The sequence below is a fragment of the Bradyrhizobium sp. Pa8 genome (assembly GCF_052588265.1).
In genome coordinates, this window is the sequence record NZ_CP176767.1 from 2,523,708 (window position 1) to 2,638,337 (window position 114,630).

Annotated in this window: 98 protein-coding genes and 1 pseudogene (1 of these 99 cut by a window edge); 48 read left to right on the forward strand and 51 right to left on the reverse strand. The window is 63.7% G+C overall.

All coding sequences use genetic code 11. The features are described from left to right. Positions 1-270: 270 nt before the first annotated feature. Positions 271-1,308 carry an IS110 family transposase gene (locus tag ACKWRH_RS11505; protein ID WP_445216676.1) on the reverse strand — a complete coding sequence of 346 codons (1,038 nt, stop codon included), beginning with the start codon at positions 1,306-1,308 and terminating at the stop codon, positions 271-273. Positions 1,309-1,699: 391 nt separating this feature from the next. Between ACKWRH_RS11505 and ACKWRH_RS11510 the strand changes: the two genes are divergently transcribed. Continuing rightward, complete coding sequence (locus ACKWRH_RS11510) at positions 1,700-2,734, forward strand: IS110 family transposase (protein WP_445216185.1); 1,035 nt, start codon at positions 1,700-1,702, stop codon at positions 2,732-2,734. A gap of 730 nt (positions 2,735-3,464) precedes the next feature. On the opposite strand, the gene ACKWRH_RS11515 is transcribed toward ACKWRH_RS11510, so the two are convergent. Beyond that, entirely contained in the window at positions 3,465-4,898 is a 1,434-nt protein-coding gene (locus ACKWRH_RS11515; protein ID WP_445220607.1) for a multicopper oxidase family protein, read from the reverse strand. 195 nt (positions 4,899-5,093) lie between these two features. Here ACKWRH_RS11515 and chrA point away from each other — a divergent pair, with 195 nt between their 5' ends. From chrA to ACKWRH_RS11530, 3 genes are all read left to right on the forward strand, one after another. Beyond that, positions 5,094-6,308: a chromate efflux transporter gene (chrA, locus tag ACKWRH_RS11520; protein WP_445220608.1), complete on the forward strand. Its 1,215-nt coding sequence runs from the start codon at positions 5,094-5,096 to the stop codon at positions 6,306-6,308. A 673-nt stretch (positions 6,309-6,981) separates the two neighbouring features. Next, entirely contained in the window at positions 6,982-7,686 is a 705-nt protein-coding gene (locus ACKWRH_RS11525) for a DUF899 family protein (RefSeq protein WP_445220609.1), read from the forward strand. A gap of 527 nt (positions 7,687-8,213) precedes the next feature. Beyond that, positions 8,214-8,558, forward strand: coding sequence for a YybH family protein (locus ACKWRH_RS11530; RefSeq protein ID WP_445220610.1), 345 nt, complete (start codon positions 8,214-8,216; stop codon positions 8,556-8,558). A 413-nt stretch (positions 8,559-8,971) separates the two neighbouring features. Here ACKWRH_RS11530 and ACKWRH_RS11535 read toward each other — a convergent pair whose 3' ends face one another. Both ACKWRH_RS11535 and ACKWRH_RS11540 read right to left on the reverse strand, forming a co-directional pair. Then, positions 8,972-10,006 (reverse strand): IS110 family transposase, encoded by a 1,035-nt coding sequence (locus ACKWRH_RS11535; RefSeq protein ID WP_445216185.1) that lies wholly within the window; start codon positions 10,004-10,006, stop codon positions 8,972-8,974. A gap of 377 nt (positions 10,007-10,383) precedes the next feature. Further along, the gene (locus ACKWRH_RS11540; protein ID WP_445220611.1) at positions 10,384-11,340 is read right to left on the reverse strand and encodes a hypothetical protein; all 957 of its coding nucleotides are present in this window, start codon (positions 11,338-11,340) and stop codon (positions 10,384-10,386) included. A 282-nt stretch (positions 11,341-11,622) separates the two neighbouring features. Between ACKWRH_RS11540 and ACKWRH_RS11545 the strand changes: the two genes are divergently transcribed. Continuing rightward, positions 11,623-12,084 (forward strand): hypothetical protein, encoded by a 462-nt coding sequence (locus tag ACKWRH_RS11545; protein WP_445220612.1) that lies wholly within the window; start codon positions 11,623-11,625, stop codon positions 12,082-12,084. A gap of 47 nt (positions 12,085-12,131) precedes the next feature. Here the strand turns inward: ACKWRH_RS11545 and ACKWRH_RS11550 are convergent, their stop codons facing one another. From ACKWRH_RS11550 to ACKWRH_RS11560, 3 genes are all read right to left on the reverse strand, one after another. Continuing rightward, positions 12,132-13,124: an alpha/beta hydrolase gene (locus ACKWRH_RS11550; RefSeq protein WP_445222374.1), complete on the reverse strand. Its 993-nt coding sequence runs from the start codon at positions 13,122-13,124 to the stop codon at positions 12,132-12,134. A 261-nt stretch (positions 13,125-13,385) separates the two neighbouring features. Then, on the reverse strand, positions 13,386-14,636 hold the full coding sequence (locus ACKWRH_RS11555) for a multidrug effflux MFS transporter (RefSeq protein ID WP_445220613.1): 1,251 nt from the start codon (positions 14,634-14,636) through the stop codon (positions 13,386-13,388). Between the two features lie 84 nt (positions 14,637-14,720). Beyond that, the gene (locus ACKWRH_RS11560; protein ID WP_445220614.1) at positions 14,721-16,067 is read right to left on the reverse strand and encodes a glycosyltransferase; all 1,347 of its coding nucleotides are present in this window, start codon (positions 16,065-16,067) and stop codon (positions 14,721-14,723) included. A 389-nt stretch (positions 16,068-16,456) separates the two neighbouring features. Here ACKWRH_RS11560 and ACKWRH_RS11565 point away from each other — a divergent pair, with 389 nt between their 5' ends. The 6 genes from ACKWRH_RS11565 to ACKWRH_RS11590 all read left to right on the forward strand — a co-directional run bounded on the left by ACKWRH_RS11565 (position 16,457) and on the right by ACKWRH_RS11590 (position 23,388). Continuing rightward, positions 16,457-17,407, forward strand: a complete 951-nt coding sequence (locus ACKWRH_RS11565) for a c-type cytochrome (protein WP_445220615.1) — start codon at positions 16,457-16,459, stop codon at positions 17,405-17,407. Between the two features lie 362 nt (positions 17,408-17,769). Then, positions 17,770-18,495 (forward strand): response regulator, encoded by a 726-nt coding sequence (locus tag ACKWRH_RS11570; protein WP_014497160.1) that lies wholly within the window; start codon positions 17,770-17,772, stop codon positions 18,493-18,495. Positions 18,496-18,602: 107 nt separating this feature from the next. Beyond that, positions 18,603-19,223: a DUF1127 domain-containing protein gene (locus ACKWRH_RS11575; protein WP_445220616.1), complete on the forward strand. Its 621-nt coding sequence runs from the start codon at positions 18,603-18,605 to the stop codon at positions 19,221-19,223. Positions 19,224-19,373: 150 nt separating this feature from the next. Then, a complete protein-coding gene (locus tag ACKWRH_RS11580; protein WP_445220617.1) occupies positions 19,374-20,405 on the forward strand; it encodes a cytochrome-c peroxidase in 1,032 nt (343 codons plus the stop codon). Next, a complete protein-coding gene (locus ACKWRH_RS11585; protein ID WP_445220618.1) occupies positions 20,402-22,903 on the forward strand; it encodes a two-component system VirA-like sensor kinase in 2,502 nt (833 codons plus the stop codon). The genes ACKWRH_RS11580 and ACKWRH_RS11585 overlap by 4 nt, the downstream gene beginning before the upstream one ends. 200 nt (positions 22,904-23,103) lie before the next feature. Next, positions 23,104-23,388: a hypothetical protein gene (locus ACKWRH_RS11590; protein WP_445220619.1), complete on the forward strand. Its 285-nt coding sequence runs from the start codon at positions 23,104-23,106 to the stop codon at positions 23,386-23,388. Positions 23,389-23,444: 56 nt separating this feature from the next. On the opposite strand, the gene ACKWRH_RS11595 is transcribed toward ACKWRH_RS11590, so the two are convergent. Continuing rightward, positions 23,445-24,332 (reverse strand): VOC family protein, encoded by an 888-nt coding sequence (locus tag ACKWRH_RS11595; protein WP_445220620.1) that lies wholly within the window; start codon positions 24,330-24,332, stop codon positions 23,445-23,447. Positions 24,333-24,511: 179 nt separating this feature from the next. Between ACKWRH_RS11595 and ACKWRH_RS11600 the strand changes: the two genes are divergently transcribed. The 4 genes from ACKWRH_RS11600 (at position 24,512) to ACKWRH_RS11615 (ending at position 29,456) form a co-directional block, all read left to right on the forward strand. Next, positions 24,512-25,699 carry a CaiB/BaiF CoA transferase family protein gene (locus ACKWRH_RS11600; RefSeq protein ID WP_445220621.1) on the forward strand — a complete coding sequence of 396 codons (1,188 nt, stop codon included), beginning with the start codon at positions 24,512-24,514 and terminating at the stop codon, positions 25,697-25,699. Positions 25,700-25,804: 105 nt separating this feature from the next. After that, positions 25,805-26,860: a LacI family DNA-binding transcriptional regulator gene (locus tag ACKWRH_RS11605; protein WP_445220622.1), complete on the forward strand. Its 1,056-nt coding sequence runs from the start codon at positions 25,805-25,807 to the stop codon at positions 26,858-26,860. A 212-nt stretch (positions 26,861-27,072) separates the two neighbouring features. Beyond that, complete coding sequence (locus tag ACKWRH_RS11610; protein WP_445220623.1) at positions 27,073-28,431, forward strand: ABC transporter substrate-binding protein; 1,359 nt, start codon at positions 27,073-27,075, stop codon at positions 28,429-28,431. Positions 28,432-28,523: 92 nt separating this feature from the next. Next, positions 28,524-29,456 (forward strand): dihydrodipicolinate synthase family protein, encoded by a 933-nt coding sequence (locus ACKWRH_RS11615; RefSeq protein ID WP_445220624.1) that lies wholly within the window; start codon positions 28,524-28,526, stop codon positions 29,454-29,456. Positions 29,457-29,552: 96 nt separating this feature from the next. On the opposite strand, the gene ACKWRH_RS11620 is transcribed toward ACKWRH_RS11615, so the two are convergent. The 10 genes from ACKWRH_RS11620 to ACKWRH_RS11665 form a co-directional block, all read right to left on the reverse strand. Further along, entirely contained in the window at positions 29,553-30,233 is a 681-nt protein-coding gene (locus ACKWRH_RS11620) for an SDR family NAD(P)-dependent oxidoreductase (protein WP_445220625.1), read from the reverse strand. Positions 30,234-30,237: 4 nt separating this feature from the next. After that, the gene (locus ACKWRH_RS11625; protein ID WP_445220626.1) at positions 30,238-31,452 is read right to left on the reverse strand and encodes a sialidase family protein; all 1,215 of its coding nucleotides are present in this window, start codon (positions 31,450-31,452) and stop codon (positions 30,238-30,240) included. Then, positions 31,449-32,876 (reverse strand): sodium:solute symporter family protein, encoded by a 1,428-nt coding sequence (locus ACKWRH_RS11630; RefSeq protein WP_445220627.1) that lies wholly within the window; start codon positions 32,874-32,876, stop codon positions 31,449-31,451. Before ACKWRH_RS11630 ends, ACKWRH_RS11625 begins: the two co-directional genes overlap by 4 nt. A 279-nt stretch (positions 32,877-33,155) precedes the next feature. Then, positions 33,156-34,304 (reverse strand): amidohydrolase, encoded by a 1,149-nt coding sequence (locus ACKWRH_RS11635; protein ID WP_445220628.1) that lies wholly within the window; start codon positions 34,302-34,304, stop codon positions 33,156-33,158. 229 nt (positions 34,305-34,533) lie between these two features. Then, complete coding sequence (locus tag ACKWRH_RS11640; RefSeq protein WP_445220629.1) at positions 34,534-35,622, reverse strand: mandelate racemase/muconate lactonizing enzyme family protein; 1,089 nt, start codon at positions 35,620-35,622, stop codon at positions 34,534-34,536. Positions 35,623-35,780: 158 nt separating this feature from the next. Beyond that, entirely contained in the window at positions 35,781-36,731 is a 951-nt protein-coding gene (locus tag ACKWRH_RS11645) for an alpha/beta fold hydrolase (protein ID WP_445220630.1), read from the reverse strand. Continuing rightward, positions 36,631-37,824 carry a M20/M25/M40 family metallo-hydrolase gene (locus tag ACKWRH_RS11650; RefSeq protein ID WP_445220631.1) on the reverse strand — a complete coding sequence of 398 codons (1,194 nt, stop codon included), beginning with the start codon at positions 37,822-37,824 and terminating at the stop codon, positions 36,631-36,633. Before ACKWRH_RS11650 ends, ACKWRH_RS11645 begins: the two co-directional genes overlap by 101 nt. A gap of 177 nt (positions 37,825-38,001) precedes the next feature. Continuing rightward, a complete protein-coding gene (locus ACKWRH_RS11655; protein ID WP_445220632.1) occupies positions 38,002-38,763 on the reverse strand; it encodes an outer membrane protein in 762 nt (253 codons plus the stop codon). 329 nt (positions 38,764-39,092) lie between these two features. Continuing rightward, positions 39,093-40,337 carry an MFS transporter gene (locus tag ACKWRH_RS11660; protein WP_354245909.1) on the reverse strand — a complete coding sequence of 415 codons (1,245 nt, stop codon included), beginning with the start codon at positions 40,335-40,337 and terminating at the stop codon, positions 39,093-39,095. A 188-nt stretch (positions 40,338-40,525) separates the two neighbouring features. Then, complete coding sequence (locus ACKWRH_RS11665) at positions 40,526-40,810, reverse strand: hypothetical protein (protein ID WP_445220633.1); 285 nt, start codon at positions 40,808-40,810, stop codon at positions 40,526-40,528. Positions 40,811-41,166: 356 nt separating this feature from the next. Here ACKWRH_RS11665 and ACKWRH_RS11670 point away from each other — a divergent pair, with 356 nt between their 5' ends. Continuing rightward, on the forward strand, positions 41,167-42,375 hold the full coding sequence (locus tag ACKWRH_RS11670; RefSeq protein WP_445220634.1) for an efflux RND transporter periplasmic adaptor subunit: 1,209 nt from the start codon (positions 41,167-41,169) through the stop codon (positions 42,373-42,375). A gap of 1 nt (position 42,376) precedes the next feature. Further along, the gene (locus ACKWRH_RS11675; RefSeq protein WP_445220635.1) at positions 42,377-45,559 is read left to right on the forward strand and encodes an efflux RND transporter permease subunit; all 3,183 of its coding nucleotides are present in this window, start codon (positions 42,377-42,379) and stop codon (positions 45,557-45,559) included. Positions 45,560-45,590: 31 nt separating this feature from the next. Here ACKWRH_RS11675 and ACKWRH_RS11680 read toward each other — a convergent pair whose 3' ends face one another. Genes ACKWRH_RS11680 through ACKWRH_RS11690 form a run of 3 tightly spaced genes read right to left on the reverse strand, consistent with a single transcriptional unit; the run spans position 45,591 to position 49,213 of the window. Then, positions 45,591-45,782 carry a hypothetical protein gene (locus ACKWRH_RS11680; protein ID WP_445220636.1) on the reverse strand — a complete coding sequence of 64 codons (192 nt, stop codon included), beginning with the start codon at positions 45,780-45,782 and terminating at the stop codon, positions 45,591-45,593. Beyond that, positions 45,779-46,909, reverse strand: a complete 1,131-nt coding sequence (locus ACKWRH_RS11685; RefSeq protein ID WP_445220637.1) for a PepSY-associated TM helix domain-containing protein — start codon at positions 46,907-46,909, stop codon at positions 45,779-45,781. Before ACKWRH_RS11685 ends, ACKWRH_RS11680 begins: the two co-directional genes overlap by 4 nt. A gap of 18 nt (positions 46,910-46,927) precedes the next feature. Continuing rightward, positions 46,928-49,213, reverse strand: coding sequence for a TonB-dependent siderophore receptor (locus ACKWRH_RS11690; protein WP_445220638.1), 2,286 nt, complete (start codon positions 49,211-49,213; stop codon positions 46,928-46,930). Between the two features lie 144 nt (positions 49,214-49,357). Here ACKWRH_RS11690 and ACKWRH_RS11695 point away from each other — a divergent pair, with 144 nt between their 5' ends. Then, complete coding sequence (locus tag ACKWRH_RS11695; protein WP_445220639.1) at positions 49,358-50,035, forward strand: TetR/AcrR family transcriptional regulator; 678 nt, start codon at positions 49,358-49,360, stop codon at positions 50,033-50,035. A gap of 367 nt (positions 50,036-50,402) precedes the next feature. Here ACKWRH_RS11695 and ACKWRH_RS11700 read toward each other — a convergent pair whose 3' ends face one another. Then, a complete protein-coding gene (locus ACKWRH_RS11700) occupies positions 50,403-50,678 on the reverse strand; it encodes an HGGxSTG domain-containing protein (RefSeq protein ID WP_445220640.1) in 276 nt (91 codons plus the stop codon). Next, entirely contained in the window at positions 50,675-51,331 is a 657-nt protein-coding gene (locus tag ACKWRH_RS11705) for a hypothetical protein (RefSeq protein WP_445220641.1), read from the reverse strand. The genes ACKWRH_RS11700 and ACKWRH_RS11705 overlap by 4 nt, the downstream gene beginning before the upstream one ends. 411 nt (positions 51,332-51,742) lie before the next feature. Between ACKWRH_RS11705 and ACKWRH_RS11710 the strand changes: the two genes are divergently transcribed. Further along, on the forward strand, positions 51,743-52,717 hold the full coding sequence (locus ACKWRH_RS11710) for a Bug family tripartite tricarboxylate transporter substrate binding protein (protein ID WP_445220642.1): 975 nt from the start codon (positions 51,743-51,745) through the stop codon (positions 52,715-52,717). 38 nt (positions 52,718-52,755) lie between these two features. Here the strand turns inward: ACKWRH_RS11710 and ACKWRH_RS11715 are convergent, their stop codons facing one another. After that, entirely contained in the window at positions 52,756-53,703 is a 948-nt protein-coding gene (locus tag ACKWRH_RS11715; RefSeq protein ID WP_445220643.1) for a lytic transglycosylase domain-containing protein, read from the reverse strand. Between the two features lie 178 nt (positions 53,704-53,881). On the opposite strand from ACKWRH_RS11715, the gene ACKWRH_RS11720 reads away from it, so the two are divergent. Then, positions 53,882-54,916, forward strand: a complete 1,035-nt coding sequence (locus ACKWRH_RS11720; RefSeq protein WP_445220644.1) for a L,D-transpeptidase family protein — start codon at positions 53,882-53,884, stop codon at positions 54,914-54,916. 8 nt (positions 54,917-54,924) lie between these two features. Here the strand turns inward: ACKWRH_RS11720 and ACKWRH_RS11725 are convergent, their stop codons facing one another. From ACKWRH_RS11725 to ACKWRH_RS11735, 3 genes are all read right to left on the reverse strand, one after another. After that, the gene (locus ACKWRH_RS11725; RefSeq protein WP_282522712.1) at positions 54,925-55,200 is read right to left on the reverse strand and encodes a hypothetical protein; all 276 of its coding nucleotides are present in this window, start codon (positions 55,198-55,200) and stop codon (positions 54,925-54,927) included. A gap of 80 nt (positions 55,201-55,280) precedes the next feature. Further along, positions 55,281-56,138, reverse strand: coding sequence for a VOC family protein (locus ACKWRH_RS11730; RefSeq protein ID WP_445220645.1), 858 nt, complete (start codon positions 56,136-56,138; stop codon positions 55,281-55,283). A gap of 144 nt (positions 56,139-56,282) precedes the next feature. Beyond that, positions 56,283-57,473: a urate hydroxylase PuuD gene (locus ACKWRH_RS11735; RefSeq protein WP_441259029.1), complete on the reverse strand. Its 1,191-nt coding sequence runs from the start codon at positions 57,471-57,473 to the stop codon at positions 56,283-56,285. Positions 57,474-57,709: 236 nt separating this feature from the next. Here ACKWRH_RS11735 and ACKWRH_RS11740 point away from each other — a divergent pair, with 236 nt between their 5' ends. Then, positions 57,710-59,050 carry a PQQ-dependent sugar dehydrogenase gene (locus ACKWRH_RS11740; RefSeq protein WP_445220646.1) on the forward strand — a complete coding sequence of 447 codons (1,341 nt, stop codon included), beginning with the start codon at positions 57,710-57,712 and terminating at the stop codon, positions 59,048-59,050. A 199-nt stretch (positions 59,051-59,249) separates the two neighbouring features. On the opposite strand, the gene ACKWRH_RS11745 is transcribed toward ACKWRH_RS11740, so the two are convergent. The 3 genes from ACKWRH_RS11745 to ACKWRH_RS11755 are packed head-to-tail and all read right to left on the reverse strand — an operon-like array spanning position 59,250 to position 61,430. Continuing rightward, positions 59,250-60,050: an SDR family NAD(P)-dependent oxidoreductase gene (locus tag ACKWRH_RS11745; RefSeq protein ID WP_445220647.1), complete on the reverse strand. Its 801-nt coding sequence runs from the start codon at positions 60,048-60,050 to the stop codon at positions 59,250-59,252. A gap of 1 nt (position 60,051) precedes the next feature. After that, positions 60,052-60,606, reverse strand: coding sequence for a carboxymuconolactone decarboxylase family protein (locus tag ACKWRH_RS11750; protein ID WP_445220648.1), 555 nt, complete (start codon positions 60,604-60,606; stop codon positions 60,052-60,054). Between the two features lie 11 nt (positions 60,607-60,617). After that, the gene (locus tag ACKWRH_RS11755; RefSeq protein WP_445220649.1) at positions 60,618-61,430 is read right to left on the reverse strand and encodes an SDR family NAD(P)-dependent oxidoreductase; all 813 of its coding nucleotides are present in this window, start codon (positions 61,428-61,430) and stop codon (positions 60,618-60,620) included. Between the two features lie 234 nt (positions 61,431-61,664). Here ACKWRH_RS11755 and ACKWRH_RS11760 point away from each other — a divergent pair, with 234 nt between their 5' ends. Genes ACKWRH_RS11760 through cyoD form a run of 4 tightly spaced genes read left to right on the forward strand, consistent with a single transcriptional unit; the run spans position 61,665 to position 65,512 of the window. Beyond that, positions 61,665-62,498 (forward strand): cytochrome ubiquinol oxidase subunit II, encoded by an 834-nt coding sequence (locus tag ACKWRH_RS11760; RefSeq protein WP_445220650.1) that lies wholly within the window; start codon positions 61,665-61,667, stop codon positions 62,496-62,498. Continuing rightward, positions 62,488-64,485 (forward strand): cytochrome o ubiquinol oxidase subunit I, encoded by a 1,998-nt coding sequence (gene cyoB / locus ACKWRH_RS11765; RefSeq protein WP_445222375.1) that lies wholly within the window; start codon positions 62,488-62,490, stop codon positions 64,483-64,485. Before ACKWRH_RS11760 ends, cyoB begins: the two co-directional genes overlap by 11 nt. Further along, positions 64,485-65,126: a cytochrome (ubi)quinol oxidase subunit III gene (locus tag ACKWRH_RS11770; protein ID WP_445220651.1), complete on the forward strand. Its 642-nt coding sequence runs from the start codon at positions 64,485-64,487 to the stop codon at positions 65,124-65,126. Before cyoB ends, ACKWRH_RS11770 begins: the two co-directional genes overlap by 1 nt. Beyond that, positions 65,123-65,512 carry a cytochrome o ubiquinol oxidase subunit IV gene (cyoD, locus tag ACKWRH_RS11775; RefSeq protein ID WP_247307604.1) on the forward strand — a complete coding sequence of 130 codons (390 nt, stop codon included), beginning with the start codon at positions 65,123-65,125 and terminating at the stop codon, positions 65,510-65,512. The genes ACKWRH_RS11770 and cyoD overlap by 4 nt, the downstream gene beginning before the upstream one ends. 214 nt (positions 65,513-65,726) lie before the next feature. On the opposite strand, the gene ACKWRH_RS11780 is transcribed toward cyoD, so the two are convergent. Next, positions 65,727-66,515, reverse strand: a complete 789-nt coding sequence (locus ACKWRH_RS11780; RefSeq protein WP_445220652.1) for a thermonuclease family protein — start codon at positions 66,513-66,515, stop codon at positions 65,727-65,729. Positions 66,516-66,716: 201 nt separating this feature from the next. Here ACKWRH_RS11780 and ACKWRH_RS11785 point away from each other — a divergent pair, with 201 nt between their 5' ends. From ACKWRH_RS11785 to ACKWRH_RS11800, 4 genes are all read left to right on the forward strand, one after another. Then, a complete protein-coding gene (locus tag ACKWRH_RS11785) occupies positions 66,717-68,315 on the forward strand; it encodes a GMC family oxidoreductase (protein WP_445220653.1) in 1,599 nt (532 codons plus the stop codon). Positions 68,316-68,322: 7 nt separating this feature from the next. Beyond that, entirely contained in the window at positions 68,323-68,772 is a 450-nt protein-coding gene (locus tag ACKWRH_RS11790; RefSeq protein ID WP_445220654.1) for a hypothetical protein, read from the forward strand. 105 nt (positions 68,773-68,877) lie between these two features. Continuing rightward, on the forward strand, positions 68,878-69,897 hold the full coding sequence (locus tag ACKWRH_RS11795; protein WP_445220655.1) for a S1C family serine protease: 1,020 nt from the start codon (positions 68,878-68,880) through the stop codon (positions 69,895-69,897). 59 nt (positions 69,898-69,956) lie between these two features. Further along, a complete protein-coding gene (locus ACKWRH_RS11800) occupies positions 69,957-71,681 on the forward strand; it encodes an FAD-dependent oxidoreductase (RefSeq protein ID WP_445220656.1) in 1,725 nt (574 codons plus the stop codon). Between the two features lie 259 nt (positions 71,682-71,940). Here the strand turns inward: ACKWRH_RS11800 and ACKWRH_RS11805 are convergent, their stop codons facing one another. Further along, positions 71,941-75,417: an indolepyruvate ferredoxin oxidoreductase family protein gene (locus ACKWRH_RS11805; protein ID WP_445220657.1), complete on the reverse strand. Its 3,477-nt coding sequence runs from the start codon at positions 75,415-75,417 to the stop codon at positions 71,941-71,943. 163 nt (positions 75,418-75,580) lie between these two features. On the opposite strand from ACKWRH_RS11805, the gene ACKWRH_RS11810 reads away from it, so the two are divergent. The 3 genes from ACKWRH_RS11810 to ACKWRH_RS11820 all read left to right on the forward strand — a co-directional run bounded on the left by ACKWRH_RS11810 (position 75,581) and on the right by ACKWRH_RS11820 (position 79,240). Next, positions 75,581-76,534, forward strand: coding sequence for a hypothetical protein (locus ACKWRH_RS11810; protein ID WP_445220658.1), 954 nt, complete (start codon positions 75,581-75,583; stop codon positions 76,532-76,534). Between the two features lie 329 nt (positions 76,535-76,863). Then, on the forward strand, positions 76,864-77,568 hold the full coding sequence (locus tag ACKWRH_RS11815) for a cysteine hydrolase family protein (protein WP_445220659.1): 705 nt from the start codon (positions 76,864-76,866) through the stop codon (positions 77,566-77,568). A 4-nt stretch (positions 77,569-77,572) separates the two neighbouring features. Continuing rightward, the gene (locus tag ACKWRH_RS11820) at positions 77,573-79,240 is read left to right on the forward strand and encodes a regulator (protein ID WP_445220660.1); all 1,668 of its coding nucleotides are present in this window, start codon (positions 77,573-77,575) and stop codon (positions 79,238-79,240) included. 132 nt (positions 79,241-79,372) lie between these two features. Here ACKWRH_RS11820 and ACKWRH_RS11825 read toward each other — a convergent pair whose 3' ends face one another. Next, positions 79,373-79,924, reverse strand: a complete 552-nt coding sequence (locus tag ACKWRH_RS11825; protein WP_445220661.1) for a TetR/AcrR family transcriptional regulator — start codon at positions 79,922-79,924, stop codon at positions 79,373-79,375. A gap of 36 nt (positions 79,925-79,960) precedes the next feature. On the opposite strand from ACKWRH_RS11825, the gene ACKWRH_RS11830 reads away from it, so the two are divergent. Both ACKWRH_RS11830 and ACKWRH_RS11835 read left to right on the forward strand, forming a co-directional pair. Continuing rightward, positions 79,961-80,896: an oxidoreductase gene (locus tag ACKWRH_RS11830; RefSeq protein ID WP_445220662.1), complete on the forward strand. Its 936-nt coding sequence runs from the start codon at positions 79,961-79,963 to the stop codon at positions 80,894-80,896. A gap of 63 nt (positions 80,897-80,959) precedes the next feature. Further along, positions 80,960-81,964 carry an NADP-dependent oxidoreductase gene (locus tag ACKWRH_RS11835; RefSeq protein WP_445220663.1) on the forward strand — a complete coding sequence of 335 codons (1,005 nt, stop codon included), beginning with the start codon at positions 80,960-80,962 and terminating at the stop codon, positions 81,962-81,964. 24 nt (positions 81,965-81,988) lie between these two features. On the opposite strand, the gene ACKWRH_RS11840 is transcribed toward ACKWRH_RS11835, so the two are convergent. The 10 genes from ACKWRH_RS11840 to ACKWRH_RS11885 are packed head-to-tail and all read right to left on the reverse strand — an operon-like array spanning position 81,989 to position 91,170. After that, entirely contained in the window at positions 81,989-82,843 is an 855-nt protein-coding gene (locus tag ACKWRH_RS11840; protein WP_445220664.1) for a carbohydrate ABC transporter permease, read from the reverse strand. Then, positions 82,840-83,778 (reverse strand): carbohydrate ABC transporter permease, encoded by a 939-nt coding sequence (locus ACKWRH_RS11845; RefSeq protein ID WP_038931376.1) that lies wholly within the window; start codon positions 83,776-83,778, stop codon positions 82,840-82,842. Before ACKWRH_RS11845 ends, ACKWRH_RS11840 begins: the two co-directional genes overlap by 4 nt. Beyond that, positions 83,775-85,124: an ABC transporter substrate-binding protein gene (locus ACKWRH_RS11850; RefSeq protein ID WP_445220665.1), complete on the reverse strand. Its 1,350-nt coding sequence runs from the start codon at positions 85,122-85,124 to the stop codon at positions 83,775-83,777. Before ACKWRH_RS11850 ends, ACKWRH_RS11845 begins: the two co-directional genes overlap by 4 nt. Positions 85,125-85,182: 58 nt before the next feature. After that, entirely contained in the window at positions 85,183-85,962 is a 780-nt protein-coding gene (soxA, locus tag ACKWRH_RS11855; RefSeq protein ID WP_445220666.1) for a sulfur oxidation c-type cytochrome SoxA, read from the reverse strand. Further along, positions 85,959-86,276 carry a thiosulfate oxidation carrier complex protein SoxZ gene (gene soxZ / locus ACKWRH_RS11860; RefSeq protein WP_445220667.1) on the reverse strand — a complete coding sequence of 106 codons (318 nt, stop codon included), beginning with the start codon at positions 86,274-86,276 and terminating at the stop codon, positions 85,959-85,961. Before soxZ ends, soxA begins: the two co-directional genes overlap by 4 nt. After that, positions 86,276-86,743, reverse strand: coding sequence for a SoxY-related AACIE arm protein (locus tag ACKWRH_RS11865; RefSeq protein WP_445220668.1), 468 nt, complete (start codon positions 86,741-86,743; stop codon positions 86,276-86,278). The genes soxZ and ACKWRH_RS11865 overlap by 1 nt, the downstream gene beginning before the upstream one ends. A 4-nt stretch (positions 86,744-86,747) precedes the next feature. Next, positions 86,748-87,200, reverse strand: coding sequence for a sulfur oxidation c-type cytochrome SoxX (soxX, locus tag ACKWRH_RS11870; RefSeq protein ID WP_445220669.1), 453 nt, complete (start codon positions 87,198-87,200; stop codon positions 86,748-86,750). Beyond that, positions 87,193-88,476: an FCSD flavin-binding domain-containing protein gene (locus ACKWRH_RS11875; protein ID WP_445220670.1), complete on the reverse strand. Its 1,284-nt coding sequence runs from the start codon at positions 88,474-88,476 to the stop codon at positions 87,193-87,195. Before ACKWRH_RS11875 ends, soxX begins: the two co-directional genes overlap by 8 nt. 46 nt (positions 88,477-88,522) lie before the next feature. Continuing rightward, positions 88,523-90,709 carry a molybdopterin cofactor-binding domain-containing protein gene (locus ACKWRH_RS11880; RefSeq protein WP_445220671.1) on the reverse strand — a complete coding sequence of 729 codons (2,187 nt, stop codon included), beginning with the start codon at positions 90,707-90,709 and terminating at the stop codon, positions 88,523-88,525. A gap of 11 nt (positions 90,710-90,720) precedes the next feature. Then, a complete protein-coding gene (locus ACKWRH_RS11885; protein WP_014497095.1) occupies positions 90,721-91,170 on the reverse strand; it encodes a (2Fe-2S)-binding protein in 450 nt (149 codons plus the stop codon). A 368-nt stretch (positions 91,171-91,538) separates the two neighbouring features. On the opposite strand from ACKWRH_RS11885, the gene ACKWRH_RS11890 reads away from it, so the two are divergent. Beyond that, positions 91,539-93,131 carry a B12-binding domain-containing radical SAM protein gene (locus ACKWRH_RS11890; protein WP_445222376.1) on the forward strand — a complete coding sequence of 531 codons (1,593 nt, stop codon included), beginning with the start codon at positions 91,539-91,541 and terminating at the stop codon, positions 93,129-93,131. A gap of 4 nt (positions 93,132-93,135) precedes the next feature. Here ACKWRH_RS11890 and ACKWRH_RS11895 read toward each other — a convergent pair whose 3' ends face one another. After that, on the reverse strand, positions 93,136-94,524 hold the full coding sequence (locus tag ACKWRH_RS11895; RefSeq protein WP_445220672.1) for an MFS transporter: 1,389 nt from the start codon (positions 94,522-94,524) through the stop codon (positions 93,136-93,138). Positions 94,525-94,695: 171 nt separating this feature from the next. Here ACKWRH_RS11895 and ACKWRH_RS11900 point away from each other — a divergent pair, with 171 nt between their 5' ends. Both ACKWRH_RS11900 and cax read left to right on the forward strand, forming a co-directional pair. Next, positions 94,696-95,757: an isocitrate/isopropylmalate dehydrogenase family protein gene (locus ACKWRH_RS11900; RefSeq protein ID WP_445220673.1), complete on the forward strand. Its 1,062-nt coding sequence runs from the start codon at positions 94,696-94,698 to the stop codon at positions 95,755-95,757. Between the two features lie 327 nt (positions 95,758-96,084). Further along, positions 96,085-97,185, forward strand: coding sequence for a calcium/proton exchanger (gene cax / locus ACKWRH_RS11905; protein ID WP_445220674.1), 1,101 nt, complete (start codon positions 96,085-96,087; stop codon positions 97,183-97,185). Positions 97,186-97,278: 93 nt separating this feature from the next. Here the strand turns inward: cax and ACKWRH_RS11910 are convergent, their stop codons facing one another. The 3 genes from ACKWRH_RS11910 to ACKWRH_RS11920 form a co-directional block, all read right to left on the reverse strand. Continuing rightward, positions 97,279-97,737, reverse strand: coding sequence for a hypothetical protein (locus ACKWRH_RS11910; protein WP_445220675.1), 459 nt, complete (start codon positions 97,735-97,737; stop codon positions 97,279-97,281). Positions 97,738-97,914: 177 nt separating this feature from the next. Continuing rightward, a complete protein-coding gene (locus ACKWRH_RS11915) occupies positions 97,915-98,553 on the reverse strand; it encodes a hypothetical protein (protein WP_445220676.1) in 639 nt (212 codons plus the stop codon). A 9-nt stretch (positions 98,554-98,562) separates the two neighbouring features. After that, a complete protein-coding gene (locus tag ACKWRH_RS11920) occupies positions 98,563-99,672 on the reverse strand; it encodes a hypothetical protein (protein WP_445220677.1) in 1,110 nt (369 codons plus the stop codon). Between the two features lie 283 nt (positions 99,673-99,955). On the opposite strand from ACKWRH_RS11920, the gene ACKWRH_RS11925 reads away from it, so the two are divergent. From ACKWRH_RS11925 to ACKWRH_RS11945, 5 genes are all read left to right on the forward strand, one after another. Further along, positions 99,956-101,950 carry a LodA/GoxA family CTQ-dependent oxidase gene (locus ACKWRH_RS11925; protein WP_445220678.1) on the forward strand — a complete coding sequence of 665 codons (1,995 nt, stop codon included), beginning with the start codon at positions 99,956-99,958 and terminating at the stop codon, positions 101,948-101,950. A gap of 8 nt (positions 101,951-101,958) precedes the next feature. Continuing rightward, on the forward strand, positions 101,959-102,966 hold the full coding sequence (locus ACKWRH_RS11930) for an NAD(P)/FAD-dependent oxidoreductase (protein ID WP_445222377.1): 1,008 nt from the start codon (positions 101,959-101,961) through the stop codon (positions 102,964-102,966). After that, on the forward strand, positions 102,899-103,195 hold the full coding sequence (locus tag ACKWRH_RS11935; protein WP_445220679.1) for a LysR substrate-binding domain-containing protein: 297 nt from the start codon (positions 102,899-102,901) through the stop codon (positions 103,193-103,195). The genes ACKWRH_RS11930 and ACKWRH_RS11935 overlap by 68 nt, the downstream gene beginning before the upstream one ends. Before the next feature lie 403 nt (positions 103,196-103,598). Next, positions 103,599-103,952: a UBP-type zinc finger domain-containing protein gene (locus tag ACKWRH_RS11940; RefSeq protein ID WP_445220680.1), complete on the forward strand. Its 354-nt coding sequence runs from the start codon at positions 103,599-103,601 to the stop codon at positions 103,950-103,952. Positions 103,953-104,093: 141 nt separating this feature from the next. Continuing rightward, positions 104,094-105,128, forward strand: coding sequence for an IS110 family transposase (locus ACKWRH_RS11945; RefSeq protein WP_445216185.1), 1,035 nt, complete (start codon positions 104,094-104,096; stop codon positions 105,126-105,128). Between the two features lie 405 nt (positions 105,129-105,533). Here ACKWRH_RS11945 and ACKWRH_RS11950 read toward each other — a convergent pair whose 3' ends face one another. Further along, positions 105,534-105,674, reverse strand: coding sequence for a hypothetical protein (locus ACKWRH_RS11950; RefSeq protein ID WP_445220681.1), 141 nt, complete (start codon positions 105,672-105,674; stop codon positions 105,534-105,536). 191 nt (positions 105,675-105,865) lie between these two features. Continuing rightward, positions 105,866-106,063 carry a hypothetical protein gene (locus tag ACKWRH_RS11955; protein WP_445220682.1) on the reverse strand — a complete coding sequence of 66 codons (198 nt, stop codon included), beginning with the start codon at positions 106,061-106,063 and terminating at the stop codon, positions 105,866-105,868. Positions 106,064-106,559: 496 nt separating this feature from the next. Between ACKWRH_RS11955 and ACKWRH_RS11960 the strand changes: the two genes are divergently transcribed. Further along, on the forward strand, positions 106,560-107,267 hold the full coding sequence (locus tag ACKWRH_RS11960; protein WP_445220683.1) for a Crp/Fnr family transcriptional regulator: 708 nt from the start codon (positions 106,560-106,562) through the stop codon (positions 107,265-107,267). Between the two features lie 353 nt (positions 107,268-107,620). On the opposite strand, the gene ACKWRH_RS11965 is transcribed toward ACKWRH_RS11960, so the two are convergent. Both ACKWRH_RS11965 and ACKWRH_RS11970 read right to left on the reverse strand, forming a co-directional pair. After that, complete coding sequence (locus tag ACKWRH_RS11965; RefSeq protein ID WP_445216185.1) at positions 107,621-108,655, reverse strand: IS110 family transposase; 1,035 nt, start codon at positions 108,653-108,655, stop codon at positions 107,621-107,623. Between the two features lie 319 nt (positions 108,656-108,974). Then, positions 108,975-109,718, reverse strand: coding sequence for an SDR family NAD(P)-dependent oxidoreductase (locus ACKWRH_RS11970; protein WP_445222378.1), 744 nt, complete (start codon positions 109,716-109,718; stop codon positions 108,975-108,977). Between the two features lie 145 nt (positions 109,719-109,863). Here ACKWRH_RS11970 and ACKWRH_RS11975 point away from each other — a divergent pair, with 145 nt between their 5' ends. The 5 genes and pseudogenes from ACKWRH_RS11975 to ACKWRH_RS11995 all read left to right on the forward strand — a co-directional run. Then, a complete protein-coding gene (locus ACKWRH_RS11975) occupies positions 109,864-110,634 on the forward strand; it encodes a methyltransferase domain-containing protein (protein ID WP_445220684.1) in 771 nt (256 codons plus the stop codon). A gap of 212 nt (positions 110,635-110,846) precedes the next feature. Then, positions 110,847-111,860 carry a DctP family TRAP transporter solute-binding subunit gene (locus tag ACKWRH_RS11980; RefSeq protein WP_445220685.1) on the forward strand — a complete coding sequence of 338 codons (1,014 nt, stop codon included), beginning with the start codon at positions 110,847-110,849 and terminating at the stop codon, positions 111,858-111,860. Positions 111,861-112,211: 351 nt separating this feature from the next. Then, positions 112,212-112,442, forward strand: a pseudogene (locus tag ACKWRH_RS11985) (TRAP transporter small permease); the annotation flags it as partial. Positions 112,443-112,748: 306 nt separating this feature from the next. Beyond that, complete coding sequence (locus tag ACKWRH_RS11990; RefSeq protein WP_445222379.1) at positions 112,749-113,990, forward strand: TRAP transporter large permease; 1,242 nt, start codon at positions 112,749-112,751, stop codon at positions 113,988-113,990. Between the two features lie 119 nt (positions 113,991-114,109). Continuing rightward, positions 114,110-114,630, forward strand: the 5' portion of a protein-coding gene (locus ACKWRH_RS11995; RefSeq protein WP_445220686.1) for a diguanylate cyclase domain-containing protein. The gene runs 637 nt beyond the window's last position; the window shows 521 of its 1,158 coding nt (coding positions 1-521); it begins with the start codon at positions 114,110-114,112; its stop codon lies beyond the right edge, outside the window.

Here is a 114,630-nt window from a genome sequence, read left to right on the forward strand (position 1 = left end):
AAGTACGAAATCTGATCCAATTACCGCATTGTGGTTGTGCCTTCCGAACCTACCGTGGTGTCAAAGCTATCCGGCGATCGCGCTTCTCTTCGAGGTCGGGATCCCCGCCTCATGATGATGTTCGTGAAGAAGTGGCGGGACCATCTCGGGGACGCAGTCGCGGAGCGATTTGCTCGCGCTGCAGACCGGTTATCACCCTCGCCATTCCTCGTCCTACCGGACTCCTTGACAGCCTTTCGGCCGTGTTCTGCTGATCAGTGCATTCGGATGTTAGGCTGCCGCTGCGACCTCCGATCTTTCCCACCGGAAGTCGCTGCCGTCGCACCACATACGGTGCAGGATGACGGATATCTTGCGAGCCACGGCTACCAGCGCATTTTTCATTGAACTACGCTTAGCGATGCGGATGCCCCACGCCTTCAACGAGCACCACCGTTTAGTGTTGACCATTAATGAGTGCGCGGCTTCAAAGAGGTGTTCTCGAGCAAAGGCATCGCCGCACCGGGTGATGCGCCCGTTGTAATCGACCTCTCCCGACGCGTATTTGCCTGGGGTCAGTCCAAGATGGACACCAACATGCCGTGATTTACGGAAGCGGCCTGGATTATCGATAGTCGTCTTGAATGCCAAAGCTGTCAGGGGACCAACGCCAGGAACCGTCATGAACCGACGGCAAGTAGCATCGCTCCGAACCAGGCGCCCAATCAGGCGCGTCAACACGCGTGCTTGTTCGCCGAGCATGCGCCGGGCTTCGAGCAATGGAACGACGAGGGCCTGTAAATCTCCATCAGCCACGATCAGCCCGCGGACACGTTCTTCAAAGCGGCTTTGGCCGATAAGCCCCACTTTGAATCCGAAGGTTCGAAGTGCCGCCCGAATATGATTGTTGAGGTCGCGTTGCTTGTCGAGCAGGCACCGGCGACTGCCCATCAACGCGCGCAGCTTTTGGCTGTCTTCAGATTTGATGTGAACCGCCTTAAACCACCCTGTTCGCATCATTTGCGCAAGCGCACGAGCATCGTTGCGGTCCGTCTTGACAGTTTGGGCTTGCATCACGCTCTTTGCGTGCCGGGTCTCAACACAAATGACGGGTAATCCGCCTTCCGAAAGCCCCTTGTGCAGCCAGGAGGAACATTGGCCGGCTTCTAGCCCAATGCGCTGCAAAGCGAAGCGGGTATTTCTCAGCCAGGAAATTAGCGCCTCGGGTTCGGTATCCGTCACTCCTTCCCGGACGATATTTCCATCTCGATCAACGATGCAGATCGCGGTGCGCTTCAGAGACACGTCGAGTCCAGCGAAGTAATTCATCAGGATCTCCAGCTCATCTTGTTGGGCGAATCGATCGACGTATTATGCGCCCGAGAGGTCGGTGCCCGGTTACTTCATCTCGTCGCTGCACTCGGTCCCGCGTGCCGTCCCCGCGGTTGCGAGGACGTCGCTAGGCTCACGCTCTTGCGGGTGCCATTTCATTTTCAGTGATGCGCCTGCGGCGCACACAATTGGGGTCTGCGACCCCGGCGATCAAGGGCAATGCAAGCGCCGCAAGAGGCGCCCTCGACCCCGCTCATTGGCGCCGGCCTAGATGCGGTAATGGGCCCGGCTCCGAGCAAGGGGTCATGATGGTGGCTGTCCCCCGATAGATGATGAAACGGGGTCACGATTTGAGTCGGCCCCAAGCATCTGGAGACGGAGGACAGCCGTGGACAATTATGCCGGAATCGACGTGTCATTGGAACTGTCGAGCGTGTGTGTTGTGGACGCCCAGGGTAAGATCCTGAGGGAAGCAAAGGTCGCAAGCGAGCCCGGCGCCTTAGTTGAGCTTTTTGAGGCGCTCGGCTTTGCAGTGAAGCGGATCGGGCTGGAGGCTGGGCCGCTGTCGCAATGGCTGCATGCGGGCCTGAGAGGTGCAGGATTCGAAACAGTTCTGCTGGAAACGCGGCACGTGAAGGCCGCGTTGTCTGCAATGACGGTTAAGACGGATCGGAAGGATGCCCGCGGGATCGCCCAGTTGATCCGGATGGGGTGGTATCGATCGGTACACGTAAAGTCGGTTGACGCGCAAGAGATCCGGGCACTCCTGATCGCACGCAAACAGCTTCTCGGGCGGCTCATCGATGTAGAACTAAGTATCCGAGGGATTTTGCGCGGCTTCGGTCTGAAGGTTGGTCCGGTGACGCGAAGGAATTTCGAAGCGCGGATTCGAGAGCTGGTTGCGGGCCAGGCGACATTGGAGCGCATTGCCGATGCGATGCTTTCGGCGCGATCGACCCTGAAGGCAGAATACGGAAGGCTACACAAGGCTGTGCTGGCAGCTGTGCGTGACGATGCGGTCTGTCGCCGGCTGATGACAGTGCCAGGCGTTGGTCCCCTAGTGGCTATTACCTACAAATCGGCGATTGATGATCCTAAGCGCATTGCAAAGTCAAAGGCAGCAGGCGCGCTGTTCGGGCTCACACCAAAGAAATATCAATCGGGAGAAAAGGACGTCACGGGCGGAATCACGCTGGCCGGCGATGAGACGGTGCGGACGGTCTTGTATGAAGCCGCCAACGTTCTGCTATCGCGTATCACACGGTTCTCGAAACTCAAGCGCTGGGGGATGGACGTCGCCAAACGGCGAGGCTCGAAGCGCGCAAAAGTCGCCCTGGCACGTAAGCTCGCAGTGATCTTGCATCGGATCTGGGTCGACGGCACAACTTACCGATGGGCTGAAGCGGGGCCGATAGCGGCATAGAACAGGCGGAGGAAATTAAGAACGCAACCGGGCTGAACTGAAGCCCAATGCCCGAAGTCCCGTCGCCGGGACGGTGGATCCGGTGAAGCCGTTACACGCCCAGTGGCCGTCGTCTGACGAACCACGCGTATCTAGATAGGCTCACCGCTCCCTCTGACAGCATGATGTGGCGGCCAGGCGTCGACCACGGACAGAAGCATGAGCTCGGCGGCGTGACGTTCACTCGGGAGGCTTGACATCATCGGGCCCATTACAGAAGGGCGTGTACTCATAAACGTCGGCTTACGAACGCAAAGCGGAAGTCTGCCACATTGAGCGTGATCGGCGGCTTGTGACCCATAGCCGACGCAGGCACAGTTCTAGCCGCCCTCTGGGCCGGCTTCACTGCAACGTCGTTCTAACTACGAAATTCGATTAAGCCGGCGTGAAATTCAACGATCTGCTGACCGGGTTCAGTAGGCTGCACATTTCGCACCACGCGGCGGAGACGAAATCTATGACCAGTGGATGATCAAGGAACTGGCCCGGCACGGCTACAAGCTCAGCCCGTAACGTACCCGCTGCTTCATGGCATGGAGCGGAAAGGCGTCCTGCGGTCGCGCAAGGAACATCCTGGGCGAACGGCGCGCACCCTCTACCGCGACGCCGCTTGATAAACGCGGGTTCGCGCTCGCGAAGTTTGCGGGTCCTTGCGTTCACCGGCCAAGCCATCAAGAAGTAGGCGATCGCATTATACGTACGTGATCAGCCCGGCGAAACCTTCGTCCATGTGGTCTTGGTGATGGCAGTGGAAGAAGGTCGGCCCGGGATTGTCGGCGACGAAATCGACCTCGGCAGTAGAGTATCTGGGCATGCTAATCGTATCCTTGATCACCCCGGATGTCGGCTTGTCCCCGACCTTCGTGATCTCGAACGAGTGGCGATGCAGGTGCACGGGATGCTCGTCGCCGCTGTTGTTGTTCAGCACCAGACGGTACCGCTTGCCCTTGACGACGGTGAAGAGCGGATTCGTGTCCGGCCAGGAGTTTCCGTTGATGATCCAGCGATTGTAGCCGCCCCTTCCGCCCGGAATTTTCTCGAACTTGAGGCCGATCGTCTCGTCGGGCGACGCCGCCGTCACGTCGGAGCGCCCGAATGCGGTGTAGTCCCAACTAGATTTCGCGGGCTCCGACCAGGTCGGCTCGCCGGTGCGACCAGCGTATTCGATGACCACGCCCATTCCCATGTTGCGGTCCTCGTCGTCCGTCGAGCCGAAGACCCAGACGCCGGGATTGTTCATCTCCACGATCACGTCGGCGCGCTCGGCGACGTCGAGTTTCAGGTTATCAACGGTCGCAGATGTCGGGACCGGATTGCCATCCAGCGCCAGCACCTTGAAACGATGTCCGGGCAGCGCAAGCGAGATGCCCATATTGCCGCTCGCGTTGAGCACCCGGAAGAGCACGCGCTCGCCTTCGCGCACCCGGATCGGTTCTCCGTGGCCGAGCATGCGATCGCCGAGGGTCGCGGCGTGATACATGACCTCCAGTCCGTTGTCCGGCGGCGGGCCTTTTTTGATGTCCTGCATGCTGACCCAGTGACCGCCCCAATGGTGAGCGGCAAGAAGCACCTCGCGGTCATAGCTGCCGGGATCGCCGGCGGCGGGCTCCACGATGAGGAATCCGAACTCGCCCGTATAGGTGCTCTTGTTGAGATCGGTCATGGCCATCGCGTGGCTGTGGTACCAGCGGGTCCCAGCGGGTTTCGCGACGTACTCGTAGGTCAAGGATTTGCCGGGCTCGATGATCGGCGAGCCTTCTTCCGTCGACCCATCCTGCTGCGAAGGGATCATCAAGCCGTGCGAGTGGATCAAGTTAGGGTAGCCGGAATCGTTGGTGACTTCGATCCGGACGGGCTGGCCTTCCTTGACGCGCAGCGCGGGCCCGGGAACAGTCCCGTTGTAGGCGGTGGTCTTGATGACCTGTCCGGGCGCGATCTCAAGCGATGTCGGTGCAATTCTGATCTTGTGGTCGACAGTCGCCTTGGGCCGCGCCTGAGCACGAACGAGCGGGAGGGTCTTGGCGCTCATGAGCGAGAGTGCACCGGCCTGCGCGCCGCGCAGCAGAGTTCTCCGGCTGATAAGCGATCGTCTCCGCGTGTCTCCACGTCGATCGATCTTTGTCATCGCTCTAGCCTCCTTCGGACGCCGTTGAGTACCACCGGTCGATCCGCCCGCGACAGCCAAGAGAGCAAATTCCGCCAACAAAAGAAGTTGAGTGAGGGAGTCCGTTTTAGCCGAAGCCGACGAGAGAACCGCCCTTTTATCGAAATTCGATAACCGCTAAAACGACGTCCGAAGATGCGGGGGTGAAGGAAAAGTATGAGGGATGACGCGACCGACGGGAACACAGGTGTCGTCTCGCCTGCTGAAGTGCTCCTGATCTTTCTCAAATTGGGGCTGACGTGTTTCGGCGGTCCGATCGCCCACATCGGTTACTTCCGCGACGAGTTCGTTCTGCGACGAAAGTGGATCGATGAGCACGCCTTCGCCGACCTCGTCGCCCTGTGCCAATTCCTGCCCGGCCCCGCCAGCAGCCAGGTCGGCTTCTCGATCGGCCTGACGCGAGCCGGTTATCTGGGCGCGCTCGCCGCCTGGGCTGGGTTCACACTACCTTCGGCCGCGATCCTAGTCCTCTTCGCGTACGGCGCCGGCGCGCTGAGTGGGCCGGCCGGTGCCGGCCTACTGCACGGGCTCAAGCTAACCGCAGTGGCCATCGTGGCACAGGCAGTATGGGGCATGGCGCGCAACCTCTGTCCCGACCGCGAGCGCGCGTCGATCGCGGTAGTGGCGGCGTTGATCATCCTCTTCAGCACGGCTTCGATCGCCCAGATCGGCGCTATTGCTCTCGGCGGCCTCGCCGGTCTGTGGCTGTGCCGCAGCGATGCGCCGGCGCGGTCCGGACACGTCGAAATCCGCGTCTCGCGGATCATGGGCCTGATCACCCTCGGGATGTTCTTCGTCCTGCTGGCGGGGCTCCCCGTGCTGCGGGGCTTGACGGGGTCCACCGGCGTCGCCCTGTTCGATGCGTTCTACCGCTCTGGCGCGCTTGTCTTCGGCGGCGGCCACGTCGTGCTCCCGCTCCTCAGAGAGGCCTTCGTCGCGCCTGGCTGGCTGGGCGACGACGCCTTCCTTGCCGGCTACGGTGTCGCCCAGGCGGTGCCGGGCCCGCTCTTCACTTTCGCGGCCTACCTCGGCACGGTGGTCTCTCCAGAGCCGCACGGGCTCGCGGGCGCAGCGCTCGGCCTGATCGGCATCTTCCTGCCCGGAATCCTAGTCCTGCTTGGCGCGCTGCCGTTCTGGGAGTCGTTCCGGAAACGTGCCGGCGCCCAGGCCACGATGCGTGGCGTCAACGCCGCAGTGGTCGGCGTGCTCGGCGCTGCCCTTTACGATCCGGTTTGGACTACGACCGTGCACACGGGGAAGGATTTCGGCATTGCGCTTGTCGGCTTCGTTCTGCTGGTCGCCTGGCGCGCCCCTCCGCTTGTCGTCGTCGCCTTCATCGCCGTTGCTGGAGCTCTAGCGGCGCTAATCTGACTTCGGGCTGCGGGCTCCCACGGCTCACCACGGCGTTTCACTCCTGCGATGTCAGCAAGTGGCCCATCAGCGAAGTGGCGGCACGCCCCATTGGGGTCGGCTAATTGGGGCGGAGCAGACTAGATTTTCTCAAGTTGAGTTCTTCGCAGTTTGACCCTGAACGGACATGAGGCGGGGATTTCGTCCGTCACTCTAATCATTCCGGCTTTCTGTCTGGACGTTCAATAAGTTCATATATGGGAACGTGGGTGCTTTCCGACCACGATTCTAGCGCAGCTCCGCAGACCGTGCAGATCGCGTCACCCGTATGCGGCACCAAGAAGTTCTCTTCGATGCGTCTGTACTCGGCGCCGCAATTGCATTGAACAATCGTCGCCATCCCCCCAATATGCGCTTGCGGCCGTCGATTTTCCAGCAGGAGTTTCGCCACAATCATTGACCCACGACCTACTCTGCATTGTAACGCCGATCTGCCAATCCAGCAGCCGAGGAAGTTTCAGTTGGTGGTCAATCTTCGAACGGCCTAGCCACTTGGTCTAACCGTGTCGCCGCTTAGACGAGATCACAATCGGTACGAGCTCGGCTCTAACTGGCTTCGATCGCTGCTCCGGTTCCGCCGCAACCTAATTTTCTGTCGGCCGTTGTCAGAATGCTGGATGATCAGGAGGAGCCCATGGACGCCAACACGCTGACACCTGCTGCTACACTCGCAAAAAAAGGCAAGACGCCGTTCTCTGGCGAAAGCATCGCCTATCGCAAGGCGCGCGAAACTTTGCTCGCGGGCGAGATCGAATTCCGGCGCCATATGACACGACTCGCCGACCAACGCCGCGCGTTGCCGCCCGGACCGCTTATTACGAAGGATTATCGCTTCAAGGACGCGAACGGCAGCGATGTGGGACTGATCGACCTGTTCGGTAAACATGACGCCCTTGTCACTTATTTCTGGATGTATGGCCCGCAACGTGAGCGCCCCTGCCCGATGTGCACCAACTGGCTCGGGGCAGTGAACGGCAATGCCGCAGACATCAAACAGAGGGTCGCGCTCAAGATCCTCGGCCGCAGCAGTGTCGAGCGGCAGTTTGCCTTTGCAAGCGAACGGACCTGGCGGCATCTCGATTTCGTGCAGACGGTCGGCGACGACTATGCCAACGACCTCGGTCTGCTCAACGCCGACAGCTCGGAAAATCCTGCGCTGGTTGTGTTCAAACGTGACGGCGACAAGGTGCGGTTGTTTTGGGCGAGCGAGATGACCAAGGAAATGGCCGACCCGGACCAAGACCCGCGCGATGCGCCCGACATTGCTTCGCTATGGTCAATCCTCGACCTGACGCCGGGCGGGCGAGGGACCGAGTGGTATCCAAAGCTGAGCTATTGAGGCAAGGTGTTCGCCACAGAGATCGACAGTTTGATGTTCTGCGCACCTTCATGAGGCGACCGTGAGGCGAGCATCGGTGTTTCCCGTCAAGCGAACCCATGGACTGGTTCGGTTGGATGCGCGAGGCGACCGACCAACGGCGGCCAGTCGATGGATCAAACGGACGGTTTGATGGCTTTATCGGTATGTCTGGAATTGGCCCATCGCTAGTGTTGACGCGGGGCTGCTACATGTCGGTTCGGAGGGGTAGACCGGAAGTGTGCAGTGGAGCGCTAGACCGACGCTTTTGACCCAACACGGACCTTTGAACCCCAGCAATCCGCCGATCGCGTAACCTACCTCAACGGCGGCGTGAAAACCTCCGCCAGCCGACAACGGCCAGTTGACGAACGGGTCGAAGCCCCCTGAACCGACAATAGCTAACGCACCGGAGGGAACATGGCTTCAGATCAGCGACTTTTATCTTTTGCCTGCTGATTGCAATTCCGCGCACCTTGATTGCGGGTGAGGCGCTTGATGCTGCCGCCATGGACGAGATGCACAAGCACTTTTCAGAAGCTTACAATCGAGGTGATCTGGACGCTATGGCCGCGACGTTCGCCGAGAACGCGGTACGCGTTACGCCCAGCGGCATCTTTCAAGGGCGGGACGCCATTCGCCGGAGCTTCAGCGATGCCCTCAAGCTCGGACTGCATGACTATTCGGTTCAGAGAACCGTCTCGCGTCCTGAAGGCTCCTTCGTCTTCAACGCTGGCACATGGCAAGCCAAGGTGGGAGACCGACCGTTTCACGGTTTTTACTCATCCATACTTACCAGCGAGAGTGGACAGCCGAAGATCGTCGAAGAAACAGTTGCAGTTGCTGCACCCTGATCGTCTCGTGGTGACTGGCAGAACCGGGGCTGCAAAGTTCCGCTTGTGGCCCTTAGCGGACTAGCTAGGGCGAACTGGCCATGTCCGGTCTTGAAGACTAAACGGACACGGGCCCTACCTCCGCGCGGGCTGATCGGGTTTATGAGTACACGCCCTTCTGTAATGGGCCCGATGATGTCAAGCCTCCCGAGTGAACGTCACGCCGCCGAGCTCATGCTTCTGTCCGTGGTCGACGCCTGGCCGCCACATCATGCTGTCAGAGGGAGCGGTGAGCCTATCTAGATACGCGTGGTTCGTCAGACGACGGCCACTGGGCGTGTAACGGCTTCACCGGATCCACCGTCCCGGCGACGGGACTTCGGGCATTGGGCTTCAGTTCAGCCCGGTTGCGTTCTTAATTTCCTCCGCCTGTTCTATGCCGCTATCGGCCCCGCTTCAGCCCATCGGTAAGTTGTGCCGTCGACCCAGATCCGATGCAAGATCACTGCGAGCTTACGTGCCAGGGCGACTTTTGCGCGCTTCGAGCCTCGCCGTTTGGCGACGTCCATCCCCCAGCGCTTGAGTTTCGAGAACCGTGTGATACGCGATAGCAGAACGTTGGCGGCTTCATACAAGACCGTCCGCACCGTCTCATCGCCGGCCAGCGTGATTCCGCCCGTGACGTCCTTTTCTCCCGATTGATATTTCTTTGGTGTGAGCCCGAACAGCGCGCCTGCTGCCTTTGACTTTGCAATGCGCTTAGGATCATCAATCGCCGATTTGTAGGTAATAGCCACTAGGGGACCAACGCCTGGCACTGTCATCAGCCGGCGACAGACCGCATCGTCACGCACAGCTGCCAGCACAGCCTTGTGTAGCCTTCCGTATTCTGCCTTCAGGGTCGATCGCGCCGAAAGCATCGCATCGGCAATGCGCTCCAATGTCGCCTGGCCCGCAACCAGCTCTCGAATCCGCGCTTCGAAATTCCTTCGCGTCACCGGACCAACCTTCAGACCGAAGCCGCGCAAAATCCCTCGGATACTTAGTTCTACATCGATGAGCCGCCCGAGAAGCTGTTTGCGTGCGATCAGGAGTGCCCGGATCTCTTGCGCGTCAACCGACTTTACGTGTACCGATCGATACCACCCCATCCGGATCAACTGGGCGATCCCGCGGGCATCCTTCCGATCCGTCTTAACCGTCATTGCAGACAACGCGGCCTTCACGTGCCGCGTTTCCAGCAGAACTGTTTCGAATCCTGCACCTCTCAGGCCCGCATGCAGCCATTGCGACAGCGGCCCAGCCTCCAGCCCGATCCGCTTCACTGCAAAGCCGAGCGCCTCAAAAAGCTCAACTAAGGCGCCGGGCTCGCTTGCGACCTTTGCTTCCCTCAGGATCTTACCCTGGGCGTCCACAACACACACGCTCGACAGTTCCAATGACACGTCGATTCCGGCATAATTGTCCACGGCTGTCCTCCGTCTCCAGATGCTTGGGGCCGACTCAAATCGTGACCCCGTTTCATCATCTATCGGGGGACAGCCACCATCATGACCCCTTGCTCGGAGCCGGGCCCATTACCGCATCTAGTCGGGTACGATCCTCGCAGGGAGAAGCGCTTCCTCATTTGGAAATACCTAAGCAATTGATATTACTAGAGGCGAATTCGGCCATTTTTTCCAAACGCGGCCAGAAATCGTTGAATAATCAAGCAGGTTTTGATTCCGCCATTCGGAGGTTCGATCCCTCCCGCCCCAGCCAGGTGATATTGCTCGTCAAATCGCCTTCTCCGTTGCCTGCCGAAGAGAGATCGGGCTGCGACGGCGGCACGGTTGGCGATTGATGATCAACTCGGCGTTCGCGGCTTGCTGCTGTTTGATGATGGGACGGCTGAGGCTTGCCGTTCCTTCGCTTCGTAATATTCAGCCGAGAACTTGATGGACCATCGCGCGAAGAACGAACGCAATTCCTGAGTGGGCTTCTCGACGCCGAGATGTTCTGCGACGTGTGCCTCGCGCAACCACCTCACCGCCGACGTGAGGCCGGCAATGCGCTCGAGCCTCTCAACCGCCGCGGTCCCGACGATCTCCGCCTGCTGATAGCGAAGGCCGACCTTTCTGATCACATGCACGCGCTTGATGATGTCGTAGCCCTTGAAGACGAGCTGAACGAGGGGATGTTTTCTGGCCTGCGGCCAGGCTGCCGGATAGACCGGTAGCACCAGAAGCTTGCTCTTCGCGATGACCGTTGCGAGCGGATGCAGGAGTTGCATCCAGGCTGGCCAGGACGTGACCTTGGCAAACAATACCGCGTGCATCGCCGTTGCCACCCCGAAAGAGATCGGCAGCCAAAGGACTGCGCACAGGATCACCAGCAATGCGGTGCTCGGCGTGAGATGCCGGCATGTTCTGAACACCCATGCCATGCCGCCTTCAAAGGCATCATGCACAGCTTGCTCGAACACCCGATAGCTGATCTTACGCCGCAACCACAACCAGTTTCGGCGAATCGATCTACCCCACTGTCGACGCTTCGCCGCGGACAGGGGAAGCAGGCGCACCGCGCCATTGACGACAGTCACGATGACATCGCCGACAACCCTGGCCGCGAAGAGCGGAAGCCAGACAATCTGCATTGCAAAAGGGAAGGCGTAGTCAAGCATCCGCATCAAGATCGCAAGAACGAAACGCAGGATCTTGTTCGTGGCGAGCGCGACTACGACAAGCGGGATGATGATCACGTCGTCGAGCGCGCCGCGAAAGCGGCTTTCCTCGGTCCATGCCGGGTGACGACCATCGGTCACGGTGCACCGTCCGGGCTGAGTGCCGGCTCAGATTAGCACATTGTAAGCTCGAGGGGGGCCTCAGGTGCCGGTCGTCAGGTGAGGGCGAGCACTCCGCATAAGAGGCCAGTTCGCATGACCCGCGTTAACCCTGTCTCTGATCATGTCCCGTAGCCGCGCCGGCCGGTTCAGTTCTGCCGCCAAGCCGCCTTATTGGATGTCTGCAATTGGTCGCCGATTTACGGGAGCTTATTTTTCGGCAGGCTTTGAACGAGGCGTCTCGTTCGGAAAGCGTGAAATCAGATGAAGGCGGCTCTCATCCTCGTTGGCTTTAGTACACTCGCGGTGATGGAGCTTGAGACGGCGCCGCGCATGACAAAGCCCGTGAACGCGCCGCCCGTTCAGGCGACCGTCGGGTTGCGCGTCTCAGCCGATACGCTGACGACGGCAGACCGGCTCGAAACCCCGCACATGCAATTCGAAGCGCCTCCGCAGCCGGTCTCCCTGAGCAAACCGATTCCTCCGCCGGATCAAACAGCGACTGTTGCGCAAGAGCCTTTGAAGATCATCGCGCCACACCAGCGCACTGCAAGCGGACGAAAATCCGCGGTCATGCTGCCCAGACCTCGGCCCAGGCAGGGAACTTCCAAGGCAATTGCGAATGCCCAGCGCGCCAGACCAGTCGCGGAGGTCAAGCCCTGCCGGTCGGGTGTCTTCGATGGCCTGTTCAAGGCATTGAACCTGTCAACGGGATGTCAGAGCTAGCCCCAAAATTCCTCTGCATCGGCGATATCGTTTCCGCCGCGCCGGATTCACGCGGCCACTGTATCAATTGAGCGGCGGATCACCTGGCGCACCTCCGCATTCGACAGGAACAGGTCGTGGTTGATAACGCCCCAGCCTGCCTCGGACGCATCGACCACGCGCACCCCGAGCCCTTCGATGGCGGTCTTCTCGGCAGCGCCGACACGTGTCATCCCGCCAGCGATTTGCCCCGACAACGCCAGCGCGCGGTCGTTCGTTGCGGCGATGACGGTGATCTTGCGCGAAAGCGGACCGATGCGGTTGATCGACGACGAGAACACGTCCATGTCGATATCCGGCGCGGCGAACACCACGGCCCCGATCCTGCCCGCAACGGCGTCACCGGATCGCGCATAGAGCTGGCGCAGGCTTTCGAGCGTCAGCATGGTTCCCATGCTGTGCGCGACGATGTGGACGCGGCCGGCGCTCGACGTCGTGACGATAGATCCCAGTACGCGTTCGAAGCCATCGCGGGACCACATTGCGCTGTCGCGGTCATAGGCGTAGTCGAAAAATCCAGCCTTCGAGGGCCAGGAGAATACCATCGTCTGGCCGCGGAACCTGATGCCATCGGAGAGATGCGCGGCATCGAGCGCCGCTGTCTCGAACGTCTGCTTGAAGCCGTGCACGTAGATGAGAACATCTGGTCCGCCGCCTGCCTGCGCGACAAGACTGCCGACCTCGCCCGATACCGGCTCGACCCCATCAAGACGCCAATCGTCAAGTCCGGCTGCGGCGAGAGAGAAACGGCTGTCGCCAGGCGCCACAAGCTTCGCTCGTGCGACGGTCATCGTCGAAGCCCGCTCCGGCCCGAACCACGGCTTCGCCCGGGCGCCGCTCACTGGCTTGCGCGTGGTTACGACGAGCAACGTAGGGTCGACCGAGAGCGACGAAGCGTCGTAGCGTGCGCCGGTAGCACCCAGGCTGGCGCATCCGCCCAGCGCGACGACGCAGGCTGAGGACGCAAGCCCACCAAGGAGTGCACGGCGGGACGCAGTCACTTCGTGTTGCACTAATTGTCGGATGATCACGCAGAACCTTTGGGAACTGCCCCCTGGAGGAGCCCGCCCCCGCGCGCGTTCCTGAATGATGATGGCGGCGAGATTAAGGGCGGGGCGCGCCACGCCGCTGGTTCCAAATGCGGATTGAAATAGTCGAACAATCCAACAGGTTTTGTTCCACCATTCGGAGGTTGGATCCTCCGGCCCCAGCCAAGTCGCAACCCGACGGATGCGCCGGGCTGCCGACCGGCTGCGGTGAACTCAGGACTTCGTGGGGCTGCGGACCGCCGCGCCGGGATCGATCGTCTGCGACGGTAGGCGGCGTTCGGCGGGGCGCGCGACCAGCAGATAGAGAACCAGAGCGAGCAGCGACGTTGCCGCCATCACCGCGGTCATCGACAACGCGGTCCGCCCGTCGAAGCGGAGTGCGACCAGCCCGCTCGATATTGCGCCGGCGGTCAGCTGAATGCTTCCGGCGGCGGCGCTGACGGCGCCCGCGATCTCCGGGAGACGCTGCATCGTCGCGCTCATCACGTTGGGCACGCTGAACCCGAAGCCGAGTGCGACCGCCATCAGCAGCGCAACCACGAGTGACGTGGGCATCCACCCGGCCAATGTCATCGCGAGCAAGACGGTGCTGGCGGCGGCCGACAGCGTCAGCCCGGTTGCGAGCATGCGGGCGGACTCTACGCCGCGCCGGCCGAGCTGGCCGTCGAGGAACGCGCCGACCATGACGGCCCCCGAGCATGCGCTGAAGATCAGGCCATATTGCTCGGGGCGCAGTCCGACGGCGCCGACGAAGAACAGCGATGCGCCGGTGACGTAGGCAAACACGGTCGCGCCGCCAGCGGCGCCGACCAGGATGAAAGGCAACGACACCGGATGCGTCAGCACCTTGCGGTAGCTGTCGATGACGGCCGAAAGCGCCAGGCGGCCGGAGCGGTCGGTCGTCGCCGTCTCCGCGAAGCGAAACATCACCACGACCAGCAGCATGAGACCGATCCCCGCCTGGGTGGCATAGATCGATCGCCAGCCGGCGATCGCCAGCAGGGCGGCGCCGGCGGTCGGTGCGATCACGGTCGCGACATTGACCATGACCATGACGTTGGCGATCTTGCCTCGCGCGGCGTTGCCGTCGAAGAGATCGCGAATGATGGCGAAGGTCGTTGCGGTGGCGGCGGCGCCGATGCCCTGGATGAAGCGGCCCAGCAACAGAACCGGCAGCGAGGACGCTTTCGCGCAGGCGAGGCTTGCGGCGATGAACAGTACGAGGCCGAATGCCAGAATCGGCTTGCGGCCCAGGCGGTCGGAGATAGGTCCGTAGATCAGCGGCGCGGTGGCGAGGCTGAGCATGAAGGCGCTCATGGTCAGCCCGACATCCGACGCGCTCGCGTCGAGCGTCGCGCCGGTCGCCGCCAGCGCCGGCAGATTGATGTCGATGCCGGAATAGGGCACGGCCGCCAGAAAACCGAGCAGCAGCGTGAAGGCAAAGGATGCGGGGTCGATTTGCATGGACGGATATCCGGTTCCGGCTTGATAGATGTGCATGAGGCGATGGAGGCGCGGTCGCCCGCCCTCCATCGCCGCGATCGGCGATTACGCGCGCCGTTCGGCGCGCCGCCCCCGGCTTGCCGCCATCACGCCGGTGTGCGAGGTCTCGTCGGCCACGAGCTCGCCGATGACCCGGAGGACTTCGGACGGCGTGTCGATCCCGGCGAATTCGTCCGCGATCTGCGAGGCACGCGACTGGAAGCGGGATTGATCGAGCACCGTCCGCACCGCGTCGCGCAACGCCTTCGGTGTCGGCTCGTTGGTCGCCAGGTTGATGCCGACCCCGGACCATGCGACCCGCGCGTTGACGTCGGCCTTGTCTTCGGTCATCCCCGCGGTGACCAGCGGGATGCCGAAGCTCATGGCCTGGTTGACGCTGCCATAGCCGCCATTGGTGACGAGCACGTCGACGTTCGGCAGCAGCCACTCGAACGGCAGATAGCTGGCGATGCGCGCGTTCGACGGGATCTTGCCGGGGATGGCGTCAATTGGGCGGCCGCCTGCCGTCACGATCACCAGGATGTCTTCCTCGTCCGCGAGGGCCGCCAGCGTCGGGGCGACCAGCAGATTGAAATTATGATTAGCCACCGTTCCCTGCGTCACCAGAACGATCTTGCGCGATCCGTCGAGCTCTTCGGCCCAGGGCGGCGGCGGGACCTGGTTGGCGATGATCGGCGGGGTGCCGACGAAATGCACTGAGGGCGGAATCTCGCGAGGAAATTCGAAGCTCGGCACCGACAATTGCAGATAGGCATCCCCGAGAGCGACCACGGAATGGAAGAGCGGCATCGCGATCGGCCCGACCCCGAGAGACTTCAACGCCCGGTTCAGGCGCATTGACACCGGCTGATCGACTGCCGCATCAAAGTCCCGCGCCATGGCCGCATAGTGATCGCGCTCCTCATCGGTCTTTGCCGGCGGCAGGCCGAGGAAATTGGGCGCGCCGTCCTCGCGCGCCCAATGCAGAAACGAGGTCCCGCAGAGCGCGATCGGAGGCCGCTGCGAGCGCGGTCCGAGCAGCATCGGCAGCACACCGAACAGCATGTCGTCGGCGACAATGATGTCGGCGGGGAATTGCCGCAGGATTTGCCGCAGCCCCTGGTGCTGGGCCGGAATGGCGTCGACGAAGATGCGCTCGCAAGCAACACGGAACCACTCCAATCCCGGCGGAATGGTCTTGAGTTCAGGGAATCGCGAGAAGACGTCGTTCGGATCAAAGTCCGCGTCCTCGGGAAGGGGAAAGAACTTCACGCCGCTGGCTTCGACGCGGGCACGAAAGGCGGTGCCCGTCAGGAAAGCGATCTCGTGACCATCGGCACGCAGGATTTGCGTGATCGCCAGCATCGGATTGAGATGACCCGTCGCAGGTGTCGAAGCGATAAGAATCTTCATGTGAGTTGACCTCTTGATGATCGATGCACGGTCGCCCCAGGGCGTCCGGTCGAGTGAGAGGCAATTGAAGCGATCGCCGTTACGCCACGGCTTCCGGCGGCAATGGAAATGGTTACGGCGGCAACGCATAGTGGCGCTGCCAAGGCCAGGCAAAAAGGCCGGTGCAAAAACCGGTGACATCGCGCCGGAAGCCGATAGCTGGCACAGGACTACAATTGTAACGCGAGCGGCGGGTGATGAAACGGCACCGAAACACCGCGCTGCTAATCCGGCAGACATCCGCATGGCACGCCTTCGCAGATATTGGAGCGTTGGCGTCGGCCGAAAGTGATTTTTGACGATCCGGATGTTGCGCGGCATCGGTCGCGCCCAATTCATTGAGGACTGGCATGGAAAATATTGTCGCCCTGATTGCGATGGTTGCGTTCATCGCGCTTCTGGCCTGGCTGGGCGTTCGCGCCTCCCGGACGAAATCTGCTCTGGCGAAGTGGAGCGGCATGGTGCTGACGGCCGTGCTGGCGGTCTCAGTGTTCGGCGTCGCCGCTTTGACCGCGGTCGGTATCGTCCGGCAACACGCCCGTTCTGCACCGGTCCCGGATGTGAAGATCGAGGCGATACCGGACCAGATTGCCCGAGGCATGGCCGTGGCCGACGGCTTTTGCGCCGCATGTCACTCGCAGACCGGGACGCTGACCGGCGGCGGCAACGTCGCCAAGGATCTCCCGATTCCCATCGGCTCGTTCGTGCCGGCCAATCTCACGCCCGCCGGCGTCTTGAAGAATTGGTCCGATGGCGAGATCTTTCGTGCCATTCGCAATGGGATCGACGCGAGGGGGCGCTGGCTGGCGATCATGTCCTTCACCAATGCCGGCCGGCTCAGTGACGACGACACCAAGGCCGTGATCGCCTACATCCGCAGCCTGCCCGCGAGCGGTGCACAGACCCCGGATCCGCCGGATCGCTTCAGTCTGCTGGGCATCGTGATGCTGGGCGCCGGATTGTTGCCGGATGCGAAGCCCGTCTTCACCGGCGTGATCACTGCGCCGCCGAAGGCGCCGACGGCGCTCTATGGCAAGTACCTGCTGTCCTATCAGGATTGCCGCGAATGCCACGGCAGGGATCTCGGCGGCGGCGTGCCGGGACAATTGCCGCCGCTTGGACCGGACCTCGGTATCGTCAAGAACTGGAGCCTTCCGCAATTCGTCGACACCATGCGCACAGGCGTTGATCCGAACGGGCATCGGCTCGGCGAGCAGATGCCGTGGCGGCCGATCGGGCGGATGGATGACGACGATCTCGCCGCGATCTACCAGTACCTGTTGGCTCTGCCGGGCTCCTGATGATTCCGTGAAGCCGCAAACAGCCGCGCCCGGCGTGGCGGCAACAGTCTGCGCAGCGCATCGCGGTCGCTGAACGACAGCGCAAGCCGCAAGCTTCCTATCGCTCCAAAGTGGCAAGCGTTGGGATCACAATTATTCACGTATGCGACATCCGATGGAATTGGCCGCAGAATTACCCTGTTGCGGCGTCATCACGGCTTCATAGATAGACTCAGTGTGAGCCCATGGACCCGGATATCCCGTTCTATTTTGAGCGATTCCAATTCGGACGAAATGAATATCATTTCACCACAGCCGGACGTTGACGTTCGCAATTTTTAAGTACAGCTCAGTCGACGGACGGCGAATTTTGAGAGTACGGAATGCTTGCAGATATTGGCCATATCGTCGTCGTCGATGACGATCCGACGCTAAGGCAAATGGTGATCAAATATCTCGAGGAGCACAATATCCCGACAAGGGCGGCCTCCAACAGATCGGAATTGAACCACTATCTCGATGGCAGCCAGCCGAGCCTGATCATCCTCGACCTTCGGCTTGGTCAGGATGACGGTCTGGACCTGTTGAGGGAAATCCGTTCGCATTCCGACGTGCCGGTCATCATCACGACGGGCCATCGCCCCGACGAGATCGATCGCATCGTCGGGCTCGAGCTCGGCGCCGACGACTACATCATCAAGCCGTTCTCTCTGAGGGAGCTGCTGGCGCGCGTCCGCGCGGTGTTGCGGCGGCAGGAGATGGGACGGGCCGCGCGCGCCCGCGATCCCGAGCGCGGAGGCTATCGCTTCAGCGGCTGGAAGCTCGAACGCCGCAGCCGAAAGCTGACCGATCCCGACGAAGCGCCGGTGCCGTTGAGCAAGGGAGAATATGCGCTGCTGCTGGCCTTTCTCGAGGCGCCGCAACGTCCCCTGACCCGCGAGCATCTGCTGCAGGCGACCCGCATCCATGAGGATATTTTCGATCGCAGCATCGACGTCCAGGTGCTGCGGCTGCGGCGCAAGCTGGAGACCGATCCGAGCGCGCCGCGCGTCATTCAGACCGAGCGCGGCGTCGGCTATGTCTTCGCGGTTCCGGTCGATCCGTTCTAGAAGCAATTGGCGGATTGCAATTGTAGCCATTTTGCCGTCGGCGGTGACCTTGGCGTAACAGCGGACCGTCAGATTGCCTCCCACCAACAGCGTGTGGGAGATTTACGATGGATAAGCATTCTCACAGTGTGAGCCGCGTTGCCTTGCCGGGTCACATGGAACTCGACAGGGCGAACTGGGTCGCACGGTCTGACGGTCGCGGCATGGTCCGTCTCGGTGCGGTTGCCGCGGGTCATTCCTTGCCCGACATCGGTTCGCCTTCGGTCGCGCCGGCGGCCGCGCAAGACCAACCTGCCACCACATTCTGGTGGGCCGTCTTCGCGTCCGTGATGGAAGGCTTTGCCCTTTACGGCGCCTCATTGCATCCGACCGCGGCCGTGCCGGTTCATGCGATGCTGGACGCTGTGCGTGAATCCCGGCCGCCTTCGGCAGATCGCACGCCGCCCGCGCCGGCGAAGAGCGTCAGCGATGGCGCCGGCAACAGTGGGAATATCGTCCTGTTCGATCGCGTCCCGCCGCGCGATGCACGGCCGGCGCGCAGCTGGCTGCGCTCGCTCGGTGCGGCTCTCGGAACTGTGATGGCCCTGCCGGCACACTGGCGCCGGGAATGGGAAATCAGACAGGCCGTCGCAGCGCTGATGGAATTCGACGATCGGACCTTGCGGGACATCGGGATCCACGGCCGATCGGAAATCGAGCGGATGGTGAGGTACTGTCGTGATTGCTGACGCGATCTGCATGGCCCTGGTGGGGCTGGACTTCTGTCGAGCTGCCGGCCGGTCGATCATGTCGATTGGCGTCAACGCCGGCTCTTCGGATCTCGCACCGCCGAGCCGACCACCACCTTCGCGAAATCATCCAGCTTCGATCAAAACTCCTTGAGCAGACGCGACAAATCTCGCTTCACCCCCACATTGCTGGGCGTGCAGCAGTTCGCCAGATTTCTCGGGGCCGGACGAGGTGCCGGCCTCCGAAACTGCGCGATCGTGATCTGCGCACTGGTGCCTTGCTCTCTGAAGGTCTCTCCCGCACCGTCGCAGTCGCCGCCCGCTCTCGTGTCGGTCCGCAAGGATGAGCCCATCACGCCGATTCCGGCGCCGCCGGCAATCGACCCACTGAAGGTCAAGCTCGGCGAACGGCTGTTCTCCGATCGCAGGCTGTCGCACGACAATTCACGCAGTTGCGCATCGTGTCACGATATCGCGACGAACGGCGCGAGCCCGAGGTCGCACGATGTCGGCCCCGACGGAGCGGAGATCGCGCTCAACACGCTCACTGTCTTCAATGCGACGCTCAGCTTTCGCTTCGGCTGGGAAGGAAAATTGCGCAACATCGAAGCCGATACCAGGTCGTCGCTGGAAAGCCCGCGCACCATGGCGAGCAGCTCGGTCGAGATCGCAGAGAAGCTCAATGCCGATCCCGACATGCGCGAGAGCTTCCTCGCGGCTTACGGCCACCGCCCGGAGCGCGGCGATGTCGTCGACGCGCTCGCAAGCTTCCAGCGGACGCTGGTCACGCCAGGCGGCAAGTTCGATCGCTGGCTGGCGGGTGACGCCGCGGCGCTGTCGGACGACGAGCTGGGCGGCTACCAATTGTTCAAATCGCTGGGCTGCGCGTCCTGCCATCAGGGCGTCAATGTCGGCGGCAACCTGTTCCAGCGCCACGGCATATTCCACCCGCTCGCATCGCCCGAGCCGAAGATTCTGCGCGTGCCGAGCCTGCGCAACGTCGCGACCACGCCGCCGTATTTCCATGACGGCAGCGCGCCGACGCTCGATGACGCGGTTCGCAAGATGGCCTTTGCCCAATTGAACGCGACGCTGACGGAGAAGCAGATCAAGGCGATCGTCGCCTTTCTGAACAGTCTGACCGGCACCTATCGCGGCGCGACTGTCGGAGGCTCCCCATGAAATTTGCCCCCGCCGTGATCGGCGTAACCTGCGTGCTGGCCCTGCTGACCTGGCTCTTGTTGAACGGGCTGAACTTCAATTCGGTGCGCTACGACCGTCAGCTCCAGGCGCTTGGCGACTTCACCCGGTTCGAACGCGCGATGACCAGGGAAGTGCTGACCGCGCGCGCCGGCCTGTCGCGGAACTATGACAAGCTGGTGCAGATGACCGATGCCTATGACGACGCCCTGACGCGGCTGCGCGAAACGCCGGGTCTCAACGCCGAAGAGACCAGGGCAATCGATGTGCTGTCGGCACGCGCCCTCCGGCAGGAGGACCTGGTCGAACGGTTCAAGAGCCGCAACGCGCTGCTCCAGAACTCTTTTGCCTATTTCGGTCTGTTCAGTGACAAGTTGGCCGAGTCGGATCAGCGCGCGCTGGTCACGGCCGCCTCCGCATTGGCGGCAGCGATGCTGCGCCTGACGCTCGATACGTCGGACGTCGTGGCGCGCCAGGTCCAGGATCGATTGGAAGAGCTGGCGCTCGTGCAAACGCCGTCGCAGGACATGGATTCGGCCCGCGCGTTGCTGATGCACGGGCAGATGCTGCATGACCTTCTGCCCGACATCGACACGATCGTGAAGACGCTCGTCGCCGAAGCGAACAACCGCGAGCAGGATGCCGTATTGGCGTTGATCACCAGGCGTCAGCTCGCCTCGCGGGCGTCGGCGCGCCGGGTACGCCTGTTGCAGTTCATGACGTCGCTGCTGCTGCTCTACGGCGTGGTCTATTTCGGATTGCTACTGCGTCGGCGCGCAGTCACGCTGCGCCGCCGTGCTGCGTTCGAGCACGTCATGGCCGGCATCTCGATGCGGTTCATCGATTCGAGCCGCGAGAGGATCACCGCTGACGTCGAGACCGCGCTGCAACAGCTCGCCGGATGTATCGGTGCGGATCGCGCCTATTTCGTCGGCGCGACCGGGACGACGACAAGCACCTATCGGTGGTCCCGTGACGGGATCGTATTCGAGCCGGGTTGGCCGGATCGCGCGCTGAGCCTCGCGTCACGCTTCGACGGTGGCGAAGGCGGTATCGTTTATATCCCCAAGGTCAAGGCCACCCACCCCGACGACACGATGAACCTGCTCGAGGACGCCGGCGTCGGCGGCTGGCTGTGCGTGACGGCGGTCCGGGGACATCGCGATGAAATCCTCGGCTTCGATACCGTGCCGACCGGGGCGCTCGAATACTGGTCCGAAGTCTCGTTGTTTCGCATGGCGTTCGACGCCATCGGCAACGCGATCCGCCGGGTGCGGCTCGAAGGCGAGAAGGAGCGCTTGCAGGCGAGCCTGCAACAGGCACGCCGCATGGAAACCCTCGGCACCTTTGCCAGCGGCATCGCCCACAACTTCAACAATATCGTCGGCGCGATCCTCGGCTATGCCGAGATCGCCGAAGCGCGACTCCGGTCGGGAGGCCGGCCGGCCGGCAGCCTTGCGGAGATCCGCCGTGCCGGCGAGCGGGCGCGCGAGCTGGTCGAACAGATTCTCGGCTTCGGCCGCCGCGGCGAGGGCAGGCGGGAGCGTGTCTGCGTCAGGACCCTGGTCGACGAAACCAGATCGCTGCTGGCAGCTTCGTTGCCTTCGCACGTCAAGTTCGAGGTGAACGAGTCGGCCGAAGGGGCCACCGTGATGGGCGAGCCCGCCCAGTTGCAGCAGGTGATCCTGAATCTTTGCAACAATGCGGCTCAGGCGATGACGGAGCCTGGTTGTATCGAACTCGGCATCGAGGTGCGCGATCTTCAACAGCCATTGTCGATCGGACGCAGTGAGGTCGGCCCCGGCCGCTTCACCGTGATGTCGGTCACCGATCCGGGGCTGGGAATGGACGAGGCGACGCTGGAGCGGATCTTCGAGCCCTTCTTCACGACGCGCCCGGACGGCAACGGCCTCGGGCTCGCAACCGTTCGCGAGATCGCGGAGCAATACGGTGGGGCCATCGCCGTGCAGAGCGAGCCGGATGCCGGCACGCGCTTCGACGTCTGGCTGCCATCCGGCGACCCCGACGAGGCGGTGCCGGTTCAACAGAGCCCCGATCTTGCGTTCCGTGGCGCGGGCGAGACGGTGCTGGTGCTCGACACCGACCGCCGTCGCCTGTTGCGCCATGAGGAAATCCTCGCGGCGCTGGGTTATGAGCCGGTCGGATTCACCAGGCTGGCGGAGGCGATCACTGCCTGCCGCACCGCGCAAACGCGTTTCGATGCAGCGCTGGTGTGTCACCTGCCCGGAGGCTCCTCGATCGAGCTGGCGGCGGCATTGCACGCGGCGGCACCGGCCTTGCCGATGATTCTGGCGAGCCCCTCGACGCGCGAGCTGGCGGTGCCGTCGCTGGAGACCTCCGGCATCACCGAGCTCGTTCATCACCCGCTGATATCGGCGGAGCTCGCCGGCGTCCTGGCGCGGAGCGTCGCCTCGTCGGCCGCGCGACGACGGCTGAGGCGGACCGCCGCGGCGCGCTAAGCGCTTTCGAGCGAGGCGGATACCGGCTCGCGCGAAGAAAGAAAGCGCGTCAAAACAGGAATCCATAGCTGGCGCAGACAATCGGCGATCGCGGTTGCAATGGTAACGCGATGTCGCCGCGGGCGAAATGGTCGAGTAGCCGGGACCTCCTATCCATCGCATGCGCATCGTCGCAACGTCACCGCGATAGGAGAATGATGATGTCAATCAGACTTGGCGTGACCGTCGTCGCAGCTACGTTTCTGTTCGGATCGGTTTCCAGCCTCAGGGCTGCCGGAGGCGCAACCGCGCCTGTGGCCGTCGCCTCGCCCGGCAGCGTCCCCGCAACAAGGCTCGCGGACCTGGTTCGGCAGGCTCCCATCGGTCACCGGCAGCCGCGGCGCAGCGACGTGCCCGGGTCGACGCAAGCCTCGCCCGAAGACGCGGAGCTGCAGCGGCTCGACAAGGAGATCGACCGCCGGCTGATCATCTGCCGTGGCTGCTGATGGCCGGCCGAGGTCATGGATCGCGCGCGCCGCAAGGGGCGCGCGTTCGCCATCTCCTATCCCTCGTATTGATCCAGCCCCATCGCCCAGAGCGACTGATCGTGGCCGAATGCGTAATTGCGGTTGTTGATCGCCGGATTGCGATTGACCATCGGCCGCATGAACATCGGATGGGTCGCGCTGCGGACCTCATGCTCGACCGTGAAGAGATGCCTGCCGCTGTCGAGATCGACGATGTCGCAGAAGCGATACTGGTATTGATTGTCCTCGCGCGAGATCAGGTCGCGCGCCAGGAGTTTGCGGTAAGGGCCGGAGAAGTCGGTGATGTACATCTGCACATGGTGGCCGTCGTAGTCGCCCTGGGGCCGATCGGTCTCGCGGAACAAAAGATGCTGGTCGCGGCCGGTCTTGACGGCGGCGACCTGGCCGTCGCCGTTTCGCAAGCTTGCGGGCATGCCCATGATCTCGGGGTAGAAGGCGCAAATCGCCTTTGTGGTGCCTTCCGGCACGTCGAACTCGACATAGGGAATGCCGAGCGCGATGCGCCCGAAGCGTGCGGCGTCCGGCTCGTAGCAGCGCAGTCGGTTGCCCCACGGACAGATCGCCTCGACATGATCGTTGTGCTCGGCGAACGCGAACGCCGTGCCCTCGAGCTTCTTCGCGACCGACGCGAGCCGCGCCAGCAGCGCCTCGCGGCCCTCGATGACCAGCCCGACATGGCCGCGCAGCACCTGCGGCCTGCCGCTTGGCAGGTGAAACTGGCTCCGTCCGGCATTGATCCACATGTTGGTGTCGGACACCATCAGGTAGGGATCGCGGGTCAGCCCGAGCCCCGTAACGTAGAACAGCGTGGCGAGGCGCTGGTCCGGGACCTGGATGTTGACGTGCTCGAAATGGATCGCGTTGCCGAGATCTTCTGCGGATCGATCGAATTGTTGCGGCATGGATGTGCGCTTCTCGCTGGGGGACTGAAAGGTCCATACTAGAGCAGAATTTCCGCCAGCCGAAACTGTTCGCCGATCACATCTTGAGGGCAGGGCATGATCTCCGTTGCCCGCCTTGCCGTGGCAGCCGATCCCTGTAATCTGGTCAAACACGAGGCAAGAAGCGCGGGAAGGGATCGATGGGAGGAGTTTTGGAGGGCGTGCGCGTCCTCGATTTCGGGCGCTATATCGCAGGGCCCTATTGCGCGACCTTGCTGGCCGAATTCGGCGCCGAGGTCATCCGCGTGGAAAAGCGCGACGGCAGCGAGGACCGCTTCGTGGCGCCGGTCGGCGAGGGCGGCGAAGGCGCGCTGTTCCTTCAGGTCAACCGCAACAAGAAGTGCATCACGCTCGATCCGATGAAGCCGGAAGGGCAGGAGGTGATGCGCCGCCTGATCGCGACCGCGGACGTCGTCGTCGCCAATCTGCCGCCACAGACCCTGCGCGCGATGAAGCTCGACTACGACTCCTTGAAGGCGATCAAGCCGGACATCATCCTGACGACCGCAACCGCATTCGGCGGGCCGGGGCCCTGGTCCGACCGCGTCGGCTTCGACGGTGTCGGCCAAGTCATGTCGGGCTCGGTGTACATGACCGGCGCCGGCGACCCGCCATATCGCGCCGCCGTGAACTGGGTCGATTTCGGCACGGCGCTGCATTGCGCGTTCGGGACGCTCGCGGCGCTGATGGAGCGCGCGAAATCCGGCCGCGGCCAGATCGTCGAGGGCGCGCTGCTCGCCACCGCGCTGTCCTTCACCAATGCCACGCTGATCGAGCAGGCCGTCATCAACGTCAACCGCGTGCCGACGGGCAATCTCGGCCAGACCGCAGCGCCCGCCGACATCTACCGCACAAAGGACGGCTGGGTGCTGTGCCAGGTCACGGGGCATCCGCTGTTCAAACGCTGGGCGAAGCTGATGGGTGAGGAGGACCTGTGGCTGAACGATCCGCGCTTTGCCGACGACATCAGCCGCGGCAACAACGGCCCCGTCATCAGCGCGCGGATGGCGCGCTGGTGCGCCGAGCGCACCACGCAGGAGGCTGTCGACACTCTGGGCAAGGCCATGATTCCGACCGGGCCCGTCCTCAGCCCGCAACAGGCGCTGGACCATCCGCATATTCGCGCCGCCGGCTTCATGCAGGAGGTCGAATATCCCGGCCTGCCGAAACGCGCACCCGTCGCCCGCGCCGCCGTCCGGCTGTCGGAAACGCCAGGCGAGATCGCATCGCGTCCGCCGACGCTCGGCGAGCATACCGACCTCGTCCTGACTGAGCTTGGCTACGACGTGGCCGCGATCGCGACGCTTCGGCAGGGCGGGATCGTCTAGGAAGCGCGCGCGCCCCATGCCAGGAGATTTTCGTTGAGGACTCCGGCGGTCGTCAATACCATGGTAAGGTATTGATCGATCAAGCGTTCGACCGAATTGGCGGGGATGGTGGCAGGTTCAAAGAGAACGCGTGGAGGCAGCGGCCGCGTCAAGCTCGAGGAGGTCGCGCGCAAGGCCAATGTCTCGACCGCGACCGTCTCGCGCGCCTTCAACGAACCCGACAAGGTCTCCGAAGAGGTCAGGCAGCGGGTCAAGGACGCCGCACGCGCGCTGAACTGGATTCCCAATGCTGCCGGACGGGCGCTGGCCTCGCGGCGGACGCATATCGCCGGCGCCATCATCCCGACCCTGGACGACGAAATCTTCGCCCACCAGATCGGCGGCATGCAGACCGTCTTCAGCGAACGCGGCTTCACGCTGTTCCTGGGCTGCTCGAACTATGATCCGGACGAGGGCTTGCGGCAGGCCGAAGCGATGCTTGCGCGCGGTGTGGAAGCAATTGCCGTGGTCGGTGAAAATCATCCTCCCGAGCTTTTTGACGCGCTCAACTCGCGCGGCATTCCCTATGTGGTGACGTACTCCTACAACAAGCTGTCACCGCATCCGTGCATCGGCTTTGACAATCGCGCCGCGTTCAGCCGCATGACGGAGCATCTGCTGTCGCTGGGCCATCGCCGGTTTGCCGCCATCTTCCAGCCCGACACCAACAACGACCGCGTGAAGGAAAGGCTTCGCGGCGTCAGCGAAGCGCTCGCGGCCGCGGGTTTGGAAATCGCGGCGCAGGATCTGATGATGGGTCCCTCGACGCTGGAGTTCGGCGCGGCCAGTTTTGCCGGATTGATGACGCAAGCCGTCGACGTTCGGCCGACCGCGATCGTTTGCGGCAACGACAATCTGGCGCTCGGTGCGTTGATGGCTGCGCGGGAACACGGCCTGGACGCGCCCGGGGATTTTTCGATCACCGGCTTCGATGATCTTGCGATTTCATCGCGCTTTTCCCCGGGGCTCACGACGATGAAGGTCGACAATCAGGAGATCGGTATCCTGGCGGCCAACGAGCTCCTCGCCGTGATCGCGGGCCGGCAAGCGCAGGCGCAGTCCCGCGAAGTCGTGCCCGTTCTGAAAATCCGCGACAGCGCAGGTCACGCCAGGGGCGCCTGATCCCGCAGAGAGCGGTCGTCTCTTCGATAGCGCGCCTGGTCCCGCGAAGAGGGCTGCTTCCCTCTCAAAGCGCTGCTTGACTCCTCATATGTAAGCGCTTACATAACCGCGTTTTAAACGCCATGAGAGCAACCGGCGGGCCCCTCGCCGGATGAGACGGAGAGGAAACGACAATGCGGAATAGCGTTTTGCGGTGGGCCAGAAACTGCTCGATGGCGGTTTCGCTGCTCTTGCCGGTGATGGGAACGGCGAGCCCGGCAGCCGCCGAGGAGAAGCTCGTCGTCTGGTGGAACAAGGGCTACTACAAGGCCGAAGAAGACGCGCTGCTCGCCGTCATCAAGAAGTTCGAGGCCAAGACCGGGGTCAAGGTCGAGCTGTCGCAATATGCGACGCAGGACATGATGCCGAAGCTGGTGGCGGCGCTCGATGCCGGCAGTCCGCCCGACGTCACCTATGCGGACACCTACCATTTCCAGGGCGCCGGCAAGTGGGCCTCCGAGGGCAAGCTGGTCGATCTCGGCTCCGTGCTCGCACCGATCAAGGGCGAGTTCTCCCCGCAGTCGCTCGAGACGGTCATGCTGTACAACGACAAGACCAAGGCGAAGGCCTACTACGCCTTCCCGCTGAAGCAGGCGACGCTGCATCTGCATTATTGGAAGGACATGCTCGAGGAGGGAGGTCTCAAGGAGACCGACATCCCGAAGGACTGGAAGGGCTATTGGTCGTTCTGGTGTGACAAGGCGCAACCGGCCGTGCGCAAGGCGTCCGGCAAGCGCATCTACGGCATCGGCCATCCGATGGGCGTCGACGCCACCGACAGCTTCATCTCGTTCCTGGTGTTCATGGACGCCTACAACGTCGTGCTCGTCGACGACAACGGCAAGCTCCTGGTCGACGATCCCAAGGTGAAGGCGGGTCTCGTCGCCGCCATGACGGACTATGTCGAGATCGCCGCGAAAGGCTGCACGCCGCAATCGGCGACGAGCTGGAAGGATCCCGACAACAACGTCGCCTTCCACAACAAGACGACCATCATGACGCACAATTCGACGGTTTCGCTCCCCGGCAAATGGCTCGACGATGCCGGCAACGAGACGCTCACCGCCGAGCAACGCGATGAAGCCAAGAAGAACTATAACGACCGCATCCGCACCATGGTCTGGCCCAACAAGCCGGATGGCACGCCGGTCCACACCCGCGCCTCCGTGGTGGTCGGCTTGATCTTCGAGCAGGCCAAGAACAAGGACCGGGCCAAGGAGTTCGTCTCGTTCCTGCTGCGCGACGAGAACCTCCAGCCCTATGTCGAAGGCGCGCTCGGTCGCTGGTTCCCGGTCAAGACGGCCGCGCAGAAGTCCGCCTTCTGGGACGGCGACGTTCATCGCCGCGCCGTGCGCGACCAGTTCTTCGCCGGCGTCGGCGGCTACGAGATGAGCAAGAACTACAAGTTCACGACTCTGAACAACGAGAACGTCTGGATGAAGGCCGTGAACGCCATCGTCACCAACAAGGTGCCGGTCGACAAGGCCGTCGACGACATGATCGCGCGCATCAAGGAAGTGGCCGGCAACTGACCGCCGGCCCGAACAGCTACGCTCACGCGTCGCAAGACGCGTGAGCGGCAGGCTCCTGCCTGTCAACGATTTCAACGCCTGGGAGCCGATTTGTGACCGCAACCATCAAGGGCATCATTCCGGTGATGCTGACGCCGTTCACCGAAGCCGACGCGATCGACTATGCGGGCCTCGAAAACCTCGTCGAATGGTACATTGCCAATGGCGCGGATGCGCTGTTCGCCGTGGCCCAGTCGAGCGAGATGCAGTTTTTGAGCCTCGAGGAGCGCGTCGCGCTGGCGCGCTTCGTCGTGCGGCAGGCGGCGGGCCGGGTGCCCGTCATCGCGTCAGGCCACGTCAGTGAATCCCGCGACGATCAAGTGACCGAGCTGACCTCCATCGCCGCGACCGGCGTGGACGGACTGGTGCTGGTGACGAACCGGTTCGATCCGAGGGGGCAGGGCGGCACGGTCTTCATGGATAATCTGCGCCATCTGCTCGATGCGCTGCCCGCCGATCTTCCGCTCGGCCTCTACGAATGTCCCGCGCCGTTCCGGCGGCTCATGTCCGACGACGAGCTGGCGTTCTGCGCCGAAAGCGGGCGCTTCGCGATCCTCAAGGACGTGTCCTGCGACCTCGAGACCGTGAAGCGTCGCGTGGCGCTGACGAAAAACTCCTCGCTCGCCATCGTCAATGCCAATGCGGCGATCGCCTTCGATGCCATCAGAAGCGGATCCGCCGGCTTCACCGGCGTGTTCACGAACTTCCATCCCGATCTCTACAAATGGCTGCTGACCGACAGCGCGCGGCATCCGGCGCTGGCGGACGATCTCTCCGTCTATCTCGCCCTCGCGGCGATGGCGGAGCCGATGGGATATCCCAAGCTGGCCAAGCTGTACCATCAGAGGCTCGGCACGTTCGCCTGCGCCCACAGCCGGACCATCGATTTCGACATCCGTGAGCGCTTCTGGGCGCTCGATGCACTGCTCGACAAGATCATGCAGGGGCAGGCGAGCTTCCGCGCAAGGATTGCGGCCACGCGCTGATCAACGCAATTGCCAATCTCGATGATGTGAGGGCAACCGCCGCGCGAGGGCTGTCCCTCGCGCAATTGCGGGCCGACCGTGATTGCCGCCATGCGCCTAGAGCGAGCTGCCGCCGCAGATGACGAGCTGCTGTCCGGTGATGGACGCGGCCTCCGGCGAAAGCAGGAACGCCACCGCGTGCGCGACTTCCTCCGGGCGAATGAAGCGGCCGATCGGTGGCAGTTTTGGCGTGACATTGGCGCGCGTCGGGTCATTCAGCATCGGTGTCTCGGTTGCGGCGGGCGCAACGACGTTGACCGTGACGCCGCGCGGCGCGAATTCGACCGCCCAGGATCTCGCGAGCGCCACCAGCGCCGCTTTGGTCGCGGCATATTGACCGCGGCCGGCCGCGCCTGAGGCGGTGCGGCTGCCGATGAGGACGATGCGTCCTCCTTTCGGCAAGCGCGGCGCCAGCGCGTTGGCGAGACGCTCGGCAACATCGACATGCAGCCGCCACATCGCGGCGCCGTCGTCATGGTCGAGCGATCCGAGCTCGCCGACCTTGAGCTGGCCTGCCGCATGAACCAGCGCGGTCGGTGCGAGGCCGGCGACGGCGTTCGCGATGCCATCGACCTCTCCGAGATCGAGCGAGAGGTGATCGAAGGCCGGATGGTCGAATGGCGCGGGACGGCGGCTGATGCCGGTGACGCGCCAGCTATCGCGCAGCAGACGCTCGACGATCGCAGCGCCGATCCCTGAGCTGGCGCCCGTGACGAGCGCATGCGGCCTCTTGTCCATGCTCTCAGTCCCGGATGGCGCGCTTCACCCACGGCTCGGTCACGCGGACATATTTGATCGCGCGGCGATGGAAGGTGAAGGCCATGTGGATCGCTCCGTCGGCGGTCTCCTTGACCGAAGGGTAGGACAATTCGCGATTGGTCTGATCGCGTGAATTGTTGGTCATGCAAAAGCCGTCACCGGTCTCGATATTGCGTTTGCTCCACGTCCGCCCGCCGTCGGCGGAGACGGCCAGCGTCATCGGTGCCCGCGGCGCGCCCCAGAACGCGGTGCGTTCGTCCGTCGTCGTGCCATCGCCGGCGAGCACGGGCGGCAAATCGTCCTCGATCTCGTCATAGAGCGAGAGGCGGCGCCCGGTTGCATCCCTGGCGCTGGAGTCGTTGAAGACCAGCGCGAGATGACCGTTGCCAAGCCGCGTGACCTGGATCGAGGAGTTGTTGTTGGGCAGCACGGTCTGGACCGGCGCCGACCAGGTGCGGCCGTGATCGGTGGACCGGCTCTGATAGATGTTGTCCGCCCAGCGGCTGCGGGAGAGGGCGATCAGCGAACCGTCGTCGAGCCGCGCGATGCACATGTGCACGCAGCCGCGGCTGCCGGGGACGTCGATGTCGCGCCAGGTCGCGCCGGAATCGGACGAGATCTTCACCGCACTGGTGTCCTCGTCGCCGTTCCATTTCCGTCCCGGCGTGCTGTGGCAATAGAACACCGGCAGCAGCCAGTCGCCATTGTCGAGTACGACGATCGGCTGCCGGATGAAGGTGCCGCGGCCGCGCTGCTCGGGAAACAGCGTCTCGATCGGGCCCCAGCTCTTGCCGTTGTCGCGGGAGAGGCGGCGGCGGATCAGCGCGGTGTCCTGGTTGCCCGCGAGCTGCGCCGTCCACATCAGCCACAGCGTGCCGTCGGGTGCGGGAAACAGCACCGGATTCTGCTCCGAACGTCCCCTGTCGTCGGACAGCTTTTCGGCCGGTGACCACTGCGTCGCGCCGCGGGGCAGGCGCGAAAAATAGACCGAGATGTCCGACATGCCCTCCTGCGTGCCGCCGAACCAGACGCAGGCAAGATCGCCGTTCGCGAGCGGCATCAGATTGGCGGCGTGGTTCTGCACGCAAGGCGAGGGAATGAAACCGTCGGACCGGTCGGGATCGCCGGCGGCCGGGCGAACGACGCCATCGGCGGCGATCCCGATGTCGGTGGTCACGATCTCGGTATCGATGATCATGTCGAAGTCCTTTCCATCAATGCATTTGGCTGCGGCGTCGTGGTGGCGGCCGGAGCGCGGCCCATCACCAGGCGCTCGACCGCCATCACCACCAGCGGCGTCGCGGCCGCGACATACATGTTGTCGATGCCGAAGGGGTTTCCGAGCATGTACCAGGCCGTCGTCGAGATCGCGGCGCCGATCAGGCCCGCGGTGGCGCCGCGGTTGCTGGCAAACAGCGGCAGATAGAAGCCCATCATCGCGATGATGGTGATCGACAGGCGCAGCGCGCGCGTGAAGAACGACAGCTTGAGGATTTCCGGGACGAAAAAGACGAAGACCAGCGGTGCAATGCCGATCGCCACCGAGAACAGGCGGGTCATCTTCAGTTCCCGCTCTGGCGTCGGCTTCCAGTAGGGGACGTAGAAGTCGCGCACCACCAGCGAGGCGATCGCGAGCGCAACCGTGCAGACGCTGACGAAGATCGAGGCGACGAGCGAGGTCGTCACGAAAGCCGAGGCCAGCGGCGGCATCTTCTCCAAAAACACCGGCAGCGCGTAGAGGCTGTTCATGTCGGGATAGAGGAATTTCGCCGCGACGCCGATCAAGGCGAGCAGGAATCCGAGCGGCAGGCAGAACGCCGCCGCATAGAAGGTGGCCCTGCGCGCGTCATCGGCGCTCGGCGTCGAGGAGATCGCCTGCACGATGAACTGGGTCGAGAAGATCGCGCCGACGGTGCCAAAGGTCCAGGCGAAAATGGTCGCAAAGCCGATCTTGCCGTCCCAGCTGAAGTAATAGGCGGGCAGCTTGGCCTGGATCGGCGCGATGCCGCCGGTCAGCGACATCGCAACCGAAAATATGATGACGATACCGACGACCTTGATGGCGCTGTGCAGGATCGTCACCCAGGCGACGCCCTTCAGTCCGCCGAACACGTAGTAGAAGGTGCTGACCACGGCGATGATGCACATCGCAACAGGCATGCTGACATGCAGTGCGGTGGCGATTGCGGCCGCGCCGCTCACATAGTTGCCGACGTTCACGAGCAGCAGCGCGTAGATCATGATCACCGACACCGTGAGCATGGTCGACTTGCCATATTTCTGCGCGATCGCCGCCGAGATGGTGTATTCGCCGGAACTGTAGAGCTTCTTCACCATCAGGAGCCCGAATAGCAGGAAGCCGATCGAGGCGCCGAGCACGGCCCACCCCGCCGCCATGCCGGACTGGAACGCTTCCTGCGCCGTGCCGACGGTCGATTTGGCGCCGACGAATTCGGACATCATCAGCACGCCGACGACCACCGCCGGCATCGCGCGTGCGCCCGTCATGAACTGATCGCTGGTCCTGCTGCGCAGTTTGAGCGTGAGCCAGGACGTGAAGGCGATGTAGGCGACGATCATCGCGACGATGAGCGTGCTGTCGCCATTGAGGATGGCTTGCATCGATGACGTTTCCTCTGGTGATGCGGATGCGGTGTTGTGAGCCCGCTTGGTCCCGCGCAGATTGTTCGGAATGCGAACAATTGTTCTTTAATTTCATTAGACCTGCCCGCACGTCCCGCGTCAAGCGCGCGCGACGGTGCGGTGCTGCAACGCGCCCGGTCAGGCAGTCATCGCCGCTGCATGTTCAAAGGGTTGCAGGCCAAAGAAAAAGTGTCGGCGGGACGGTCGGCGCACGGCCGACGTCGTGCGCAGGGAATCCGAGGCCCTGCCGTTCCGGGGTCAGTTCGACTTCAGCGCCACCTTGGCGACCTCGGCCATCCAGCTCGAGGCGACCGGCAAAATCGCGTCGTTGAAATCGTAGCGCGGGCCGTGCAGCTCGGCGCCGTCGCGCAATTCACCGTTGCCGATCCAGGCGAAGGCGCCGGGGCACTGCTTGAGATAGAAGGCAAAATCCTCGCCGGCCATGCTCGGCGCGAGATCGCGTCGCACCTCGGTCTGCACCCTCTCCGCGGCAAGGCGCGCCAGGCCCGCCTCGGCCGGCGTGTTGACCACCACGCCGACGCCCATGACGATTTCGGGCGTGACCTTGACGCCGAAGGTCGTTGCAATGCCTGCGCAGACCTCTCCGATCCGCGCCAGGATGACGTCCTTCACCGCGTCGCGATGATACCGCAGCGTGCCGCCGATGGTGACGCGTCCTGCGATCTGGTTGCGCGCCGTGCCGCCTTCGAGCGTGCAGAGCGAGAGCACGGCGGTGTCGAGCGGGTCGATGCTGCGCGACACGACCGATTGCAGCGCCACGATCAGGTGTCCCGCCGCCATCACGGGATCGCGGGTCAGATGCGGCATGCCGGCATGTCCGGCATGGCCGTCGATGGTGATGCTGACGCGTCCGCCGGAGGCCATCACGACGCCGTCATGGACCGCGATGGTGCCGGCAGCGAGCCCCGGCCAGTTGTGGAAGCCGAACACTCGCGTCATCGGAAAGCGGTCGAACAGGCCCGCGCCGACCATCGCGCGCGCGCCGCCAAGTCCTTCCTCCGCCGGCTGGAAGATGAAGTCGACGGTGCCGCTCCAGCTGGTGTCCGCCACCAGCAGCGCGGCTGCACCGAGCAGCGAGGCGGTGTGCCCGTCATGGCCGCAGGCATGCATCACGCCTGATGTCGTCGAGGCGTAGGGTAGGCCGGTGTCCTCGGTGATCGGCAGCGCATCCATGTCGGCGCGCAGGCCGACGCGGCCCTGCGCCGCCCCCCGCGCCAGCGTCGCAACCACGCCGTGGCCGCCGATGCCCGCTTCGAAGGGAATGCCGAGCTCGGTGAGCTTCTCCTGCACGAAGGCAGAGGTGGCCTTCTCGTGGAGGCCCAGTTCCGGATGGGCATGCAGATGCCGGCGCCACTGGGTCAGTTTCTGGTGCAGCTCGGGGGGCAAGGCAGGGGTCTTTCGCAAGGGGGGACGGCTAATGCCAGCATAGCCGAATATTGAGCCGACCCGTCAAGCGCTTGCGAATGCCTCGCGTGCAGCAACATCGTCATGGCCGGGCAGAGCCGTCCGAAGGACGGCGTCGCTTCCGCTCGCCATAGCCGTCCGGAGGACGGCGTCGCTTCCGCTCGCCTATGACCCGGCCATCCACGTCTTGCTTTGGCTATGACGGATTGCCTTACGGCGAGAGCTTCGCCAGCCCTTTCCAGTCGAAGCTGATGCCGTGGCCCGGACGGTCCGGCGCCACGGCCTTGCCGTCATCGAGCACCAGCGGGTGCTCGATATACTTGTCCAGCCCGAAACCATGCGCTTCCAGATACGAGCGGTTCGGGCAGGCCGCGAGCAAATGCACCGTGATGTCGTGCGCGCCGTGGCTGGTGACCGGGAGATTGAACGCCTCTGCCAGCCGCGCGATCTTCATGAACGCACTCACGCCGCCGCAATTGGTGACGTCAGGCTCCGGGTAGGACACCGCGCCGGCGACGATGTAGTTCTTGAACTCCCACAGCGAGCGCAGATTCTCGCCGGCCGCGATCGGCACGCCGCCGGCCTGCATGATGCGGGCATGGCCCGCGACGTCGTCGGGGATAACAGGCTCTTCCAGCCAGGTGAGGTCGTAGGGGACGAAGGCGCGGGCGGCGCGGATCGCGTCCTCCACCGTCCATTTCATGTTGGCGTCCGCCATCAGCGGAAAGCCGTCGCCGAGATGTTTGCGCATGGCCGCGACGCGCGCGACGTCGGATTTGAGATCGGGCCGGCCGACCTTCATCTTGATGGCGCGAAAGCCCTTGGCGAGATTGCCGTCGGTCTGCGCGAGCAGCGCCGCGACGGAGAGATCGAGGTCGATGCCGCCGGCATAGCACGGCACGTGCGCATCGAAGCCGCCGAGCAGGCGGAACAGCGGTAATTTTGCGCGCCGCGCCTTCAGGTCCCACAACGCGATGTCGAGCGCGGACAGCGCCAGCACCGCCGGTCCGCCACGGCCGCCATAATGCAGGCCCCACCAGACGTGATGCCAGATCGCTTCGGTGTCGTCGGCCTCGCGTCCTTCGACCAGCGGTGGGATCTCGCGTTTGAGGATGTCCGCAGTCGCCCCGCCATTGCGCCCGACCGTGTAGGTGTAGCCGACGCCTTCGGCGCCGTCGGCATCGCGGATGCGGCAGGTGATCAGCTCGAACGCCGCGATCTCGCCATGCGTTGAGTCCGACAGCGTGACGGGGAGGGGGATCCGGTAGAACCCGGTCTCGATTGTCGAGATGCGTGCCATGTTTCCTTCCTGCTTTTCCTTGCAGGCTAGGCCGGCAGGCATCGGCGGGCAACCGCGGGCGATGCAGGGCAGTTCTGTAGGATGGGTAGAGCGCAGCGAAACCCATCGTCTTCGTTACCGCGGCGATGGGTTTCGCTGCGCTCTACCTACGGACGACATCATGCGAAGAAACGACGCAGCTCCGCCGCGACGCGAATCGGGTCGCCTTCGTTGTCTGCCGCGATGTGTCCGGCGCCCTTGAATTCAACGCGTGTCGCGTTCGGCAGGATCGCGGCGAGAGCATCGAGAGCGGTGGCGAGATAGCCTTGGCTTAGATCGCCCCCAAGCAGCAGCGTTTCCGTGCTCAAGCCCCTGAAGTGGTCAAGATCGCCGGCTTTCTCCGCGATCAGCTCGATGTCGTAGTGGACCGTGGGGATGAGCTTGGCCAGAGGTGGCCCGTTGCCAACGGCGGCGTTGGGACGGAGCCGCATCATCATGGCGAAGAACGATTTAAGGAGAGGCGCAGGGAGCCTTGTCATGATCTCGTTGTCGCCGGTGCCTTTTAGCACGGCAACAAGGGCGGCCGGCAGATCCCGCTTCGCCAGGGCCGCCTCATAGCCAGCGGCCCAGTAGCGCGGCTGGACCCCGCCGAATTCGAGCGGCGGCTCGTAAAGCGCGAGACGCGCGATCGCCGGATTGGCGAGCGCGGTGTGCATGGCAACCAAGGCCCCGGCGCTCAATGCAAACACATTGCGTGCGCCCGTCTCGGCGAGATGCCGACCGAGATCATCGATCTCGGTCGCCATGCAGTGGTCGGGCCGGAACGGTCCGCTTAGACCTCGACCGCGCCGGTCCGGGATGAGAACGGTGAAGCGGTCGGCCAGCGCTGCTCCAAGGTCAGTAAAGCTCGCTGCGCTCTGCAGCGCGCCATGGAGCAGCACCAGTCCGGGACCTGAGCCCAGTTGCCGATATCCAATGACGGTGCCGTCATTGGCGACAAATGACCTTTCCGAGCTCACGCAACGCGCCTCAGCGCATCGTCGCGAGCTGCACGGCCAGCGCGCAGGCGCGGTCGTATTCGTCGAGATTGATCCATTCGTCGATCGTGTGCGCCTCGTTCTGGCCGGCACCGAAGGTCACGGTAGGAATGCCGTGGCGCACCATCCAGTTGGCATCGAGGCCGCCATTGGCGGTGCGGACGTTCGGGGTGCCGCCGACCGCGGACACCGCCTCGACCGCGCGCTTGATGACGGGCTGGCTGTCCTTCATGCGGAACGGAAAATAGTCGGTCTCGGCCTTGAACTTGACCTTGCCGGACTTGCCCTGCGCGTTCGTCACCTTCTTGGCGGCCTTCTCGAACGCGGCCTTGTAGGCCTTGGTGATCTCCTTGAAGAATTTGCCGTCGTGGCTGCGGCTCTCGCCGCGCACATGGACATAGTCGGTGACGACGTTGGTGGCATCGCCCGCCGGGCGGCCCTCGCCGCCGGTGACGGGGCCGACATTGCTGGTGCCCTGCTGCTTGCCCTTTACGACCTTGCCGAACCAGCCGCCTGACTTCACGTCTGCAAGCGCCAGCGCCATGATCATGGTCGAGGAGATGCCGCGCTCCGGTGCAACGCCGGCATGCGAGGCGCGGCCGAAGATCTCGACATTCCAGCGGTCCGCGCCGACGGCGCCGATGATGACGTTGGAGGCCGAGCCGCCGTCATAGTTGAAGGCCATCGCCGGCGAGCCGAGCTCGTCGAGCTTGACGTGGCGGGCGCCGTAGAGCCCGCTCTCCTCGCGCACGCAGAACAGCAGCGTGATCGGGGGATGATCGAGCTTCTGCTTGGCGAGCTCGGCGGCCAGCGTCACCAGCACGCCGCAGCCGCAGCGGTTGTCGCCGCCGAGCGCGGTCTTGGCCTCGTTGACGATCTTGCGGCCGGATTTCTTCGGCTTGGCGCCGGCGCAGAGGGGCACGGTGTCCATGTGGGTCATGAACATGATGCGCGGCTGGTTGTGCAGCGCGCCGCGGCCGGGCAGGTCGACGATGAGGTTGCCGGTCTCGGTCGGCACGGGAATGCGGGTGTTGGCGTCGTCGAGCCGGATCGCCTTGGCCGGCACGCCGCTTTCCTTCAGCGCGGCGGTGAGCTCACGCCCGATCGCCGCCTCCTGTCCGGTGATGCCCTCTACGGCGAGGAAGCGCATGAGGCGGTCGGTGGCGGCTTTGGTGTCGACAGGCATGAGATGGTCCTTTGATGCACGGTACGCGTCAGCATCCTTCGCTGCGCCGTGTTTCGCAAGGCCTCTCGGACAGTCCGGTGAATTTAGGGCGGGGCAGGAACGACCGCATCAAAGCCACGGGGCGGTTTGCGGCGGCGCGTTGAACACGACGCGCCGCCGATGCGTTTGGCGTACCAATCAGTAGCGCGCGACCAGCGGGGCGAGGGCGGTATTGAATCGCCAATTCACGCCGAGCATGACGGTTTGCATGTTCTGCCGGACGGTGGCCGGGAAGAAGGGAGTGCCGAGACATACGCCGGAGCAGTTCAGGGTGTAACCGTTCGTTCCAAAGTCGAAATAATTGTATTCGGCCTTCAACGACAGGTTTGGCAGCAGCGCATATTCGATGCCGCCACCGACGACGAATCCAGCCACATCGCGCGAGCCCTTGAGGTCTACCGTGAGGGCAGCGAAATCGGTCTGCGTCATCTGATGGTTGAAGCGCGCGAAGGCGGCGCCGCCCTTGGCGTAGAACAGCACGCGATCGAAGGCGTAGCCGATGCGGCCCGTCGCGGTGGCGACGCGATCGAGCTGGGTCGTCAGCAGGAGGCCGACGCCGCCGCCGCCCGGAGGCACTGTCGTGCTGGTGTCCTTCATGTCGGCCCAATCGAACTGGCCTTCGATGCCGACCACGAGGGAGCCGACCTGATAGTCGCAGCCCCCCTGCACGCCAGCGAGCCAGCCGCTGTTGTGATTGGCATTGAATGTCAGCCCGACGATGGGCTGCTGCTCGTTGACCCCGCGGCCGCCGCCGCCATTGGCGCCGACATAGCAACCGGTCCAGGAGAAGGCCGGGGCCGCAGGCGCCGCCTTGTACGGCATCGACACGTCCGCCGCCATGGCCGAGGTCAACGTCGAAACTGCCAGCGCGATGGCGCTGAAAAGGGTCTTGGTGGTCATGCGAGGATCTTCCTTCAACTAACGGCAATGCGCCTGAAGCGTATCGTGCGGGTCGGCATCGCACAGGCCAGCGACTTCATCTGGTGACCTGTCCGACTTCGCGATCTCGTCACAGTACGCGGCGGGTCACTGTGCGGCTGTAACCATCGGGCCACAGTGGAAAAAACGGCCACTGCAGGTTGCGACTTTTCACAGAGGCTGGCGCGACAGGAAGAATCGGGAATATCGGCGACAGTGCACTGAACTGGGCGTCGCCGGCTGATTGCACGCGACGTCATCGGCAGGGAAAATGAAGCATCCCCTGCGCCACGCCGTTGTGCGAGATTGCCTCACGCAGTGCGCGTATATGCCAGGAAGATCAGCGCGCCCAGAAGTAGCGCCGCCGCCATGAACAGCAGCACGGCCGGCAGCCCCGCGAACGCCGCCACCGCGCCCGTCATCGACTGCATCAGGGCGGCGCCGAGGAAGAAGGCGAGGTTGATCGCCGCGAGCGCCTTGCCCGCGGTCTGCGCATCGACCAGCTGCCGCGACATGCCGAACAGCAGCGGCTGGGCGGAGGTCGCAAGGCCGATGAGGACGAACAGCACGAGGTCATATTGCGGCGGCATCACGGGCACGCCGAACAGGATCGAGACCGCATAATGCGGCGCCCCCAGCGCCATCAGCGCCAGCAGTAACGCGCCGACCATATGCGTGCCCGCCACCAGCTCGCGGCGGCGACTGAGCCTGCGGTCGATCATGCCGATGCACAGGGGACCTGCGATCATCGCCAGCGTGAACGCGCCGAGCTGGTTGCCCGCCTCGACCCGCGTCAGTCCCTTGATCTCCATCAGCCAAGGTCCGCCCCACAGGCCGCGCAGCACCAGCGAGGTCGCAAGCGACACCAGCGCCAGCGCGATCAGGCCACGCAGGGGGCGCGACAGTCCGAGCCTGAGCACCTCGATCATCTGCGACAGCGGCGAGGACTCGTCCTTGTGCTCGGCCGGCTGCCTCGGCACCAGCAAGAACACCGCGAGCGCGACGAGAACGCCGCCGAGCGCGGAGATCCAGAACCCGGCGCGCCAGCCGTAATGATCGACCACGAAGGCGAGCGGGCTCGACGACAGCAGCATGCCGATATTGCCGATCGAGAGGATCGCGCCGGACCACAGGCCGAACCGCGCCGCCGACAATTGCTTGGCCGCCAGCGTCATCGGGCACATCAGCATGCCCGATGTCGCGATGCCGAGCATCACCTGCCCGACCGCAAAACTTTCCGGCCCCGTCGCGAATCCCGACGCGATGGCGCCGATCACGGTTCCCATAAGCAGGCTCAGCGACACCGGCCGCACGCCAAAGCGATCCATCGCAGCGCCGACCGGAATCTGCGCGGCGGCAAAGGCAAAGGGATAGACCGAGGTGAGGCTCGCCAGCGCCTGCGGCTCCATGTGGAAATCCGCCGCCATCAGGTCGAGGCTGACGGCGGGAATCGTGCGCAGCAAGGTCGACAGCATGTGCCCGCAGGCGAGCGCAAGCAGCGCAAAGATCAGCGCGCGGGTGCCATCTCCCGCGTTATCAGTGGCAACCGCACTCATCAGCTTCCCGTCCCGGCGAGGGTTTCGGCCGGGTTACACGATTGGCGGGACGGTGCCAATGGGGGAGGGCCGATCCGGTGCGCGATGCTTTGTATCTTCCGGATCCCCGCTGATCGAGCCAGGCCCCGCGTCGATGCCGTTGAAATTGCGATTCGTCGTTACCTCGTCAGGTTGATGACGAACGCTATTCAATTCCTGCACTCCGATTTGTCGAAGCAAAGGTTCGATTGCTCGAGTCTGGAAAAGTCCTCTGTTGCAATGAATACGAGAAGCCCGAGCAGAACCATTGCCGCGATGTTGGAGCGCATGCTGGGGCGGTTCTCGACAGCGGGGCGCTGGTGTTCGAACTTCGAGAGGTCGAGCATGCGCAAGATGTTGCCGGACCCTGCATCATCAACCGGATCTCTGCCGCCTCCCGATCGCGTTCGAAACGGTACGACATTTCCCCGGTGGTTCGGGTGATCGGCCTTCATCTCGCGCCTCGTTCCCATCAAGCAGCGCTTGCTGAATTTCAATGATAAGGCCTGACGTAAGGCGAGCGATCCTGAAATTAGCGATCGCTGGCGCAATTCAGCGTGATGTCGCTGCGGTCTATCACGTCTCTCAATCTCGTTTCTGTTTGTTTCTGCCTTGTCCTTCGTTGGACGGCTTCGATTCACCGGCCGCGTTTTGCCGCGAGCGAACATGAAAATTTGTACAGATTTTCGCACGCGATCGTCATTTTGACGTTGGGATTTTGTCCGCGATACTTCCAATGCGAGGCGGCGGTTTCACCTGCAATCAGTCGGCTTATCTGAAGGCAGGTACAAACAGTTAGAGGGCCATCAATTTGTCAACGCGACCGAAGCTCAGCGTTGCGCTGTTTGGAATCCTTGCAATAGCCGCGGTGGCCTATGGCGTGTGGTATGAGCTCCTCGGGGGCGTCAAGCCAGCCGCAGCGGCCGCCGAAAGCGCTGCCAGTCAGGCTGCGGCGAAGATTCCCGTCACCTCGTTCGTGGTGAAGAAGGCCGACTTTCCCGTGCGCGCCTACGGTCTCGGAGTCGTCTCGCCGTTCAGGACGGTCACGGTCAAGAGCCGTGTCGACGGTCAGATCACCAAGGTGTTCTTCAAGCAGGGGCAGATGGTGAAGGAGGGCGATCCACTTCTGGAGATCGATCAACGCCCCTTTACCGCGGCCCTCGAGCAGGCGGTGGCGAAGAAGGCCCAGGACGAGGCCAATCTGAGAAACGACCGGTTGAACCTGGAGCGGTTTCAGAAGCTTGCGAAACAGCAATTCGAGACCCAGCAAAATCTCGATACCCAGCAGGCCCTGGTCGATCAGATGACCGCGCAGGTGAAGGGCGACCAGGCCGCCATCGACAATGCGCAGACCAATCTCGGTTACACCTCGATCAAGGCGCCGATCAGCGGACGGACGGGTTTCCGCCTGGTCGACCCCGGCAACATCGTGCATGCCGCGGATACGACGGGGATCGTCACCATCGCCCAGCTGCAGCCGATCGCCGTGCAGTTCACGGAACCGGAAGAGCAATTGCAGGCCATCGACAAGGCCTTTGACGCCGGCGAGGTGCCTGTCGAGGCGCTGACCTCGGACGGAAGCAAAACGCTCTCGCAAGGCAGGCTCGTGGTCATGGACAATTCAGTGAACCAGGCCACCGGGACCATCAGTCTGAAAGCGCGCTTCGACAACAAGGACAACGCGCTGTGGCCCGGCCTGTCGGTCACCACGCGGATGCTGATCGATACGCGCAAGGACGTCATCGTCGTGCCGCAGAATGGCGTGCAGCACGGGCCGTCGGGATTGTTCGCCTATGTGATCGACGACAATGGCAAGGTCAGCGCGAGGCCGATCAAGGTCAGCCAGAGCGGCGACGCAAATGCCGTGGTCTCCGAAGGCCTGAACGTCGGAGACAGGATCGTGGTGGCCGGCCAGTCGCGCCTGTTCGACGGCGCGCTGGTCGACGACAAGCCGCAGGCCGCGCCGACGGTGGACGCGAGCGCCACAGTCACCCAGGCCAAAAGCGGATCGGCTGACTGACATGGCTGGCGGTATCTCGGCTCCCTTCATTCGCCTTCCCATCGCGACGTCGCTGCTGATGGTCGGCATCGTCTTCGTCGGGATCATCGCCTATCCGCAATTGCCGGTGGCGCCACTGCCGGAAGTCGACTTCCCCACCATCCAGGTCTCGGCCAGCCTTCCCGGGGCGGATCCGGAGACGATGGCGTCCTCGGTGGCGCAGCCGCTCGAATCGCAGTTTGCGCTGATTCCCGGCGTCTCGGAGATGACGTCGCAGAGCCAGACCAGCTCGACCCAGATCGTTCTGCAGTTCGATCTCTCGCGTAACATCGACGGTGCCGGCTCCGACGTGCTCGCCGCCATCAATGCCGCGAGCGGGCAATTGCCCAAGAACATGCCGACCCCGCCGACCTACCGAAAGGTCAATCCGGCCGACTCGCCCATTCTCACGCTCGGCGCCACCTCGACGACGCTGCCGATGACGCAGGTGTCCGACGAGACCTACACCAAGCTCGCGCAGGCGATCAGCCATATCAGCGGCGTCGGCCAGGTCAGCGTCGGTGGACAGCAGGCGCCGTCGATCCGCGTCCAGATCGATCCCGCCAAGCTGGTGGCCAAGGGCCTGTCGCTGGAGGACGTGCGCACCCCACTCTCGGTGATCACCGTCAACAATCCCAAGGGAACCCTCAACGGCGACACCCGTACCTACACCGTCTATGCCAACGACCAGTTCACCAAGGCCGAGGCCTGGAACGACATCGTCATCGCCTATCGGAACGGCAGTCCCGTCCGTGTCGGCGACATCGGCCATGCCGTCAGTGCACCGCTGGACAATACCCAGTACGGCTGGGTCGACGGCAAGCCCGGCGTCTTCCTGGTCATCTTCAAGCAGCCCGGCGCCAACGTCATAGACACCGTCGACAGCGTCATGAAACAGCTGCCGCATCTGCAGGCGGGTATCTCGCCGGCCATCAAGGTCTCGGTGCTGTCGGACCGCACGCAGACGATCCGCGCGGCGGTGAAGGACGTGCAGTTCACGCTGCTGCTGACGATCGGCCTCGTCGTGATGGTGATCTTCGTCTTCCTGCGCAGCGTCTGGGCCACCATCATCCCGTCGATCACGGTGCCGCTTGCGTTGCTGGGCGCCTGCGCGCTGATGTGGATCGCCGGCTACAGCCTCGATAATCTGTCACTGATGGCGCTCACCATCGCGGTCGGCTTCGTGGTCGACGATGCCATCGTGATGCTGGAGAACATCACCCGCTACATCGAGGAGGGCGAGACGCCGATGGCCGCCGCGCTCAAGGGCGCCAGCGAAATCGGCTTCACGATCATCTCGATCTCGATCTCGCTGATCGCGGTCCTGATCCCGTTGCTGCTGATGAGCGGCATCATCGGTCGCCTGTTCCGTGAGTTTTCGGTGACGCTCGCGATGACGATCGCCGTGTCGGCCCTGGTGTCGCTGACGTTGACGCCGATGATGGCGTCGCGCTTCCTCAAATCGCACGACGAGGAGCATCACGGCAGGCTCTATATGCTCAGCGAGCGGATGTTTCAGGCCCTCGTGAACGGCTACGAGCGAGGCCTCGACCTCGTGCTGCGTTTCCGCTTCATCACCTTGATGGTGTTCTTCGCGACGATCGCGCTGACGGTCTATCTCTTCGTGATCATCCCCAAAGGGTTCTTTCCGCAGCAGGATACCGGGCTGATCACCGGAATCGTCGAAACGTCGCAGGACGTGTCGATCGCCGATATGGCGAAGCACATGCAGGAGATCGGCGCGATCGTGCTGAAGGACCCTGCGATCGACCACATGGCGATGCGGATGGGCGGAAGCGGCAATACGCTCAACGACGGCACGATGTACATTACGTTGAAGCCGCGGGATGAACGCACCGATTCGGCCGACCAGGTCATCCGTCGTCTGCAGGTCCAGACGGCGAAGGTCCAGGGCGCGCGGCTCTATCTCCAGTCGGCGCAGGACGTACGTGTCGGCGGCCGGGCATCCCGGACGCAATTTCAGTTCACCCTGCAGTCGACCGACATGGACCAGCTGAACACATGGGCCCCGAAGCTGCTGGCCAGAATGAAGGGCATGCCCGAACTGCGCGATGTCGCGTCCGACCAGCAGACGTCGGGCACGACGCTGACGCTGTCGATCGACCGCAATCAGGCCGCTCGCTTCGGGCTGACCCCCGACGTGATCGACGCGACCTTGTATGACGCATTCGGGCAGCGCGAAATCGCGACTTACTTCACCCAATTGTCGACCTACTATGTCGTCCTCGAGGTGCTGCCCTCGCTGCAGAAGAATCCGTCCACGCTGGAGCAGATCTACCTCCGCTCACCGACGACGGGGGGAGAGGTGCCTCTGTCGGCGTTCACCAAGTGGACCACGGTTCCGGTCCGGCCTCTGGCCATCAACCATCAGGGCCAGTTTCCGGCGGTGACGATCTCCTTCAACCTCGCGCCCAACGTCGCGCTCGGCCAGGCGACGCAGGCGATCGACGCGATGGAACAGCAGATGAACGTGCCGGCCGCGATCACCTCGACTTTCGCAGGCACGGCGAAGGCATTCCAGGAGTCTCTCTCCTCCGTGCCTTTGCTGATCGTGGCGGCGCTGATCGTGGTCTATCTCATTCTCGGCGTGCTCTACGAGAGCTACATTCACCCCTTGACGATCCTGTCGACCCTGCCGTCGGCCGGTGTCGGCGCGCTGGCGACGCTCCTCATCTTCCATTTCGACTTCAGCCTGATCGGGTTGATCGGCCTCGTCCTGCTGATCGGCATCGTCAAGAAAAACGGCATCATGCTGGTCGACTTCGCGATCGTGGCGGAGCGGGATCAGGGCCTGTCGCCGGTCGAGGCCATTCGCCGGGCATGCCTGCTGCGCTTCCGTCCGATTCTGATGACCACGATGGCGGCGGTGCTCGGCGGCGTGCCGCTGATGCTGGGCCACGGGACCGGCTCGGAACTGCGTCAACCGCTCGGCTACGCCATGGTCGGCGGTCTCTTGGTCAGCCAGGTCCTGACGCTCTTCACCACGCCGGTTGTCTATCTTTATCTCGACCGTGTCTCGCAATGGTTCAGTCCGAAACGACACGCGGGAAGCGATCCTCAGGAAGAGGACGTTGTCGACGACGGCGATCTGGACGTCTTCAAAGAGCTGGACCCGAAGAAATCAAAGGTCTTTGCGGCGGAGTGACTGTCTGGCACCGAGCCCTCGGGACCTGATGTCAGGGCTTTTGGCGCGGCGGCATCAGGCCCCGAACGAGGCAGTAGAAGCTGAGAACGCTGGGAACAGCCAGCGTCGCCCATGACAGTGCCCACCAGATCCCGCCTTCGCCGACCAGGGCGGCCAGCAGGCCGAACAGCGTGACAAGCGCGAGCAGCACCGGGACCGTCCAGAGCGTTCGGCCTGATGTCATCGGGCGAGCTCCGCCGCTGCCGCTCTCAAGTCGGCCGCGACTGTTCGGCTCGCACGCCATTTGGCGAGCCAGAGATAGAGACCGCTGATCAGGATGACGATGGTGACGATATCGAGCACAGCCCAGATGACTTTTAGCGGCAGCCCGCCGTAATCGCCGAAATGCAGCGGCTGCGAGACGAACAGCGCGATCGCGTACCAGGGCATGTCGCGAACCGCGACGATCTCTCCGCTCGATGCATCGATGATGGCGGGCTTGAGGATGCGGCTCGTCAGCGGCGTATTGCCGGTCAGGAACACGGCGTAATGACTGGGCGTGGAAAACGGGCTGCCTGGAAAGGCGAGGGTCATCACCGTCATGTCAGGCACGGCGGCGCGCACCCTGGCCAGCACCAGATCGACCGGCGCCCTGCGCGTCTCCTGCGGTTGTCCTCGACTTTGCGCCGCCATGTCCATCAACTGGTTCGACTGCCACATCAGTTCGATCGGCGCAGCCAGCGTGTTGATCACGCCTGTCAACGAGACGATGCCGAACCAGGCCAGCGTGATGATGCCGAGCAGATTGTGCAGGTCGAGCCAGCGCAGCCGGTTGCTGTGCTGCTTACGCACTTCGCCGAACGCGATGCGCCTCGCAAACGGTCCGTACAGCACCATGCCGGAGACGATCGCGGCGACCAGCAACAGCCCCATGGCTCCCAGGAACAGCGTGCCCTTGATGCCCGCGAACAAATCTGCATGAAGCCGCAGCATGACGTAGATGAAGCCCTCGTTGGGCTGGTCGATGGTGAGCGCCTTGCCGGTCCGGATATCGAAGACCTTGTAGAAGAAGGTATCCGGCGCGGACGTCATGCTCGCCGCCGTCGGGATTTTCACGATCGGCTTGTCGCGATCGTAGAACAGATACGGCACGATCTCGCCCGGGCGCTCGGCGAGCGCCTGGGCGATCATGGTGTCGACGGACGCGCGGATATTGGGATCAGCGACCTGCTCCAACGCAGGGTTCGGTCCCAGCTCCTCATGGAAGATGAGGGGGAGGCCGGTGAGACACAGCAGCAGCGCGAAGATCGTGCAGATCAGGCTGCTCCATTTGTGAACCCACGACCACCACCGCAGCCGTCGCGCTCTCATGTGGGCCACATCATGCGATCACCACCGGTAGCGCAGGCCCGCGAGCGCGAGGCGGCCGTTTCCGAACTGGCAGTAGAAATTGGAGCTGCAGCTGGTGTAGTAGCTCTTGTCGAACAGATTGGTGACGTTGAGCGTCAGCTCCGCGCCCTTCCAGGCCCGCAAGAGGTTGACGAGGTCGTAGCGGACCGCCGCGTCGAACACGACATAGCCAGGCGAGACGAGACTGTTGATGTCGTCGCCGTAGCTCGGACCGACCGAGCGGACGCCGCCGCCGATGGTCAGTCCGGCGAGGCCGCCGTTGAGAAAGCTGTAATTGGCCCACAGCGATTCGAAATGCGTCGGCACCGCCTGCGGCCGCTTGCCGATCGCCGTGAGGTCGGTCGACCTCGTGACCTTGGTGTCGAGGAAGGTCGAGGCCGCGACGATCTCGATGTTTTCAGTCACGTTGCCGCGCACCTCGAGTTCGACGCCGCGCGAACGGATCTCGCCCTGCTGCACGCTGAGACCAGCAACAGAGGACGGCGTCAGGGTGTTCTGCTGGCGCAGATCGAACACCGCCGCCGTAAACAGCATGTCGGCAAAGGCGGGCTTGTACTTCAGGCCGCCCTCATACTGCTCACCGGTCGTGGGAACGAAGGGCAGGCCGTCGACCCCGACGCCGATGGTCGGCTCGAACGAAGTCGAATAGCTGACATAGGGGGCAAGGCCGTTGTCGAAGAGATAGAGCAGGCCCGCGCGATAGGTCTGCTTGTCGGCGTCCTGCGACGTCTTGGCCAGCGAGATCCGATTGTCGTTGGTCTGCTCGGTCCAGTCGTGCCGTGTGCCCAAGGTCAGGCGGAAGCCGCCGAACTTCATCTGGTCCTGAACGTAGATGCCGGTCTGCGACAGCGACTGGTCGTTGTTGATGAACGGAAACAGCGTTCCCACCGGCTGATAATAGGCGGGGTTCACGACATCGAGCGATGTCGCGCCGCCGAACTGATAGAGCCACGAGCTGTGCGAGTTCTGCTGATCCCAGCCGGCGAGCACGGTGTGCTCGACAGCTGACGTCCTGAAGTCGAAGCGCAGGCGGTTGTCGGCGGCGATGCCGTCGGCACCCTCGGTCGAGCGGATCGCCGCGCGGGGAATCGTCCCGGCCGCTGTCAGCGGGCCGAACATCTGCAGCGACTGGAAGTCGGTATCGACCTTGGAGTAGCGCAGCGCCGAGTGGAAGCTCACGACATCGTTCAGCTGACGGTCGAACACGTAGCCGACGCCCGATTGCTCGCGGTCGAACCGGTCGAAGCCGGGATCGCCGATGTTCAGATTGCGGTTGAGATACGGCTTATATGCCGCCGGCGCCAGCGATTGCGGGTAGAGCGAGTTGAAATAGCCGCCCTTCGGATCGTGCTGGTAGAAACCCGACACCGTCAGCTGCGTGTCGGCATCCGGGCGCCATGTGATCGCCGGCGCGACGCCAAAGCGTTGCTCGTCCACGCCGTCATAGCGCGTGCCGGACATGCGGCCGATCGCGCTGATACTATAGAGCCATTGATGTGCGGCATCGAGCGCGCCCTGGCTGGTGATGCCGCCCTGGACGCGGCCGTAACTGCCGCCTTCGATGCGTGCTTCGTCGTAGGGGACGTCGCTCGGCTGGCGGCTGACCAGGTTGACGAGACCGCCGGGGCTGATCTGTCCGTACAGGACGGCCGAAGGACCCTTGATGACCTCGATACGGTCGAGCAGGAACGCGTCGATCGACGTCACCGCAAAAGCCTGGCCGCGCGGCAGCTTCAATCCGTCGAGGAAGCTGACGAAATTGGTGGAGGTGCCGAAGCCGCCGATGCCGCGCAGGAACACGCTGTCATAACGCGTCGTCGCGTCGCGTTCGGAGAGGACACCCGCCGTATATTGCAGGGCGTTGCCGACGGTCTGCGGGTTCTGCGCGTCGATCTGCCGGCGCGTCACCGTGGTGACCGATTGCGGCGTCTCCAGCACGGGCGTCGACGTCTTGGTTGCCGTGGATTGGTTGGGTGTGGCCATCTGATCGCGGGTGTCCTGCCGGGCTGCTGCCGTTGCCGCTGCGTCGGGAGTGGCCTGCGCCGGGGCATTGGAGTTCGTCCGCGTCCGGGCGCTCCGCCGTGCCGCGCTCTGCCGACGCTGCGCTGTCACATTGCGGGCCGCGCGCTGGCCCTGCGGTGCGTCCACCGTCACCGGCGGCAGCGCGGAGTTTTGCGCAAACGCCGGCACATCGAGCGCCAGAAAAGCAGTCGAGCCAAGCAAAAGTGCCGCACCTCGCAGAGCCCGCTGCGATCCCCCGGTCATTCCCATTTCAAAACCCCACCAAAAATCAGCGGACGGGGTTAAAACAAAACGGGACGGAACTGTCCAGTTATGTGGTTGGCGTTTTCGAGTATTTAGAACTATTAAAAGTCGAGACGGGCGATTCCGGATCGCGCAGGGGAAGGCATGAAGCAGGCAGTCAAGACCGGCAAACGCGCCAAGAGGCGTAGCGGCGAAGGTCGTGGCGGACGGCCGACCAAGGCCGAGGCGCAGGCGATCGAAGACCGGATACTCGCGGTGGCCGCGGATCTGTTCGCCAGGGATGGTTACGCCGCGACATCCATGGAGCGCGTCGTATCGGAGTGTGGCGCGGGCAAGGACACCATCTACCGGCGCTATCCGTCGAAGAGGGCGATCTTCGGCGCCGTGCTCGAGCGAAGCCGTCGGCGGATCATGGCGCGCCTTGCCGATCTCCAGGTGAGGCAGTCGAGCCAGAACAGCCTGGCGCAACTCAAGGAGCTGGCGAGCCTGCTGCTCGACATCAACCTCGATCCGGAGCTGGTGGCCTTCAAGCGGATCGCGGCAAGCGAGAGCCTGGTCGCTGTCGACAGTCATTCCGAGCCGGAGCCGGACGCGATCATGTCGGTGCTGCGGACGTTAGTCACAAAAGCGCAAGCCGATCAGCGTATCGTTGCGGGCGACATCAATTTCCTGACCAACTTTCTCATCAACAGCATCATCGTCGGCCCGACGACGCTGGCGATGTTCGGATACAAGCCGCTCGCGACGCCCAAGGAGCGAAAGCTGTATTTCGAAAAAGCATGGAAACTATTTCTCGGCGGCGCTGCTGGCCGGCAGGGATAGCTCGCGACACCGCGGGCGTTCGCCTATTCCCCGATGTTTCCAACGGTATTTGCCTGCGCAAATTCGTACCCTGTGACCCGGAAAAGCCGCGGGCGCGCCAGCGTCTGGAAGACGGCTTCCGCTTTGGGGAGATCACCATGATGGGTATTTCATCTGCGCCGCGCAGCCTGTTGCTGGCCGGCGTTGTCTTCGGTGCGTTCACGCTGTCCGCGGCCGTTACATCGCGCATGTCCGCTGACGTTTGTACCGGTTCGAGGCGGGCGCGGGTCGCTGATCAATAAAATGACCTGTGAATCGATCATTTGGGCCATATGGCCATCAATAGCTCATTGATGCCGAGATCGAATTCAGCCGACCGATTCCTCGATCAGTCCGAGTTCATCTCGACAAGTAACTTCCGAGCTTCGTCCAGCAATGCCCGGATCGCCCTTCGTTCCGCGATCTGGTCCTGCGCGAATGCGCCGTGCTTCCGCGCATTCTGATTTCCCTTCGGCGGGCCCGATCTCCAGGCGCCGCCGTGCATGCGGCAGCGGGTCTTGCCGTGCACCGCCGGTGCGCGGCAGGTGGCGCCGCTGCGGGTCCAGGCGCCGCAGCGCCGGCTCCTCATCATCGCGCCCGTGTTGCGGATGTGATCGCCGTTCATGCGCTGGCGCCTTGCCTGACCTCTGCCTCGTCGTGCTCGCCGACTTCGTGGCGAGGGACCGGTCCTGCATCCGCCGCAGCGTTCGGCCTCGCAACAATCACGCTCGCGTGCTGGGTGACGTTGCCCACGATCGCCTTGCCGCCATCCTGCACCGACAAATTCCGCACCGTGATCGCGCGCTCGCCGTTGTTGCGGTGACGGCTAAGCGCCTCGATCTGGGCTGCGAAGGTGCGGCCAAGCCGGGTCAGTGCACGTGTGACACTTTCCTGCTGCAGAATGTCGTCGCTGAAGGCGAGGCGACAGGCGGAGCGCATCGCTGCCACGTGGACGGACACCATCTGCGCGGCCAGCATGGCCTCGATGGAATCCCTGGGCGCGATGCTCTTCACCATCGAGATCATGAAGGCGAGATTGGCTTCATCGGGCTTCTGCCCGATCACGCTGGCCTTCACCAGCTGCTTGAGCAGGCCATGCAGTGCGTCGCGGTCGACGGCGCCGAGCGCCTCGGCCAGCAGACGCTCGCCGGCTTGCGGGTCGGGATGGTTGATCGCAATCCGCCGCTTGTAGAGTTTGATGCGCGGGCTCGCAGCCACGGCGCTGCGATCGTTTGCCGCAACCGGCGGCGTGTCGTGGCATTTCGAAGATGTCGTCATGTGCTGTTCCTTCCGGCGCAGGTGCGCGAACGTCCGCCCGCTTGCTACGCGCGATTACGAATTTTGAGATGTCGATGAGGGGCTTACGCACGATCGCGGCGAGGCGTCCTGGTCGGGCGGCGCGGACGGTGGCGATTGTTGCGATGATGCCATCATGCCGGTGTTTTGCCCGACGTGTCAAATCGAGTTCGCAGTATCCGAAATCTTGCGCAAGTCCTTGTTGCGACAGGGGCCGGCTACTGTGCATGGGGTTGATTTCGCATTTTTTGTTGGCATGCGGCTCTCGCGTGCCGCGCGACGGAATGCCGGCGCGCAAACGCGATTGCGAAATCCGGCGCGACCGCTAATCATGATCTCCAGAGGCGCCGCACCATGCAAAAGCGGCAGCGCGGGCCCCGGGGAGAGAAACGAATGCAACGAACGCTTCGCCTGCTGGCGATTGTCGCCGGATTGTGCATGACGACCGAGGCGCTCGCGCAGAAATATCCGACGCGTCCGGTCAAGATCATGGTCGGCTTCAGCGCGGGCGGCCCGGTCGATGTGGTCGCGCGCATCGTCGGCGACCGGCTGAGCAACAAGCTCGGCCAGCCCTTCGTGGTCGAGAACCGTGCCGGCGCCAACGGCATGATCGCAGCCGAGGGCGTGGCGCGCGCGGACGCGGACGGCTACACCATCCTCGCCTGCAACTCGTCCACGATCACGCTCAACAAGACGCTGTTCAAGGACGCCCGCTACGATCCGCAAGGGGACTTTGCGCCGCTCACCACCGTCATCTCGGCGCCGCTCGTTCTCGTGGTCAATCCCGAGAATCCCAGGACGGCCAACATCAACACCGTCGCCGATCTCGTCGCGGCGGCGAAGGCCGCGCCCGGCGCGCTCGCCTACGGTTCGGGCGGCAACGGCAACCTTGCCCATCTCGCCATGGAGCTGCTCAGCCAGAAGGCCAGCATCAAGCTGATCCACGTGCCCTATCGCGGCGGCGCGGCGTCCGAGGTCGGCATCCTCGCGCAGGAGGTGCTGGCGGTGTTCGATCCCTTGTCCGCCGTGCCGCTGGTGAAGGCCGGCAAGCTGCGTGCGCTGGCGGTGTCATCGGCCGAGCGGCTGCCGGCGCTGCCTGACGTGCCGACCGTCGCGGAGGCCGGCTATCCCGGCTTCGACATCTCGTTCTGGGTCGGCTTCTTCATGCCGAAGGCCGTGCCCGAGCCGATCCGAGAGACGCTGCACCGTGAGATCGTCGCCGCCGCCAGGGATCCGGCGGTGCAGGAGCGGCTGGAGTCGCAAGGCGTCGTCAGCGTGCTCAGCCCGGCCGACTACGCCGCGAAGATCGCGAAGGAGACCACGGAGCTTGCCGAGGTCGTCGCGGCAGCGAACATCAAGGCGGAGTAGGGGGCGTCACGGCGAGAGGATCTGCTTGCGGTGGTGGATCAGCGCTCGCTCGATGCGAGGCGCACGGCGCGGGCCTTCGCGCTCTTTCCGGCGGCGCGCGCTGCGATCATGCCGCGCGCCTTGCCGTGCCTGGTCTTCCGGATCAAGGATGCAAGCCGCTTGCGCGCACGGCTGGCCGTCAAACGCGCCGCAAATTGTTCACCCTTGCGAATGATGGTGGCAGCTGAAGCCGTCAGGTTCACCGGAACCCAGGCGACGTCCTTTGTCTTGGAGAGACTGCCGATGCCTTCGCATGGGGCTTCGCGCGGCAGGTCGATGCGGATCGCAAGCGCCTCCGCGCGTTCGGTCCAGTCCTCGGCCTTGGTGCCGGTGATGATGCGGACATAGTCGCGCGTCTCACGCGGCAGCTCGCTTTCCCTGGCAAGCCACTTCTGAATCCGGCCGGGGCCTGCGTTATAGGCGGCCGCGGCAAGGCCGAGATTGCCGAAATCGTCGCGGAGCTTGCGCAGGAATCTGGCCGACGCCGGCAGCGCCTTCATCGCATCGAAGGGATCGTCCAGCCCGACTTCGGCGGCGGTCTCCGGCATGAACTGCGCAACGCCCTGCGCGCCGGCCTGGCTGACTTCGTTCGATTTGAAGCGGCTCTCCTGCCAGATCAAGCGCGCGAAGAACGGCACCGGAATGCCGCTCGCCTCGGCGGCTTCACGAAGCGCGTGGCAGAACCGTTCGGTCGGCGAAACCGGCGCCTGCACGGCCGTGTCGGCGACGCGCGGCGGCTCGGGCGTCTCGTCATAGGCCGCGCGCGCATTGGCGAGCTCGATGGCTTGCACGCTGGCAAGGAAGAGCTCGACCACAGGAACAAGTGGCGAGGCTTGGGTGTTTTGAAGAACAGCGTGATCGAAGCTTGGTGTTTGCCGGGACGCCGACGGATCGAGGTCGCACATCAGAATCAGAAACGCGGCGCAGGCCGCGACGACAAATCGCATTGCGTGGACAACCTCGAACTGTGGGATGAACGACCGGCGCTGCGCCGGCAATAAGGAGTTGTTAACCGTCCGATTGCGGCAAAGCTGCGGTCTCGCCGGTTCCGTCGGTGTTACTACGGTGTTCCCGCAGCGAAACTCTCCGCGGCTTTGCGGAGCATTTGAGAATGGGACGAGCGACATGACGCGATGGATGCTCGGTGCGGTGATGACGCTGTGGGTGATCTGTCCGGCGCTCGCGAACAATCTCGATGCCACCGCGGTGAACGACGCCGCGCGTCCCGCAAAGCAGCCTGCGACCGACAAGGTCAACGCATCCGTGGTGAAGCTTCAGGTCATGCTGGACCGTGCGCAGTTCTCGCCCGGCGAGATCGACGGCAAGCTCGGCGAGAACGCGCAAAAGGCGCTGAAGGCATTCGCCGAGCAGAACGGTATCGCATCCGACAAGGGAATAGCGCAGGAGTTCTGGGACAGGCTGAGCGCGGCGAGCGAGGGGCCTGTTGTCGTCGACTACAAGATCGCCGATGCCGATGTGAAGGGACCGTTCCTGAAGGTGCTGCCGGGCAAGCTGGAGGACATGAAGTCGCTGCAGGCGCTGAGCTACACCAGCCCGCTCGAGGGGCTCGCCGAGAAATTCCACATGAGCGAGGATCTGCTTCGGACGCTCAATCCGGGCAAGTCCTTCGACAAGGCTGGCGAGACGATCATCGTTGCAAACGTTTCGGCGCGGCGGGAGCTGCCACGCATTGCGCGGCTCGAGGTCGACAAGAAGAATGGGACATTGAAGGCGTTCGACCGATCCGACCGTCTGCTCGCGTTCTATCCGGCGTCAATCGGCAGTCCGGATCGCCCGACGCCGAGCGGCACGCTCAAGGTCACCAGCACTAGCGACAAGCCGACCTACCACTACAATCCCGACTACAAATTCCACAACGTCAAGTCCAAGGCGCCGTTCGACGTCGAGCCGGGGCCGAACAATCCGGTCGGGGCATACTGGATCGGCTTGTCGGCGCAGGGTTACGGCATCCACGGGACGGCGGAGCCCGACAAGGTCAGCAAGTCCGCATCGCACGGCTGCATCAGACTGACCAATTGGGACGTGCGCATGCTGGGCGACAACGTCAAGCGCGGTACGCCGGTCGTCTTCCTGGACGCGCCGACCGAATCCTCGTCGAAGCAGCACGGGAAGTCCGGCGGCAAGCGCGCCTCGAACTAGTCCTTGAACTAGTCCTTGGGAAAATCCTTGCGCATCGCGATCTCGGCGGCATCGCCGGGCGACAGCACGGTCTGGTCGAATGCTGCTTGCGGCTTCGTCATGATGTCGTAGAGCGAGATGCCCTTGATCGGCTTATCCATGAGCACGCGAACGCAGTCGGCGAGCGTGCCGTTGTAGACGAGATAGGGCGGACCGCGGTGCTTCTGTCTCTCGCCTTTCAGCGACGGCCACTTCTTCAGTTCGGCCGGCGCGTCATAGGCGATCGGCGATTCCTCTTTGAACATGCGCTTGGCCTCGGGCGGCGTGGAAAGCCCGAAAATCCTAGTGCTTGCCCGGTAAACGCTTGTTAAAGAATTAGTTCAAATCAGCCGGCAACGAAGGCGAGCAGGGTGCCGTTGGCCTTGGCCGGCGGCACGCAGATCGCAGCCCCGCTGCGCAACGCAGCCGGACCCAACGCCTTCTCGGTGGCTGCGAGGTCGCCGCTGACGAGGACCAGGGCCGCGCCGCCGCGCGCGGAAAGACCGGTGAGCGGCACACCGGGATAGCGTCTGCCGAGCTGGTCCAACGTCAGATAGACGAAGTCGGCGCGGTCGCCGCCGGACGGCACGGCGACGGCACCGTCGGCTTCCGCCTTCGGCTCGCGGTCGATCAGGCGGCCGAGATGCGCCGCATCCTGCGCGGGCTCGGGCGTTGCGATCAGCGTCTGCTTGATCCGCTTCGCCGCATTGGCGTGCTTCATCAATTCAGGAATCCATACCGTCTCGCGGGTCTTGTGCTGGCAGGCGAAGATGCGCACGCCGCCGGGCGCTTCCGCGGTCGGCCACATGAAGGTGCGGAATTTTGCCGCCGAGATCGTGCCATCGGGCAGCGTCACCGGCCGTTCGAAATCGGTCGGGCCGATCGGCGTCAGGCCGCGTGCACGGATCTCCTCGGCGCCGGCTGCGCTGTCGATCGCCGTGAAGGCGATGCGCTCGATGCCCTCGCCGTGCCTGTCGACGAAGGCGCGGGCCGGTGCGTTGTGCTCGGTCGCCACCAGCACGCCGAGCAGCTCCATGTAGTCGGGGTCGAACATGATGGTGTAATTGCCGGTGCCCATATGCGCGCTGTGGGTGCCGCGCGGCGACAGGGTGAAACCGAGCTGCCTGTAGTTTTCGGCGGCCTTGTCGAGGTCCCGAACCATGACCACGGCGTGGTCGATACCGATGATGTTCTTGAGGGCCACTGTTCTATCCCCGCAGTAAAATTTGAACTTGGACCGCGCCAGCGGCCGCCGCTGGCCCTGTCTACGCCGGATAGGCGATCAAGTCATTTTCAAATCGGGGGCGGATGCGGAATTTCATTTCGCGAAATGCGGTGTCGACGCGCATCACTGCGCCTGCTCGATATAGGCGGCGAGGATGGCGCGCTCCTCGCTGGTCATATCGGTGATGTTGCCCGGCGGCATCGCATTGGACCACGCCGCCACGCGGCCGATCAGGCGGATGTTGCGATGGATGTGCTCGGGCGCGTCGAGCAAGATGCCTTTGGGCGCGGTCACGATGCCGGCCCAGACCGGCTCGGCCGCGTGGCACATGCTGCAACGGGACATCACGATCTCCTCGACATTGGCGCGCGTCGGCTGCGCCGACAGCGCGCCCGTCTTGACCTCGCGGGGGCCGGCGGCGGAGAGCAACAGGATCGCGATCACGCCCAATGCGGCGACACCCCAAACCCACCACGGCGATTTGCGTCCCGCGTGCCGCTCGTTGAAGAAGTGGCGGATCACGGGGCCAAGCGCCAGAATGATCGCGACGATGATCCAGTTGAAGCGCGTCGCGTAAAGCAGGGGATAGTGATTGCTGATCATCAGCACGACGACGGGCAGGGTCAGGTAGTTGTTGTGAACCGAGCGCTCCTTGCTGGTCTTGCCGAGCTTCGGATCGGGCGCCTGTCCCGCGATCAGGCTGGCTACGATCTTCTTCTGGTTCGGGATGATCAGTGCGAACACGTTGGCGACCATGATCGTGCCGATGATCGCCCCGATCTGGTTGAAGGCGCCGCGGCCGCTCAGGACGTGGGTGAAGGCGTAAGTGAGCGCGACCAAAAACAGATAGCCGCCGATGGCAAAGGGCAGCTCGCGCTGTGCAAGCCCGGTGCGGCAGGCCGCCTCATAGAGCAGCCATGCCAAAGCCAGGCTGCAGAAGCTGAACAGCCCGGCCTGGATCGGTGTGAGGTCGAGAATCGATTTGTCGACCAGGAACAGGTCGGCATCGAGATAGTACACCACCACCATCAGCGCGAAGCCGGACAGCCAGGTGGTGTAGGCCTCCCATTTGAACCAGGTCAGCTCCTCCGGCATCTGGCTCGGAGCCACCAGATACTTCATGATCCGGTAGAAGCCGCCGCCATGGACCTGCCAGGCCTCGCCCTGCACGCCGTCCGGCAGGTCAGTCTTCGGCTTCAGGCTGAGATCGAGGGCGATGAAGTAGAAGGAGCTGCCGATCCAGGCGATCGCCGCCACCACGTGCAGCCAGCGCAGCAGCAGGCTCGCCCATTCCGATATGATGGATCCCCACATGATCACCCCATCAATTGCGACCTGGATGCCGCAGCTTTGATGACCGCAACCGGCGGTCGCGCCCTTACAATGTGTCGCACCGATCTGCCGCATTTTCCAGTACGATGGGCCGCGGCTGATGCACATCGTGCGGGCATGAGCTGACGTGGGATTCGGCAGGCGTTTGAACTGCCGCAGAACATTTGCGGACCTATAAGCGTCGACGTTCAGGACGCGCAGGCTGGGAGGAAGACGACGTGAAAAGCAGGATTTCGTCCGCAGCAACGGCTGCGGGATTGCTGGTCGCGGTTGCCGCCGGCGCGCAGGCCGAGCCGGTTCTGCAGGGCAAGGACGCCTATGGCGATTGGCAGGCCGACAAGCCCGGCACGGTCAGGTTGATCCGGCCGCAGGATCTCGTCAGGCCCGGCGCGTCACGGTCGGTTGCGAGCACCGCGCGCGTGGCGTCGCGGCCGCCGGAGGCCACGCCCCAGGTGCCGGCAGGTTTCAAGATCGAGCTGTTCGCCGAAGGCTTGCGCGCGCCGCGCATCGTGAGGGTTGCGCCGAATGGTGATGTCTTCGTCGCAGAGACGCGGGCCGACGCCATCCGCGTGCTGCGCGCTGGGGATGGCGGCAAGGCCGCGACCAACGAGGTGTTTGCCAGCGGATTGAGACGGCCGTTCGGCATCGCCTTCTTTCCGAACGGCGACAATCCGCAATGGGTCTATATCGCCAACACCGACAGCGTCGTCCGGTTTCCCTATCAGGCCGGCGATCTCAAGGCGCGCGGCAGGGCGGAGATGATCGTGGCAAGCCTGCCGCATGACGGCAGCCATTCCACCCGCGACATCGTCTTCACGCCCGACAACAAGCGCATGCTGGTCTCGGTCGGCTCGCTCAGCAACGTCGCCGAGGGCATGGGCACGCCGCCGGGCGGGTTGGAGGCGTGGTCAAAGGGGCAACCGCTTGGCGCGGCCTGGGCGAGCGAGACCGAGCGCGCCACCGTGCTCGCCTTCAACCCCGATGGCAAGGAGCGGAAGATCTATGCTACCGGCATCCGCAACTGCGTCGGCCTCGCGATCCAGCCGCAGACCGGGCTGCCCTGGTGCTCGACCAATGAGCGCGACGGCCTCGGCGACGATCTCGTGCCCGACTACGTCACCAGCGTGAAGGAGGGCGCGTTCTACGGCTGGCCGTGGTTCTATATCGGCGGCAACGAAGATCCGCGCCACGCCGGCGCGCGGCCGGATCTGAAGGACAAGGTGACGGTGCCCGATGTTCTGGTGCAGCCGCACTCGGCGTCGCTGGGCATGACGTTCTATCAGGGTACGCAGTTTCCGCCGGAGTATCAGGGCGAGGCCTTCGCCGCCGAGCACGGCTCCTGGAACAGGTCGAAGCGCACCGGCTATAAGGTGATCCGCATCCGGATGAAGGACGGCATGCCGACGGGCGAGTACGAGGATTTCGTCACGGGGTTTGTCGTGAGTGACACGGAGGTCTGGGGAAGGCCGGTTGGTGTCGCCGTGGCGAAGGATGGATCGCTGCTGGTGTCGGAGGACGGTAACGGCACGATCTGGCGGGTGACGCGCGCACCGAAGTGACTCTGCACCCTCCCCTGGAGGGGGAGGGTCGGCGCGAAGCGCCGGGGTGGGGTGATCTCTCCACTCGGGCAGCGTTCGATGCCGAGAGACTGTCACCCCACCCCGCTGCGCATTCCGCTTCGCTGCATGCGCAACGACCAACGAGCGAGCTACGCTCGTCTCGGACCCCTCCAGGGGAGGGTAGGCAACGCAGTGTCAACTACCCCCGTCTCACACTCGCGCCGCCATCCACCGGCAGGGTCACGCCCGTGATGAAACTCGCCTCGTCCGACGCCAAAAACAGCGCGGCGTTCGCGACGTCCCAGCCGGTGCCCATCTTCCTGCGCAGCGGCACCTTGCTGTCGCGCTCGGCTTCGACTTCAGCGCGGGGCTTGGACCATTCGCGGGCACGGGTGTCGACGGCCATCGGCGTGTTCATCAGGCCGGGTAGGATGACGTTGGCACGGATGCCGTATTCGGCGTTCTGGTAGGCGAGCTGTTCGGTGAAGGCGATCATCGCAGACTTCGTCGCCTTGTAGGCGACGTAGGGATAAGTGGTGATCGCGGCCATCGAGGAGATGTTGACGATGGCGCCGCTTCTTTGCGCGCGCATGATCGGGATCACTTCCTTCGCTGCGAGAATGCAGCTCTTCAGATTGATGGCGACGACACGGTCGAACGCCTCCTCGGTGATTTGAAGCAGCTCGGCATCGCCGCCGGACAGGCTGACGCCGACATTGTTGTGCAGCACGTCGATGCGGCCCCAGCGCGCCTGCGCGTCCGCGACCATCGCCTCGATGTCCGCGGATTTGGTCACGTCGGCCTTGAAGGCCGCAGCGGTGCCTTGCTCCTCTGTGATCATCGCGACGGTTTCCTGCGCCGATTCCAGGTGATGGTCGACGCACAGCACTTTGGCGCCCTCGCGCGCGAAGGTCAGCGCGGTGGCGCGGCCATTGCCTATGCCTTCGCCCGGGCTCTGGCCGGCGCCGACGACGATCGCGACCTTGTCCTTCAAGCGCATGTCACTTCACTCCCGGGATCGGGTACTGCTGGAGTACCTCTTTGTAATACGGTTCGTTGTCGATCTTCATAGTAGCGAGCACGCGCACCACGCCGCAATAGAAGGCGATGGTGAGCACGAGATCGACCATGTGCTCGTCGGAGAGATCTCTCTTGATCTCTGCGAAGGTGGCGTCCGACATCGCGAGCTCGCGCACCATCTCGCGGGCGCCTTTCAGGATCGCCCTGGCGAGCGGCTCCAGCTTCGACGGCTTGCCCTCGGTCTCCGCCATCAGGCCTGCGATGTCCTCGTCCGTGACGCCGAACTCCTTGCCGATCTTCACATGGTGGGTGAATTCGTATTCCGACTTCTCCATCCAGCCGACCTGGAGGATCGCAAGCTCCCGCAGGCGCGGATCGAGCTTGCTCTTGAAGCGGATATAGCCGCCGATGTGGTTGAAGGCGCGCGCCATCTCCGGCGAGTTGACCAGCAGCTTGTGCAGGTTGGTGTTGCGCTTGAGCATATCGCGATATTCGGGCGCGACCTGGTCGGCCTCGAGATAGGGCAGGCGGGCCATCCGTGTTCCTTTCAGTGTTCCTGTGATTCACGTTCCGGCGCTTGCAGCGTCACGCCGCCGTCGACCACCAGCACCTGGCCGGTGATGTAGCGTGCGAAGTTGCTGAGCAGGAATTTGGCGGCGTGGCCGACATCCCAGCCGGTGCCTTCGGTCTTGAGCAGGGAGGCCCTGGCGCGGTTGGCGCGGGCCTGCTCGCTCATGCCGCGGGCATAGACCATCGGCGTGTACATCGGTCCGGGGCAGATGCAGTTGACGCGGATGTTGTCGCGACCATGATCGACCGCCATCGCGCGCGTGAGACCGATGATCGCGGCCTTCGACGTCGTGTAGGTCGTGAGCCCGCGCGGCCGTAGCGCCGAGATCGAGGAGATATTGACGATCGCGCCGCCCTTGGCGGTCTTGATCATCGCGGGGATCGCGTGCTTGGAGAGCAGGAACATGGTCTCGACGTTGACCTGCATGACGCGGCGATACTGCTCGGGTGTCTCGTCGACCACGCTGCCGCGGCTGCCGATGCCGACATTGTTGTCGAGGAAATCGAGCCGGCCCCAGCGGTCAAGCGCGGCCTCGACCAGTGTCTTGCAATCGGCTTCGCTGGTGACGTCGCCGCCATGCGCCGCCGCCGTGCCGCCCTCGGCCATGATCATCTCCACGGTGCGCTCGGCGAGCTTGAGGTCGCGATCGGCCACCAGCACTTTTGCGCCGGCGCGGGCCAATAAAATTGCTGCAGCGCGGCCGTTGCCGATGCCGTCGCCAGCGGCGCCACCACCGCTGATCAGCGCCACCCTGCCGGCGAGACCGGCATCGTCCTCGGGGCCCTGCATGTCGTTTCATCCCAATTATTTTCGTGCAGATTAGCAATCGCCCCGACTGGAGAGAAGGCCGGCGGTCCCGCGCAGATGTCATTGACATCGCATGGAATTGCATGCCGCCGGGCGGCACGGGCGCGCAATTAAGCGGGCGTATCGCGGAACCGTTCTGCCGAGCTTGCGTTTGTTGCGGGGGCTTTTCCGCGCTAGGCTCTCGCCTGGGGTTTCCCAATCGCCAGTGGCTTGCCGATGAATCTGCTCGATCCACAAGGGCCGGTGGCTGCCGCCAACAGCACCATCCTGGTCGATTCCGTCTTCATCATGCTCGTGATCGTGGTCCCGACCATTTTCGCGATTTTGGCCTTTGCGTTCTGGTTTCGCGCGTCCAATCCGAGAGCACGTTACCAGCCTGACTTCGTCTATTCCGGCCGCGTCGAGATGGTGGTGTGGGCGATCCCGGCGCTCACCGTGATCCTGCTCGGAGGCGTCGCCTGGATCGGCTCGCACCAGCTCGATCCCGCCGCGCCCGTGCCGGGCACCGGCAGTCCGGTCCGCATCCAGGCGGTCTCGCTCGACTGGAAATGGCTCTTCATCTATCCGGACCAGCGTATCGCCACCGTCAACACGCTGACGGTGCCGGCCGGCGCCGAGTTGAATTTCCAGCTGACGTCGTCGAGCGTGATGAACGTGTTCTTCATCCCGCAGCTCGGCAGCATGATCTACACCATGAACGGCATGGTGACGCGATTGAACCTGCGCGCCGACAATGAGGGCAAGTTGCAGGGTCTGTCGGCGCATTTCTCCGGCGACGGCTTTCCCGACATGATGTTCGACGTCAACGTGATCTCGCCGCTCGCCTTCCCGGACTGGGTCGCGACCACGGCGAAGACCGATGCGGTGCTGAACGAGGAGAGCTACACGAAGCTGATGCAGCAGGGCATCGAGAGGGGCAGGCTGACCTTTCGCCTGGACGATCCCCGGCTGTTCGACCTGATCGCAACCCAGCACATTCCGCCAGGGCCCGGCCCGGAGCTGCTCTCCGATGCCGGCAGGCCGCACAGTGGAGGCCATGATGCTCGGTAAGCTCGATTGGTCGGCGATTCCGTTCGACCAGCCGATACCCCTCGTCGCGGGTGCCGTAGTGCTGGTCGCGATCCTCGGCGTGCTGATCTGGGTCGTCGTGAAAGGGCATCTGCCGTATCTCTGGCACGAATGGATCACCAGCGTCGATCACAAGCGTATCGGCGTGATGTACATCCTGCTGGCTTCGGTGATGCTGCTCCGCGGCGGCAGCGATGCCATCATGATGCGGATCCAGCAGGCGGTCGCCTTCCAGTCGCAAGGCTATCTTCCGCCCGAGCATTACAACCAGATCTTCTCGGCTCACGGCACCATCATGATCTTCTTCGTGGCGATGCCGTTCGTGATCGGGCTGATGAACCTGATCGTGCCGCTCCAGTTAGGCGTGCGCGACGTCGCCTTTCCGACGCTCAATTCCGTTGGCTTCTGGCTGACCGCGACCGGCGCGCTGCTGGTCAATCTCTCGCTCGTGATCGGCGAGTTCGCGCGCACAGGCTGGCTGGCCTTTCCACCGCTGTCGGGACTGGTCTATTCGCCGGGCGTGGGCGTTGACTACTATGCCTGGTCGCTCCAGATCTCAGGCGTCGGCACGCTTGTCGCCGGCATTAATCTCGTCACCACCGTGCTGAAGCTGCGCACCAGGGGCATGAACTATCTGCGCATGCCGATGTTCTGCTGGACCACGCTGGCCTCGAATCTCCTGATCGTCGCCGCCTTTCCGATCCTCACCGCCACGCTCGCGATGCTGCTACTCGACCGTTACCTCGGCTTCCACTTCTTCACCAATGAAGCCGGCGGCAACGTCATGATGTTCATGAACCTGATCTGGGCCTGGGGGCACCCCGAGGTCTATATCCTCGTGTTGCCGGCCTTCGGCATCTTCTCCGAGGTGGTCTCGACCTTCTCGGGCAAGGCGCTGTTCGGATATCGTTCGATGGTGCTTGCGACGATGGCGATCTGCGTCATCTCCTTCATGGTCTGGCTGCACCATTTCTTCACGATGGGCGCCGGCCCCGACGTCAACGCCATCTTCGGCATCGCCAGCATGATCATCGCGATACCGACGGGAGTGAAGATCTACAACTGGCTGTTCACGATGTATGGCGGCCGCATCCGTTTTGCGACGCCGATGCTGTGGGCGGTCGGGTTCATGGTCACCTTTATCATCGGCGGGCTGACGGGCGTGCTGGTCGCTGTGCCCCCGGCCGACTTCATGCTCCACAACAGCATGTTCCTGGTGGCGCACTTCCATAACGTCATCATCGGCGGCGTGCTGTTCGGCGCCTTCGCCGGCTTCGAGTACTGGTTCCCGAAGGCGTTCGGCTTTCGTCTCGACGAGCGCTGGGGCAAGGCGGCGTTCTGGTTCACCTTCCTCGGCTTCTACGTCACCTTCATTCCGCTCTATGTCGCCGGCATGCTCGGCATGACCCGGCGCCTGCAGCACTACGACGTCGCGGCCTGGCGGCCATGGATGTTCGTGGCGGCCGCCGGCATGGCCGTGCTGTCGATCGGCGTAATCTGCCAGATCGCGCAGCTCGTGGTCAGCATCCGCAACCGCGAGGCCCTGCGCGATCGCACCGGCGATCCCTGGGACGGCCGCTCGCTGGAATGGGCGACCTCGTCGCCGCCGCCCGTGTTCAACTTCGCCTTCTATCCGGATGTGCGCGGCGAGGATGCTTATTGGGATCAGAAGGCCCATGCCAAGCAGCAGCTCGAGCATGATCGGCCGGAGTATCAGGATATCGAGATGCCCAGGAACTCGCCGACCGGCTTCGTCTGCGCGTTCTTCGCCACCATCATGGGCTTCGCGCTGATCTGGCACATCTGGTGGATGGTGATCCTGGGCGGCATCGGCGCGTTCGCGACCTTCGTCGTGTTCGCCTGGCGCGACCATGACGAATACGTCATTCCGGCCGACGAGGTCGCAGCGATAGACCGTATCAATCTCGAGGAACGGCGCAGCCTCGTCAGCATGGCGGGAGCGCTCTGATGTCGATGACGGCGACCGCCGGCCGCACGCATGCCGACCCCCACCACATCGGGCTCGTCGTCGAGCATCCAGGCCCGGCGTCGAAGCGCATCGTGACCGCTTACGGCTTCTGGGTCTTCCTGCTCTCCGATATCGTGATGTTCTCCTGCTTCTTCGCTGCCTATGCGGTGCTGTCCGGCCAGACCGCCGGCGGCCCCAGCGGCTCGGAGATCTTCGAGCAGAGGAATGTAGCAATCGAGACGGTCTGCCTGCTGCTGTCGAGCTTCACCTGCGGCATGGCCAGCATTGCCGCCGACGTGCGCAACCGGTTCTGGTTCTATCTCGGCATGGCCGTGACCTGCGTGCTCGGACTGATCTTTCTCACCATCGAGTTCCGCGAATTCGCCGACCTCGTCGCACGCGGCTATGGCCCGTCGCGCAGCGCGTTCCTGACCTCGTTCTTCTCGCTGGTCGGATGCCACGGCCTGCACGTCTCCGCCGGCGTGCTCTGGCTGCTCACCATGATGGCCCAGGTGTTCGCAAAGGGCTTTCGCGCCGACGTCTTGCGCCGGATGATGTGCTTTGCGCTGTTCTGGCATGCGCTCGACATCGTCTGGGTCGGGGTCTTCTCCGTCGTCTACCTGCTTGGGAGCGCCGTATGAGCGATCAGACGCATGTGCGGACCGGACACGATCTCGCACCGGGCGAGGAAGAGCAACACAGCGTCGGCGAGCGGGTGCTCGGCTATGTCGTTGGGCTCGGCCTCGCGCTGGTGCTCACGGCAACCTCGTTCTTCATCGCCGGAACCGACCTGGTCTGGCAGCCGTCCATCCCCGTCGCTCTGATCGTGCTGGCGATCGCGCAGATGGGCGTGCACCTCGTGTTCTTCCTGCACATCACGACCGGGCCTGACAACACCAACAACGTGCTGGCGCTCGCCTTCGGCCTTCTGGTCGTCTTCCTGGTCGTCGGCGGCACCGTCTGGATCATGGGCCATCTGAACGCGAACATGCCGCCGATGGACCAGATCATGCCGATGCGGAAATAGGGCGCACAAAAAAGAAGAGCCGCTTGTTGTGACAAGCGGCCCAAGTCTAGGGAGGAAACGCCCGAGCAAAGCAATCGGACCGAAGCCGGATTGCTGCCAAGGAACGCTCGCGCAAAGCGCTTGCGTACATATTAGATGTAGCAACCACCGAGAGAGTTCAATTCCGGATCAATACTGTCTCCGGCTACCGCTCACATGCTCGTGACGGGCTTCCTCATTTCGGCCGGCGGCAATTGTAGGCCTTGCGGAAGCCGGCGGCCTGCGCGTCGTCCTCCGAGCAGAACCAGCGGTCCGGCTTGGTGGTCGCGGGATAGCTCGGGCAGCCTCTCAAGTGATAGATGCCGATATTGCCGGTGACGCGCGCGCGCACGGCGAGCTTGCCCTTGATGCTGCAACTCGGCGGCATGGTCAGCTCCTCCGGAAACAGCGCCGCGCGGATTTCCTTGTCGCGGTCGGCGCGGCAGGCGGCACCCAGCAGCGTGCCGTCCTTCTTGCCCATGCGGAATTCTTGCGGTGCAACAAAGCAGCCCTTCCAGATGCCGGCCGACGCGGTTTTGGCATCGGCCGCGGCGGGCTTGACGTTCGCCTTGATCGGCTCGCGGGCGATGGCATAGCCAAGCTTGACCAGCTGCTCGTTCAACGAGACCTTGTCGCCCTCGGCCGTGCAGATCGCCCGGTGCCGTTTGCCGAAGCTCTTTTCCGGCCCGACATCGTCACAGCGTACGCTGCGTTTGTTGATCAGCTTCGCCAGCTGGTCGCGGGCCTCGATGCCGCAGGTCCAGGGATCGGCGTGATCGTCGATGCAGACCTGGTCCAGTTCGGGCGCGTCGACGCCGTCGAGGCGGTAGGTGACGTCGCCGAGCTGGATCGAATTGGCGTCCCGGACGGTCGCGGCCGCCGTCAGCGCGGAGGCCGGTCCGGACGAGGCCAGAAACCCGGACAGAGCGAGAAACGAAACAAGCGCGAAGGCGCGGGCGGCGGCAAATGAATTCCTAAAGGACATAACGTCTCGCTATCGATTGCTCTGGCGCCTCGTTCCTAGCATCCGGAAGTCGCGATACCAATGGTCTGCGCCCTGCGAAGTGCGACATTCGCGCACCAGCCTTTACTGACCGGCCGGTCTGCCCCTATCGTTCGGCACGATCAAAAACCTGCGTAGGCCGAATCGCCCTTGAAGCGGCGGGGGCGGGAGGAAGTAGTTTTGATGAAAGACCCCGTGGACGTCCTGATCATCGGCGCCGGCGCTTCAGGTGCCGCGATCGCGTGGTCGCTGGCCGAGACCAAGATGCACATCCTCTGTCTGGAGCAGGGCGGCTGGATGAACCCGGCGGAATATCCGAGCACGGGCCGCGACTGGGAGGCCAAGTTCTACGGCGAGTGGTCGTCGAGCCCGAATGTCCGCGGCCGGCCCGAGGACTATCCGATCAACGACGACAATTCGCCGATCAAGGTGGTCAACTACAACGCGGTCGGCGGCTCGACGGTGATGTACACCGCGCACTGGCCGCGGCTGCATCCCTCCGACTTCAAGGTGAAGACGCTCGACGGCGTTGCCGACGACTGGCCGATCGACTACGACGCGCTGACGCCGTTCTTCGAAGAGAACGACCGCATCATGGGCACGTCAGGCCTGTCGGGCGATCCGCTGTCGCCGCTGACGCATCCGCCGATGCCGCAACAGCCGCTTGGATTGTCCGGCGCCATCATCGGCAAGGCCATGAACAAGCTTGGCTGGCACTGGTGGCCGTCGGACACGACGGTCGCAACCACGGACTATGAGGGCCGCGCGCGCTGCATCAATCTCGGCCATTGCACGCCAGCCTGCGCCCAAGGCGCAAAATCCTCGACCGACATTACCTATTGGCCGCAGGCGATCCGTTCCGGCGTCGAGCTTCGAACGCATTGCCGGGTGCGGGAGATCACCACCGACGAGAACGGCATGGCCTCGGGCGTGGTCTATTACGACAAGGACGGCGTCGAGCAGTTCCAGCCGGCGCATGTCGTCATCATCGCCTGCAACGGCGTCGGCACGCCGCGGCTGCTGCTCAACTCGGCATCCAACCGCTTCCCGCACGGTCTTGCCAATTCGTCGGGCCTGGTCGGCAAGAACCTGATGTTCCACCCCTATGCGCAGATCTACGGCTATGTGAAGGAGTCGACCGACAGCAACCGCGCGCCGCCGACCTGCCTGTGGAGCAAGGAGTGGTATGACACCGACCTGTCGCGCGGTTTCGTGCGCGGCTACGGCGTCCAGTTCGTGCGCGGGGCGGGACCGGTGTTCGAGGCTGTCGTCAGCGAACAGAAGGGCATTTTGCCGTGGGGCGCGGATCATCACCGCGTCTTCCGCAAGCTCAATGGCCATCGGCTGGGATTCTCCGCGATCTGCGAGGATCTGCCGGAAGAGCACAATCGCGTCACGCTCGATCCTGTCATGAAGGACAGCCACGGCATTCCCGCGCCGAAGATCGACTACACGATCAGCGAGAACAGCCGGAAGATGATGGAGCATGCGCTCGCGCGTGGCCGGGAGATTCTCGAAATGGCGGGGGCGACCGACATTTGCGTCAACTCGCCGATCCCGTGGGGCGGCTGGCATCTGCTCGGCACCGCGCGGATGGGCACCGACCCCGAACGCTCCGTCGTCAACGAATGGGGCCGCACGCACGACGTGAAAAATCTCTTCATCGTCGACGGCAGCATCTTCGTCACCTCGGGCGGCGTCAACCCGACGTCCACCATCCAGGCTCTCGCGCTCTACATCGCCGACCAGATGAAGCAGCGCCTCGCCAATCTGTTCGACTGAGGCCGCCATGTCCGCAGACAATCAACTCACCCGCGCCCAATGCAACGATCTCCGCACCATCGCTGCGATGATCGTGCCCGCCAGCGACGAGTACAAGGTGCCCGGCGCCGACGACCCCGCGATCCAGACCGATATTCTGACGACGCTGGGTCGCGACACCAAATTGGTGGGGGCGGCGCTGGACCATCTGGCCCGGCTCGCAGGGCAACCGCTCGCAGAGCTCGATGCCGCCAGGCGCGATGCGGTGGCGCAGGAGTTCCGGAGTTCCGGCGGCGCGGCCGCCGCAACGCTCGTCCGCGTCGTCCTGCAATGCTACTACCGCGACGACCGGGTGCTACGCTCGCTTGGGCTCGAGCTGCGCGCGCCGTTCCCCAAGGGCTACGTACTGCCGGACGGCGACTGGTCGCTGCTCGACCCGGTCAAGGCGAGGGCGGGCACGCTGCGACGCGCGCCCTAGCCACCTTGGTAGTCAAGCGCTGGCAGCCCAGCCTTGCGCCCCAAGCGGGTCCCTTGCGCGGGAGGGAACAGGCCACCATCTGTGTGAGCCTCAAGGACTCTTGCCATGCTGGATTTTACCTCAGACATCGTCGATGACGCCGCGTCATCGCGAGCGACAGCGTCTGCTCCGGTCGATGACCGGGCCCTGCTGGACGCCTATTCCAATGCCGTGATCGACGTGACCGACCGTGTCGGTCCCGCCGTCGTGCGCGTCGAGACCGGGCCAAAGGTGCCGAACGGCCGCGAGCGCGGTGGGCTCGGCTCCGGCATCGTGATCTCGCCGGACGGGCTCGTCCTCACCAACAGCCACGTGGTCGGCTCCTCCAAGGAGATCCGGCTGCGGGACGTCGAGGGTAACGTCGGCGATGCCCGGGTGCTCGGCGTCGATCCCGACACCGACCTGGCGCTGCTGCGCGCCAACGGCGTGCGCGACTTGCCCTATGCCGCGCTCGGAAACTCCAAGACCCTGCGGCGCGGCCAGCTCGTGATCGCGATCGGCAATCCGCTCGGCTTCGAGTCGACCGTGACCGCCGGCGTGGTCTCGGCGCTGGGGCGCTCGATCCGCTCAGTGAGCGGGCGCACCATCGAGGACGTGATCCAGACCGATGCTGCGCTCAACCCCGGCAATTCCGGCGGCCCGCTGGTGTCGTCGAATGCCGAGGTGATCGGCATCAACACCGCCATCATCAATGGCGCGCAGGGCATCTGCTTCGCGGTCGCCAGCAACACCGCGCAGTTCGTGCTGTCGGAGATCATCCGCCACGGCTATGTCCGCCGCGCCTTTATCGGCGTCGCCGGGCAGACTGCACCGGTGCCGCGGCGGCACGCGGTAGTGGCCGGTGTCGACAACAAGATGGGCGCACTCTTGATGCAGATCGAGCCTGACGGACCGGCGGCGAAGGCGGGCTTGTTGCCCGGCGACGTCGTCATCAAGCTCGATGGCGTCGATATCAACGGCGTCGACGATCTGATCCGCGTGCTGGACCGCGACCGGATCGGCCGGCGGCTCGCCATGGACGTGCTGCGGCTCGGCCGCCTGCGGGCGATCGATATCGACCCGATCGAGCGCAAGCCGGCGCGCTAGCGTTGGTGCCTCCGGGCGAGGTATGACGGTGTCATGCCTCGTTCCCGGACCCTTGCCGCATGATGCCGGCGCATGAGACCTACGATGTCATTGTCGTCGGCGCCGGCGCCGGTGGCATGACGGCTGCGGCCGTTGCCGCCGCTGAAGGCTTGCGCGTGCTGGTGATCGAGAAGACGGCCTTTGTCGGTGGCACGACGGCGTGGTCCGATGGCATGGTCTGGATTCCCGCCAATCCCAAGATGAAGGACGTAGGGCTGTCCGACAGCATCACGGACGCGGTCCGGTATCTGTCGAGCACGGTGCCGGAGCCTGCCAATGCCGGCTTGCGCGCCGCCTTCCTCGCGCGCGGGCCGGAGGCGCTCGCCTATCTCGAAGCCAACACGGAAGTGCGCCTCCAGCCGGTGAAAGCCTGTCCGGACTGCTATCCGGAGCGGCTGGGCGCGACATCAGGCGGGCGCGTGCTGGAGCCGGTCGCGTTCGACGGCACTCGGCTCGGCGCGCCTTTCGCGCGGCTGCGCGCGCCGCTGCCGGAGCTCACGCTGTTCGGCGGGATGATGGTCAATCGCCTCGACATCCCGCATCTGCGCCGGGCCGGAAAATCGTTGCGTTCGACCCTGCGCGCGGCGCAGCTGGTTTCCGAATACGCATTGCAGCGGCTGCGCAATCGGCGCGGCACGACGCTGCATCTCGGCAACGCGCTCGCGGCACGGCTCTATACCTCGTTGCTGGCGCGGCAGGTCGAGATTCTCTTCTGCGCCGATGTCGAGAACCTGTCGATGCAGGGCGATCGCGTCGGCGGCGTTGTCATCCGCCACGGCTCGCGTGACCGCCTGATCACCGCGCGCCGCGGCGTGGTGGTTGCTACCGGCGGCTTTTCGCACGACGCTGTGTTGCGCAAACGCTTCTTCCCGGCCACGGCCGGTTTCGTCTCGGCGGCCAGCACCGCTGGCACTGGCGACGGGCTCCGGCTTGCGACCACGGCCGGTGCCGCGCTCAACACGGAGGCGACGAGTCCGGCCTATTGGACGCCGGCCTCGCTGTTCCGTCGCGCCGACGGCAGCCGCGGCGTCTTTCCGCATACGGTGACCGACCGCGCCAAGCCCGGCGTGATCGCCATCAACGCGGCCGGCCGTCGCTTCGTCAACGAGGCGCTGTCCCACCATGAGTTCGTGCTGGCGATGTTGCGCGACGGCAATGGCGAGCCGGGTCGGCCGTTTTATCTCGTCTGCGACCGTCAGTTCCTATGGAGCTACGGCCTCGGTCGCATCAAGCCGTTTACGCTCAACCTCCGGCGCTGCGTGGCGAGCGGCGAGTTGCTCAAGGCTCCCGACATCGCGCAGCTCGCGGCGAAGATCGGCGTCAATCCGTCTGTGCTCACGGCGACGATCGCAGGCTACAACGTTGATGCGAAGGAGGGCCGCGATTCCGAATTCGGTCGCGGCAGCACCATCTATCAGCGCCACCTCGGCGATGCCACGCACAAGCCCAATCCTTGCGTCGCGCCGATCCTCCGCGCGCCGTTCTTCGCGATGCGCATCCATCCGGCCGATCTCGGCACGGCCATCGGCATGAAGGTGGATGCCCAGGCGCGCGTGCTGCGCGAGGACGGCATGCCGGTCGCGGGTCTGTACGCCTGCGGCAACGACATGGGCTCGATCATGAACGGCAACTATCCGGGGCCGGGGATCACGCTCGGGCCGGCGTTGACGTTCGGGTATATCGCGGGGCGGCATCTGGCGGAGGGGGCGGCTGTTGCAGCCGGAGTGGTCGCAGCGTCGGTGTAGCCATCCTCTCCGCTGTCATGCCCCGCGAGAGCGGGGCATGACAGTACGCCGCGGCCTATCGATTCAACCACGACTGTCTCGGAGTACTGGATCGCCCGGTCAAGCCGGGCGATGACGCTGAGTGTGTGGCGAGCTCGTCCCACAATCTCCGTCATTGCGAGCGGAGCGAAGCAATCCAGGCTGTCTCCGCGGAGGGACTCTGGATTGCTTCGTCGCTTTGCTGCTCGCAATGACGCGGAGAGAGCTTGGGCGCTAACCGCTACTCCGCAGCCGCCGCAAAGCGGCTGTTCTCCAGCTCGGCCTCTAGCCGCGCCGTCTCGGCTGCCGCGAGCTTGATGTTGGCTTCCTTGACATGCCCGAAGCCGCGGATCGTCTCTGGCACGCGCGCGATCCGCGCCAGCAGCGGGATCTGCTCCGCCTTCAACCCGGCAATCCGCTGGTCGATCATGCCGAGATAATCCGCGACCAGCTTCCGTTCTGTCCGGCGTTCCTCGGTGCGGCCGAACGGGTCGAACGCGCCGCCGCGCAAGAACTTCAACTTGGCGAGCAGGCGGAAGGCGTGGACCATCCAGCCGCCGAACTCCTTCTTCTGAAGATGGCCGGTGGTCTTGTCGCGCTGCGCGAAGATCGGTGGGGCGAGGTGGTACTTCAGCGTGAAGTCGCCGTCGAACTTCTCCGACACCTTCTTGGCAAAGCTGCCATCGGTGTAGAGCCGCGCCACCTCGTACTCGTCCTTGTAGGCCATCAGCTTGAACAGGTTCTTGGCCACGGCCTCGGTCAGCTCCGTGGAGGCGGGCGAGGCGATCATTTCCGCCTTGCGCACCTTGGCGACGGCCGCGCGGTAACGGTCGGCGTAGGCCTTGTCCTGATAGCCGGTCAGAAACTCCGCGCGGGTCGCGATCACGTCGTCGAGCGACTTCGTCGGCGCGGACGCCCGGCTCTTGAACTGCAGTACGCTGCGCACCCGTGACATGTCGTGGGCGGCCAGCCGTCCCCAGGTGAAGGCGAGCTTGTTCATCTCGATCGCCGCGCCGTTGATCTCGATGGCGCGGAGCAGAGCCTCCAGCGACAGCGGGATCGCGCCCTTTTGGAAGGCGAAGCCGAGCATGAAGGGATTGGTCGCGATGCTGTCGCCCATCAGGGCCGAGGCAATGCCTGTCGCGTCGATGATGTCGAGGTTCGTGTCGCCGACGGCGTCACGCAGCACGGTCTGCATCGTGCCCATCTCGAAATCGAGATCGGGGTTTTGCACGAAGCTCGCGGTCGGTTGCAGGTCGGCGTTGATATAGGCCTTGGTCACGCCGCGTTCGGCGCGGCTGAGTGCGGAGGGACCTGCCGAGACGATCATGTCGCAGCCGAGGATGACGTCGGCGCCGCCCGTGGTGATGCGGACGGCAGAGATATCCTCCGGCCGTTGCGCGATGCGCACATGGCTCATCACCGCGCCGTTCTTCTGCGACAGCCCGGTGAAGTCGAGCGCCGAGCAGCCGCGGCCGTCGACATGGGCCGCCATGCCGAGCAGCGCGCCGATGGTGATGACGCCGGTGCCGCCGATGCCGGTGACGAGGATGTTGTATGGCGCGTCGAGCTCGCGGGCAGGAGGCAGCGGCAGGTCGGCGAACAACTGCCCGGAATCGACCGCCGACGTCTTCATCCGCTTCAGGCTGCCGCCATGCACGGTGACAAAGCTCGGGCAAAAACCTTCGACGCAGGAAAAGTCCTTGTTGCAGTTCGACTGGTCGATCTGGCGCTTACGGCCGAACTCCGTCTCCAGCGGCTGCACCGAGACGCAGTTGGAGGCCTGCGAGCAATCGCCGCAGCCCTCGCAGACGAGCTCGTTGATGAAGGCACGCTTGGCGGGATCGGGATAGAGCCCGCGCTTGCGGCGGCGGCGCTTCTCCGCGGCGCAGGTCTGGTCGTAGATCACGACTGTGAGGCCCTTGATGTCACGCAGCTCGCGCTGCACGGCATCGAGCTCGCGGCGGTGATGGATGGTCGCGCCTTGCGGGAAGTAGTTGCTTTCCGGATACTTCGTCGGATCGTCCGATACGATTGCCAGCCGCTTGATCCCCTCGGCCCAGACCTGGTGCGCAATCTGCGCGACGTTGAAGGCGCCTTCGGCCGGCTGGCCGCCGGTCATCGCGACCGCGTCGTTGTAGAGGATCTTGTAGGTGATGTTGATGCCGGCGGCGGAAGCCGCGCGTAGCGCAAGCAGGCCGGAATGGGTATAGGTGCCGTCGCCGAGATTCTGAAAAATGTGCTTCTCGGTGGTGAACGGCGACTGGCCGATCCAGTTCACGCCCTCGGCACCCATATGCGAGATCAGATCGGTGCGGCGGGTCGGCATGCTCAGGGCCATGCCGTGGCAGCCGATGCCGGCCATGGCGCGGCTTCCCTCGGGCACGCGCGTTGAGGAGTTGTGCGGGCAGCCCGAGCAGAAGAACGGCGTGCGCGCGAGCTTGATCTGCGTGGTGGCGGTGACGGGATTGTCGAACGCCTCTAACCGCGCGAGGCGCTGCTCCAGCACCGGGCTGTGATGCCCGAGCTTGCGCAAGCGTGCCACCAGCGCGCCCGCGACAATGGTCGGCGTCAGCTCGCCCTCGCTCGGCAGCAGCGGTGCTCCGCGCTCGTCGCGCTTGCCCGTGACGGTCGGCCGCTTCGACGCATCGATATTGTAGAGGATGCGCATCAGCTGGTCTTCGATGAAGCCGCGCTTCTCTTCGACCACCAGCACGTCCTGCAGACCTTCCGCGAAACGCCTGGCGCCGCTCTCCTCCAGCGGCCAGGTCAGCGCGACCTTGTAGATACGCAGGCCGAGATCCTGCGCGTCCCTGTCGGTAATGCCCAAATCGGCCAGCGCCTGGCGCAGATCGAGATAGGCCTTACCGGTCGCGACGATGCCGAGCCGCGCGGGTTTTGAATCGAGCACGATGCGGTCGAGTTGGTTGGCGCGGGCGAAGGCCTGCACCGCGGCCATCTTCGGGCCGAACAGGCGCCTCTCGGCGTCCAGCGGCGGATCGGGCCAGCGGATGTTGAGGCCGCCGGGCGGCATCTCGAAATCATCGGGCAGCTTGATCTGGATGCGCTCGGGATCGCTGTCGATCGAGGCCGAGCTTTCCACGGTCTCGCTGATCGCCTTGAAGCCGACCCAGCAGCCGGAGAAGCGCGACAGCGCGAAACCGTAGAGGCCGAGATCGAGATAGTCCTGCAGCGTCGCCGGATTGATCACGGGGATCAGCGCCGCCGCGAACACCTGTTCGCTCTGATGCGCCAGCGTCGAGGACTGGCAGCCATGGTCGTCGCCGGCAAGCGCGAGCACGCCGCCATTGAGCGAGGTGCCGGCCGCATTCGCGTGTTTGAGCGCGTCGACCGAGCGGTCGACGCCGGGGCCCTTGCCGTACCAGATGCCGAACACGCCATCGACCTTGGCGCCGGGGAACAGGCCGACCTGCTGGCTGCCCCAGACGGCGGTCGCTGCCAGGTCTTCGTTAAGGCCGGGGACGAAGGCGATGTCGTGCTGCTGGAGGTGCGACTTCGCGCGCCACAGCGCGTGGTCGTACATGCCGAGCGGGGAACCGCGATAGCCCGAGATGAAACCGCCTGTGTTGAGCCCCTGAAGCCGGTCGCGTTCGCGCTGCAACATGGGCAACCGAACCAGCGCCTGCGTGCCGGACAGGAAGATCCGCTTCGATTCGAGCCGGTATTTGTCGTCCAGCTCGACCTGCATCAGCGTCATTTCAGGAGTCCTCGTCTCTCGTTCGGCGTGGGGGGTGCGCTGCGGGAGGGATAGCGGCGGCGCGACGCGAATTGTGACAGTCAAGAGCATGGGCCGGCGAAGTCAATACGGCTAGCCGCATCCGTGGCGCTCCTGCTAGTCATGGCTGCCTGTGGAGGACACCATGGCTGCAAACGCATTCGACACCGAGATTACAGAGACGCCCGAGGCGCTGATTGGCCCGTGGCGCCAGCCGCGCCAGATGCTTCACGCACAAGTCTACGACGCGCACGCCTCGATCCACGACGATGCCACGGCGCAAAAGCTCGGCTTCAAGGGCGGCACCATCGAAGGCCCGACGCATTTCAGCCAGTTCGCCCCGCTCGGCGCGCGGCTGTGGGGAGATGCCTGGTTCGAGAGCGGTTGCCTGTCTGCGCATTACCGCAACGCCTGCTTCGAAGGCGAGGAGGTGCAGGCGATCATGTCGAAGCCGCTGCCCGGCACGAGCCAGTGCCAGATCCAGATGGTCAAGCGCGACGGCATCGAGGTGCTGCGCGGCACGGCGTCGGTTGGCGACCCTCATGCGGCAACCGCGCTCGAGGCGCGCCTCACCGAGCTTAAGCCACTCACTGTTCCCGTGATCCTGCGCGATGTGAAGGTAGCCCAGACCAGCAGACGGCAGACGGTGCGGATGGCGTTGGACCAGAACATGGGCGACCTCTATCCGTTCTCCCTCCGGCAGAAGCTCGCGGTCATCACCGAGAACTCGCCGTATTATTCCGGAGCGGACAATCCCTGGGGCAAGCCCATCATCCCGATGGAGATGCTGAGCGTGTTGTTCCAGTACCGCTCCAAGGACGATCCGCTGCCGGCGAAGGGGCCGGCGGTCGGCCTGTTCGCGGACCAGGAGATCAGGCTGATCAAGGGACCGCTCTTCGTCGACGAGGCGTACGAAGTCGAGCGCGAGGTTGTCGCGCTCTCCGGCAGCCGCCGCACCGAGAGCGCCTGGGTGAAGACGCGCGTGTTCGATAATACGGGCGCGATAGTGGCGACCATGCTGCTCAACATGGCGACGCTGAAGGATTCGTATGCGCCGTATGAGATGGAGTATCGGCAGCTGTACGGCGCGGGGCGGTAGGGGCAAGGCGTCGCCACACACTCCCTCGTCATTCCGGGGCGTGTAGCGCGAGCCCGGAATCCATTTCACCTCGCGTGCTGCAGCCCGATGGATTCCGGGCTCGACGCTTCGCGTCGCCCCCGGAATGACGACGACGGAGAGCGCTCATCCTTTAAGCAAATGCACGTCGCAAAGTCGTCGCACAGCGAATAAGCAGGCGCGTGCCTTTCCGATAACATTCTGACAGCGCTGCAAATTTCCTCGCGCGGTCCTCTCGATCTCAATTGTACACAATGGCACGGCGCTTGCAGAACTCCTGACGAAGAGAGTTCTCGCGGGGGCCTTGAGTCATGTTGAACTCGACCAAGCCGACACAGGGCGTCATCAGCGCCGAGCCCGAGCCGATCAGGCTCGATTGGCCTGCCACCGCACTTCTCATCATCGACATGCAGCGGGATTTCATGGAGCCGGGCGGCTTCGGCGAGACGTTGGGCAACGATGTCAGCCAGCTCGCGCGCGCGGTGAAGCCGATCGGCGCGGTGCTGAAGATGGCGCGTGACATCGGCATGCTGGTGATCCACACGCGCGAGGGGCATTTGCCCGATCTGTCCGACGCGCCGCCCGCAAAAGTCGAACGTGGCGCGCCGTCCTTGCGGATCGGCGATCCCGGTCCGATGGGGCGCATTCTCATTCGCGGCGAGGCGGGCCACGACATCATCCCCGAGCTTTATCCGCTCGACAGCGAAGTCGTGATCGACAAGCCCGGCAAGGGTGCGTTCTACGCCACCGAGCTCACGGATGTGCTGGAGAAATACGGCATCGAGAACTTGCTCGTCTGCGGCGTTACAACGGAAGTCTGCGTCAACACCACCGTGCGCGAGGCCAATGACCGTGGCTATCGCTGCGTCGTCATCTCGGACGGCTGCGCATCCTACTTCCCCGAATTTCACGAGATGGGCCTGAAGATGATCAAGGCCCAGGGCGGCATCTTCGGCTGGGTCGCGGACTCAGCCGCAGTCTTGGAGGCAATGAAGACTTCGACCACACAGGGGTAGCATCATGAGCACATTGACGGGGACGGCCGGCAAATCTGATCTGAGCAAGTCCGAGTTCAAGCCGGCACTATGGACATCGGGCGACTGGAACGCGTTTTTCGGCTTCGGCACCAACATTCTCGTCAACATGCTGGTGCTCACGGGCCTGCTGCGCTTCGTCCTGAAGATGCCTGATAGTCTCGTGTTCGGCCGCATCCTGCCCGCGCTCGGGCTGATGATGTGCCTCTCCACCTTCTACTACGCATATCTCGCCTATCGGCTGGCGCAGAAGACCGGCCGCAACGATGTCTGCGCACTGCCCTCGGGCGTCAGCGTACCGCACATGTTCATCGTCACCTTCGTGATCATGCTGCCGATCACGATCAAGACCGGTGATCCGCTCAAGGGCTGGTCGGCCGGCCTCGTCTGGGTGTTCTTCCAGAGCTTTATCCTGATGATCGGCGGCTTCATCGCGCCGTTCATCCGCAAGATCACGCCGCGCGCGGCGCTGCTCGGCACGCTTGCCGGCGTCTCCGTCACCTTCATCTCGATGCGACCGGCGTTAGAGATGTACATGACGCCGCAGATCGGCCTCGTCTGCTTCGCCATCATCCTGGTGAGCTGGTTCGGCGGCGTGAAATACTGGCGCGGCATTCCCGCGGGCCTCGTCGCCATCGCGGTCGGCATGGTCATCGCCTGGGGCTCGAACCTTTTCGGGCTCGGCCTCGGTGGGTTGAGCATCGCGGGCGTCGGCGCAGCCTTTGCCAATTTCGGCTTCTCGGTGCCGATTCCGGCGGTGGGCTATGTCTTCTCGGGCTTCGAGTTCCTCGGCATCATCCTGGTTACCGCCATTCCGTTCGGCATCTACGACCTCGTCGAGGCCATGGACAATGTCGAAAGCGCGGAAGCGGCCGGCGACGAATATCCGACCACGCGGGTGCTCACCGCCGATGGCGTCGTCAGCCTGATCGGCTGCCTGATGGGCAACCCCTTCATCAACGCCGTCTATATCGGTCATCCCGGCTGGAAGGCGATGGGCGGTCGCATCGGCTATTCGGCTGCGACCGGCATCATGGTGGTGGTGCTGGCCTGGTTCGGCATCATCTCGGTGCTGCTGGCACTCGTGCCCGTCGTCGCGATCTCGCCGATCCTGCTCTATATCGGTATGCTGATCGGCGCGCAGGCGTTCCAGACCACGCCGGTCAAGCACGCGCCCGCGATCGTGCTGGCGCTGACGCCGCATCTTGCCGCCTGGGCCAAGCTCCAGATCGACACGATGCTCGGCTCGACCATGATGGCGGCGACCTCGGTCGGCGGTCTCGCCGCCGACAAGGCCGACGCGGTCAAGGCTGCCGCGATTGCCGCGCTGCCGCAGCAGGGCGTGTTCTATCACGGCTTAGAGGTGATGGGTGGCGGCTCCATCCTCGGCGGCCTCATCCTCGGTGCGATCGGCGTCTTCATCATCGAGCGCGATTTCGAGAAGGCCTCGGCCTTCGCGCTGGTCGGTGCCGTGCTCACCTATTTCGGCTTCATGCATGGTGAGGCGGTGGGGATCGGTGGCGGCTTCGGCGTCACGCCCGCGGTCGCCTTCGCCTACGCCGTGGTGGCCGCCGGACTGTTCGCGGCCAGCAAGCTCGGCTCCACCGAGAACTATGCCGCGCATCCGGAGATGCACGCGGCGCCAGCGGAGTAGGTTGGGCGAACTAAGTGCGCGGCCGGGCGGCGTCGTGTCGCCCGGCTGCATCCTTGTCTTGGTCCAGCCAGTTGCTCGACTGCCGCCACGCATCAACAGTGGCAGGCCTGACCTCGCGCCCGCGAGGCGCGATCAATCGCCTAACCGGTTCCTGGTCGCGCGAAGAATGTCGTCCGACAGCTTGGGATCGTTCACGGCCCGGGCGAGCACGAGTGCCCCGACCAGGGAGGCGGCCATCGCGAGCGCCTTCTCCTCGCGCTGCCGCGGCTTGAGCCCGGAGTCCATTCGACCACTCAGCAGTCCGATCATGCCCCGCACTCCGGCCGTGAAACGTTCTCTCACGCTGCCGCTTTGGCGCGGCATCTCACAAGATAGGGCTGCGAAAGGGCAACCGCTTCCGGGCTCGTCGCGATGCGCCGCCGATAGGTATTCGGACACATAGTCGGCGAGAGCAAATTCGTCGGGCACCTCTCGCCCTTTGGCGACGATGGCATGGGCCACCGCTTCTTCGACGAGCCGCTCCTTGGAGCCGAACTGACTGTACATGCTGCCGTGGGTCATCCCAGCGGCGTCGGCCAGTGCGTCGACACCCATGCCGGAGATGCCGCGCTCTCGCATGAGGCGGGAGGCGGCCTCGAGAATACGCTCGCGATTTTTGGCCGCCTGTTCCTTTGAAACGCGCATGTCGCAGGTCCTTGGTCACGGGTCTTGACAATTATAATGACGATCGTCATTTATATCAATGATTACGATCGTAATCAAAATGGTTCGGGGCTGGCACCCTTGCAGGAGAAGCTCGTGAATAGGACCGACAAAAGGATTGCGCTTGTTACCGGCGCCTCATCAGGCATCGGCGAAGCCACGGCCGAGCGGCTCGCGAAAGCCGGCTACAAGGTCTACGGCACCAGCCGACGAGGCGCACAGGCCGGCGGGCAGTCGTTCGAGATGCTTGCCCTCGACGTGACCAGCGATGAATCCGTCGAAGCCGCCGTCAGCGAGGTGATGCGGCGCGACGGCCGCATCGATCTGCTGGTGAACAACGCAGGCTTCGGTGTTGCCCCTGCGGCCGCGGAAGAGAGCTCGATCGATCAGGCCCGATCGATTTTCGAGACGAATTTTTTCGGACTGATCCGGATGACGCAGGCGGTCGTGCCTCACATGCGGCGGCAGGGGGATGGTCGCATCATCAATATCGGCTCCGTTCTTGGCTTTCTGCCGATGCCTTACGGCGCGCTCTATGCCGCCACCAAGCACGCGGTGGAAGGCTATTCGGAATCGCTCGACCATGAGCTGCGCACAAGGGGCATCCGGGTCTCGGTCATCGAGCCTGCGTACACGAAGACATCATTCGACGCGAACTTCATGGAGCCGGACGCGAAGGTCGACGAGTATCGCGAAGCTCGTGCACGCGTCAACAAGCGGATGAACGAGGTGATGACAACGGCCGAGCACCCTGGCGTCGTGGCCGACACCGTTCTGAAAGCGGCCAGCGCGGCGCACCCGAAAGTCCGGTACGCGGCCGGCAAGCTTGCCAACCGGCTGCGGCTGCTTCGCAGATTTGCGCCCGCGCGCCTGGTGGACGCCGGGATTCGAAAGGATCTGCGGCTCGATGCGGCAACCGCATCGCAGCCTCCCCGCACCGCCCGAGCTTTCTGACGGTAGGTGGTGCAAGCGCCTCCTGCATCCAGCGAAGATCCAAAAAACCCGACATAGGCAAACATGAGAGCACTCGTCTTCAAGCGTTATGGCAGACCGGACCAAGTCACATTCGTTGATACTTCTCGACCGGTGCCGAAGCCGAACGAGATTCTCGTTCAGGTCCACGCGGCTGGCTTGAACCCGATCGACAACATGATTCCGAAAGGAGTGTTCAAGCCCATCCTTCGGTTTCAGCTTCCGGCCACGCTGGGCAGCGATCTCTCCGGTGTCGTGGTGGAGGTCGGAAGTCGCGTCACCCGCTTCAAGCCGGGCGATGCCGTCTTCGCCAGTGTCTTCGACCTGAGCGGCACCGGTGCTCTCGCCGAGTTCGCAACGGTGCCCGAGGATGCCGCCGCGCTCAAGCCGACGACTCTGGACTTCGTGCAGGCGGCCTCGATCCCGATGGTTGGATTGACATCGTGGCAAGCGCTCAAGGTCCGAGCACGCCTCCAGCCCGGCCAAAAGGTATTCATCCCCGCAGGTGCCGGCGGTATTGGTACTTTCGCGATCCAGCTCGCGAAATATTTCGGCGCGAAGGTGGGGACGACGACGAGTACCGGAAATGTGGATCTGGTACGGAGCCTCGGAGCGGACGAGGTGATCGACTACAAGAAGCAGCAATTTGAGGATGTGCTGCGCGGCTACGATGCGGTGCTGGGCACAATCAGGGGTGACGCAATCGAGAAATCCCTTCAAATATTGAAGCCCGGGAGCGCAATCGTCTCGCTCATCGGGCCACCTGACGCTGCATTCGCTCGCGCTCGCGGTATGAATTTTTTCATGGTGTTCCTGTTCGGGTTGCTGAGCCGCAAGATACTTCGGCGTGCCAAGGCAAGCCGCGCTGCTTATTCGTTCCTGTTCGTACACCCCGACGGCGGTCAACTCGCAGAGCTCGGTGAGCTCCTTGGGGCCGGGCACATCCGGCCGGTGATCGACAAGGTTTTTCCGTTCGAGCAGGCAAAAGAGGCGCTTGCATATCTCGAGACGGGACGAGCCAAGGGCAAGGTCGTCGTCCAGATCGGTTAAAGGCCCGACAGGGATGAGCAGCGATCACCCGCCCTTGACCGCCCCCGCGGTCAGCCCGGCCACGATCTGCCGCTGGGCGAATACTGTGAGCAGCAGCACCGGGAGGGTGACGATCAATGCGGCCGCGGCCAGCGGCCCCCAGCTCAACTGGTCGAACGAGATCATGTTGTAGACGGCGACGGGCAGGGTGCGCGTCTCGCGTCCGGCCAGCACGATGCCGAACACAAAGTTGTTCCAGGAGAAGATCACGGCGAGGATGAAGGCGACCGCGATCCCGGGCTTGGCGATCGGCAGGGCGACGTGCCGAAAGACCTGCCACCGCGTGGCGCCGTCGATCAGGGCGGCTTCTTCCAATTCCAGCGGCGTGGTCTCGAAATAGCCGATCATGATCCAGATCACGATCGGTACCGTAACCACCAGGTGGATGATGATCTGCGGCACCAGCGTGCCGAGCAATCCCAGCCACTGGAACAGCAGGAACAGCGGGATCAAATAGGACAGGCCGGGCGTGATGCGCGCGATCAGGATCACGATCGCGGATTTGTGCGCGGCCATGCGCGCGATGCCGTAGCCGGCGGGAACGCCGACGAGCAGCGCCAGCACGGTCGCGCTGCCGGTGACGATCAGGCTGTTGACGAAATAGGTCAGGAAGCGGTTGGAAGCGAGCACGTCGGCATAGTTCTTCCAGGCGATGCGATCGGGGATGAACACCGGCGGATAGGCGGCATTGTCGACCTCGAACTTGAGCGACAGCGACGCCATCCAGAGGAAGAACAGGATCGCCGGCGACACGATGACGAACACCGAGAGCCACAGACCGATCCTGCCGATGACCTGACGTAGGTTGATCCGACTTGGGTTGATTTGACTTGAGTTCATGCGCCGCTCGCAATTTCGGTCCACAGCATGCGCTGGCGGGCATAGAGCATCACGGCCGCGAGGGCGACGATGAGGAGGAAGAACACTACCGCAATCGCCGAGCCGTAGCCGAGGTCGTAATAGGTGAAGGCGACGCTGTAGAGATAGATGTTGATCGTCTCCGACGCCGAGCCCGGTCCTCCCTGGGTGATCGCGAAGATGATGTCGAAACTCTTCACTGCGTCGATCATGCGGATCATACCGGCGATGAACAGGAACGGCATGATCAGCGGCAGCGTGATGAAGCGGAACACCTGCCAGAAGCTGGCGCCGTCGATCTGCGCGCTTTCATAAGGCTCGGTCGGGATCGCGGCGAGGCCGCCGAGCACGATCAGCATGACCAGTGGCGTCCATTGCCAGGTCTCGACCAGCACGAGCGAGGGAATGACGGTTGCGGGGTGGAAGACCCAGAGCTGCGCGGGTATCCCGACCAGCGACAAGAGGTAGTTCAGCACGCCGAGCTGCGGGTGGAACATCATGGTCCAGACCAGCGCGATCGCGACGGGGGTCGCCATCATCGGCATGATGAAGATACCGCGCAGAAAACCGCGGCCGGCGAATTTCTGATGAAACACGACGGCCGCGAACGTGCCGAGGATCAGCGGCAGCAGCACCGATAGCAAAGTGTAGACCATGGTGTGGCCCACCGCCTCGATGAAGCGGGGATCGCTCGTCAGCCGCAGATAGTTGGAAAACCCGACGAAGGTGGTCGGTGAGCCGACCTTCCACTCGTTCAGGCTCATCCAGATGGTGAAGACCCACGGGAAGATGATGATCGCGAGCACGACGACCAGCGCCGGCACCACGAACGGCCAGTAGGATGGCGGCCGCAACGCCTTCTCCGGCGCGGCATCAGACTGTGCCGCGGCCGGAGTCGATTGTGTCAACGCACTCACGCTTTTTCGCTGCGCTCCAGGATCGGCCGAAACTGGTCGTGGGCCTTTTTCAGCTCTGTGGCGGGGTCGGTACCTGTGATAGTCGAGGTAATTGCGGCGCCGACAAGATCGCGGAATTCGGCGACCGGGATGATCACGGGCAGGCCCAGCTTGCTGATCTTGGCGGAGTCGATCACCGATTGCAGCCATTCCTTCGGCATCTTCACGCCGCTCTGGACCTCGGCATCGTTCAGGATCGAGTTGCGGAACGGCACGCCGCCGCCGGCCTGCAACAGCCGCGCGCCTTGCTTCTTCGAGACCACCCACTGGCACAGCAGATAGGCGGCTTCCTTGTTCTTGCTCGCCGCGGCAATGCCGATGCCGTCGCCATAGGTGGCCGAATATTGCCCTTTCGGTCCGGCCGGCACGACGGTGTAGCCGACCTTGCCGACCACGCGCGAGGCGGCGGGGTCCTCCAGCGGCGGCGCCCAGCCGACGCCGTCGATCCACATTGCCGAACGTCCTTGCGTGAACGAGGCCATCGACTCCATCCAGTTGAAGCCGACGACGCCTGGCGGGGCGACCTTCGTGAGAAGCGTCTGGTAGATTTTTGTCGCCTCGATTGCTTCCGGACCGTCGGTCAGGATGTTGCCTTTGGCGTCGAGGAATTCACCGCCGCAGTTGAGGAAGAAGTTGGTCCACAACGTCATGTTGGCGTTGCGCAGGCCGCGTCCGACGAAACCGTAGGTGCCTTCCTTGGTGTCGGTCAGCTTCTCGGCGGCCGCGATCATCTCGTCGAAGGTTTTTGGTACAGCGACGCCCTTCTTCTGGAACAGCTCCTTGTTGTAGTAAAGGATGAAGTAATCGACCGACCAGGGCAGCGACAGCATCTGGCCCTTGTCGTTCTTGGCGTATTGCAGGCCGGCGGCCGAGAAATCGCTCTCGACGAGATCGGGCGCCGTCAGCGTCGGATCCTTCATGAAGGGCGACATGTCGGCCAGCCAGCCGGCTTTCTCGAACTGCCGCTTCTGGACGTGATAGCTGAGATGGACGACGTCGAAGCTTGGCCGGCCCGAGGTCAGCTCGATCACCACTTTCTGGCGCTGCTGCTGCTCCGGGATCTGTTCGGATTCCACCTGGATGCCGGTGAGCTCGGTGAACTCCTTGATGTTTTTTTGCAGGTTGTCGCCGCGCGGACCCTTGGCGAGGATCACCTCCAGCTTGGTCCCGGCGTATTTCTTCCAGTTGACCTCGGCGCGTGCCGGTAGTCCGGTCAGGCTGAGCGCGCCGGCCGCGGCGGTCCCCGTCAACAGCGTGCGGCGCGAAATGTTATAGTTGGCCACGTCAAATCCCTCCCTCTGATTCATTTTCTTTGGGAGGGATACTAACGGCCGTGCCACGCCTGCCTAGTCCTAATCTGGGGATTCAGGGACGCACGGCAGGCGTCTCCATCGGCAGGCCGCGGGCCCGCGACATCAGGTAGAGTTCAAGCGCGACCAGCTCGGGCGCGCCGTAATCATAGGCCTGGGCGCGGACGCCGGTCATGCAACTGCGCAACCGGCGCTCGATCGACCCCAGCGTCTGCCACTCCAGGCGGTAGAGCGGATAGCCGGTCGGCTGCGCTTGCGTGATCGGCGCGCCGGCAAGACGCTTGTCAAAATTGTCGTCGTGGCAATTGGTGCAGGCGAGGTTGAGCTGGCCCTCGCGCTGCATGAAGAGGTCGCGGCCCTGCGCCACGAAAGGCTTCAGCTCCGGATCATCGCCAGCCGTGATCGCGACGCCGCGGGACTGGTTGGCGACGAAGGCGGACAGCGCCAGGAGGTCGCGGCTCTCGTAGGGCAGCGCCGGCGCCTGCTGATGATTGGCGCGGCAGAGGTTGATGCGCTGGTCGAGGGTGACGGGGCGCGCCAGCGCCTTGTCGAAGGCCGGATAGCGCGCCGCGACGCCCTTCATGTTGGTCGTTGCATCGCCATGGCAGTCCGCACAGGCCTTGCCGGTGCTGCCGGTCTTTTTCGCCCAGAGCGCCCCGCCGTCGAGCACGAAAAGCATGCCCGGATTGGACGTGTCGTCATCCTGCATCGCGCGCGTGTCCGGCCCCATGAACGAATAGCCGGAGCGGCGCGCGTCCGGCGGAATTTCGCCGGCGAGCAGCGCAGGGGTCGCGGCCAACAATGTTGCCGCCGCTATCGTGCGCCAAAAGATCATTCGACCGTGATCGAGGCCGATGCGGTCGACGAATAGCCGTTGTCGCCGATCCATTCGAATTCGAACTTACCGCTCTCCTTCGCGACCGTGAAGAAGGCGAGATATGGGTTGGCCGCGATCGCCGGAAACAGGTCGGCACGGAAAACTTCGGTGCCATTGTAGCGGCACGTAAAACTCGTGATGATGTCGCGCGGCACGAGCTGGCCATCGGCGGTGTGGCGGAAGCCGGTCTCCATGATGTGCGAGGTCAGCGTCCGGATCTCGATGACATCGCCGCGTTTGGCTTTTGCCGGAACGTTGATGAGCGCGGCCATCAGTTGATCTCCTCGGTACAGGCGGCCAGCGTCACGACGATGTCGGCGGCGACCTGCCAGAACGTGTCATCGGACAGGCGTGCGATTGCCACCACTTTCTGGGTGTCGGCGAGCCGGATTCGGGTCGAGACCTGGGCGCGGCCGGAGGCGGGGTTGAGATAGAAATTGCCGATGTTCGGCTGTGGGTTCTTCTCGTTGAAGACGTGGATGCTCTTGACGTAGTCGTTTGCCGTCATCGGGCTTGCGACGCTCACCGTCATCGGCACGGTGTTGCCGTTCTCGACCAGCGGCGGAATGTCGAGCTTGACCTTGCCGGTGCGAATCTGGGCTTCGCCGACGACGTTGTGGATCGCGGTGCTGAGCATCGCGGGCGTCGCATCCAGCGGTCGCAGCGTGACGATCGGAATCGTTCCGGCGACCGTCGCGCCGCCTGCAATACTGAGGAATTGTCGCCGCGTGGTCGGCATGAAGCTAGTCCCGAAGCGTTACAAGAAAGGCCACGATGTCTTCGATCTCCGCGGCGGATAATATCGGCTTGCCGGTAAAATTGCGCCCGACGCGGACCAGCCCGTCGTTGCGATAATAGGACGGCATGATGGTCTGCGGGTTGTAGCGCGATGCATCGACCAGCCGCAGCCGCAACTGGCCTGCCGACCACCAGTTCCCGGTGCCGGTGAGATCGGGCGCAAGATCACCCTGGAACCGTACCTCCGGGAACGGACCGGAATGGCAGAGGATGCAGGTCGTGGTACGCGCCACCACCAGCGCGCGGCCGCGCGCGGGATCGCCCGGCGTGCCCGTGAGCGGCTCCGGAATGGTGTCACCGATGATTTTGTAGGGCACGAGCTCGTCGGCTCTTGCTCCACAAGCCAGGGCAAGGCCGGCGGCGATCAGCGCTGCGATATGAAGGAATGCTCTAGCCAAAGGTGTCCGCCGTGATGGTTTGAAACCAGCGCTCGGCTTCAGCCGCCTCGCGGGCGCGCAGCTCGCGCGGCGCATCGACCGGGCTGGTCGCGCCGCCCTCGACCTCGGCAAAGATGTCGCCCCTGGGCTGGTAACTTCCGGCGAGCGAGAAGCCGTAGCCGGGCGCGGCGGTGTTGTAGCAGATTCCGGCCAGCCGCGGCGCTTCCGGCGCGCGGCCTGCGAACAGGTTGAGGATGGCGGCGGCGCAGGCCTTGCCCTGTGCGCTCGCGGCCGACGCCGATTTGGGAATGCCGCCGCCGAGGCAGGCATCGCCGATGACATGGATGTTCGGGACGAGCTTCGACTCGAAGGTCACGGGATCGATCGGGCACCAGCCGGTCGCATCCGCCGCGCCCGCGATCTCGGCGATGCGGCCGGCGCGTTGCGGCGGGATGACGTTGGCGACATCAGGCGTGTAGTTGCCGAACTCGGTGATGATGGTCCTTGTCGAAGGATCGACCGAGGTGACGCGACCGCCCTGCGACAGCGCGATACGCTCGATCATGTCACCATAGAGCTCCTTCCACGCCTTCTCGAACAGCCGCTGCTGCGAAAAATTGTCCTTGGCATCGAGGACCAGCACCTTCGAGCGCGGCTTCTTCGTCTTCAGGTAATGCGCGATCAGGCTGGCGCGTTCGTAAGGCGCCGGCGGGCAACGCGAGGGATTGGCCGGGATGGCGATGGCGACCGTGCCGCCGTCCGCCATCGTCTCAAGCTGCCTGCGCAGCAGCAGCGTCTGCGCCCCGGCTTTCCAGGCGTGCGGCATTTTTTCCGAAGCGGCCTCGTCATAGCCAGGCAGGGCCTCGAAATGGAAGTCGATGCCGGGCGAGAGCACGAGACGGTCATAGGGCAGCGCGACGCCGTCGGTCGTCACAACGCTGCGCCGCTGCGGCTCGATTGTGGTCACGGCCTGGCCGATCACGGTGATGCCCTCGGCGGCGAGCTTGTCATAGTCAAACTGCTGCGCGTCGATCTCACGCAGGCCCGCGATCACCTCGTTGCTGAAGGGGCAGGAGGTGAAGACCGCGTTGGGTTCGATCAGGATGATTTGCAGGTTTTCCTGCGCGCGTTTCAGCGCGCGGGCGCAGGCCGCGCCGCCGAACCCGCCGCCGACCACGACGATACGTCCTGCCGATTGCGCACGCAGGACCGATGGCCGCGCCAGCGTTGCGGCGGCCGCGCTGATGCCGAGCACGGCATTCCGCCGTGTCACCGGGCGCGTGGTCATCAGGATCATCCAGGCAAAAATGCCGCGGCGGCCGTTGCAGCCGCCGCGGCGTTTCTCAGGCGAAGGTGATGTTCTGGTCGCGCAGCGGCACCGAGCGGATGCGCTTGCCCGTCGCCGCGAAATAGGCGTTGAGCACCGCCGGCGCCGCGACGCCGATGGTGGGCTCGCCGACGCCGCCCCAGAACCCGCCGCTCGGCACCATCACCGATTCCACTTTCGGCATCTCGTTGATGCGCATCGAGTTGTAGGTGTCGAAGTTGGTTTGCTCGATCTTGCCGTCCTTGACGGTGCAGCCGCCGTAGAACAGCGCGGACAGGCCATAGACGAAGGAGCCGGCGATCTGCCGCTCCACCTGCGCCGGATTGACGACGTAGCCGGGATCGGTGGAGGCGACGATGCGATGCACCTTGATCTTGTTGCCGTCGGTCACCGAGATTTCGGCGGCGCCGGCGACATAGCTGCCATAGCCCATGACCTGCGCAATGCCGCGATAGACGCCCTGCGGCGCCGGCTTGTCCCAGCCGATCTTCTCGGCCACGGCATTGAGCACCGCCAGATGCTTGGGATGGTTGCCCATCAGCTTGCGGCGGAACTCGAGCGGGTCCTGGCCTGCGGCCTGGGCCAGCTCGTCCATGAAGCATTCCATGTAGATCGCGTTGTGATTGACGTTCACGCCGCGCCAGAAGCCGGGCGGTACGTGCGGGTTGCGCATCGCATGCTCGATCAGGAGGTTCGGCACCGAGTAGCCGAACGCGGCTTCGCCGGACTGGGCGACGCCCTGGAATGCGGCCGGATCCATGCCGTTCTGCAGCGCTTCGGGGCGGAGCGAGAACAGGATCGACTGCCCGGACAGGCGGTAGTGCAGCGCCACCAGATTGCTGTTGGCGTCGAACGCGCCGGTCATCTTGCACTGGGTGATCGGGTGATACCTGCCATGCGCCATGTCCTCTTCGCGCGACCACAACAGCTTGATCGGCGTGCCCGGCATCTGCTTGGCGATCATGACCGCCTGGCGGACATAGTCGGTCTGGCCGCGCCGGCCGAAGCCGCCGCCAGGCATCACCTTGTGCACGTCGCACTTCTCCGCCGGCAGGCCCGAGGCTTCCAACGTGGCCGCGAAAGCCGCCTCGCCATTCTGCGTGCCGCACCAGACCTCGCATTTGTCCGCCGTGTAGAGCGCGGTGGCGTTCATCGGCTCCATGGTGGCGTGGTTCTGGTAGGGGTAGTTGTAGACGGCTTCGACCTTCTTCGCTGCGCCGGCAATCGCGCCTTTGACGTCGCCGTTCTTGTTGCCGACATAGGCCGGCTGCGCGTCGTCGAGGCCCTCAGCCAGCCACTTCGCGATCGACGCGCTCGAGACCTTGGCATTCTCGCCCTCGTCCCAGACGATCGGCAGCGCTTCCAGCGCGGTCTTGGCGTGCCACCATGTATCGGCAACGACCGCAACCGCGGTATCGCCGACCTTGACGACCTTCTTGACGCCTTTCATGCCGGTGATCTTGGATTCGTCATAGCTCTTCAGCTTGCCGCCGAACACCGGGCAGTCCTTGATCGCGGCGTTCAGCATGCCCGGCAGCTTGACGTCGATGCCGTAGAGCATCGTGCCATTGGTCTTGTCGGCGGTATCGAGGCGCAACAGGCCCTTGCCTGCGATGGTCCAGTCCTTGGGATCCTTGAGCTTGACGTCGGCCGGCGGCGTCAGCTTGGCGGCGGCTTCGGCGACCTTGCCGTAGGTTGTCGTCTTGCCCGAGGCCTTGTGGGTGATGACGCCCTTGGCGACGGTGCATTCGGAGGCCGGCACCTTCCACTCGTTCGCGGCGGCCTCGATCAGCATCACGCGCGCGGTGGCGCCGCCCTTGCGGACATAATCTTGCGAGCTGCGGATTCCGCGGCTGCCGCCGGTCGAGAAATCACCCCAGACGCGCTTGCGGGCGACGCTCTGGCCGGGGGTCGGATATTCCGTTGTGACCTTCGACCAGTCGCATTCGAGCTCTTCGGCGACGAGCTGGGCGAGGCCGGTGAGCGAGCCCTGGCCCATCTCGGAGCGGGCGATGCGGATCACCACGGTGTCGTCAGGCCTGACCACGACCCAGGCGCCGATCTCGGGCGAGCCGTCGGCGGCGCGCACCACGGCGGGACCGCCGAAGGGCAGGTCGAAGCCGATGGCGAGGCCGGTGCCGACAGCGGCGGTGCCGATAACGAAGGCACGACGGTTCATCTTGGGAGAAACATGCTTGTTCATGGGGCGGCTCCTCAGGCGCTGGCGATCGTGTGGATCGCTTCGCGCACCTGCTGGAAGGTGCCGCAGCGGCAGATATTGGTGATGGCCTCGTCGATATCGGCGTCGGTCGGCTTCGGCTTTTCGGCGAGGAGCGCGGCCACCGCCATGATCATGCCGCTTTGGCAATAGCCACATTGCGGAACGTCCTTGGCGATCCAGGCTGCCTGCACCTTGTGCAGCGTGTCGCCGGACGCGAGCCCCTCGATCGTGGTGATCTTCTTGCCTTCGGCCTCGCTGACCGAAATCCCGCAGGAACGGGTGGCAACGCCGTCCATGTGAACCGTGCAGGCGCCGCATTGCGCAATGCCGCAGCCATATTTGGTGCCGGTCAGGCCGGCATTCTCACGGATCGCCCAGAGCAGCGGCGTATCCGGCTCGACGTCGAGCGTGAAGGTTTTTCCGTTTATTGTTAGGTTTGCCATCGCAAGTCCCCTGATTGGCCCAATCCACCGATCGGACTCAGGAAACAATGTGTCTGGCAAATTGGAACTGTTCAAATCAATAGTCCGAGGGGTGGCCAATGAAGATTTTCCCGGCCGCGGGATGATCGTGGGCAGGGTGGTGTTACATGCGATCGCCGGCAGCTGCTCAGACCGGGCGGCTTAGCGGCCCCTCCGTCGGCGCCAGTGCGCAGCTTGAGACGACGTGAATGCCGGTTCCAGGGCCGATCGGTGCTGCGTTGCGGCGACAGTTTGTCCCTTTTGCCGGGGTGCAAGACGGCAATGCTTTGCTACACTGTACCCGAGTCAAAAGGAGTTCCCTCGACGTGGCAAGCCCCTGCAATGTGCTGATGCTCTACCCGCTGTTCACGGCGGAGTCGTTCTGGAGTTTTGGCGAATCCTGCAAGCTGATGGGCGTGCGGCGTCCCGCCGCGCCTCTGGGCCTGATCACGGTCGCCGCAATGTTGCCGAAGGACTGGACGGTTCGGCTGATCGACTGCAACACCCAGCCCCTTGGTGACGAGGATCTCACCTGGGCCGACGTCGTGTTCACCGGCGGCATGCTGCCGCAGCAGGCCGATACGCTGCGCCTTATCGAACTCAGCCGCGCCGCCGGCAAGCCGGTGGTCGTCGGCGGACCCGATCCCACCTCCAGCCCGCACATCTACGAGAAGGCCGACTTCCGGGTGCTCGGCGAGGCCGAGGGCATCATCGACGAGTTCATCGCGGCCTGGGAAGGCGGGGCCCGCTCCGGCGTGTTCACTGCGCCGAAATTCCAAGCCGACGTGACAATGACGCCGGTGCCACGCTTCGATCTCCTGAAGTTCGAGGACTATCTCTACCTCGGTGTGCAGTATTCGCGCGGCTGTCCGTTCACCTGCGAGTTCTGCGACATCATCGAGCTCTACGGCCGTGTGCCGCGCACCAAGACGGTCGAGCAGATGTTCGTCGAGCTCGAGACGCTCTACCGGATGGGCTACCGCGGCCATCTCGACTTCGTCGACGACAATTTCATCGGCAACAAGAAGTCGCTGCGGCAGTTTCTGCCCCAGCTCGCCGAATGGCAGCGCGCGCACGGCTATCCCTTCGAATTGTCCACCGAGGCCTCGGTCAACCTGGCCGACGATCCCGAGCTATTGGAGCTGATGGGCGCGGCCAATTTCTTCGGCATCTTCGTTGGCATCGAAAGCCCGGACCCTGCAACGCTGGTCGCGATGCGGAAGAAGCAGAACACGCGGCGCAACATCGCCGAGAGCATCCACAAGATCTATGCCGCCGGCATGCTCGTCACTGCGGGCTTCATCGTCGGCTTCGACACCGAGAAGGTCTCGATGGCGGAGGCGATGATCGATTTCATCGAGGAGGCCGCCATTCCCGTCGCCATGGTCGGCCTGCTCTATGCCTTGCCGAACACGCAGCTCACGCGCCGACTCGAGCGTGAAGGCCGGCTGCATCCGGGCCACGATCTAGCGCCGACCATCGGCGCCGATCAGTGCACGGACGGCATCAACTTCGATACGGTCCGCCCGTTGCGCGACATCCTGACGGACTACAAGCGGGTGCTGGAGCACATCTACAGCCCCGCCGCCTACGCAGGACGCGTCGACCGCCTGATGACGCTGCTCGACCGATCCAGGCAGCGCTCCGAGCTCGCCGAGGGCGACATCCGCTCGCGGGTCGGGGCGATGGAGACGGTGCACCGCGTTGTCACCGCCCTTCCCGAAGCGCGCGGGCCGCTGTGGCAGACCTTCATGAACTGCGCCAAGCGCGACACGTCATCGGCACGGATCGCGGTGCAGATGATTGCCGCCTATGCGCATCTCGGGCCGTTCTCGCGCAAGGTCATCGAAGCCATCGACGGGCGCCTCGCGGCGCTCGATGACGAGACGGTCATCCCGACCGCTGCGACGCTCGACACCACCGCAGCCCGGCACCTGGCCTGAAGGCTTACTTCACCGCCAGCCGCAGGAAGCTCATGACGCTGCCGAGCGCGGCGAAGCCGGCGCCGAGCGCCAGCGCGACGGTCGCGCCATCGTGGCCGGCCAGTGCGAAGCACAGCGCGGCGAGTGCGGCTCCCGTCGTTTGCCCCGTCAGGCGCGCGGTGGCGACGATGCCGGAGGCGCTGCCGCTGCGGTGCGGCGGCGCGCTTGACATCACCGCCTTCATGTTCGGCGCCTGAAAGAAGCCGAACCCCATGCCGCAGATCACCATCCGCCAGATGATGTCCGGGATAGCAGGATTGGACGGGAGCATCGCGAGCAATGCCATGCCGAGGCCGAGCAGCACGAGCCCGATGCCGCCGAGCAGGCCGACCGCGTGCCGGTCGGAGAGGCGCCCCGCGATCGGCGCCATGATGCCGACCACCAGCGGCCAGGGCGTCATGAAGAAGCCGGTCTCGACCTGCGAACGCCCGAGCACGTCCTCGAAATAGAACGGCAGCGAGACGAAGGCGAGGCCCTGCACGGCGAACGAGCACACCGCGGTCGCCGCCGACAGCGCGAACATCGGCCGGCTGAACAGGTCGATCGGCAGCATCGGCGCGGGATGGTCGGCATGCCGGCGCGTCAGGATGAAGCCGAGTGCGAGGGCCGTGATCAGCTCGATGCCCACGACGACAGGCGATAGATTGTGCGCGGCGCTGCCGATGCCCGTGATGAACAGGCCGAGGCAGGCGGACGCCAGGACCGCGCCGAGGAAGTCGAAGCCGTGATCGGCGCGCGGCGTCTTCGGCAGCATCGCATAGCCGATGCCGATCGCGACGAGACCGAACGGGATGTTGACTGCGAACAGCCAGGGCCACGGGCCGAATGCGAGAATGGCGGAGGCGATCGATGGACCGAAGGTGAAGGCGGTCGCGACCACGAGCGCGTTGTGGCCAAAACCGCGGCCGAGCATCCGGCCGGGATAGACGAAGCGCACCAGCGCCGTATTGACGCTCATGATGCCGCTGGCCCCCAAGCCCTGCAGCGTGCGCGCGACGAGCAGACTGTCCAGCGACCACGCCACCGCGCAGAACAGCGAGGCGATGGTGAACAGGATCAGGCCGCCGAGATAGATGCGCTGGTGCCCGACGATCTCGCCGAGCGCACCGAGCGGCAGCAAAGTGGCCACCAGCGCGATCTGGTAGACGTTGACGACCCAGACCGATTGCTCCGGTGTGACATGCAAATCGGCGGCAATGGCTGGCAGCGCGATATTCGCGATCGCGGTGTCGAGGGAGGCCATCGCCAGCGCGGTGAAGATGGCGGCGATCGCCCAGCGCCGCTGCGTGGCCGGAAGGCCGTCGGCAATGGAATGGTCGGGCTCGCGCGCGGCGGCAGGTAACGTGATTGTCATTGCCTGGCGCGTTGCTCCGGCGGCGTGGTGAAAGGGGACTTTTGGCATGTACTACGCCGAAGGCCGCTTCCACAGGCATATGCTTGCATGCTGTGTATGCGCGAAGGTCAGGCGATGCGGCCGGCGGCTGGCGTATGATCGCGCCAGCTGCTGCAATCTTGGGGGATCACCATGCAAATCGTCGTTCTGCCCGGTGACGGCATCGGACCGGAAATCTCGACCGCGACATCGGGCGTGCTACGCGCGGCCTCCGAGCGCTTCCAGCTTGACTTGCGCCTCGAGGAGCACGCGGTCGGGCATGCGAGCCTGAAACAGTTCGGCACGACGGTGCGCCCCGAGCTGCTCGACATCGTCCGCGCTGCCGACGGTCTGATCCTGGGCCCGACCGCGACCTTCGACTTCAAGGACGAGGCGCATGGCGAGATCAACCCGTCCAGGCACTTTCGCAAGAGCCTCGACCTCTACGCCAATGTCCGGCCAGCGCGCACCTATGCGGGGCGGCCCGGCCGGCTCGGCGAGTTCGACCTCGTCGTCGTGCGCGAGAACACCGAAGGGTTTTACGCCGACCGCAACATGGAGCAGGGCAATGGCGAGATGCTGGTCACGCCTGACGTCGTGATCTCATTGCGCCGGATCACGCGCCTCTGCTGCGAGCGTATCGCGCACGCCGCCTGCCGTCTCGCGATGAAGCGGCGAAGACATCTGACCATTGTCCACAAGGCCAATGTGCTGAAACTCGGCGACGGCATGTTCCTCGACATCTGCCGCGCGGCGGCGAAGGGCTATCCCGGCCTCGAAGTCGACGACATCCTGGTCGACGCCATGATGGCGCATGTCGTGCGCAACCCCGATCGCTTCGACGTCATCGTCGCCACCAACATGTTCGGCGACATCCTGTCCGATCTCACGGCCGAGCTCTCCGGCAGCCTCGGCCTCGGCGGCTCGCTCAATGTCGGCGACCGCTATGCCATGGCGCAGGCCGCGCACGGCTCGGCGCCTGATATCGCCGGACAGGACGTCGCCAATCCGGTCTCGCTGATCCTGTCGACCGCGTTGCTGCTGGCCTGGCATGGCGAGAAGACCGGCGCCGTCCGCTACGAGGAAGCGGCGCGTGCGATCGAAGCCGCGGTGGCGAAGGCGCTTCGGGAGGGCAGGGCGACGCGCGACGTCGGCGGCAGGCTCGGCACGATCGCGGCGGGGGCTGCGATTGCGGAGATCTTGCAGGCGGAGTGAGGGGCTTTCGCGATTTTTTTGTAGGGCCCAACACAAAAGTCGAAAAACAACCCCATGCACAGTAGAAGGTCCCTTGATCGATAAGGGATTTTCGGAGCGCGTCGCGACGACCTTCGTGACAGTGATCACGTTGATCCGTCGGGCAAAACACTGGCATGATGCTGTCGTGCCGGCGGTCGGGGACAAGAGCGCATTGTCATCATGCGCCACGTCCGTTTCCTGACGTCCAGTGGCCCGTCTCGTCTGGCCCGCTTGAGCCAGATCAAGACTCACCCCGCGGCGGCGCCGGACCTTTCCATCAACGCATCCATGGAAAGGGCGGCCCATATGACAACCCTGCTCAGGGAAATCCGGGATACACCTCTGCTCTGGATGCTGGTTTTCGTGCCCATCGTGCTGGTGGCCGAGGCGGGCTTCCCGCATTCCCACACACTGCTCTTTGTGCTCGCTGTTCTTGCGATCGTGCCGCTGGCGGCGCTGCTCAGCCACGCCACCGAAGCGGTCGCTGCCAAGACCGGCGATGCCGTGGGCGGACTGCTCAATGCAACGCTCGGAAATCTGACGGAGCTGATCATTGCCATCACGGCGTTGCGTGCAGGCCAGTACATGCTGGTTAAGGCCTCGATTGCCGGCGCGATCGTCACCAACGCGACATTCATGCTCGGCGCCTGCCTGCTGCTCGGCGGCCTGCGCTATCACGTGCAGGAGTACAATCGCGCCGGCGCGCGGCTTTCGTCCGGCCTGTTGCTGATGGCAACGGTCGCCCTTCTGGCTCCTTCGGCGGTCGCCGACCTCGAGCACCTGCCCCAGGACGGAGGCGTCATTCACAAGCTCAGCGTCGGCATTTCGGTCCTGCTGATCGCGGCTTACGCGCTCGGCCTGTGGTTCTCGCTCGGGACGCACAAGGAATTGTTCGCAAGCGCCGATCACGGCGAGGACAAGGAGGCGCACTGGCCGATCGGCGTCGCCGTCGGGACGCTGCTGGTCGTCACCGTGCTGGTCGCGCTGGTGAGCGAGATCTTCGTGGAATCCGTGCAGAAGGCGGCGGAAACGTTCGGCATGAGTCCGGCCTTTGTCGGCTTCATCATCGTTTCGCTGGTCGGTGCCGCTGCCGAATTTGCGGTGGCCTTTGCCGCGGCACGCAAGGACCGGCTCGACATGGTCGTCAGCATTGCGCTCGGCAGCGCCTCCCAGATCGCGCTGTTCGTTGCACCCGCGCTGGTGCTGCTCAGTTATGTCGTCGGACCCACGCCGATGAACCTGCAATTCTGGCCGGGCGCCGTCACCATGGTGATGATCGCAACGGTCACGGCGACCTTCATCACCACCAGTGGACGCTCCGCATGGTTCGTCGGCGCGCTGATGATCTTCATTTATGCGGTGTTTGCGCTGACGCTGTATGTCGTCCCGCCGGCGGGCGAGGGATGAGGTGCATTCGCCCGCCGGCACAGGGTGAATTGGCTCATCGGAGAATGGCGGCCGGTGGCGAACCATCCTCCGAAGCGGCGAATACGTTTCCCGCTAGTAGGCCCAGTAGCTGCCGGAGGGCGCGCAATTGTCGTCGCCATAGCCATAGCCGTAGTTGCCGCCGCCATAACCGTAATACGATGCGGCCGGGTAGCTGTAGCCGTAGGCGGGATAACCGCCATAGTAGCCACCGTAGTACCCGCCATAGCCGCCGTAATAGGCGCTCCGCGCGATCGCACCGCCGACGACCGCGCCGGCGGCCACACCGTAACCGAGGCCGCGATAGCCGTAGCCGCGATAACCCCAGCCGCCGCGGTAGCCCCAGCCGACACCGCGATAGCCATAGCCGCCGCGCCAGCCGCCAACCCAGCGCACTTCGGTGGTGGTCTGATCGACCATCGATTTCATCGTCGAAAGATGCGTCGGGATCGGCCCGGCCTGAGCGATTGTGCCTGATAGCAGGGCGCCGGCTCCGGCGAGAACGAAGGTACGCAGGGAGTTCGAGGATGTCATGATCGATCATCTCCTTGGCTTACGGGCGGCGCTTCCTGCGCGGCCGTACCCATTCCGGGATGGCATTGCCGCAGCGGGTTTGATCTAGATCAAGCGTCGACGGCGTATCCGGCCTGGACCTCGACGGGATCAATGAGCATGCCGTCGGTAAGCACGCGCAGGCTCCTTGCGAGCCGGCTACTTCAAGTCGACCGTATCTTCCGCGATGATTTCTTCGTCGAATCCGGTCGTCCGCAACACGCGTACTGCGGCACGTTTGGCGCCGGCGAACTGATTCCGATCGACGTCCACCTCGGGGGTGGGACGACTCACTGCGATCGTGTCCCACGTCGACCTGTTGTCCGGCTTGACCTGGACCGAGTAGGTTACGCCGGCGACGGGCTTCAAGCCGCCGAGCTGGTCGATCTTCAATGGTCGCCGGCTGGCTGCCGCAGCCCCGGCGAGCTCAAGTCCGAAGGTGGCGCCTGCGGCCGGACCGGGAGGTGCCGCCCCGGCCTCGTACCGGCTGATCTCCTGCCCCTTGAGCTGGAGGCTTACCGACTTCATGCCGCTCACCCGCGGAAGGTCCGCCTGAATCAGACCGACTTCGTTCGGCCGGTCGGGTTCAGCAGATGACCGGCGGATCACGACTGGCTCACGGTAGACTTCCTTGCCGGTGTCGTCGTAGGCCACGAGTTCCACGTCCTTGTCGGTGGCGGCGTCCGACGCGATGGTGGAGACTGACGGGTTCACATACATGATCTTGCCGTCACCAGCGGTCTTGTTGATGGTGGCGACGACGTGAACGAATGATCCGGTCTTGATTTCGGTCTTCATCGGATCCTCCTAGGCGACCGGCGGACCGAGGGCGTCCTCTTCCAAAAGCCGCGTCATGATCGCTTGGTAAGTGTACGCCGATAGCCACTGGTTGTCTGCATAGGTCATCACGTCGTGATATGTGAGCCCCGGCAACGCAGCGGCCGGCAAGCCGAGTTCGTGATCCCCGGTGTCGACACCGACATATTTGTTGTCCGGCTTGCTGATACAGCCGTTCTCATAAGGGAATGTCGGATCGCTCGCGTCCTGCGCGTCGGGGGGAAATCCCGGATGAAACCGGCCGAACGTATGTCCGAGTTCGTGTGCGCCGTACCAGTCGGCGTATGACGCGTCGCGATCGCCGGCAAAGCCGTTCGGCACGCCCGCGGGTCCGGAAGCGACGGTGTCCGGCTGGGGCGTGCCCGGAATGGCGAACGCCTTTCCTCGCATGAAGTTGTTGGACGCGTTATCGTCGACGAGACCGTAATAGTGCGTGCGCGGGTCGACGCCGCTGCTCACCTCGCGGCTTCGCAGCGCGGCGATCTGGGCATTGGCGAGATCGACCGTCGAGTCGTTGAACGGCGCGGCAAAATCCGCGTCCACCACCATGTGGGACCATTCGAGCGCGGCGACAGGATAGGCGCGGTTGAGAAACGACCTGAGATACGAAAAGTGGACCGCAGCGGGGGTGACGGTCGTCGTGCCGGCCCTGTATCGAAGACCGATCACCCGGATGCGCAGCGGCGGCGCCGCCGTGAATGTTACGGGCGCGATGTTGAACGTTGCCGCCGGAAGGTCGCCGCCTCCGGGCTGAAAGATGCGGCTGATGCGCAAGCTGAGTGTGCCCGCGCCGATGGCCGCGGCCGGCAGGCGGAAGTTCAGGCTCTTGTCGATGTCCTCCCGCTGTTCGCGGAGACTGAAGGGAGAGCCCGGGTCCACCCGAAGCGAGTTGAGGGCCGGGAGGAACGTGTCGCCTCCGCCGCTCCGGCTCCACGCAATTTCCGCGGTGATCTGACCGGGCTGCGACACCGAAGTCGGTTCAAGATAGAGGCGAACGAGCGTCGCCTTATCGGCGACCAGCGGCACCGAATTCGTCACGTCCTGAACGCACTGGACGATCTCGACGCCGCGCACCTGCACGCCGGTCTGCGGCTGAGCAAGGCCGAGCGGGCGGCGCTTGCGAGGTTTGAGTCTGGGAACGCCCGAGCCGCGATGCACGCATATCATGCACATGGTGTTGTTCCGGCTTTGATGACCCGCAGTGCGAGTTTGGCTTAAATATCGTCACGTAGACTTTAAGTATGCAGTCATAATATAAGATCGCTATGATTGAATCAAGCCGACCTGTGCGGGTCGGTCGTTTTGACGCGTATGACCGAACGCCTTCGTGTTCGGAAGATGCTTTTTTATTTGAGGTCAAACGATGATCGATCCGAACGCAATTGCAGCGCTGAAAGTCTATCCGCCCATCGGCGTCGCCCGCGTTGGCAACGCGCAAGGTGCCGGCGACTACGTCATCGGCCCCGAGATGATCGGCGGCGCGCCGACCTTGCCCGGCACGACGCCGGAGCAACCTGCTCGCTTTGTCGAGGACTTTCGCACCGCGAACGGAGAGATCAAGCGGCAAGCCGCGCGCTTCCGCATCTATGCCCACATGAAGGACGGCAGCGTGCAGGAGGTGACCGCCGCATCCGCGAAGATCGAGTGGCGCGTCACCATCGCGAACCTCAAGGCCGGTTGGTACGACTTCAACCAGGCGATGGACCTCGGCGCGCTGAGCCGGAACGCGTTGCAGCGAAACCGCGAACTGGTTCTGCCGGACGCCAGGTGGAAGCTCGACATCACGCCAACCCCGCGAAGCATTGCGGGGCAGATGGCCGGCCCGATCAGGCTGGATGACGGCACGTTCTGGGGCTCACCGGTCTACCTCGGCGAGCTTCGCACCGACGACGACGGACGACTGATCTTTCTCGGTGGCAACGGAGTGTCGCAGCCGTTCCGCAAAGGGACCCGGCCCCTGACATTCGCCAACAATCCAGGTTGGCACGATGACGTCAGCGACGGCCCGGTGCGGGCGCAGGTGACATTTGCGGGGCACGCACCGATCGATGCGGAGCCCGGCTATGTTTGCGTCACGCCGCCGAACTACGCACCGGGCCTGTTCGGTCTCGTGACGATGGACGACGTGGTGCGGGAAGTCTTCTACGACAAGGGATGGATTCCGCGGCCGGTCAAGACCTCGTTCACCAATGACGTACTGCCGGTGTTCCAGCGCCTGACCGGGCTGCAGTGGGTCAATCACGGGCTCTTCGTCGTACATGGCTTCGGTTCGCCGCTCGACGCGCAAAATCCGCAAGTCGCCGCGAAGCTCAACGACGCGTCTCCCGCGAATGCGACGTGGCGCACCACCATTTTGACGTTGTTTCGCGATCCGGATGCGGGCGGCGAGCTGATCGTGGATCAGATCCCGCAGGTCTTCGGCGATGCGGTCGACGAGTACTTCGGCAATCCGCCGATGCCACCGAATTCGCTGCTTGCCGTGACCAGGACTCAGTACGCGCACCTCAAGCGCTGGGCTGCCGGAACATTTGACGCCGACGGGGCGCCGAATGCACCGGCGCAGCCGCAGGACTTCTCCGTCCTGCCACCCGAGGTCCAGGTCGCGCATCTCGAGCGCGCGCCTTTGCACGATTGTCTCGGCGGCCCGTTCCATCCCGCGATGGAGATGACATGGGTGATGCGGATTCCGCTGATGTGGGCATCGGCGTATCGCCTGAAGGTCCTGGCCGGCGAGCAACCAGCGCGGCAGGACTTCGGGGGTACTCTCACGCCGGCGGTCTGCACCGGCGCGAATGGTCCACACGATGGTGTCGCAGCCGGCTGCCTCACCCGCTTCCTTGGCGTGCCGTGGCAGACTGATCATACCTCGTGCAATTCGGCCGCCGACTACTTCCCGTCGACGTTCCTGTCGATGCCGACGTTCTGGGGACCGCGTGCCCCGGATCAGGTTCTGGCGGACGGAAACTATCTGCGTGCGGCCGCCATCGCGCCGCTCGGTCAGGCGACGCAACAGCAGACCTTCAAGCACCTGATGAACCGGGTCGACTGGCTGCGCGACATCCGCGGCAATGATTACAATGACCGCCTGTCGAACATGATTGCGGAATGGTCCGAGCTAGGCATGGTGTTGCCGGTGAAGAACGCGCCTGCATCTCTGCCGGTGCAGGACGTGCGCGTCGAGCAGGGACGCAGCGACAACGGCGCGCCGATCGATGTCACGACCGATCCGAAGTACCACGCGGTCGAAAACATGGAGAGCCTGTTCTCGCCGCAGACGACGGCGGGCCTGGCGCAGCGGCGTAGCGCACGCAAGACGGCTCCCCCGCCGAAGCGGACCTATCGCCCGGGCGAGATCTGACCTTGGACGTGCTGCGCACCGACTGTCTCGTGGTCGGCGCGGGGCCTGCCGGCTTGACTGCCGCACGCCTGCTGGCCCTTAGGGGCCGCACGGTTATTGTCGCAGATTCCGGCGTCACGCCGACGACGCGGCTCGAGCTCCTTGCCCCGGCCTCGCTCGTCACTGTTGCGGCGGTGGGACTTGGACATCTGCTTGACGATCCGACGATCGCCCGAGCCTGTCTCGGGATTCGGCGAACACACCGTTCGGGCGCGTCGGACTACGAGGACTTTCTGCGTCATCCCTGCCGCGTCGGGTATGTGGTCGATCGCGCCCGTTTCGACGAGCGCCTTCGCGACGAGGCTGTCGCTGTCGGGGTTACGTTTTGCGGGCTGCGCGCAATCGGCGTCACGCCGGACCGCGGCGTTATCTGTCGTGCGAGCGATAGCGCTCGGGCGAAGCTCGTCCTTGCGGAGATCGTTGTCGATGCAACGGGGCGCGCCGCCGCGATTGCGCGGCGCCGGGGCGCGCGCGTGGCCGCCCGGGATCGCATGGTCGCCGAACTGGTCGATGATGCGGCTGATGGTGCGCCGGCCGGCTCCGCATCGTGGCTCGAATACAGCAGCGATGGAGCGAGCTGGTCTTACCGCATCCGTGGACCGCAAGGGCGTGTGCAGACGTGGCGCATTCGCAGATCCGGAACACCGACTGGAGATGCGTTGCTCAGCGTGGACGCGTCTGCTTGCCTCCTCTCGGAGGCTGCGGGCGAAGGTTGGATTGCAGTGGGCGACGCGGCGATGGCGTTCGATCCGATTGCCTCTCAGGGGTTGTTCAACGCATTGTCGTCCGCTTTGGTCGCGACGGGTGCGCTGTTGTCGGCCGATCGGCTGAGCCCGACCTCGGCGCGATTGTATTCCGACGCGGTCGCCACAACATTCCTTCACTGCGAAGCAGGCCGTAGCAGCGTCTATGGTGCCATGCCGCTTCCTCCGGTGCCGCAGTCATCGGTCGACCCGGCAAAAACGATCGCGCAATGAGGTGCATAGGGCTGTGAGAGCAGGACACGGCCTGGCGCAGCTTCCATCATGGATGGTTCAAGATGGCATTCGGGATGGAAAGCTGCGGACCGTCCTGGATGGGATGTCCGGCGGCACGGTGCCAATCAACATTCTTTGGCCGCGCACAGGCGCGTTGCCGGCCAAGATAAGAGTTGTTGTGGACAGTTTGGTTCGCTGCGTGAGCGAACTATCGACCGCTATCGCTTAGACGACATCGCACTTCAATTTTACTTTGTTCAATTCTGCTCCACGGCTCCTCCTCAACCCCGCTCGATGCACTCGGCGGCTTTTGTCCTAGACTAGGGGTTGAGGCCTCTTTACCTCGTTGATGATGCGCGTTGCGACGTGATCGGCGAATGTCGATAGAAATCGGTCTTCGTAGGTGCGGGATTCGCTCCGGGATCTCTTCCTCGGCAGGATGGGTAGAGCACTTGCGAAACCCATCATGATTTCGGTCGGATACGGTCGATGGGTTTCGCTGCGCTCTACCCACCCTACAGGCTGTCGCGATGTTGACCCGTCGGACAAAACACTGGCAAAATGTGAACATCGCGGAGATCGCGGCGTGAATGCATCCGTGGTGACCGCGAGCATTTCCAGTGAGTTGACCTATGAAGTCTGAGAGGGATGGCATCAACCTCGCAGCCAAGCCAACCGGAACGGGTTGCGTGGAATGCTCGGCTGCGGGCGGGTGGTGGCTGCATCTTCGCAGATGTGTCGAATGCGGTCACATCGGCTGCTGCGATACTTCACCAAACCAGCACGCATCGAAACACAACGCGGCGACAGGTCACCCGATCATCACGAGCTTCGAGCCGGGCGAACGATGGTTCTACGACTATCGCACAGGAGAGAGTTTCGCCGGCCCGAAGCTTCAAGGCCCTCACTCGCGTCCGTTAAATCAGCCGGTGCCCGGACCGGCCGAGGCTGTGCCTTCCGACTGGCAAACGCTCCTCCATGAATAGGCAGCCTGATCTTCGCAGATCTAGATGCGGTAATGGGCCCGGCTCCGAGCAAGGGGTCATGATGGTGGCTGTCCCCCGATAGATGATGAAACGGGGTCACGATTTGAGTCGGCCCCAAGCATCTGGAGACGGAGGACAGCCGTGGACAATTATGCCGGAATCGACGTGTCATTGGAACTGTCGAGCGTGTGTGTTGTGGACGCCCAGGGTAAGATCCTGAGGGAAGCAAAGGTCGCAAGCGAGCCCGGCGCCTTAGTTGAGCTTTTTGAGGCGCTCGGCTTTGCAGTGAAGCGGATCGGGCTGGAGGCTGGGCCGCTGTCGCAATGGCTGCATGCGGGCCTGAGAGGTGCAGGATTCGAAACAGTTCTGCTGGAAACGCGGCACGTGAAGGCCGCGTTGTCTGCAATGACGGTTAAGACGGATCGGAAGGATGCCCGCGGGATCGCCCAGTTGATCCGGATGGGGTGGTATCGATCGGTACACGTAAAGTCGGTTGACGCGCAAGAGATCCGGGCACTCCTGATCGCACGCAAACAGCTTCTCGGGCGGCTCATCGATGTAGAACTAAGTATCCGAGGGATTTTGCGCGGCTTCGGTCTGAAGGTTGGTCCGGTGACGCGAAGGAATTTCGAAGCGCGGATTCGAGAGCTGGTTGCGGGCCAGGCGACATTGGAGCGCATTGCCGATGCGATGCTTTCGGCGCGATCGACCCTGAAGGCAGAATACGGAAGGCTACACAAGGCTGTGCTGGCAGCTGTGCGTGACGATGCGGTCTGTCGCCGGCTGATGACAGTGCCAGGCGTTGGTCCCCTAGTGGCTATTACCTACAAATCGGCGATTGATGATCCTAAGCGCATTGCAAAGTCAAAGGCAGCAGGCGCGCTGTTCGGGCTCACACCAAAGAAATATCAATCGGGAGAAAAGGACGTCACGGGCGGAATCACGCTGGCCGGCGATGAGACGGTGCGGACGGTCTTGTATGAAGCCGCCAACGTTCTGCTATCGCGTATCACACGGTTCTCGAAACTCAAGCGCTGGGGGATGGACGTCGCCAAACGGCGAGGCTCGAAGCGCGCAAAAGTCGCCCTGGCACGTAAGCTCGCAGTGATCTTGCATCGGATCTGGGTCGACGGCACAACTTACCGATGGGCTGAAGCGGGGCCGATAGCGGCATAGAACAGGCGGAGGAAATTAAGAACGCAACCGGGCTGAACTGAAGCCCAATGCCCGAAGTCCCGTCGCCGGGACGGTGGATCCGGTGAAGCCGTTACACGCCCAGTGGCCGTCGTCTGACGAACCACGCGTATCTAGATAGGCTCACCGCTCCCTCTGACAGCATGATGTGGCGGCCAGGCGTCGACCACGGACAGAAGCATGAGCTCGGCGGCGTGACGTTCACTCGGGAGGCTTGACATCATCGGGCCCATTACAGAAGGGCGTGTACTCATAAACCCGATCAGCCCGCGCGGAGGTAGGGCCCGTGTCCGTTTGGTCTTCAAGACCGGACATCGCCAGTTCGCCCTGGCTAGTCCGCTAAGGGCCAATAGCGGACTAGCTAGGGCGTACTCGCTGCGCCTCTTTTCAATTCGGAACCTCTGGCTCGAATACGCTCAAGACGGCTCCTTCTTTATCGCGCACTGTAACCTGACGCCCGGTTTCCAGCGCAAACTTGCGGCCAAGCTCAAGCGCTGTGTCGATATCCGTCAAATCGAAAGAGATCATCGATAAGGTCCGGGCACCTGTGCCGATGATTGCAACGCTTGGCTTGCCAGTAGGCACAGGGCAATATCCAATTTTGAATGAAAACGAGGCCGGCGCAGAAGGTTCTCACTGGATAAGCTGATAGACGAAGAAGCCGGCGACCAAAGCCAGCCAGACCAACGCCACCCGAAAACCCAGTAAATCAAGCCGCATCATTTTGGCGGTTGCAGTTCTGCAGACGAAAGCCATTCGTTGATATGAGCAGCGACTTCCGCCTGCCTTGCCCGGCGAATTAAGCGCTCGCGCTCGATGCCTGGGGGAGTGCCACGCGCTTCTTCCCGTAGGCGCTTTGCCTGCTTTTCTAGGCGTTGATCCAGTGTGGTGGTCTGTTTGAAACGGCGTCTCTCCATGACGCGCTCCTCTCCCCATTTTGCAGCGGAAGGGCGATTAGTGGAGAGATTAATGCTCGCCAGGTTGCAGGGTCGGTCCGGTAGGCGACGTTTCGCCTTATTTTTCCTCTGTCACTCGATGGATTGCGGCTTTTTCATTCGTCATTTGCGCGATCAATCCGGCGATCCCATCCAGCGCCTGCTTGTCCGTGACGCGAGATGCCATGCGCCTGTAATGCGCAATCTTCTCGTTTAGCTCTTCGCACCTGCCGCACATCGCTCAACCTAAATGGGCGGGAGCCTGCAAGGACTCTCAGTCACCGACAACTGCCGAGTATCCGGGCGGTGATCTTAGACCTTATGTCCGGTTCCCGACAGAGCAGATCCCGCGCTGAGGAAGAACTAGCTTGCTTTCTCGCCCAGAGGGCCTAAGGTTCCCACATTATCGGCCAGGCCAATGGGCGCCGATAACTGAGAGTGGTTTTGCTCCCGCCTGAAAGGCAGAGGAGCACTCTCAGTGCCCCACAAGAAAAATTTTCTTCTTAATCAGCTCAGCCCCGATCTTCTGAGCAGGATAGCGCTGAGCTTGGTTGTTGGACCGTTACCGCAAGGGGAGGTCCTCGCCGAAACTCACGCACGGATAAACAAAGTATATTTTCCCCACAGCGGCATCATTTCGTGTGTCGTAGAGACCGTTGGCGGCGGTGCCATCGAGACGGGCATGATCGGAAATGACGGTGTGTTCGGCGCGGCGCAGGCACTCGATGACAAAGTATCGCTCAACCACGTTGTTATGCAGGTGCCCGGGGAGGCATCGGTTATTGCTTCTGACCAGCTACGAGAAATAGCGGATGAAACACCAGCTTTTCGCGGGTTGCTCTTAAAATACGAGCAGTTCTTTTTGGCTCAAGTGCAACAAACGGCGGCTTGTAACGCGCTGCACTCGGTTCAAGCGCGAACATGCAAATGGCTTCTGCGGATGCACGATCTAGCTGGGGCTGAAATTCCCCTCACTCAAGAGTTTTTGGCGCAGATGATGGGAGTAAGGCGGACGAGCGTCACAGAGGTAGCCGGCGAACTTCAAAAAGCGGGAATGATCGTTTATTCCCGGGGACACATTCGCATTCTCGATCTCGACATGATCCAGCAGCGTGCTTGCGAGTGCGCAGGCGATATTCGATCCCACTATCGCCGGGTATTCCAGTCCAACGAGGCCGGCGAATAACGTCTTGTCCGCACAGGGTCACAAGCCGACGATCGCGCTCAATGTGGCAGACTTCCGCTTTGCGTTCGTAAGCTGACGTTCATGAGTACACGCCCTTCTGTAATGGGCCCGATGATGTCAAGCCTCCCGAGTGAACGTCACGCCGCCGAGCTCATGCTTCTGTCCGTGGTCGACGCCTGGCCGCCACATCATGCTGTCAGAGGGAGCGGTGAGCCTATCTAGATACGCGTGGTTCGTCAGACGACGGCCACTGGGCGTGTAACGGCTTCACCGGATCCACCGTCCCGGCGACGGGACTTCGGGCATTGGGCTTCAGTTCAGCCCGGTTGCGTTCTTAATTTCCTCCGCCTGTTCTATGCCGCTATCGGCCCCGCTTCAGCCCATCGGTAAGTTGTGCCGTCGACCCAGATCCGATGCAAGATCACTGCGAGCTTACGTGCCAGGGCGACTTTTGCGCGCTTCGAGCCTCGCCGTTTGGCGACGTCCATCCCCCAGCGCTTGAGTTTCGAGAACCGTGTGATACGCGATAGCAGAACGTTGGCGGCTTCATACAAGACCGTCCGCACCGTCTCATCGCCGGCCAGCGTGATTCCGCCCGTGACGTCCTTTTCTCCCGATTGATATTTCTTTGGTGTGAGCCCGAACAGCGCGCCTGCTGCCTTTGACTTTGCAATGCGCTTAGGATCATCAATCGCCGATTTGTAGGTAATAGCCACTAGGGGACCAACGCCTGGCACTGTCATCAGCCGGCGACAGACCGCATCGTCACGCACAGCTGCCAGCACAGCCTTGTGTAGCCTTCCGTATTCTGCCTTCAGGGTCGATCGCGCCGAAAGCATCGCATCGGCAATGCGCTCCAATGTCGCCTGGCCCGCAACCAGCTCTCGAATCCGCGCTTCGAAATTCCTTCGCGTCACCGGACCAACCTTCAGACCGAAGCCGCGCAAAATCCCTCGGATACTTAGTTCTACATCGATGAGCCGCCCGAGAAGCTGTTTGCGTGCGATCAGGAGTGCCCGGATCTCTTGCGCGTCAACCGACTTTACGTGTACCGATCGATACCACCCCATCCGGATCAACTGGGCGATCCCGCGGGCATCCTTCCGATCCGTCTTAACCGTCATTGCAGACAACGCGGCCTTCACGTGCCGCGTTTCCAGCAGAACTGTTTCGAATCCTGCACCTCTCAGGCCCGCATGCAGCCATTGCGACAGCGGCCCAGCCTCCAGCCCGATCCGCTTCACTGCAAAGCCGAGCGCCTCAAAAAGCTCAACTAAGGCGCCGGGCTCGCTTGCGACCTTTGCTTCCCTCAGGATCTTACCCTGGGCGTCCACAACACACACGCTCGACAGTTCCAATGACACGTCGATTCCGGCATAATTGTCCACGGCTGTCCTCCGTCTCCAGATGCTTGGGGCCGACTCAAATCGTGACCCCGTTTCATCATCTATCGGGGGACAGCCACCATCATGACCCCTTGCTCGGAGCCGGGCCCATTACCGCATCTAGTCGACGATAACATGCTCCCGAAATCGCAAGCTCGTGCTGGAGCTTGAAAGCGTTGGCCAAGGGTGCCGATCATCAGGGCATAAAAAACCATGACTTCGACGCAACAATAGCGCTATGGCGAACTGACGCTGTCCGCTCCCGAGAGCAGAGCGGACGTGGCATGCTTTCGCGGACTGATCGGACTTGGGAGCCCTCGCCCTAGAACTGGTACCGCCGCAACCCCCCATCCACCGGGATCACCGTTCCCGTGATGTAGCGCGCCACCGGCGACGCCAGAAACACCGCGAGCGCCGCGAGATCTTCCGGCTCGCCCCAATAGCCGACCGGGATCTCTTCCTCAGCAAAGCGCTCGCGATAATCCGGCGGGTAGTTGCGGCGGATCTGCTCGCTCATGATGCGGCCGGGCGGGATGCAGTTGATGGTGATGCCGTGCTCGCCGATCTCGCGCGACAGGCCCTTGGCCCAGGCGTGCACGGCGGCCTTTGCGGCGAAGGCAGCGTTCAGGCCCTCCGGCTCGGACTTGCCGGTGATGTTGACGATGCGGCCCCATTTGCGTTCGATCATCTGCGGCAGCAGCGCGTGCGCGATGCGGCGGTAGCTGGTGAAGTTCAGTGCGATCGCCTCGTCCCATTTGCTGTCGGGGGCATCGACGGGAAGGGGGCGGCTGCCGCCGGCATTGTTGATGAGGATGTCGACATGGCCGAGCTCTTTGAGCGCAAAGGCCGCGATGTTCTCCGCGGCGTCCTTGGCCATCACGTCCTGCTCGAACGGCGTGATCAGGCCGGAGCCAACTTCTTTCACCAGTTCGGCGAGCAGGTCGGCGCGCCGCGCAACGCCGACGACGCGGACGCCTTCGGCAGCCAGGCCCTTGGCGATGGCGCGGCCGATGCCGATGCTCGCTCCTGTCACGACTGCGGTTTTCGATTTGAGCCCGAGGTCCATGGTCACACGCTCTCTTGTTTGCTTTTTGCTTCTTGTCGTTCGTTTCCTGCCCGTCCCGCGGGCTTCGCGAATTGCCTGAGCGGGACGAGCAGTGGTAACCAAGAGCCTCGACGAAGGAAACACGAAAAAGAAAAGGCGTTGAGCAATGGTCTGGGATCCGCAGCAATACCTGAAATTCTCCGGCCATCGACTTCGGCCCGCCGTCGACCTGTTGATGCGGATTCCGGATTTCGCCCCGCGCGCGATCGCCGATCTCGGGGCAGGGGCCGGCAACGTGACAAAACTGATCAAGGAGCGCTGGCCGGACGCGACCGTGACGGGTGTCGAGGGCTCGGCCGAAATGGTGGCCGCGGGCCGCAAGGCGGCGCCGGATGTGGAATGGTCGCACGAGGATCTCGGCCATTGGCGCCCCGCCAGGCAATACGATTTGATCTATTCCAATGCCGCACTGCACTGGCTGCCCGATCATGCGGCGCTGTTTCCGTCCGTCATGGAGAAGGTGACGCCTGGCGGCATGCTTGCGGTGCAGATGCCGCGCAACTTCCTCGCGCCATCGCATGTGCTGATCGGCGAGACGGCGCTGAACGGTCCGTGGCGGTCAAAGGTCGAGCATCTCGTCACCCCGCCGCCGGTCGAAGGGCCGGCCTTCTATCATGATTTGCTCGCGCCGCTTTCCCAGAACGTTGACATCTGGGAGACCGAATATCTGCAGGTGCTCGAAGGCGACAATCCCGTGAAGGAATGGACCAAGGGGACCTGGCTGACGCGCTATCTCGACATCCTGCAGGGCGACGAGAAGGCCGCGTTCGAGGCCGCCTATGGCGAGCGGGTGGCGAAGGCCTATCCGAAGAATGCGGCGGGGCAGACGCTGTTTCCGTTCCGGCGTCTGTTCATGGTCGCCCAGCGCAAGAGCTGATCGCACTGCCGCAATGCGACATAAACCGTTCGCAACCCGGGACTGGGAGCGGGTCCCGGGTTGCGCGGACAACAGCCATCAAGCTAGCTTGCCTGCGGCAAATTGGGCTTAGGTCTAGTTGTTCGGGTGGTGGATTGCTGCCACTACTGGGCTGCAAACCGGGCTGCAAAACAAAAAGAACCCGGTTTTAGAGGTTGTTGGGAGGTTACTTCATGCGCAAGCTGCTTCTTGCGGTCGCCGCCGCAGCTATTCTCGCGGCCCCAGTCTTTGCACCTGTCTTGGCACAGGCCCAGAGCCCGATCGTCATCAAGTTCAGCCACGTCGTCGCCAACGACACCCCGAAGGGGAAGGGCGCGCTGAAGTTCAAGGAACTCGCCGAGAAGTACACCGACGGCAAGGTCAAGGTCGAGGTCTACCCGAACTCCACGCTCTACAAGGACAAGGAGGAGATCGAGGCGCTCCAGCTTGGCTCGGTGCAGATGCTCGCGCCTTCGACCGCCAAATTCGCACCGCTTGGGATCAAGGAATTCGAGGCGCTCGACCTGCCCTGGCTGTTCAAGGACGACGCGACCTATTCCAACGCGATGAAGGGGACGGTCGGCAAGTGGCTGTTCCAGAAGCTCGAGGCCAAGGGGATCACCGGGCTCGCCTATTGGGACAACGGCTTCCACATGCTGTCCGCCAACCGTGCATTGGTGAAGCCGACCGATTTCCAGGGATTGAAATTCCGCATTTCCGGCTCGAAGGTCGCCGACCAGTATTTCCGCATCCTCGGCTCGATCCCGCAGATCATGGCGTTCTCGGAAGTCTACCAGGCGCTGCAGACCGGCGTGGTCGACGGCTGCGAGAACACCGCGTCCAACTATCTGACGCAGAAGTTCTACGAGGTGCAGAAGGACATCACCGTGTCCTATCACGCGCATCTGCAATATGCCGTCATCGTCAACTCGAAATTCTGGAACGGGCTGCCGCCCGACATCCGCACCCAGCTCGACAAGGCGATGGCGGAGGCGACTGAATACACCAACCAGATCGCGCATCAGGAGAACGACGACGCGCTGGCCGAGATCAAGAAGACCGGCAAGACCACGCTGCATTATTTGACTGACGCCGACCGCAAGGCGTGGCAGGAAGCGATGCAGCCGACTTATAAATGGGCAAAGGGACGGGTCGGGCAGGAAGTGCTCGATCTCGTCGCCAAGGAACTCGACGTCAAGATGAACTGACGGCCGCGTTCGCATAAGAACAACATGAACGGTCGGGGGGCATCGCACTCCCGGCCGTTTCGCTCTTGAATGACGGGCTATTTCTGGGGGACCAAGTTGCTGCGTGTGCTGAATCGTTTCCTCGATCATCTCGAGGAGTGGCTGATCGCGACGATGATCGCGGCTGCAACGTCGCTCATCTTCGTCGCCGTGCTGCATCGTTACGGTGCCGGGCTGTCGATCGACATCGCCAAATGGGCGGAGGCCCGCAATTTGAGCTTCATCGCGGTGCCTTCGCGCGCGGCGTTCGTCTGGCTTGCCGCGCTGGACCTGTCCTGGGCGCAAGAGCTCTGCATCTACATGTTCATCTGGATGGCCAAGTTCGGCGCGGCCTATGGCGTGCGCACCGGCATCCATGTCGGCGTCGACGTGCTGGTGAACGTCCTGCCGGGCGGATCGCGCCGGCGCGTCATCACCTTCGGCCTGCTGTGCGGCGCGCTGTTCACCGCCATCGTGGCCTATTTCGGGGCCGCGTTCGTCGGCCAGATGTGGCAGACCGGCCAGCAATCCAACGACCTCGAAGCGCCGATGTGGATGGTGTATCTCACGATCCCGCTCGGTTCCGGCCTGATGTGCTTCCGCTTCCTGCAGGTCGCGTGGTCGTTCTACCGCACCGGCGAGCTGCCGCATCACGACATGGCGGGCGTCGAGGGCGTCGAGCCGGACCCGGTGCATCCGGCGCCGGTCACGCGCAGTCAGGTCGTCCGTGACGAGCGCAGCCCGCTCGGCTGGATCCTGATGTTGCTGCCGGTTCTGATCGTCGCCATATGCTTCGCGCATGCGGGCCACCTCATCACGCTGCCGCAGGGCGTGCGCGTCCTCATCGTGTTCGCCCTCCTGCTTTCGTTGATGCTCACGGGAATGCCGATCTCGATCGCGCTGGGTCTCACCGTGCTCAGCTTCATGTTCACGCTGACCGATGTGCGAACGGAATCGGTGGCGCTGAAGCTGTTCACCGGCATCGAGAGTTTCGAGATCATGGCGATCCCGTTCTTCATTCTCGCCGGCAACTTCCTGACCCATGGCGGCGTCGCGCGCCGCATGATCAATTTCGCGACCGCGCTGGTCGGCCATTGGTACGGCGGTCTCGCTCTGTCGGGCGTGGTCGCCTGCGCGCTGTTTGCCGCGATTTCCGGCTCGTCGCCGGCTACCGTGGTGGCAATCGGCTCGGTGATCCTGCCCGCCATGGTCGCGCAGGGATTCCCGAGGCGGTTCGGCGCGGGCGTGATCACGACTTCCGGCTCGCTCGGAATTCTCATTCCGCCTTCGATCCCGATGGTTCTCTACGCGGTCTCCACCAACACGTCCGTCGGCAAGCTCTTCATTGCCGGCATCGTGCCGGGCCTCGTGCTCGCATTCCTGCTCGGTGCGACGACCTTCTACCGCGCCTGGCGTAACGACTATCCGCGGATGCCGAAGGCCACGTTCACGGAGCGCTTCGATGCGTTCCGCAAGTCGATCTGGGGAATCCTGCTGATCGTGATCGTGATCGGCGGCATCTACACCGGCTTGTTCACGCCGACGGAAGCCGCCGCCGTCAGCGCGGTCTACGCCTTCATCGTCGCGGTGTTCATCTACAAGGATTTGAAGCTGCGGGACGTGCCGCGGGTGTTGCTGTCGTCGGCGAATCTTTCGGCGATGCTGCTCTATATCATCACCAACGCCGTGCTGTTCTCGTTCCTGATGACCTACGAGAACGTGCCGCAAGCGCTCGCGCAATGGATGATCGACCAGGGCCTCGGCTGGATCGGCTTCCTGCTGGTCGTCAACCTGCTGCTGCTGCTGGCGGGCAACGTGATGGAGCCGTCTTCGATCATTCTGATCATGGCGCCGATCCTGTTTCCGGTCGCGGTCAAGCTCGGCATCGATCCGATCCATTTCGGCATCCTGATGACGGTCAACATGGAGGTCGGACTGTGCCATCCGCCGGTCGGGCTCAACCTCTACGTCGCATCAGGCATCGCCAAGATGGGCATTACCGAACTCACGGTCGCGGTGTGGCCCTGGCTGTTGACGATGCTGGCCTTCCTCGTGGTCGTGACCTATTGGCCGGGCCTGTCGTTGTGGCTGCCGAGACTGTTGGGGATGTAGTAGCCGGCCTGAGGTCGGACGCTAACGCGCGGTAAACCCGCGCGCTCAAATGCCATCGTTGCACTGGGAACCGATTTTTACGGGTCTGCGGTAGAACCATGCCAGTGGGTAGGGCTGGCATGTTCTTCAATAGAATGGAATCTGGACGGGCGTCGATTTCCGACGCCGTCTATCTGGAAGTCATCACGGGCCTTCACGGCACGACGATGCCCACCATTCTTGCGGCCGCCTGCCAGGTGATGGTCGGTGCGATCACGGCCTATGAGACCGGCGACATCGTGACGGCCGGCCTGACGGTTGCCGGTGTGATAGTGGCCATTGTCCGCCTGTTCGAAATCTTCGCCTTCCGTCGCCGCCTCGCGTGTCCGCCGCAGCTCGGTCGGGCCGAGGCCGCGCGCTGGGAGCGGCGCTATGTTGCCGGCACCGTTGCAACGGCGTCCGTGCTCGGCGTGTTTGCCGCGCGCAGCATCGTGCTGGGTGATGCGCTCTGCTCCGTGATGGCGATTGGCATCGGCTTCGGCTTTGGCGCCGGCGTGGTGGCGCGGCTGGCGCTGCGTCCCGTCGCGGCGCTGCTCGATCTCGTCGCCGTCGCAGCGCCGGCCGCGATCGTCACTTTCATGCAGCCAGATCTGCGTCATGT

Excerpts from the sequence above, each read along its gene's own strand:
- ACKWRH_RS11505 (WP_445216676.1), bottom strand. The coding sequence starts at position 1,308 with ATGAATTACTTCGCTGGACTCGACGTGTCTCTGAAGCGCACCGCGATC.
- ACKWRH_RS11515 (WP_445220607.1), bottom strand. The coding sequence starts at position 4,898 with ATGACAAAGATCGATCGACGTGGAGACACGCGGAGACGATCGCTTATC.
- chrA (WP_445220608.1), top strand. The coding sequence starts at position 5,094 with ATGAGGGATGACGCGACCGACGGGAACACAGGTGTCGTCTCGCCTGCT.
- ACKWRH_RS11525 (WP_445220609.1), top strand. The coding sequence starts at position 6,982 with ATGGACGCCAACACGCTGACACCTGCTGCTACACTCGCAAAAAAAGGC.
- ACKWRH_RS11530 (WP_445220610.1), top strand. The coding sequence starts at position 8,214 with ATGGACGAGATGCACAAGCACTTTTCAGAAGCTTACAATCGAGGTGAT.
- ACKWRH_RS11545 (WP_445220612.1), top strand. The coding sequence starts at position 11,623 with ATGAAGGCGGCTCTCATCCTCGTTGGCTTTAGTACACTCGCGGTGATG.
- ACKWRH_RS11555 (WP_445220613.1), bottom strand. The coding sequence starts at position 14,636 with ATGCAAATCGACCCCGCATCCTTTGCCTTCACGCTGCTGCTCGGTTTT.
- ACKWRH_RS11560 (WP_445220614.1), bottom strand. The coding sequence starts at position 16,067 with ATGAAGATTCTTATCGCTTCGACACCTGCGACGGGTCATCTCAATCCG.
- ACKWRH_RS11565 (WP_445220615.1), top strand. The coding sequence starts at position 16,457 with ATGGAAAATATTGTCGCCCTGATTGCGATGGTTGCGTTCATCGCGCTT.
- ACKWRH_RS11570 (WP_014497160.1), top strand. The coding sequence starts at position 17,770 with ATGCTTGCAGATATTGGCCATATCGTCGTCGTCGATGACGATCCGACG.
- ACKWRH_RS11575 (WP_445220616.1), top strand. The coding sequence starts at position 18,603 with ATGGATAAGCATTCTCACAGTGTGAGCCGCGTTGCCTTGCCGGGTCAC.
- ACKWRH_RS11585 (WP_445220618.1), top strand. The coding sequence starts at position 20,402 with ATGAAATTTGCCCCCGCCGTGATCGGCGTAACCTGCGTGCTGGCCCTG.
- ACKWRH_RS11590 (WP_445220619.1), top strand. The coding sequence starts at position 23,104 with ATGTCAATCAGACTTGGCGTGACCGTCGTCGCAGCTACGTTTCTGTTC.
- ACKWRH_RS11595 (WP_445220620.1), bottom strand. The coding sequence starts at position 24,332 with ATGCCGCAACAATTCGATCGATCCGCAGAAGATCTCGGCAACGCGATC.
- ACKWRH_RS11600 (WP_445220621.1), top strand. The coding sequence starts at position 24,512 with ATGGGAGGAGTTTTGGAGGGCGTGCGCGTCCTCGATTTCGGGCGCTAT.
- ACKWRH_RS11605 (WP_445220622.1), top strand. The coding sequence starts at position 25,805 with ATGGTGGCAGGTTCAAAGAGAACGCGTGGAGGCAGCGGCCGCGTCAAG.
- ACKWRH_RS11610 (WP_445220623.1), top strand. The coding sequence starts at position 27,073 with ATGGCGGTTTCGCTGCTCTTGCCGGTGATGGGAACGGCGAGCCCGGCA.
- ACKWRH_RS11620 (WP_445220625.1), bottom strand. The coding sequence starts at position 30,233 with ATGGACAAGAGGCCGCATGCGCTCGTCACGGGCGCCAGCTCAGGGATC.
- ACKWRH_RS11625 (WP_445220626.1), bottom strand. The coding sequence starts at position 31,452 with ATGATCATCGATACCGAGATCGTGACCACCGACATCGGGATCGCCGCC.
- ACKWRH_RS11630 (WP_445220627.1), bottom strand. The coding sequence starts at position 32,876 with ATGCAAGCCATCCTCAATGGCGACAGCACGCTCATCGTCGCGATGATC.
- ACKWRH_RS11640 (WP_445220629.1), bottom strand. The coding sequence starts at position 35,622 with ATGGCACGCATCTCGACAATCGAGACCGGGTTCTACCGGATCCCCCTC.
- ACKWRH_RS11650 (WP_445220631.1), bottom strand. The coding sequence starts at position 37,824 with ATGCCTGTCGACACCAAAGCCGCCACCGACCGCCTCATGCGCTTCCTC.
- ACKWRH_RS11655 (WP_445220632.1), bottom strand. The coding sequence starts at position 38,763 with ATGACCACCAAGACCCTTTTCAGCGCCATCGCGCTGGCAGTTTCGACG.
- ACKWRH_RS11660 (WP_354245909.1), bottom strand. The coding sequence starts at position 40,337 with ATGAGTGCGGTTGCCACTGATAACGCGGGAGATGGCACCCGCGCGCTG.
- ACKWRH_RS11665 (WP_445220633.1), bottom strand. The coding sequence starts at position 40,810 with ATGAAGGCCGATCACCCGAACCACCGGGGAAATGTCGTACCGTTTCGA.
- ACKWRH_RS11675 (WP_445220635.1), top strand. The coding sequence starts at position 42,377 with ATGGCTGGCGGTATCTCGGCTCCCTTCATTCGCCTTCCCATCGCGACG.
- ACKWRH_RS11680 (WP_445220636.1), bottom strand. The coding sequence starts at position 45,782 with ATGACATCAGGCCGAACGCTCTGGACGGTCCCGGTGCTGCTCGCGCTT.
- ACKWRH_RS11685 (WP_445220637.1), bottom strand. The coding sequence starts at position 46,909 with ATGAGAGCGCGACGGCTGCGGTGGTGGTCGTGGGTTCACAAATGGAGC.
- ACKWRH_RS11690 (WP_445220638.1), bottom strand. The coding sequence starts at position 49,213 with ATGACCGGGGGATCGCAGCGGGCTCTGCGAGGTGCGGCACTTTTGCTT.
- ACKWRH_RS11695 (WP_445220639.1), top strand. The coding sequence starts at position 49,358 with ATGAAGCAGGCAGTCAAGACCGGCAAACGCGCCAAGAGGCGTAGCGGC.
- ACKWRH_RS11700 (WP_445220640.1), bottom strand. The coding sequence starts at position 50,678 with ATGAACGGCGATCACATCCGCAACACGGGCGCGATGATGAGGAGCCGG.
- ACKWRH_RS11705 (WP_445220641.1), bottom strand. The coding sequence starts at position 51,331 with ATGACGACATCTTCGAAATGCCACGACACGCCGCCGGTTGCGGCAAAC.
- ACKWRH_RS11710 (WP_445220642.1), top strand. The coding sequence starts at position 51,743 with ATGCAACGAACGCTTCGCCTGCTGGCGATTGTCGCCGGATTGTGCATG.
- ACKWRH_RS11715 (WP_445220643.1), bottom strand. The coding sequence starts at position 53,703 with ATGCGATTTGTCGTCGCGGCCTGCGCCGCGTTTCTGATTCTGATGTGC.
- ACKWRH_RS11720 (WP_445220644.1), top strand. The coding sequence starts at position 53,882 with ATGACGCGATGGATGCTCGGTGCGGTGATGACGCTGTGGGTGATCTGT.
- ACKWRH_RS11725 (WP_282522712.1), bottom strand. The coding sequence starts at position 55,200 with ATGTTCAAAGAGGAATCGCCGATCGCCTATGACGCGCCGGCCGAACTG.
- ACKWRH_RS11735 (WP_441259029.1), bottom strand. The coding sequence starts at position 57,473 with ATGTGGGGATCCATCATATCGGAATGGGCGAGCCTGCTGCTGCGCTGG.
- ACKWRH_RS11745 (WP_445220647.1), bottom strand. The coding sequence starts at position 60,050 with ATGCGCTTGAAGGACAAGGTCGCGATCGTCGTCGGCGCCGGCCAGAGC.
- ACKWRH_RS11750 (WP_445220648.1), bottom strand. The coding sequence starts at position 60,606 with ATGGCCCGCCTGCCCTATCTCGAGGCCGACCAGGTCGCGCCCGAATAT.
- ACKWRH_RS11755 (WP_445220649.1), bottom strand. The coding sequence starts at position 61,430 with ATGCAGGGCCCCGAGGACGATGCCGGTCTCGCCGGCAGGGTGGCGCTG.
- ACKWRH_RS11760 (WP_445220650.1), top strand. The coding sequence starts at position 61,665 with ATGAATCTGCTCGATCCACAAGGGCCGGTGGCTGCCGCCAACAGCACC.
- cyoB (WP_445222375.1), top strand. The coding sequence starts at position 62,488 with ATGCTCGGTAAGCTCGATTGGTCGGCGATTCCGTTCGACCAGCCGATA.
- ACKWRH_RS11770 (WP_445220651.1), top strand. The coding sequence starts at position 64,485 with ATGTCGATGACGGCGACCGCCGGCCGCACGCATGCCGACCCCCACCAC.
- cyoD (WP_247307604.1), top strand. The coding sequence starts at position 65,123 with ATGAGCGATCAGACGCATGTGCGGACCGGACACGATCTCGCACCGGGC.
- ACKWRH_RS11780 (WP_445220652.1), bottom strand. The coding sequence starts at position 66,515 with ATGTCCTTTAGGAATTCATTTGCCGCCGCCCGCGCCTTCGCGCTTGTT.
- ACKWRH_RS11785 (WP_445220653.1), top strand. The coding sequence starts at position 66,717 with ATGAAAGACCCCGTGGACGTCCTGATCATCGGCGCCGGCGCTTCAGGT.
- ACKWRH_RS11790 (WP_445220654.1), top strand. The coding sequence starts at position 68,323 with ATGTCCGCAGACAATCAACTCACCCGCGCCCAATGCAACGATCTCCGC.
- ACKWRH_RS11795 (WP_445220655.1), top strand. The coding sequence starts at position 68,878 with ATGCTGGATTTTACCTCAGACATCGTCGATGACGCCGCGTCATCGCGA.
- ACKWRH_RS11800 (WP_445220656.1), top strand. The coding sequence starts at position 69,957 with ATGATGCCGGCGCATGAGACCTACGATGTCATTGTCGTCGGCGCCGGC.
- ACKWRH_RS11805 (WP_445220657.1), bottom strand. The coding sequence starts at position 75,417 with ATGACGCTGATGCAGGTCGAGCTGGACGACAAATACCGGCTCGAATCG.
- ACKWRH_RS11810 (WP_445220658.1), top strand. The coding sequence starts at position 75,581 with ATGGCTGCAAACGCATTCGACACCGAGATTACAGAGACGCCCGAGGCG.
- ACKWRH_RS11815 (WP_445220659.1), top strand. The coding sequence starts at position 76,864 with ATGTTGAACTCGACCAAGCCGACACAGGGCGTCATCAGCGCCGAGCCC.
- ACKWRH_RS11820 (WP_445220660.1), top strand. The coding sequence starts at position 77,573 with ATGAGCACATTGACGGGGACGGCCGGCAAATCTGATCTGAGCAAGTCC.
- ACKWRH_RS11825 (WP_445220661.1), bottom strand. The coding sequence starts at position 79,924 with ATGCGCGTTTCAAAGGAACAGGCGGCCAAAAATCGCGAGCGTATTCTC.
- ACKWRH_RS11830 (WP_445220662.1), top strand. The coding sequence starts at position 79,961 with ATGACGATCGTCATTTATATCAATGATTACGATCGTAATCAAAATGGT.
- ACKWRH_RS11835 (WP_445220663.1), top strand. The coding sequence starts at position 80,960 with ATGAGAGCACTCGTCTTCAAGCGTTATGGCAGACCGGACCAAGTCACA.
- ACKWRH_RS11840 (WP_445220664.1), bottom strand. The coding sequence starts at position 82,843 with ATGAACTCAAGTCAAATCAACCCAAGTCGGATCAACCTACGTCAGGTC.
- ACKWRH_RS11850 (WP_445220665.1), bottom strand. The coding sequence starts at position 85,124 with ATGAATCAGAGGGAGGGATTTGACGTGGCCAACTATAACATTTCGCGC.
- soxA (WP_445220666.1), bottom strand. The coding sequence starts at position 85,962 with ATGATCTTTTGGCGCACGATAGCGGCGGCAACATTGTTGGCCGCGACC.
- soxZ (WP_445220667.1), bottom strand. The coding sequence starts at position 86,276 with ATGGCCGCGCTCATCAACGTTCCGGCAAAAGCCAAACGCGGCGATGTC.
- ACKWRH_RS11865 (WP_445220668.1), bottom strand. The coding sequence starts at position 86,743 with ATGCCGACCACGCGGCGACAATTCCTCAGTATTGCAGGCGGCGCGACG.
- ACKWRH_RS11875 (WP_445220670.1), bottom strand. The coding sequence starts at position 88,476 with ATGATCCTGATGACCACGCGCCCGGTGACACGGCGGAATGCCGTGCTC.
- ACKWRH_RS11880 (WP_445220671.1), bottom strand. The coding sequence starts at position 90,709 with ATGAACAAGCATGTTTCTCCCAAGATGAACCGTCGTGCCTTCGTTATC.
- ACKWRH_RS11885 (WP_014497095.1), bottom strand. The coding sequence starts at position 91,170 with ATGGCAAACCTAACAATAAACGGAAAAACCTTCACGCTCGACGTCGAG.
- ACKWRH_RS11890 (WP_445222376.1), top strand. The coding sequence starts at position 91,539 with ATGCTCTACCCGCTGTTCACGGCGGAGTCGTTCTGGAGTTTTGGCGAA.
- ACKWRH_RS11895 (WP_445220672.1), bottom strand. The coding sequence starts at position 94,524 with ATGACAATCACGTTACCTGCCGCCGCGCGCGAGCCCGACCATTCCATT.
- ACKWRH_RS11900 (WP_445220673.1), top strand. The coding sequence starts at position 94,696 with ATGCAAATCGTCGTTCTGCCCGGTGACGGCATCGGACCGGAAATCTCG.
- cax (WP_445220674.1), top strand. The coding sequence starts at position 96,085 with ATGACAACCCTGCTCAGGGAAATCCGGGATACACCTCTGCTCTGGATG.
- ACKWRH_RS11910 (WP_445220675.1), bottom strand. The coding sequence starts at position 97,737 with ATGACATCCTCGAACTCCCTGCGTACCTTCGTTCTCGCCGGAGCCGGC.
- ACKWRH_RS11915 (WP_445220676.1), bottom strand. The coding sequence starts at position 98,553 with ATGAAGACCGAAATCAAGACCGGATCATTCGTTCACGTCGTCGCCACC.
- ACKWRH_RS11925 (WP_445220678.1), top strand. The coding sequence starts at position 99,956 with ATGATCGATCCGAACGCAATTGCAGCGCTGAAAGTCTATCCGCCCATC.
- ACKWRH_RS11935 (WP_445220679.1), top strand. The coding sequence starts at position 102,899 with ATGGTGCCATGCCGCTTCCTCCGGTGCCGCAGTCATCGGTCGACCCGG.
- ACKWRH_RS11940 (WP_445220680.1), top strand. The coding sequence starts at position 103,599 with ATGAAGTCTGAGAGGGATGGCATCAACCTCGCAGCCAAGCCAACCGGA.
- ACKWRH_RS11950 (WP_445220681.1), bottom strand. The coding sequence starts at position 105,674 with ATGATCTCTTTCGATTTGACGGATATCGACACAGCGCTTGAGCTTGGC.
- ACKWRH_RS11955 (WP_445220682.1), bottom strand. The coding sequence starts at position 106,063 with ATGGAGAGACGCCGTTTCAAACAGACCACCACACTGGATCAACGCCTA.
- ACKWRH_RS11970 (WP_445222378.1), bottom strand. The coding sequence starts at position 109,718 with ATGGACCTCGGGCTCAAATCGAAAACCGCAGTCGTGACAGGAGCGAGC.
- ACKWRH_RS11975 (WP_445220684.1), top strand. The coding sequence starts at position 109,864 with ATGGTCTGGGATCCGCAGCAATACCTGAAATTCTCCGGCCATCGACTT.
- ACKWRH_RS11980 (WP_445220685.1), top strand. The coding sequence starts at position 110,847 with ATGCGCAAGCTGCTTCTTGCGGTCGCCGCCGCAGCTATTCTCGCGGCC.
- ACKWRH_RS11990 (WP_445222379.1), top strand. The coding sequence starts at position 112,749 with ATGCTCACGGGAATGCCGATCTCGATCGCGCTGGGTCTCACCGTGCTC.